85 protein-coding genes, 1 tRNA gene, 2 rRNA genes and 2 pseudogenes are annotated in these 83,108 nt (G+C 69.8%); 43 read left to right on the forward strand and 47 right to left on the reverse strand.

Annotated elements, in window-relative coordinates:
* The 20 genes from VFI59_05625 to VFI59_05720 all read left to right on the forward strand — a co-directional run.
* On the forward strand, positions 1-356 hold a 356-nt coding region (locus VFI59_05625; GenBank protein ID HET6713173.1), incomplete at its 5' end, for a hypothetical protein.
* Positions 357-472: 116 nt separating this feature from the next.
* Entirely contained in the window at positions 473-1,165 is a 693-nt protein-coding gene (locus tag VFI59_05630) for a DUF4397 domain-containing protein (GenBank protein HET6713174.1), read from the forward strand.
* 192 nt (positions 1,166-1,357) lie between these two features.
* A complete protein-coding gene (locus tag VFI59_05635) occupies positions 1,358-2,953 on the forward strand; it encodes an ABC-F family ATP-binding cassette domain-containing protein (GenBank protein ID HET6713175.1) in 1,596 nt (531 codons plus the stop codon).
* Positions 2,954-3,029: 76 nt separating this feature from the next.
* Complete coding sequence (locus VFI59_05640; protein HET6713176.1) at positions 3,030-4,703, forward strand: amidohydrolase; 1,674 nt, start codon at positions 3,030-3,032, stop codon at positions 4,701-4,703.
* A gap of 38 nt (positions 4,704-4,741) precedes the next feature.
* Positions 4,742-5,095: a hypothetical protein gene (locus VFI59_05645; GenBank protein ID HET6713177.1), complete on the forward strand. Its 354-nt coding sequence runs from the start codon at positions 4,742-4,744 to the stop codon at positions 5,093-5,095.
* A 112-nt stretch (positions 5,096-5,207) separates the two neighbouring features.
* A complete protein-coding gene (locus VFI59_05650) occupies positions 5,208-6,398 on the forward strand; it encodes an aromatic ring-hydroxylating dioxygenase subunit alpha (GenBank protein HET6713178.1) in 1,191 nt (396 codons plus the stop codon).
* A gap of 75 nt (positions 6,399-6,473) precedes the next feature.
* The gene (locus VFI59_05655; GenBank protein ID HET6713179.1) at positions 6,474-7,634 is read left to right on the forward strand and encodes a glycine cleavage T C-terminal barrel domain-containing protein; all 1,161 of its coding nucleotides are present in this window, start codon (positions 6,474-6,476) and stop codon (positions 7,632-7,634) included.
* A gap of 67 nt (positions 7,635-7,701) precedes the next feature.
* A complete protein-coding gene (locus VFI59_05660) occupies positions 7,702-8,958 on the forward strand; it encodes a glycine cleavage T C-terminal barrel domain-containing protein (protein HET6713180.1) in 1,257 nt (418 codons plus the stop codon).
* Between the two features lie 133 nt (positions 8,959-9,091).
* Positions 9,092-10,225, forward strand: a complete 1,134-nt coding sequence (locus VFI59_05665; protein ID HET6713181.1) for a trypsin-like peptidase domain-containing protein — start codon at positions 9,092-9,094, stop codon at positions 10,223-10,225.
* Between the two features lie 38 nt (positions 10,226-10,263).
* The gene (locus VFI59_05670; GenBank protein HET6713182.1) at positions 10,264-10,464 is read left to right on the forward strand and encodes a MoaD/ThiS family protein; all 201 of its coding nucleotides are present in this window, start codon (positions 10,264-10,266) and stop codon (positions 10,462-10,464) included.
* Positions 10,461-11,459, forward strand: a complete 999-nt coding sequence (locus VFI59_05675) for an ATP-binding protein (GenBank protein HET6713183.1) — start codon at positions 10,461-10,463, stop codon at positions 11,457-11,459. Before VFI59_05670 ends, VFI59_05675 begins: the two co-directional genes overlap by 4 nt.
* On the forward strand, positions 11,456-12,235 hold the full coding sequence (locus tag VFI59_05680) for a tRNA (adenine-N1)-methyltransferase (protein ID HET6713184.1): 780 nt from the start codon (positions 11,456-11,458) through the stop codon (positions 12,233-12,235). Before VFI59_05675 ends, VFI59_05680 begins: the two co-directional genes overlap by 4 nt.
* A 198-nt stretch (positions 12,236-12,433) precedes the next feature.
* Positions 12,434-14,173 (forward strand): proteasome ATPase, encoded by a 1,740-nt coding sequence (gene arc / locus VFI59_05685; protein HET6713185.1) that lies wholly within the window; start codon positions 12,434-12,436, stop codon positions 14,171-14,173.
* A gap of 9 nt (positions 14,174-14,182) precedes the next feature.
* On the forward strand, positions 14,183-15,667 hold the full coding sequence (gene dop / locus VFI59_05690; GenBank protein HET6713186.1) for a depupylase/deamidase Dop: 1,485 nt from the start codon (positions 14,183-14,185) through the stop codon (positions 15,665-15,667).
* Between the two features lie 88 nt (positions 15,668-15,755).
* Positions 15,756-15,962: a ubiquitin-like protein Pup gene (locus VFI59_05695; protein ID HET6713187.1), complete on the forward strand. Its 207-nt coding sequence runs from the start codon at positions 15,756-15,758 to the stop codon at positions 15,960-15,962.
* On the forward strand, positions 15,959-16,759 hold the full coding sequence (gene prcB, locus VFI59_05700) for a proteasome subunit beta (protein HET6713188.1): 801 nt from the start codon (positions 15,959-15,961) through the stop codon (positions 16,757-16,759). The genes VFI59_05695 and prcB overlap by 4 nt, the downstream gene beginning before the upstream one ends.
* Complete coding sequence (gene prcA / locus VFI59_05705; GenBank protein ID HET6713189.1) at positions 16,759-17,445, forward strand: proteasome subunit alpha; 687 nt, start codon at positions 16,759-16,761, stop codon at positions 17,443-17,445. Before prcB ends, prcA begins: the two co-directional genes overlap by 1 nt.
* 49 nt (positions 17,446-17,494) lie before the next feature.
* Positions 17,495-18,022: a hypothetical protein gene (locus VFI59_05710; protein ID HET6713190.1), complete on the forward strand. Its 528-nt coding sequence runs from the start codon at positions 17,495-17,497 to the stop codon at positions 18,020-18,022.
* Positions 18,023-18,031: 9 nt separating this feature from the next.
* Positions 18,032-19,390, forward strand: coding sequence for a Pup--protein ligase (gene pafA / locus VFI59_05715; GenBank protein HET6713191.1), 1,359 nt, complete (start codon positions 18,032-18,034; stop codon positions 19,388-19,390).
* A complete protein-coding gene (locus VFI59_05720) occupies positions 19,390-19,674 on the forward strand; it encodes a hypothetical protein (GenBank protein ID HET6713192.1) in 285 nt (94 codons plus the stop codon). The genes pafA and VFI59_05720 overlap by 1 nt, the downstream gene beginning before the upstream one ends.
* On the opposite strand, the gene VFI59_05725 is transcribed toward VFI59_05720, so the two are convergent.
* From VFI59_05725 to VFI59_05735, 3 genes are read right to left on the reverse strand one after another with little or no spacing between them, the layout of a single operon-like run.
* Positions 19,665-20,483 (reverse strand): alpha/beta hydrolase, encoded by an 819-nt coding sequence (locus VFI59_05725; protein ID HET6713193.1) that lies wholly within the window; start codon positions 20,481-20,483, stop codon positions 19,665-19,667. The genes VFI59_05720 and VFI59_05725 overlap by 10 nt on opposite strands.
* Positions 20,484-20,500: 17 nt before the next feature.
* Positions 20,501-20,869, reverse strand: a complete 369-nt coding sequence (locus VFI59_05730; protein HET6713194.1) for a DUF202 domain-containing protein — start codon at positions 20,867-20,869, stop codon at positions 20,501-20,503.
* A gap of 26 nt (positions 20,870-20,895) precedes the next feature.
* Entirely contained in the window at positions 20,896-21,543 is a 648-nt protein-coding gene (locus VFI59_05735) for a hypothetical protein (protein HET6713195.1), read from the reverse strand.
* A gap of 45 nt (positions 21,544-21,588) precedes the next feature.
* Here VFI59_05735 and VFI59_05740 point away from each other — a divergent pair, with 45 nt between their 5' ends.
* From VFI59_05740 to VFI59_05795, 12 genes are all read left to right on the forward strand, one after another.
* On the forward strand, positions 21,589-22,551 hold the full coding sequence (locus VFI59_05740) for a WYL domain-containing protein (protein HET6713196.1): 963 nt from the start codon (positions 21,589-21,591) through the stop codon (positions 22,549-22,551).
* The gene (locus tag VFI59_05745) at positions 22,544-23,515 is read left to right on the forward strand and encodes a WYL domain-containing protein (GenBank protein HET6713197.1); all 972 of its coding nucleotides are present in this window, start codon (positions 22,544-22,546) and stop codon (positions 23,513-23,515) included. The genes VFI59_05740 and VFI59_05745 overlap by 8 nt, the downstream gene beginning before the upstream one ends.
* Before the next feature lie 6 nt (positions 23,516-23,521).
* The gene (locus tag VFI59_05750; protein HET6713198.1) at positions 23,522-24,004 is read left to right on the forward strand and encodes a hypothetical protein; all 483 of its coding nucleotides are present in this window, start codon (positions 23,522-23,524) and stop codon (positions 24,002-24,004) included.
* 63 nt (positions 24,005-24,067) lie between these two features.
* Positions 24,068-24,277 carry a hypothetical protein gene (locus VFI59_05755; protein HET6713199.1) on the forward strand — a complete coding sequence of 70 codons (210 nt, stop codon included), beginning with the start codon at positions 24,068-24,070 and terminating at the stop codon, positions 24,275-24,277.
* A 30-nt stretch (positions 24,278-24,307) separates the two neighbouring features.
* On the forward strand, positions 24,308-24,739 hold the full coding sequence (locus VFI59_05760) for a twin-arginine translocase TatA/TatE family subunit (GenBank protein ID HET6713200.1): 432 nt from the start codon (positions 24,308-24,310) through the stop codon (positions 24,737-24,739).
* 10 nt (positions 24,740-24,749) lie between these two features.
* Positions 24,750-25,535: a twin-arginine translocase subunit TatC gene (tatC, locus tag VFI59_05765; GenBank protein HET6713201.1), complete on the forward strand. Its 786-nt coding sequence runs from the start codon at positions 24,750-24,752 to the stop codon at positions 25,533-25,535.
* A 15-nt stretch (positions 25,536-25,550) separates the two neighbouring features.
* The gene (locus VFI59_05770) at positions 25,551-26,294 is read left to right on the forward strand and encodes a hypothetical protein (GenBank protein ID HET6713202.1); all 744 of its coding nucleotides are present in this window, start codon (positions 25,551-25,553) and stop codon (positions 26,292-26,294) included.
* A gap of 11 nt (positions 26,295-26,305) precedes the next feature.
* Positions 26,306-27,220, forward strand: a complete 915-nt coding sequence (locus VFI59_05775) for a diacylglycerol kinase family protein (protein ID HET6713203.1) — start codon at positions 26,306-26,308, stop codon at positions 27,218-27,220.
* Positions 27,217-27,969, forward strand: a complete 753-nt coding sequence (locus VFI59_05780) for an alpha/beta fold hydrolase (GenBank protein ID HET6713204.1) — start codon at positions 27,217-27,219, stop codon at positions 27,967-27,969. Before VFI59_05775 ends, VFI59_05780 begins: the two co-directional genes overlap by 4 nt.
* Positions 27,970-28,009: 40 nt before the next feature.
* The gene (locus VFI59_05785) at positions 28,010-30,664 is read left to right on the forward strand and encodes a DEAD/DEAH box helicase (protein ID HET6713205.1); all 2,655 of its coding nucleotides are present in this window, start codon (positions 28,010-28,012) and stop codon (positions 30,662-30,664) included.
* 16 nt (positions 30,665-30,680) lie between these two features.
* Positions 30,681-31,610: a diacylglycerol kinase family protein gene (locus tag VFI59_05790; protein HET6713206.1), complete on the forward strand. Its 930-nt coding sequence runs from the start codon at positions 30,681-30,683 to the stop codon at positions 31,608-31,610.
* A gap of 10 nt (positions 31,611-31,620) precedes the next feature.
* Entirely contained in the window at positions 31,621-32,718 is a 1,098-nt protein-coding gene (locus VFI59_05795; GenBank protein HET6713207.1) for a Xaa-Pro peptidase family protein, read from the forward strand.
* Positions 32,719-32,731: 13 nt separating this feature from the next.
* On the opposite strand, the gene cysS is transcribed toward VFI59_05795, so the two are convergent.
* The 4 genes from cysS to VFI59_05815 form a co-directional block, all read right to left on the reverse strand.
* Positions 32,732-34,123: a cysteine--tRNA ligase gene (gene cysS, locus VFI59_05800; GenBank protein ID HET6713208.1), complete on the reverse strand. Its 1,392-nt coding sequence runs from the start codon at positions 34,121-34,123 to the stop codon at positions 32,732-32,734.
* 25 nt (positions 34,124-34,148) lie between these two features.
* A complete protein-coding gene (locus VFI59_05805; protein ID HET6713209.1) occupies positions 34,149-36,560 on the reverse strand; it encodes an AAA family ATPase in 2,412 nt (803 codons plus the stop codon).
* The gene (locus VFI59_05810) at positions 36,557-37,246 is read right to left on the reverse strand and encodes a hypothetical protein (protein HET6713210.1); all 690 of its coding nucleotides are present in this window, start codon (positions 37,244-37,246) and stop codon (positions 36,557-36,559) included. The genes VFI59_05805 and VFI59_05810 overlap by 4 nt, the downstream gene beginning before the upstream one ends.
* Before the next feature lie 84 nt (positions 37,247-37,330).
* Positions 37,331-37,774, reverse strand: a complete 444-nt coding sequence (locus tag VFI59_05815; GenBank protein ID HET6713211.1) for an Lrp/AsnC family transcriptional regulator — start codon at positions 37,772-37,774, stop codon at positions 37,331-37,333.
* Between the two features lie 204 nt (positions 37,775-37,978).
* Here VFI59_05815 and VFI59_05820 point away from each other — a divergent pair, with 204 nt between their 5' ends.
* From VFI59_05820 to lnt, 4 genes are all read left to right on the forward strand, one after another.
* Positions 37,979-38,725 carry an RNA-directed DNA polymerase gene (locus VFI59_05820; protein ID HET6713212.1) on the forward strand — a complete coding sequence of 249 codons (747 nt, stop codon included), beginning with the start codon at positions 37,979-37,981 and terminating at the stop codon, positions 38,723-38,725.
* Entirely contained in the window at positions 38,722-40,230 is a 1,509-nt protein-coding gene (locus VFI59_05825) for an amidohydrolase family protein (GenBank protein ID HET6713213.1), read from the forward strand. The genes VFI59_05820 and VFI59_05825 overlap by 4 nt, the downstream gene beginning before the upstream one ends.
* Before the next feature lie 393 nt (positions 40,231-40,623).
* Positions 40,624-40,992 carry a DUF4193 family protein gene (locus VFI59_05830; GenBank protein ID HET6713214.1) on the forward strand — a complete coding sequence of 123 codons (369 nt, stop codon included), beginning with the start codon at positions 40,624-40,626 and terminating at the stop codon, positions 40,990-40,992.
* A complete protein-coding gene (lnt, locus tag VFI59_05835) occupies positions 40,974-43,259 on the forward strand; it encodes an apolipoprotein N-acyltransferase (GenBank protein ID HET6713215.1) in 2,286 nt (761 codons plus the stop codon). The genes VFI59_05830 and lnt overlap by 19 nt, the downstream gene beginning before the upstream one ends.
* A 134-nt stretch (positions 43,260-43,393) precedes the next feature.
* On the opposite strand, the gene gcvPB is transcribed toward lnt, so the two are convergent.
* From gcvPB to VFI59_05855, 4 genes and pseudogenes are all read right to left on the reverse strand, one after another.
* Positions 43,394-44,890: an aminomethyl-transferring glycine dehydrogenase subunit GcvPB gene (gene gcvPB, locus VFI59_05840; protein HET6713216.1), complete on the reverse strand. Its 1,497-nt coding sequence runs from the start codon at positions 44,888-44,890 to the stop codon at positions 43,394-43,396.
* Entirely contained in the window at positions 44,887-46,194 is a 1,308-nt protein-coding gene (gene gcvPA, locus VFI59_05845; protein HET6713217.1) for an aminomethyl-transferring glycine dehydrogenase subunit GcvPA, read from the reverse strand. The genes gcvPB and gcvPA overlap by 4 nt, the downstream gene beginning before the upstream one ends.
* Positions 46,195-46,222: 28 nt before the next feature.
* Positions 46,223-46,630, reverse strand: a complete 408-nt coding sequence (locus VFI59_05850; GenBank protein ID HET6713218.1) for a hypothetical protein — start codon at positions 46,628-46,630, stop codon at positions 46,223-46,225.
* 44 nt (positions 46,631-46,674) lie between these two features.
* Positions 46,675-47,073, reverse strand: a pseudogene (locus VFI59_05855) (MerR family transcriptional regulator).
* Between the two features lie 165 nt (positions 47,074-47,238).
* Between VFI59_05855 and VFI59_05860 the strand changes: the two are divergent.
* Positions 47,239-47,682: a CAP domain-containing protein gene (locus VFI59_05860; GenBank protein HET6713219.1), complete on the forward strand. Its 444-nt coding sequence runs from the start codon at positions 47,239-47,241 to the stop codon at positions 47,680-47,682.
* Between the two features lie 26 nt (positions 47,683-47,708).
* On the opposite strand, the gene VFI59_05865 is transcribed toward VFI59_05860, so the two are convergent.
* From VFI59_05865 to VFI59_06015, 31 genes and pseudogenes are all read right to left on the reverse strand, one after another.
* Positions 47,709-48,182 carry a bifunctional nuclease family protein gene (locus VFI59_05865; GenBank protein ID HET6713220.1) on the reverse strand — a complete coding sequence of 158 codons (474 nt, stop codon included), beginning with the start codon at positions 48,180-48,182 and terminating at the stop codon, positions 47,709-47,711.
* Positions 48,183-48,271: 89 nt separating this feature from the next.
* On the reverse strand, positions 48,272-48,847 hold the full coding sequence (gene hpt, locus VFI59_05870) for a hypoxanthine phosphoribosyltransferase (protein HET6713221.1): 576 nt from the start codon (positions 48,845-48,847) through the stop codon (positions 48,272-48,274).
* A gap of 50 nt (positions 48,848-48,897) precedes the next feature.
* A complete protein-coding gene (locus tag VFI59_05875) occupies positions 48,898-50,187 on the reverse strand; it encodes a D-alanyl-D-alanine carboxypeptidase family protein (protein ID HET6713222.1) in 1,290 nt (429 codons plus the stop codon).
* Complete coding sequence (locus VFI59_05880; protein HET6713223.1) at positions 50,184-50,927, reverse strand: MerR family transcriptional regulator; 744 nt, start codon at positions 50,925-50,927, stop codon at positions 50,184-50,186. Before VFI59_05880 ends, VFI59_05875 begins: the two co-directional genes overlap by 4 nt.
* Positions 50,927-51,208 (reverse strand): FHA domain-containing protein, encoded by a 282-nt coding sequence (locus VFI59_05885; GenBank protein HET6713224.1) that lies wholly within the window; start codon positions 51,206-51,208, stop codon positions 50,927-50,929. Before VFI59_05885 ends, VFI59_05880 begins: the two co-directional genes overlap by 1 nt.
* A 118-nt stretch (positions 51,209-51,326) precedes the next feature.
* Positions 51,327-51,388, reverse strand: a pseudogene (locus VFI59_05890) (zinc-ribbon domain-containing protein).
* Between the two features lie 209 nt (positions 51,389-51,597).
* Positions 51,598-51,987, reverse strand: coding sequence for a glycine cleavage system protein GcvH (gcvH, locus tag VFI59_05895; GenBank protein HET6713225.1), 390 nt, complete (start codon positions 51,985-51,987; stop codon positions 51,598-51,600).
* Positions 51,988-52,078: 91 nt separating this feature from the next.
* Positions 52,079-52,621, reverse strand: a complete 543-nt coding sequence (locus VFI59_05900) for a CDP-alcohol phosphatidyltransferase family protein (protein ID HET6713226.1) — start codon at positions 52,619-52,621, stop codon at positions 52,079-52,081.
* A 42-nt stretch (positions 52,622-52,663) separates the two neighbouring features.
* Positions 52,664-52,737 (reverse strand) — tRNA-Pro (locus VFI59_05905).
* A gap of 81 nt (positions 52,738-52,818) precedes the next feature.
* The gene (gene der, locus VFI59_05910) at positions 52,819-54,123 is read right to left on the reverse strand and encodes a ribosome biogenesis GTPase Der (protein ID HET6713227.1); all 1,305 of its coding nucleotides are present in this window, start codon (positions 54,121-54,123) and stop codon (positions 52,819-52,821) included.
* Between the two features lie 32 nt (positions 54,124-54,155).
* Positions 54,156-54,815 carry a (d)CMP kinase gene (cmk, locus tag VFI59_05915; GenBank protein ID HET6713228.1) on the reverse strand — a complete coding sequence of 220 codons (660 nt, stop codon included), beginning with the start codon at positions 54,813-54,815 and terminating at the stop codon, positions 54,156-54,158.
* Entirely contained in the window at positions 54,812-56,197 is a 1,386-nt protein-coding gene (locus tag VFI59_05920; protein HET6713229.1) for a 3-phosphoshikimate 1-carboxyvinyltransferase, read from the reverse strand. The genes cmk and VFI59_05920 overlap by 4 nt, the downstream gene beginning before the upstream one ends.
* 11 nt (positions 56,198-56,208) lie before the next feature.
* Entirely contained in the window at positions 56,209-57,303 is a 1,095-nt protein-coding gene (locus VFI59_05925; protein ID HET6713230.1) for a prephenate dehydrogenase/arogenate dehydrogenase family protein, read from the reverse strand.
* Positions 57,290-57,649, reverse strand: coding sequence for a chorismate mutase (gene aroH / locus VFI59_05930; GenBank protein ID HET6713231.1), 360 nt, complete (start codon positions 57,647-57,649; stop codon positions 57,290-57,292). Before aroH ends, VFI59_05925 begins: the two co-directional genes overlap by 14 nt.
* Positions 57,650-57,708: 59 nt before the next feature.
* The gene (locus VFI59_05935) at positions 57,709-58,431 is read right to left on the reverse strand and encodes a pseudouridine synthase (GenBank protein ID HET6713232.1); all 723 of its coding nucleotides are present in this window, start codon (positions 58,429-58,431) and stop codon (positions 57,709-57,711) included.
* 4 nt (positions 58,432-58,435) lie between these two features.
* Positions 58,436-59,146, reverse strand: a complete 711-nt coding sequence (scpB, locus tag VFI59_05940) for an SMC-Scp complex subunit ScpB (GenBank protein HET6713233.1) — start codon at positions 59,144-59,146, stop codon at positions 58,436-58,438.
* A gap of 13 nt (positions 59,147-59,159) precedes the next feature.
* Positions 59,160-59,915, reverse strand: a complete 756-nt coding sequence (locus VFI59_05945; GenBank protein HET6713234.1) for a ScpA family protein — start codon at positions 59,913-59,915, stop codon at positions 59,160-59,162.
* A gap of 21 nt (positions 59,916-59,936) precedes the next feature.
* Positions 59,937-60,911: a tryptophan--tRNA ligase gene (gene trpS, locus VFI59_05950; GenBank protein ID HET6713235.1), complete on the reverse strand. Its 975-nt coding sequence runs from the start codon at positions 60,909-60,911 to the stop codon at positions 59,937-59,939.
* A 110-nt stretch (positions 60,912-61,021) separates the two neighbouring features.
* Positions 61,022-61,693 (reverse strand): site-2 protease family protein, encoded by a 672-nt coding sequence (locus VFI59_05955; GenBank protein HET6713236.1) that lies wholly within the window; start codon positions 61,691-61,693, stop codon positions 61,022-61,024.
* Between the two features lie 12 nt (positions 61,694-61,705).
* Complete coding sequence (locus VFI59_05960) at positions 61,706-63,019, reverse strand: thymidine phosphorylase (protein HET6713237.1); 1,314 nt, start codon at positions 63,017-63,019, stop codon at positions 61,706-61,708.
* Positions 63,020-63,055: 36 nt separating this feature from the next.
* Positions 63,056-64,279 carry a phosphopentomutase gene (locus VFI59_05965; GenBank protein HET6713238.1) on the reverse strand — a complete coding sequence of 408 codons (1,224 nt, stop codon included), beginning with the start codon at positions 64,277-64,279 and terminating at the stop codon, positions 63,056-63,058.
* Positions 64,280-64,287: 8 nt separating this feature from the next.
* Positions 64,288-64,641: a TraR/DksA family transcriptional regulator gene (locus VFI59_05970; protein HET6713239.1), complete on the reverse strand. Its 354-nt coding sequence runs from the start codon at positions 64,639-64,641 to the stop codon at positions 64,288-64,290.
* Positions 64,634-65,623: a site-specific tyrosine recombinase XerD gene (gene xerD, locus VFI59_05975; GenBank protein ID HET6713240.1), complete on the reverse strand. Its 990-nt coding sequence runs from the start codon at positions 65,621-65,623 to the stop codon at positions 64,634-64,636. Before xerD ends, VFI59_05970 begins: the two co-directional genes overlap by 8 nt.
* A gap of 28 nt (positions 65,624-65,651) precedes the next feature.
* On the reverse strand, positions 65,652-66,779 hold the full coding sequence (ald, locus tag VFI59_05980; GenBank protein HET6713241.1) for an alanine dehydrogenase: 1,128 nt from the start codon (positions 66,777-66,779) through the stop codon (positions 65,652-65,654).
* Between the two features lie 98 nt (positions 66,780-66,877).
* Positions 66,878-67,399, reverse strand: a complete 522-nt coding sequence (locus VFI59_05985; protein HET6713242.1) for an NUDIX hydrolase — start codon at positions 67,397-67,399, stop codon at positions 66,878-66,880.
* A gap of 8 nt (positions 67,400-67,407) precedes the next feature.
* Positions 67,408-69,048 (reverse strand): CTP synthase, encoded by a 1,641-nt coding sequence (locus VFI59_05990; GenBank protein HET6713243.1) that lies wholly within the window; start codon positions 69,046-69,048, stop codon positions 67,408-67,410.
* A gap of 80 nt (positions 69,049-69,128) precedes the next feature.
* Positions 69,129-70,796: a DNA repair protein RecN gene (gene recN, locus VFI59_05995; protein ID HET6713244.1), complete on the reverse strand. Its 1,668-nt coding sequence runs from the start codon at positions 70,794-70,796 to the stop codon at positions 69,129-69,131.
* A 9-nt stretch (positions 70,797-70,805) separates the two neighbouring features.
* A complete protein-coding gene (locus VFI59_06000; GenBank protein ID HET6713245.1) occupies positions 70,806-71,681 on the reverse strand; it encodes an NAD(+)/NADH kinase in 876 nt (291 codons plus the stop codon).
* Complete coding sequence (locus VFI59_06005) at positions 71,678-72,472, reverse strand: TlyA family RNA methyltransferase (protein ID HET6713246.1); 795 nt, start codon at positions 72,470-72,472, stop codon at positions 71,678-71,680. Before VFI59_06005 ends, VFI59_06000 begins: the two co-directional genes overlap by 4 nt.
* A 16-nt stretch (positions 72,473-72,488) precedes the next feature.
* The gene (locus VFI59_06010; GenBank protein ID HET6713247.1) at positions 72,489-72,908 is read right to left on the reverse strand and encodes a hypothetical protein; all 420 of its coding nucleotides are present in this window, start codon (positions 72,906-72,908) and stop codon (positions 72,489-72,491) included.
* A gap of 86 nt (positions 72,909-72,994) precedes the next feature.
* On the reverse strand, positions 72,995-73,777 hold the full coding sequence (locus tag VFI59_06015; GenBank protein ID HET6713248.1) for an HAD-IIA family hydrolase: 783 nt from the start codon (positions 73,775-73,777) through the stop codon (positions 72,995-72,997).
* A gap of 61 nt (positions 73,778-73,838) precedes the next feature.
* Between VFI59_06015 and VFI59_06020 the strand changes: the two genes are divergently transcribed.
* The gene (locus tag VFI59_06020) at positions 73,839-75,089 is read left to right on the forward strand and encodes a DUF1015 domain-containing protein (GenBank protein ID HET6713249.1); all 1,251 of its coding nucleotides are present in this window, start codon (positions 73,839-73,841) and stop codon (positions 75,087-75,089) included.
* Here VFI59_06020 and VFI59_06025 read toward each other — a convergent pair.
* Complete coding sequence (locus tag VFI59_06025; GenBank protein HET6713250.1) at positions 75,013-75,375, reverse strand: single-stranded DNA-binding protein; 363 nt, start codon at positions 75,373-75,375, stop codon at positions 75,013-75,015. The two genes, VFI59_06020 and VFI59_06025, sit on opposite strands and share 77 nt — an antisense overlap.
* A 135-nt stretch (positions 75,376-75,510) precedes the next feature.
* Positions 75,511-76,095 carry a hypothetical protein gene (locus tag VFI59_06030; protein HET6713251.1) on the reverse strand — a complete coding sequence of 195 codons (585 nt, stop codon included), beginning with the start codon at positions 76,093-76,095 and terminating at the stop codon, positions 75,511-75,513.
* A gap of 728 nt (positions 76,096-76,823) precedes the next feature.
* Here VFI59_06030 and VFI59_06035 point away from each other — a divergent pair.
* The 5 genes from VFI59_06035 to VFI59_06055 all read left to right on the forward strand — a co-directional run bounded on the left by VFI59_06035 (position 76,824) and on the right by VFI59_06055 (position 81,701).
* Positions 76,824-77,792 carry an MBL fold metallo-hydrolase gene (locus VFI59_06035; protein ID HET6713252.1) on the forward strand — a complete coding sequence of 323 codons (969 nt, stop codon included), beginning with the start codon at positions 76,824-76,826 and terminating at the stop codon, positions 77,790-77,792.
* Positions 77,793-77,934: 142 nt separating this feature from the next.
* A complete protein-coding gene (locus VFI59_06040) occupies positions 77,935-78,384 on the forward strand; it encodes a helix-turn-helix transcriptional regulator (GenBank protein HET6713253.1) in 450 nt (149 codons plus the stop codon).
* Positions 78,385-78,389: 5 nt separating this feature from the next.
* Positions 78,390-78,800: a VOC family protein gene (locus VFI59_06045; protein HET6713254.1), complete on the forward strand. Its 411-nt coding sequence runs from the start codon at positions 78,390-78,392 to the stop codon at positions 78,798-78,800.
* 24 nt (positions 78,801-78,824) lie between these two features.
* Positions 78,825-79,304, forward strand: a complete 480-nt coding sequence (locus VFI59_06050) for a DUF1801 domain-containing protein (GenBank protein HET6713255.1) — start codon at positions 78,825-78,827, stop codon at positions 79,302-79,304.
* A 3-nt stretch (positions 79,305-79,307) separates the two neighbouring features.
* Positions 79,308-81,701, forward strand: a complete 2,394-nt coding sequence (locus tag VFI59_06055; protein ID HET6713256.1) for an excinuclease ABC subunit UvrA — start codon at positions 79,308-79,310, stop codon at positions 81,699-81,701.
* Position 81,702: 1 nt separating this feature from the next.
* On the opposite strand, the gene VFI59_06060 is transcribed toward VFI59_06055, so the two are convergent.
* The 3 genes from VFI59_06060 to VFI59_06070 form a co-directional block, all read right to left on the reverse strand.
* Entirely contained in the window at positions 81,703-82,392 is a 690-nt protein-coding gene (locus VFI59_06060) for a tetratricopeptide repeat protein (protein ID HET6713257.1), read from the reverse strand.
* A gap of 76 nt (positions 82,393-82,468) precedes the next feature.
* Positions 82,469-82,585 (reverse strand): 5S ribosomal RNA (rrf, locus tag VFI59_06065).
* 99 nt (positions 82,586-82,684) lie between these two features.
* A 23S ribosomal RNA gene (locus VFI59_06070) occupies positions 82,685-83,108 on the reverse strand; the annotation flags it as partial.

The following is an 83,108-nucleotide window of genomic DNA, read 5'->3' on the forward strand; positions in this document are numbered from 1 at the left end:
ACCGGGCGTCGGACGGCGGGCAAGTGTGGAAGACCGACACCTCGGGCTCGACCCAGGTGATCACCCAATTCGATTCGTCGACCGTCATCATCGGCGGGCATTTCCAGTGGGTCGCCCAGTCAGGCGGACAGCAGTGCGGCAGCAATCAGAATCCCAACGAGAACTGCTTCCACCAACCTCGGCTCGCGGCACTGGACGCCGGCAACGGACAGGTCGTGACATCGTGGAAGCCGCAGATCTGCTGCAATTACACCGGGGTATGGGGCCTCGCCGTCCAAGGCGGTGCCTTGCACGTCGCCGGGGCGTTCACCAAGGCGGGCGGCCGCGCGCAGTACCACTACGCGCGCTTCTCGTGATTCCGCCGTCGGTCCGCAACTCGGGCCGAGTGGCCGATGTGAACGGGGCGCACGGCCGATAGCATGACGCGCCGGATGCGGATCGCATCCGGACGACGACATGAGGAGGTCGCACCGTGAGGTTCCCTCGTTCCATCTCGGCTGCCGTGATATCGGCGGTCGCAGCCGGCTCGATGCTGATGGCCGGCGCCCCCGTGGCTAGCGCCGGCGGCGCGGGCGAGGCCGTGCTGTATGTGGTGCACGGGATCCCGGGAGTGAAGGTCGACGTCTGCATCGCCGGCCTCGGCGAAGTGGAGTCGGGCATGAAGTACGCGACCCGCTTCCGCGAGGAGCTCGTGCCGAGCACCGCCAAGATCCGGATCCGGGCGGCATCGAAGGGTCAGTGCAAGGGCGCACTCCTCGCGACGGCGTCGGTCCCTCTCGCCGACGGTGACAACGTGACCGCCGTGGCTCGGCTCGAGGCCGGCGACCCGACGATCACGGCGTTCGACAACGACCTGTCCTCGACGCCCGGCGGGGAGTTCCGGATCACCGCCGCGCACATGATGAAGGGCGGCGCGGTCGACGTCTACGTGGGCGATGAGATCGCGATCCCCGCGCTCGCCCGTGGCGACCAGTCCGGCTTCACCCGCGCGGTCGGCCTCTTCACCATCTTCACGACGAGGGCTGGCAAGACCACCCCGATCCTGGGTCCGCGCACCGTGACGAGCGCAACCGAGGGAAGCGCGTACACCTTCGTGATGGTCGGGACGAAGGTCGAGAACAACGCCTTCGTGGTCTTCAAGCAGCCGGTCGTCGCGCCGGCCTGACCCGAACGCCGCATCGGTGGCCGCCGCGGCGGCTCCGCTATAGTCGTCCTGTGCACTAGCGGGACTCCTTCGTCGACAGGGCGCCGATCTCGGCGCTCTGTCGTCGCGCCCACCGGCCGCGAACACCCGAAGGAGCAGTCCGATGCACACCCGGATCCATCCCACCGCCGCCCGTCGCTCCGGAGCGATCTCGTGATCCCGCTCGAGGTGCGAGACCTCGACGTCGAGGCCGGTGGCCTCACGGTGGTCAGCGACCTCTCCTTCACCTTGTGGCCAGGCGAGAAGATGGGCGTGGTCGGCCGGAACGGAGCCGGGAAGACCAGCACGCTCCGGGTCATCGCGGGAGAGCAGCCGGCCGCCGGAGGTTCGGTCGTGCGTCGTGGCGCGGTCGGGTACCTACGCCAGGACCCCCGTCAACACCGGGAGAGCGACGACATGCCGGCACTCCGGTACGTGCTGGAGGCTCGCGACCTCGTCGACCTGGCGACCCGGCTCGAGAAGGCCCGCCTCGCGCTCGAGGAGGAGCCCTCCGACCGACGCGTCGCCAGCTTCGCCGCGCTCGAGGACGAGTACCGATCCACGGGGGGCTACCGGGCGGAGTCGGAGGTTCGTTCGATCGCGTCCGGCCTCGGCCTCGCCCAGGATCGCCTCTCCCTGCCGGTGCGAGCCCTCTCGGGTGGCGAACGCCGACGACTCGAGCTCACGCGCATCCTGTTCGGCGGCTCGGACCTGCTGATGCTCGACGAGCCGACGAACCACCTCGACGCGGACGCGAAGACGTGGCTGATGAAGTTCCTCGCCGGCTACGGCGGAGCCCTGCTCGTCGTCAGCCATGATCTCGGCCTGCTCGACGCATCGATCACGCGCATCATGCACCTGGGCCGCGACGGCATCGTCGAATACCGGGGCACCTACTCGCAGTACCGAGCGGCGCGGGCCCGCGACGAGGCGCGGCTGACGACGTTGGCCGAGCGGCAGGAACAGGAGATCCGGCGCCTTCGAGCACTCGCGGACTCGATGCGCGGGCAGACTCAACGCCGGGCGCGCACCGCGAAGTCGATGGACACACGCCGGGAGAAGCTGGAGGCCGCGCGCATCACGGCTCCCACACACGAGCGCAGCCTGCGGGTCCGCTTCCCCGAGCCGCCTCACTGTGGAGCGACCGTGCTCACGGTGGAAGGGCTGAACAAGTCCTACGGGCAGACCCTTGTCTTCGAGGACGTCTCGTTCGACGTCGGACGTGGGCAGCGCCTGCTGGTCATGGGGCTGAACGGCGCCGGCAAGACCACGCTGTTGCGGATCCTCACCGGGCAGACCGAGCCCGACGCGGGCACCTTCCAATTCGGATACGACGTCGTTCCCGGCTACTACGCGCAGGAACACGAAGGGATCACCGACGGGGTCGACGTGCTCTCACACATGAAGGCATCCTCGCCCGCCGACGACCAACAGCTCCGCTCGCTGCTCGGTATGTTCGGCCTGACCGGCTCGATCGCGTTCCAGGATGCCGGCACGCTCTCGGGCGGCGAGAAGACGAAGCTCGCGCTGGCGCAGCTCGTCGCGGGACGCAAGAACCTGTTGCTGCTCGACGAGCCGACGAACAACCTCGATCCGCCCTCGCGAACGGCGATCGCCCAGGCGCTGCAAGGATGGCCCGGCGCGATGATCATCGTGAGCCACGATCCCGAGTTCGTCCAGGCGTTGGCGCCCGAGCGGGTCCTGATGATGCCCGAAGCGGCGCTCGGGTACTGGGACGACGACCTCCTCGACCTCGTGTCGCTCGCCTGAGACCGCGATCCGTGGTCTCGACATCCCCCACGGGATATCCTCCGCGCAGCATCCGAGCAGGGAGGGAACGCACCCGATGAGCACGAGCGGGAACGCCGATCTTGCCTTCGTGAACGGGGCCGTCTACACGGTCGATGCGGCCCGTTCGTGGGCCCGCGCGGTCGCGGTTCGCGGCGGGCGCATCGTCGGCGTCGGCACCGACGATGACATCAGGGCACACGTCGGCCCGGCGACCGAGGTCGTCGACCTCTCCGGCAGGATGCTCGTGCCCGGCTTCCAGGATGCGCACGTCCATCCGGTGGGCGGGGGCCTCGACATGCTCCAGTGCGACCTGCACGACCTCTCGACCGAGGAGGAGTACCTGCTCGCGATCAAGACGTACGCCGAGGAGCACCCGGAGCGCGAGTGGATCCTGGGCGGCGGGTGGTCGATGGACGTCTTCCCGGGAGGCACGCCCACCAAGGAGCTGCTCGACGCGCTGGTGCCCAACCGATTCGTGTACCTCCCCAACCGCGACGGCCACAGCACTTGGGTCAACTCCAGCGCCCTCGAGCAGGCGGGCATCACGAGGGACACGCCGGACCCTGCCGATGGGCGGATCGAGCGAACCGACGACGGGGAACCTTCCGGGACCCTCCACGAGGGAGCGGCCGAGCTCGTCGGGCGCCACGCCCCCGCGCCCACGGGCGAGGAGATGGCCGAGGCGCTGCTCAAGGGCCAGGAGTATCTCCATTCACTAGGCATCACGGCGTGGCAGGACGCGATCGTCGACGACCACCAGAACTTCGGCAGCAACTATCGGACGTACGTCGACGCGGCGGGCCGCGGCGACCTCACGGCCCGTGTGGTGGGGGCCCTGTGGTGGGATCGCCACCGAGGGGCGGAGCAGATCGAGGCGTTCGTGGACATGCGCGAACGCGGCCGCATCGGCCGGTTCTCCCCCACGAGCATCAAGATCATGCAGGACGGCGTCTGCGAGAACTTCACGGCCGCCGTCATCGACCCCTACCTCGATGCCCACGGCGAGTCGACCGGGAATCGAGGCATCTCGTTCGTGGACCCGGAGGCGTTGAAGGGCTACGTCACCGAGCTCGACCGGCTCGGCTTCCAGGTGCACTACCACGCCCTCGCCGAGCGGGCCGTGCGCGAAGCCCTCGATGCGATCGAGGCCGCGCTGGCCGCGAACGGTGCGAGCGACAACCGGCACCACCTCGCGCATATCCAGGTCGTCCACCCCGACGACATCCCGCGGTTCCGACGCCTGCACGCCGTTGCGAACGCGCAGCCGCTCTGGGCGGCCCACGAGTCGCAGATGGACGACTTGACGATCCCGTTCCTCGGCGAACCTCGGTGGCGGTGGCAGTACCCGTTCGCGAGCCTGGTGCGCGCGGGGGCGACGCTCGCGATGGGCAGCGATTGGAGCGTGTCGAGCCCCGATCCTCTCGAAGAGATCCACGTCGCGGTGAACCGCCGGATGCCCCCGTCCTACCCGCACAAGGTCGAGCGCCACGACGTCTTCATCCCCGACGAGCGCCTCGACCTCGCGACGGCGCTCGCGGCGTTCACGATGGGCTCGGCCTACGTGAACCACCTCGACGACACGACGGGCTCGATCGAGGTGGGCAAGTTCGCCGACCTCACCGTGATCGACCGGAACCCCTTCGAGCACCCGGTCGAAGAGATCGCCGACGCGACGGTCGAGCAGACGTTCGTGGAGGGGGAGCGCGTGTTCGAGGCGGTGGGGTCATGAACGGACCTCGGAGGGAGGGTCAGGTGGGGAGAGGATGGATGCGGACGAGCGTGCTCCCTGCCGCGTTGGCGGCGACGTCATCGGTCGGATCCGTGGGTGCCTCCGCGAGCGCCGAGCGAGGCCTCACCTACGAGTGCCGCCTCGTGGCGACGAAGCTCGGTGAGGAGATCTCGGTCGCGCTGCGCCTCGTGACGAACCAGGCTCGTGACGATTGGCGGGTCCGGCTCTACCACGATGGGGAGCGGATCTTCTCCAAGATCCGGACCACCAACGCACAGGGCAACCTCAAGGTGGTTCGCATCGTCCCCAACCTGCCGCGACGTGACGAACTCTCAGCCTGGTCACGGCACCTCGAGTCAGGTGCTGTCTGTGAGGTCGATTCCCGCATCTAGATCCGGCTGGCGTGGCTGACCCGAGGTCGAGCGGAGGTCCGCGCCGTCGGGAGCCCCGATGCTAGCCTCGGCTCTCCGCAATCGATCGTCTGCTCCCGGAGGCCACACCGTCATGTCGACGAGCCCGATCGCCCCTGAGCTCCTGCGTCCCGTGCTGGCGCCGACGCTCGGCCGTGCCCGGACCCTGCCCGCCGAGGCGTACGTCTCCCGGTCGGTGTTCGACTGGGAGGCGGAGCATCTCTTCGAGCGAGGATGGGTCTGCGTGGGCCGCGCCGACGAGCTCGCGAACCCGGGCGATCAGCAGGCGTTTCGCATCGGGTCCGAGGGCGTCCTCGTCGTGCGCGACCTCGACGGCGCCCTCCGGGGCTTCTACAACACGTGCCGCCACCGGGGGCACGAGCTGCTCGAGCCGGGAGCGACCAGGACCCTCCGTGCGATCAAGTGTCCGTACCACGCGTGGGTCTACCAGCTGGACGGCTCGCTCGGCGCCGCGCCACGGTTCGGTGACCTCGACGGCTTCGACAAGTCCGAGTACCCGCTGATCGCGGCGCGCATCGCGGAGTGGCGCGGCTGGGTTTTCGTGAACGCCGACGGTACCGCACCCGCGCTCGATCGGGTCGTCGGCAACCTCGACGAGCTGATCGCGCCGTGGGAGACGGAGCGGCTCTTCACCGCGGAGACCCACGCCTACGAGGTCGCCGCCAACTGGAAGACGATCACCGAGAACTACCACGAGTGTTACCACTGTCCGTCGATCCACCCGGCCCTCTGCGACGTGACGCCGGTCGACTCCGGTCAGAACTTCGCCCACGACGGGCTCTGGGTCGGCGGGAACATGGAGCTCAAGGACTTCGCGCAGACGATGTCGCTCACGGGCGAGTCGGGCGGCGTGCCGATCCGAGGGCTCGACGAACGCCAGCGGCGGGAGGTCTACTACTTCGGCCTCTTCCCGAACCTGTTGATCAGCCTGCACCCCGACTACGTGATGACCCACCGCATCGAGCCGCTCGGCCCCTCACGCACGAGGATCGAGTGCCAGTGGCTCTTCCCACCCGAGGCGACGGAGCGAGCGGACTTCAGCCCGGCGTACGCGAGCGAGTTCTGGGACATCACGAACCGCGAGGACTGGCTCGCCTGCGAGTCGCTGTCGCGGGGGCTGCAGAGCCAGGGCTTCCACCAGGGTCCGTTCGCCTGGAGCGAAGACGAGGTGCACATCTTCATGGCGATGGTCGCCCAGGCCTACGTCGACGGCCACGCGAGCCGTCCTCCGCAGGTGCACGAGCCCGACACGGCCGACGCCTGACCCCCGGACAGCGAGCGGTCAGCCGGCGGGCGCGGTTCGACATACCATCGCCCAACCAAATCGGAGGGAGCAACCATGGCAGAGCCGTTCGACATGTCCCTGGTGCAGCGGGGCGCCCGCAACCGCCGAACCCCCTACTACGAGGCCACTCAGCGCTACGGTCCCAAGGGGTTCACCGTCTATAACCACATGTACTTCCCGATCCGGTTCGACACCTTCGAGGCGGAGTTCGACGCACTGCTGAACGCCGTCACCCTCTGGGACGTCTCGGTCGAACGGTGCCTCGAGATCTCGGGACCCGACGGGTTCACGTTCGCCCAGCTGCTCACCCCTCGCGATCTCTCGAAGTGCGCGGTCGGCCAGGCGAAATACGTGCTGATCTGCGACAGCGACGGCGGCATCATCAACGACCCTGTGCTCACGCGCATGGACGAGAACACGTTCTGGTTCGCGCTCGCGTCGAGCGATGCGCTGCTCTTCGCGCGTGGGCTGAGGAACGCCTACCCGGACCTCGACGTCACAATCCAGGAAGCCGACGTGGCGCCGCTCCAGGTGCAAGGCCCCCGATCCAAGGACCTGATGGTCAAGCTGCTCGGCGAGGACATCCTCGACCTCAGATACTACTTCTGGATGCATGCGGAGATCGCCGGAGTCCCCGTGGTAGTCACACGCACGGGATGGACGTCGGAGGTCGGCTACGAGGTGTACACGACCGACACCGCGCGGGGGAACGACGTCTACGAGGCGATCATGGCCGCCGGGCAAGAGTTCGGGATCGTCCCGACGGGGCCGAGCGACATCCGCCGCATCGAGGGCGCGATCTTCAACTGGGGCGCCGATATGACCTACGAGAACAACGCGATCGAGATGGGCCTGGATCGGTTGATCGACTGGGACACCCTCGACGACGCCGCGTGCATCTCCTTGGCGGCGCTCCGCCGGATCCGCGACGCGGGGGTGAAGCGCCGCATCGTCGGCATCGAGATCGACGGCGACCCGTTCCCCGCGCTGAACAACGTGAAGTGGTCGGTCTCGTCGGGGGAGCGGGTCGTGGGCAAGGTCACCTCGGCCATCCACTCGCCTCGGCTCGGTGCGAACATCGGGTTCGCCTGGGTCCCGACCGAGCTCTCAACGCTCGGCACGGAGCTCGGCGTGTCGTCGGAGTGGGGTGAACGGGTTGCCACTGTGGTCGACATGCCGTTCGTCGACCCCAAGAAGCAGATCCCGGTCTCGTAACCCCCACATTGACCATCCGTTCAGCGTCGCCGCGCTGGCCGAAGCCCAGCGTCGGCTTGCGTGGGACGTGCGCCTGAACGATGATTCAATCTGGCGGCCGGGCACCGAGCCCGGCCCACACCACGAACGGGAGATCGGCACGATGGTGAACGAGCGCCAGGAGATGCTGGAGAAGAGCGCGACCCTGTACTTCGGTCCTTGGTACCGGCAGTCGCCGTTCTTCAACGCGACCCGTCGGGCGGGATGCACGTCGTACGACATCTACAACCACATGTACCTGCCCGCCTATTACGACGACCCCGAGGTCGAGTACTGGGCGCTCGCGAACGGGGTCACGATGTGGGATGTCGGCGTCGAACGCACCATCGAGGTCAGCGGACCCGACGCCGACCGCCTGATCGACATGATCACGTGTCGCGACCTCACGAAGTGCGCCGTCAAGCAGGGCAAGTACATGCTCGTGACCGCGCCCGACGGCTCGATCGTGAACGATCCGGTGCTCCTGCACGTGGCTGAGGGCCGGTGGTGGATGCAGCTCGCCGACTCCGATGCCGGCTTGTACGCACTCGGCGTCGCCGCGTCGAGCGGTCTGGATGCGACGGTCTCGACCCCCGACGTGCATCCGATGCAGGTGCAGGGTCCCATGGCCGCCAAGACCCTCGAGAAGCTCGTCGGCCCCGCGATCTACGACATCAAGTACTACTGGATCGAGGAGTTCGACGTCGACGGCATCCCGGTCGTGATCAGCCGCACGGGCTGGACGGCGATCCCGGGCTTCGAGGTGAACCTGCTCGACTACGACAAGGGTGACGAGCTCTGGGACCGCATCGCGGCGGCGGGGGAGGAGTTCGACATCCGCCCGATCGCGCCCTGCGAGGGACGCCGCCTCGAGGCGGGCATCTTCAACTACGGCTCGGACATCCGACTGGGTGACACCCCGTTCCACGTGATGGGACTCGAGCGCCTCGTCGAGGAACAGCCGCAGGACTACATCGGGAAGGTGGCTCTCGAGGAGTTGCGCGCGAAGGGGGTCGACCGGAAGCTGGTGGGCATCGAGCTCGACGGCGACGAGTTGCGTGCCGAGATGTCCGAGTACTGGACCGTGTCATCGGATGGGAAGCCGGTCGGTCACATGACAGACGCGATCTGGTCGCCGGGCCTGAAGAAGAACATCGGCTACGTGTGGGTGCCGATCGCCCTCGCGGAGCCCGGGAACCGACTCGACGTCGAGACCGAGGACGGGGACCACATCGTCGGCACCACGGCCGCGATCCCGTTCGTCGATCCCCGGAAGGAGAAGCCCGCCGGGTCACTTGCCTCGTAAACCCAGCGCGGCGTCGCGACGCTCATGGGAACACCATCGTCACATCTCAGCGTTCTCCCAGCTGAACCCCCTACCGTCGGGGTAGCGAACCACGACATGTGAACCCGATACCCTCGAAGTGGGAGGACCCTCGATGAGACGAACGATGATCGTGTTGGTCGCGGTGCTCGCCGTGACCGCGAGCGCCTGCTCCGTGTCCCTCGGTGATGACGCGTCCACGGGTGACAGCGCCACCGGACTGAACAGCGCGACCTCGACGGAGCCGATCGACGCCGGCAAGGAACCCGTCGCGGCGGTCGTCGATCGTGTCTTGCCAGCGGTCGTGAACGTCACGACCGACGTGTACCAGGCCGACGGCAGCTCCGGGCAGGGCGTCGGCACCGGCTTCATCGTCCGCGACGACGGCGTGATCGTCACGAACTGCCACGTCGTCGAAGGAGGGTCCCGCCTCACGGTCTTCCTCTCCGACCAGGACCGCACCGAGTACGAGGCGCGGCTGATCGGCGCCGACTGCCTCAACGACCTCGCCGTGCTGGACATCGACGAGCAGGGCCTGCCGACGGTGCCGCTCGGTGACTCCGAGGGACTTCGACTCGGCCAGCGCGTCGTCGCGCTCGGGTACGCGCTCGGACTCGAAGGGGGCCCGACCGTGACGACCGGGATCGTCTCGTCGCTCGATCGCACGATCGAGGCGCAGGACCCCAACTGCCGGGCGTGCGAGATCCAGCAGACCCCGCAGGGAGAGGTGCCGGTGCGTACCTACCCGAGCGTGATCCAGACCGACGCTGCGATCAACCCCGGCAACTCGGGCGGCCCGCTCGTCGACATGGCCGGCAACGTCGTGGGCATCAACTCCGCGGGCAACGGCCAGGCGGAGAACATCGGGTTCGCGATCAAGATCGACTTCGTGCGCGACACGATCATGTCGTCGATCGAGGAGCCGCTCGCGGCGACCGGCTACCTCGGGGTCTCCACGACCGAGCTCACCTCCGATCTCAGGTTCCAGCAGGGCATCGACGTCGAGACAGGAGCGTTCGTGGTGGGCACGCTCGCCGACGGCCCCGCCGACGACGTCGGCATCGGCGAAGGGGACGTGATCGTCTCGATCGACGGTCAGGCGATCGCCTCGCCCGAGGACCTCGGCACCGTGCTCGATGGACTCGCCCCGGGCGACCGCGTGTCGGTCGAGTTGGTCGAGGCCGACGGCGGCACGCGCACCGTCGAGGTCGAGCTCGCCGCTCGGCCCCTGCCCGTCGAGATCCCATAGCAACCCCTTCACGGGACCCGTGCGTTAGCCTGGGCCCCGTGAAGGTCAAGCTGCGCAACCCCGACCGTCAGGTCGACCTCCCCGGAGGACGCCCGATCCGCGAGGTACTCGACGAGCTCGGCATCGACGGAGACACCGTGCTCGTGATCCGCGACGGCGAGCTCGTCACCCGGCACGAGCAGGTGGGCGACGACGACGAGCTCGAGGTCCGTCCGGTGATCTCCGGGGGGTCCCGGTGAGGTGCAAGCGCTGCCGAGGGCCGGCGGTCGTCGAGGTGCGCCGGCACAACGCTGCCTTCTGCAAAGAGTGCTTCCCCGGGGTCTTCACCGAGCAGGTGCGCAAGGCGATCCGGCGTTTCGAGATGTTCGGGCGAGACGACCGCGTGCTGGTGGCCGTCTCCGGCGGGAAGGACTCGCTCGCCCTGTGGGACGTCCTGCTCGACCTCGGCTACGACGCGACCGGGCTCTACCTCGGGCTCGGCATCGGGGAGTACTCGGACCGCTCGCACGACGCCACCGAGGCCTTCGCCCGGGAGCGCGGCGCCGAGCTGCGCGTGGTCGACCTGGCCGACGAGTACGGGTACGACATCCCCACGGCCGGCCGTGAGGGATCGCGTTCAACCTGCGCGGTCTGCGGCCTGTCGAAGCGCTACGCGTTCAATGCGGCGGCGCTCGACGGGGACTTCGACGTGATCGCGACCGGCCACAACCTCGACGACGAGGCGGCCACGCTGCTCGGCAACACCCTGCGGTGGAACACCGATTTCATCGCGCGCCAGTCGCCGCTGCTCCCCGGCAGGGACGGCTTCGTGAAGAAGGTGAAGCCCCTCCATCGCCTGAGCGAGCTCGAGACGGCCGCCTTCGCGTTCCTGCGAGGGATCGACTACGTGGTCGAGGAGTGCCCCCTCGTCGCGGGGAACACCCAGCTCCGGTACAAGGAGGCGATGAACGCGATCGAGGCCACCTCGCCGGGCACGAAGGCGCAGTTCTTCCTCGGCTACCTCGACCGGGGCATGCCCTTGTTCGCGCAGGACGACGTGGTGCTGCGACCGTGCGAGTCGTGCGGGCACCCGACGACCGGCAGGTTCTGTGCGTTCTGTCGTGCCAGGGCGCAGGTCCTCGACCGGCGGCTGGAAGGGCCGGGCATCGAGGAGGTCCCCGACGAAGACCGCGACGTCGCCCGCTCGTTGTCCGACGAGGTCATGCCGGTCGAGATCTACGGACGCACGACATGAGCGGGCCGTTCGAGGCGGGAGAACGCGTCGTCCTGATCGACCAGCGCGACCGCACCTACCTCGTCCACCTCGCGACCGGCGCCACGTTCCACACGCACAGTGGGACCCTGGAGCACGACGCGGTGATCGGCGCCGTCGAAGGCACGCGACTCGAGACCTCGCGGGGCATGGTGCTGGTGGCGTACCGCCCGAGGTTCGCCGACTTCGTGCTGAAGATGCCGCGAGGCGCTCAGGTGGTCTACCCGAAGGACGTGGGTCCGATCGTGACCTACGCGGACATCTTCCCCGGGGCGCGCGTGCTCGAGGCAGGCAGCGGCTCGGGCGCGCTCACGATCGCCCTGTGCCGGGCCGTGGGCGACGCGGGCCGCGTCGTCTCGTATGAGCTCAGGGACGAGCATCGAGAGAAAGCGGTCGCGAACGTCGAGGCGTTCTACGGGAAGATGCCTGATGTCGTCGAGCTTCGACGGGGAGACCTTGCCGAGGTCGCCATGACCGGGGAGCGCTACGAGCGGGCCGTGCTCGACATGCCGGAGCCGTGGGGGCCGCTGCCGGCCCTCCGCCAAGTGCTCGAGCCGGGGGGCATCGTCTGTGCCTACTTGCCCACGACCGTGCAGGTGCAGCAGTTCGTGCTGGCGTTGCCCGGCAACGGCTTCCAGCACATCGAGACGTTCGAGACATTGAAGCGAGGATGGCACGTCACCGAGCGCAGCGTACGACCCGATCACCGCATGGTGGGGCACACCGGCTTCCTCACCATCGCACGCCGCGAGGCGTGACACCATCGCACGCCGCGAGGCCTGCGACCCCTTCGTCTGCACACGTCGACTCGACCTCGGGTCAGAACTACCCTGGATTGGGCATTACACGTTCGACGAGAACTTCCGTATGAGTAGAGAGGAAGCATGCGCGACGCTCCACGGGAACGTGGGGGGCCGGGGGTACCATCCGTCTCTACCCCGCTGGAGGTGACACCCATGGCGGATCGAGAGCAGGTCGAACGGTACGACGCACAGGTGCAGGAGCTTCGAGGCCAGGTGAAGTTCCTGGAGGAAGAGGTCGGACTGCTGCGCCGTCGGCTGACGAACGCCCCCCGCCAGGTCACCGTGCTCGAGGAGAAGCTCGTCGAGGCCCGCCAGCAGCTCGACCGAGCCGTCTCCCAGAACCAGAAGCTCGCCGACGCGCTGCGCGCCGAGCGCGACCGGATCGAGGCCCTCGCCGAGGAGGTCGAGAAGCTCTCGCAGCCACCTGCGTCGTTCGGCGTCTACCTCGCGAGCAACGACGACGGCTCGATCGACGTGTTCACGGCCGGCCGCAAGATGCGCGTGATGCCCGCTCCCGACATCGACGAGCGCGCGTTCCGCCCCGGCGTGCAGGTCGTGCTGAACGAATCCCTCAACGTCGTCGAGGTGCTCGAGCCCGATCGCGCCGGCGAGGTGGTGAAGGTCAAGGACCGCCTGGGTGACGACCGGGTGATCGTCGTCGGACGGGGCGACGAGGAGTACGTGGCCCACCTCGCGGGCCAGCTCCTCTCGACCCACGTGCGCGCGGGCGACAACGTCCTGTTCGACGGCCGCGCCGGCGTGGCCACCGAGCTCCTCCCGAAGGAAGAGGTCGAGGAACTCGTGCTCGAGGAGATTCCCGACGTGAGCTACGAGGACATCGGCGGTCTCGAGGGGCAGATCGACTCGATCCGAGACGCGGTCGAGCTGCCGTTCCTGTACGCGGAGCTGTTCGCCGAGCACGAGCTCGAGGCGCCCAAGGGCGTGCTGCTGTACGGACCCCCGGGCTGCGGCAAGACGTTGATCGCGAAGGCGGTCGCGAAGTCGCTCGCCGAGAAGGTCGCCGAACGCACCGGACGCTCCGACGCGCGGAGCTACTTCCTGAACGTCAAGGGTCCCGAACTGCTGAACAAGTACGTGGGGGAGACCGAGCGACAGATCCGGGAGATCTTCATCCGCGCCAAGGAGCGCAGCGAGGAAGGCCTCCCCGTCATCGTCTTCTTCGACGAGATGGACTCCATCTTCCGCACCCGTGGCACCGGCATCTCGAGCGACGTCGAGTCGACGATCGTGCCGCAGCTGCTGAGCGAGCTCGACGGCGTCGAGACGCTCAAGAACGTGATCGTGATCGGTGCGTCGAACCGCGAGGACCTGATCGACCCGGCGATCCTGCGCCCGGGGCGGCTCGACGTGAAGATCAAGATCGAGCGGCCGAACCAGCAGCAGGCGTCCGACATCATGTCGAAGTACCTGCATCCGGTCGTGCCGATCCACCCCGACGAGGTTTCCCGCTACGGCGGCGACCCGCAGCAGGCGTGCTTCCGCATGATCGAGAAGACGGTCGAGCAGATGTACGAACCGAACGATCGGAACCGGTTCCTGGAAGTCACCTACGCGAGCGGCGACAAGGAGATCCTGTACTTCAAGGACTTCAACTCGGGCGCGATGATCGAGAACATCGTTCGCCGCGCGAAGAAGGACGCGATCAAGCGCTTCCTGTCGATGGGCGACAAGGGCATCAGAACCGAGGACCTGCTGACCGCGATCCGCGACGAGTTCAAGGAGAACGAGGACCTTCCGAACACGACGAATCCCGACGACTGGGCGCGTATCTCGGGCAAGAAGGGCGAGCGCATCGTGTACGTGCGCACGCTGCTCGGCCACGACGGCGACGGCCGACAGGTCGAACGCGTGAACGCCGGGCAGTACCTGTAAGGTGGCCGCGTGGCCATCCCCAAGGTCTTCGGGACCGAGACGGAATACGGCATCGCCGCGGCCGGGGCACCCGACTTCAACCCGGTCCTCTCGTCTTCGCTGCTGATCTCGACTTACGCTGGATCGCTTCGACGCATCCGCTGGGACTACGAGCAGGAGTCGCCGCTGCGCGACGCCCGCGGGTTCGAGCCCGTGCCCGCCCGCGAGGGCAGCGACGAAGACCTCGGACTCGCGAACGTGATCCTGCCGAACGGCGCCCGGTACTACGTCGACCACGCGCATCCCGAGTACTCAACCCCGGAATGCATCACGCCGCGGGAGCTCGTCGTGCACGACAAGGCGGGGGAGCGCATCCTCGAACGGTCCCTGCACGAGGTCGCCCGGTCGATGCCCAGCGCTCCGCCGCTCTCGATCTACAAGAACAACTCCGACGGCAAGGGCAACAGCTACGGCACCCACGAGAACTACCTCGTCGACCGCGCGACGCCTTTCGGCGACATCGTCCGCGACCTCACGCCGTTCTTCGTGACCCGCATCGCCTTCACGGGCGGCGGGAAGGTGGGGGCCGAGGCGCCCTGGGACGAGCGCAGTCGAGCGATCTACCAGCTCACCCAGCGAGCGGACTTCTTCGAGACCGAGGTGGGTCTCGAGACCACCCTCAAGCGGCCGATCATCAACACCCGGGACGAACCGCATGCCGACCCCGAGCGGTATCGACGGCTGCACGTGATCGTCGGCGACGCGAACCTCTGTGAGATCGCCACGTTCCTCAAGATCGGGACCACCGCGATCGTGTTGAAGATGATCGAGGACCGGTTCCTGCCGGATCTCTCGATCGCCAACCCGGTGCAAGCCCTGCACGAGATCTCCCGCGACCTCACCTGCCGACACGAGATCGGCCTCGCCGACGGCCGCAGGGTCAACGCGGTTCAGCTGCAGTGGGAGTACCTGGAGCACGCCAAGAAGTACGTCGAACGCGAGGACGACACCCCCGAACACCGCGAGGTGCTCGATCGCTGGGAGGCCGTGCTCACGGCGCTCGAGACCGACCCGCATTCGCTGCATCGCGAGCTGGATTGGGTGGCCAAGCATCGACTGCTGCAGGCCTACCGCGATCGCGACGGCCTGGAATGGAACGATCCGAAGCTCCGCGCGATCGACCTGCAGTACCACGACGTGCGACGCGACAAGGGCCTCTACTACCGCTTGGAGGCGACCGGCAAGGTGGATCGGCTCACGACCGACGTTGAGGTCGATGCCGCGGTGATGGAACCGCCGATCGACACCCGCGCGTACTTCCGCGGCCGGTGCATCGACAAGTACCCCGACGCGATCGCCGCCGCCTCGTGGGACTCGCTCATCGTCGACACCGGTGCTGATGCCTTGCAGCGCATCCCTATGCGTGAGCCGCTCCGAGGTACGAAGGCGCACGTCGAGGACCTGTTGGCGGCGTGCGACGACGCGGCCTCGCTGGTGGCCGCGCTGCAGGGCTGATCCGGGCCGACGGGACGCTCCGGCTTCAGCCCTAGGTCGGTCGTTCCGAAACCCCCGGTAGGATAGGTCGCACGAAAGGAGCCGTGCCGTGCCCCAGGAGCAGGAGCAGAAGAAGGTCCAGCGCAAGGGCGGCGGTGGCGACGAAAGCGACGCCGACGCCGGCCAGGTGCAGTCGTCGTCGAAGGCTGCCGAGCTCAAGGAGGAGATGGACGACATCCTCGACGAGATCGACTCGGTGCTCGAGGAAAACGCCGAGGAGTTCGTGAAGAGCTACGTGCAGAAGGGCGGGGAGTGACCGACCACATCCTGCCCCTGTCGGGCGCGTCGTTCGGCGCGAACCCGAGCTTCGTCGACCTGCTCCGGGACGCCCGCCCCGAGGCGCTCGCCCACCTGCATCAGACCGTCACGGCCGAAGCCGCGGCCGGCGTGGCGCACGGAACGACCGTGTTGGGGCTGATCTACGCCGACGGCGTGCTCGTGGCCGGCGACCGGCGAGCGACTGCCGGCTACACGATCGCCGACGAAACGATGCGGAAGGTCTTCTCCGCCGACGACTACTCTGCGATCGCGATCGCCGGCGCCGCAGGCATGGCGGTCGAGATGGTCCGGCTGTTCCAGCTCGAACTCGAGCACTACGAGAAGCTCACCGGCGACCGCCTCTCGTTGGAAGGCAAGGCGAACCGGCTCGCACAGCTGATCCGGCAGAACTTCCCGCTCGCGATGCAGGGGCTCGTGGTGGTGCCGCTGTTCGGCGGCTTCGACGAGCGTCGTGACGCGGGACGACTCTTCTACTACGACGCGACCGGTGGTCGCTGGGAAGAGGACGACTACCAGGCCACGGGGTCGGGCAGCCAGCCCGCGAAGAACTCGCTGAAGAAGCGCTGGCGTGAAGGGCTCACGCGTCGCGAGGCGATCGAAGTCGCCGTCGAGGCGCTGCTCGACGCCTCCGAGGACGACGTCGCGACCGGGGGGCCCAGCGTCCACCGCCGCATCTTCCCGCTCGCCCTCGCCGTGACCGCGTCGGGGGCCGACGAGGTGCCCGAGGCCGAGGTCGAGGCGGCCGTCGACGCGATCCTCGAGGTGCGCGGCTGATGTCCTTCATGCCGTACGTCGCGCCCGAGCAGATGATGAAGGACCGGTCGGAGTACGCCCACAAGGGCATCGCACGCGGTCGCTCAGTGATCGGCCTCGAGTACGGCGACGGGCTGTTGTTCATCGCCGAGAACCCGAGCGCCACGCTGCATAAGATCAGCGAGATCTACGATCACATCGCGTTCGCCGGGGTCGGCAAGTACAGCGAGTTCGAGGACCTGCGCATCGCCGGCATCCGCCTCGCCGACCTCCGCGGCTTCTCCTACGGCAGGGAAGACGTGAAGGCCCGCGATCTGGCCAACGCCTACAGCCAGGCGCTCTCGAACATCTTCACGCAGCAGATGAAGCCGTACGAGGTCGAGATCCTGGTGGGCGAGGTCGACGGTGACGCGTCGGGCACCGCGATCTACCACATCCTGTTCGACGGCTCGGTCACCGACGAGCACGAGTTCGTCGCGATCGGGGGTCACGCCGACGACCTGATGGAATCGCTCCGCGGACGGTTCACGGCCGGCTGGGACCTCGCGACGGCCGTCAAGACGGCCGTGGAGGTGCTGGGTTCCCCGGAGAGCCGAACGATCGAGGCCGATGCGATCGAGGCCGGAGTACTCGACCGCACGCGATCGCACCGGCGCAAGTTCCGGCGCCTCGAGGAGCCGGAGATCGCCGGGCTGCTGGCCGGCTGAGGCTGGACACACCACCCCGTCGGACGCACGATCGTCCAAGGGAGGTTCGATGCGTCAGCGTTCGACGGTGAGGGCCATGATCACGCTGGTGGCGATCGGCCTCTCAGCGACCTCCCTGGGTTACGTCGCGGGCCGAGCTCCGAGAGGAGGCGCGCGGGTCACGGCGATCGACGCGCTCGCCGTCGGGATGGGGGTGGGACTGCTCGTCGGCACCATCGCCTCGGTGATCGTCGTGTGGGCGAGTCGTCGATCCCGCGACCCCCTGGTCTGTCGGGGCATCTCGCGTGGCGTATGGGCCGCCTCAACCGTCTCGTTCGTGTTGGTCCTGAGCATCAGCGGGGGAGAGCCACCGGCGACGTTCCCCGGGCTGGCGGCCCTGGCGGGGGTCTGGACCATGGGCTGCTGCGCGGCGCTCGCGGCGGCGTGGGTCGGAGCCGTCGTGGTGCCGGAGCACTGGGCGGCACGATCCGACCTCCTTCCGGAGGCCAGCTCGGCACTCCTGCGTGCGTGGCCCTCGGTCGCGACCGAGGACCGCGACGACAGGCGTCCTCCCGGCGTTCCCACCGGCGCGGCGTAGGCTTTTCGGGTGGATCGGCGCATCTTCGGGCTCGAGAACGAGTACGGCGTCACCTGCACCTTCCGTGGGCAGCGGCGCCTGTCACCGGATGAGGTCGCCCGGTACCTGTTCCGCAGGGTCGTGCACTGGGGACGCTCGTCCAACGTCTTCCTCGAGAACGGCGCCCGGCTCTACCTCGACGTCGGCTCGCATCCCGAATACGCGACACCCGAATGTGACGTCGTCAAGGAGGTCGTCGCGCACGACAAGGCGGGGGAGCGCATCCTCGAAGCGCTGCTCGGAGCGGCGGAGATGCGTCTGCACGAGGAGGGCATCTCCGGCCAGGTCTACCTGTTCAAGAACAACACCGACTCGGCGGGCAACAGCTACGGCTGCCACGAGAACTACCTCGTCGGGCGCCACGGCGAGTTCGCACGCATGGCCGACGTGCTGATCCCGTTCTTCGTGACCCGCCAGATCTGGTGCGGAGCGGGAAAGGTGCTCCACGGCCCCCGCGGCGCGCAATACTGCATCGCGCAGCGAGCCGAGCACATCTGGGAGGGCGTCTCGAGCGCGACGACCCGCTCGCGTCCGATCATCAACACCCGCGACGAGCCGCACGCCGACGCGGAGCGGTTCCGGCGCCTGCACGTGATCGTCGGGGATTCGAACATGAGCGAGTGGACGACGTTCATGAAGGTCGGCATCACCGACCTCGTGCTCCGTATGGTCGAGAGCAACACCGTGATGCGCGACCTCTCGCTCGAGAACCCGATCCGCGCGATCCGCGAGATCAGCCACGACACGTCGTGTACGCGCACGGTGAAGCTCGCGAACGGTCGGGAGCTGTCCGCGATCGAGATGCAGGTCGAGTATTACGAGAAGACCGAACGCTTCGTGGAACGCCGGGGGGCCGACGAGATCTCGAAGGTGCTCCTGCGCGAGTGGCGTGAGGCGCTCGACGCGTTGATCGACGGCGAGCCCGAGCGGCTCGTTCGCAAGGTCGACTGGGTGACGAAGCGCATGATGATCGAGCGGTACATGGCCAAGCACGACCTCGCGCTGGCCTCGCCTCGCGTCGCCCTGCTCGATCTCAGCTACCACGACGTGAACCGCACGCGCGGCCTCTACTACCTGCTCGAGAAGGCCGGGAAGGTCGAGCGGGTCGTCACCGACGCCCAGGTGAATCTGGCGATGCGCGAACCTCCACAGACCACCAGGGCCAAGCTCCGCGGCGACTTCATCAAGCAGGCGAAGGCGAAGCGACGCGACTACACGGTCGACTGGGTACACCTCAAGCTGAACGACCAGGCGCAGCGCACCGTGCTCTGCAAGGACCCGTTCCGCAGCGTCGATGAACGCGTGGAGCAGCTGATCGCCCACATGTGATGAACCTGCTCGAGTCGGCGCTGTGGCTGGCGGGTGAGGTCTTCTTCAGACTGGGTCTCGACCGCGGCCCGGGGACCCTCGGACGGCGTGCGCGCGGATGGACGACGGTCTTCGAGGGGTCCGAGGACGACGCTCATCGACTCGCCGGCCGCATCTTGAAGTCCCACCTGCCCTGCGGGATCCACCGAACCGGTCCACGCCGGTCCGAGGTGGTGGTTCGCCACGAGCACCGTGAGCAGGCGGCCGCATCGGCCGAGACGCTCGGGCTCGACGCTCAGACGTAACGGCGGATCAGGTCCTCGATGAATGGGTTCAGCGTCTCGTGCGCATGCCCGTAGATCGAGCCGTGGCCCATGCCCTCGAACAGGTGGTACTCGCCGTTGCCGGCCAACCCGGCGAGCTCGAGGCCGTCCTGCGGGGGCGCCTGCACGTCCTCGGTGAACGCGATCACGTGCACTGGCACCTCGCACGTCGGAAGCGCTGCGCGCTGATCGAAGCGCAGCGAGGCGTCCCACTGCGGGATCAACGACGTCTCGTTCTCGCCGGAGTCCATCCAGGCGAGCAGCTGGTCCCGCAGCCTCGGCCACAGCTCCCGGTCGCCGAGCACCCGAGCCGGGTAGAGCATCGCGGCGTAGTGAGTGGCGCCCATCAGCCCGTCGAGACGCCCTCCCTCCCTTCGGAACTCGATCTCGGCCTCCTGGAAGTCCCACCCCCACCCGGTGCACCAGGCCCCCGTCCCCATCACCACCGCGCACCGGACGAGCTCGGGGAAGTCGATGCAGACCTGCTGGGCGATCGCCGATCCGAAGGAGAGTCCGACGAGCGCCACGGGTGGTTCGCACACCGCGCGAATCAGCTCCGCCGCATCGCGAGCGAAGTCCTCGATCGGCCACGGCATCGGCCGATCGCACGTCGTGCGGCCGATGCCACGGTTGTCGAACGTCGTGTTACGGAAGGAGCGCTCGAAGTGCGGCATCTGGTACGGGTGCCAGTCGCTCCCGGGGCTGCCACCGCCCGCCACCCAGACCACGTCGGGTCCCACGCCGAACCGCTCGTAGTGGATCGTCGCGCCCGATCCCCGGAACGTCGGCACGGCGCGCCAGCCGCCCCTCAGACCCCGGACAGCAGCGTCGCGACCGTCGCAACGCCGAGCACGAGTCCGGCTCCGCCCAGGACCAGGACGACCCAGAGCGGCAGGGGAGCGAACCCGCCGGTGGCGAGGTGCCGTTCCACCACCCGCTGCCTGATCGCGCCGTAGACCATCAGGAAGATGCCGAGCAGGCCGTAGCCGAGGCCGAGCAGACGGTAGAACCCCTGGTCTTCATCGAGCAGGACCGGCAACAGCCGGCCGACCGCCAGGCTCACGGCGATCGACGCCAACCCGGAGCGCAGCCAGGCCAGGAACGTGCGTTCCTCCGCGAGGAACGTGCGCCGGGTGGCATCGATCGCGGGGTCCGTTTCCGGGTCGGCGGCCGTCACGGGGTGCATCGTGACACATGGCGCCGTCAGCGCCAGCGACGGTTCCCTGCGGCGATCCTTCCAGCGAGCACACCCGTGGCCGCGGCCGCGAGCGCGTGGAGCGAGGGGGCGGGCGTTCCCCGGCCGTCGAGCCCGGGGCGCGGGTCGACCTCGACCACGTGATGCGAGGCGAAGAGCCCCAGTTCAGCGACGACCGCTCGCACCTCGGCGCGCCCGGGACCGTCGAGCGAAGGGAACGCGATATCGAGATCCACCCAGCAAGCCTCGAATATCCGCCGCGCCGATGGAGGATCGTCGAACGGCACCACGGGGAGGGGCCGGCCACGGAGCGCCCGGGAAACGACCAGCGTCTCCGTCACCTCGTCGATGGCCACGGCCACGGTCAGGACCTCCGCTTCCGCAGCGGCGTCGAGCAGTCGCCGGCCGAGCCGGTCACCGGACCCGAGACGGACGGGCGAGACCGATGCCCGGCCCGCCCGCTCGGCGGCCGCGCCTGCCGTGGGCTCGAGCGCGGCTGAGGTGAGCACGATCACCGGCGTGTTCCGCAACCAGCCCGGGTCGATCTCGCCGACGGGCCGGCCGAGCGGCACCACGACCTCCCTGGTCTCGACCCCGACGACGACCTCGGAGGCCGCCTCCACCGAGCCGTCGGGAAGCCGGCGGGTGCGGATCATGCGGGTGCTCGGTCGCTCGGCATCGCGAGGCTATGATGCCCGACGATGACGGGCGAGGAACGTATGGAGCCGCTGGAGCGGCTGCTGAACCTCGTCGGCCTGCTCCTCGAGACGTCAACCCCGCTCACCTTCGAGCAGATCCGGGAGACCCTCGACGCCTACCGTGCCGACAAGGTCGACAGCGCCAAGCGCATGTTCGAACGGGACAAGGACCAGCTCCGCGAGTTCGGCATCCCGCTGCAGCTCGTCGACACCGACGTCTGGGGCACCGAGCAGGGGTACATCATCCCGAAGGACGAGTACTACCTCCCCGAGATCGCGTTCACTCCTGAGGAGCTCGGTGCGCTGCTCGTGGCGGCGCAGAGCGGGGGAGAGAACACCCGGGCGGAACAAGCAGCGCGCAAGCTCCTCTACGGCGCCGACGGAGGGGTGCTCGCCGGCCTCGCGGGGGGACCGCTAGCTTCGGGCTCCGATGCCCGCAGCGCCCTCGTGATCGACTGCGCCGAGGCCGCCCAGCGGCGGCGGCGCGTCAGCTTCGGATACCGGACGTCGGACGGCCGGGAGAACCGGCGCGTCATCGCCGCCTACGCCATGGTCTTCCGTGGGGGACATTGGTACCTGGTCGGCCACGACGAGGATCGCGACGACGTGCGGGCCTTCCGCCTCTCGCGCTTCACCAGCGACATCGACGATCTCGGCGAGGGCGGCCCCCCGCCCGAGGGGTTCCGGGCCGCCGACCATGTGCAGGCCGGGCCCTGGGCGGCGGCCGCAGAAGACCATGCCGAGGTCGCGTTCTCGCCCGACGTGGCCTGGTGGGCCGTGGGGTCGTTCGCGGGGGCGAGAAGGATCGACGTCGACGACGAGGGGTGGGTGATGGTCGAGGTGCCGATGGGCGACCCGGACCTGCTCGCGGCGCTCATCCTGCAGTTCGGTCCGGACGCCGTCGTGCGCGCACCCGACCCGTTGCGCGACGAAGTCGTCGGACGGCTGGAGGCGATCCTTGCCTGAGGGTCGGCGCGCCAGCCCGCCCAGGACGGCCGACCGCCTGGGTCGCATGCTCGTGATCGTGCCGTACCTGGTGCGGCACCCGGGCACGTCCCTGGGCGACGTGGCGCGACTCTACGACGTGAAGCCGGAACAGCTCCGGCGCGATCTCGATCTGCTCTTCATGTCGGGCCTCCCGCCGTACGGCCCGGGCGACCTGATCGACGTGGAGGTCGATGAGGACGACCACGTCTGGATCACGATGGCGGACCACTTCTCCCGCCCACTGCGTCTGAGCCGACAGGAGGCCCTGGCGATCACCTTGCGCTCGGCCGAGCTGCTCGCGACGCCCGGCCTCCCGGAGGCACCGGCCCTCGCGAGCGCGGTGCAGAAGCTCCGGGACGCGCTCGGCCCCGACACCGTGGGCACCGACGAAGCGATCGCGACCGCTGAAGCGGGCCGCCCAGCGGAACACCTCGATGCCCTGCGACGGGCGGCCAGAAACCACGAGCGCATCACGATCGAGTACTTCGCGGGTTCGACGGGCGCGTGGACCACCCGCGACGTCGAGCCCGAGGAGGTCTTCTCCGCGATGGGCAACTGGTACGTCGCGGCCTGGGACGTCGGAGCCGACGACGAACGGCTGTTCAGGGCCGATCGTATCCGGGCCGTCACCGGTACCGGGCATCGGTTCGAGGTGCGCGGTCTCGAGGGCGCCGGACGCGCCCTGTACACGCCGACCGGCGGCGAGGTTCCGGTGCGTCTGCTGCTGAGGCCGGGTGCCCGGTGGATCGCCGAGTACTACGTCACCGACGACCCGCGTGAACTCGACGATGGATCGCTCGAGGTCACGCTGCCCTCTGCACGGCTCGGGTGGGTCGCAGGACTCCTGCTCCGGGTCGGACCCGACGCGGAGATCCTGTCGCCGCCCGAGGCTACCGAGGCGCTCGAGGACCTCGCGCGGCGCACGTTCGCGCGGTATCGCTGACGAGGGGTGGACCGCGCCGCCGCCGGCGCTCGTGGGGCTGTCGCGATTTACCCCGAGTTGGGTAGGCCCATCACCCCGGCAGGTCTCAAGGCTCGCCCGGCGAGGGCCGATAGCTCCCGTGAGATGACAACGATCCGGACAACGTGCCCCAGGTGTGGCGAGGTGGACATGGGTCCCGAGGCGATCATGCTCTCGGTGCGACAGAGCGGCCGCGAAGGCAGCTACCGGTTCACCTGCCCCAGCTGCGCCGACGACGTGGAGAAGCGCGCCGACCGCAAGATCGTGGCGTTGCTGGTCTCGGCAGGGGTGGACATCGAGCAGTCAGAGAGCGACCAGATGCTCTTCGACGACGAAGCGGGCGATGAGGTCGGACGACCGATCCCCCAGGGCCCGGTCTTCTCGATCGACGACGTGATCGAGTTCCACTATCTGCTGGAGGACGACCGCTACATCGAGGAGTTCCTGGCCTCGAGCGGCGGCGGCGCCTGACCGGTCCCATCGCGAGTCGCTCTGGCCGCCGAGCCAGCTTCGCCCTCGTGTAGCATCGCCGCCGTGGGTACCTGGCTCCTCGTCTGGTTCGCGATCGGCATCGTGTCGACGGTCGCCGTCATCGCGTTCCTGATCGCGTTGATCCGCCACCTCTTGGTTCTCGGACGGACGGCGAGGCGCATGCAGGACGAGGTCGCGCCGATCGTGCAGGAGATCTCCGCCGAGGGCGCCCGCGCGAGCGATCGCGCATCCCGCCTGGGTCCTCAACGATAGGATGAGATCCGGGCGCACGCCCTTCCAGACATGCTCAACATCGGACCGCCGGAGCTCATCCTCATCTTCGTGATCGCCCTCGTGATCGTGGGCCCGCAGCGGCTGCCCGAGCTCGGGCGCACGATCGGCAAGGGCCTCCGCGAGTTCCGGAAGATGCAGGACGAGGTGAAGGACCTCGTGAACACGGGCATGGGCGAGGAGTTCAAGCAGACGGCGGCCGAACTGCGACGCACCGCGTCCGACCTGAAGAGCGCGGCCGATGTGCGATCGGCGTTCGACACCGACACGCCACGCACCCGCCCCCACAGCCGGGCCCGCGACGACGACGATACGACGACCACCGAGCCCGACATCGACGGGCCGCAGCCGGAGACTGACCTGCCGGAGACTGACCTGCCGGAGCCCACCACCACGCCACCGACCTCACCCGTCGACACCGACGACACCGGAACCGACGAGTGAGGCTCGCCGCATGCGGCTGATCCCGAGGTTCCTCCGCAGGTCGGAGGCAGAGCGCACCGGCACGATGTCGGTGATGGAGCACCTCGAGGAGCTCCGTCGGCGCATCGTGATCGCGTTCTTCGCGATCCTCGCGGGGGCGGTGGTCGGCTGGTTCCTGTACCCGTACGTGCTGGAGCTGCTGCGAGACCCGTTCTGCCAGTACCTGCGCGACAACCCTGAGGTGCGACCGCCTGCGGGTTGCGATCTGGTCTTCAACAGTCCCGTCGACGCCTTCCTCACGAAGCTGAAGATGGTCGGGTTCCTCGGCCTGATCGTGGCGTTGCCCGTCGTGCTCTACCAGCTGTGGGCGTTCATCGTGCCGGGTCTGACGAGCCGGGAGAAGCGATGGTCGATCCCGTTCATCGTCTCCTCCACGCTCCTGTTCATCGCCGGCGCGGCGTTCGCGATCTGGACGCTGCCCAGGGCCCTCGAGTTCCTGCTCGGGTTCGGCGGCGAGGCCATCGTGCCCCTGATCACGTTCGATCGGTACATCGGGTTCGTCACCCTCGTCACGCTCGCGTTCGGCGTGTCGTTCCTGTTCCCGGTGATCCTGGTCTTCCTGGAGGCGGTCGGCGTGCTCTCGTGGCAGCTGCTCGCGTCCTGGCGGCGCTGGGCGATCCTCGGCATCTCGGTCTTCGCGGCGGTGATCACGCCCAGCGGCGACCCGTACACGATGTTCGCGATGATGATCCCGATGTACGTGTTCTACGAGGCCTCTATCATCATCGGCCGGATCATGAAGCGTTCCCGCACCTGAGACGAGGACGACGAGATGGCGATCAAGGGAAAGAGGAAGCCGAAGCAACGGTCCGCGCCGCGCGCGCCCAGGCGTGAGCCCGTGGCCCCGCCAACACCCTTCCTGCGACGTCGGTGGGTGCAGCTCACCGCCGGATTCCTCGTTGGCGTCTTCGCGATGATCGTGTTCGTGTGGGTGACCAACAGCCTGCGCACCGACGATGCCGAGGCTGAGGCGACCGGCGATGCGGCGAAGCGGCGCGCGGCGGCCACCGCGTACCAACAGGCGGTACGCGGCGCCTACGGCGAGGTCGGCGTCGTCGACCCGGGCCTGCCTCCCACGATCTTCGCCGACATGAACGCGGCGCTCGACGCCATGGCTCGAGGGAACCCGCCACCCGGCGCCGAGGCGACCTTCCAGCAGGCCGCCGCCGATGCTGCGAAGGCTCGGAAGGAGCTCGCAGCGTTCGACGTCTCCGCCACGATCGCCGACCAGGGGTTCGATGCGATCGCCGCTGCCTCCTTCACGGGGTCGGCCGAGACCCTCGAGCAGGTGCTCGATCGGTACCGGCAGGCCGCCGAGGTGGCGGCCGCCGCCGCCGCGAGCGAGGGCACCGATGCCCAACGGCTCGCCGAGATCGCGGTGGACCTTCGCGACACCGCTCAGGAGCAGTTGACCGAGGGCTGGACGGAGTACCTCCAGTCCCTCAGGGCAGGCGGGGTGCCCGAGGCGCCGACCACCGGCGGCATCGTGCCCGAGCTGCCGGGCGGCGGGGGATAGGCCGGATCGCGATGGGAGGCGCCGCCCCCGTCGTCGTCGTCGCGAACCCCACTGCCGGGCACGGCAAGGCCGGCAAACGCATCGGATCGGTCGACGCCATCCTGCGACAGCTGCGGGTCGAGCACGAGGTGCGCGTCACCGGATCGGCGGCCGCCATGGAGGCGACGTGCCGCGAGGCCGCGCTGCAGGGAGCCGAGATCGTGGCCGTGCTCGGCGGCGACGGCACGGTCTCCTGCGCCGCCAACGGGCTGCTCGGAACCGGCGCGGCCCTCGCGGTGCTGCCGGCCGGCACCGGTGACGACTTCGCATCAGCCGTCGGCGCCGGATCGTTCCCGTCGGCCGTGCGCCTGCTCGCGAACCCGAAGACGGTCGCGATCGACGTGGTCCGCGTCCATGCGGGCGAGGCCGACCGCCGCTTCGTCAACATCGCCGGCGCGGGCTTCGACTCCGAGGTGAACGAGACAGCGAACGCGATGACCGTGAACCTCGGCGGCACCGGGACCTACCTCGCCGCCCTGATGAAGACGCTCTCGAGGTTCACGCCGGCACGCTACGACCTGACGATCGACGACGAGGCGTTGACCCTCGACGCGATGCTGGTCGTGATCGGCAGCGGGCTCTCCTACGGCGGGGGCATGAAGGTCCTGCCCGACGCCTCGATCGTCGACGGCGTGATCGACGTGTGCATCGTGGAGGCCCTCTCGAAGGGCGCGTTCCTCCGCGCGTTCCCGTCGGTGTTCACGGGCCGTCACGCCGGGCACCCGAAGGTGCGCATGATGCGCGCGACGAGCGTGACGGTCGAGGCAAACCGAGGCATGCAGGTCTACGCGGACGGTGAGCGGGTCGGACCGCTGCCGGCCCGCTTCGAGGTGGAACCGGGCGCCCTGCCCGTCGTGGTCGGGCCCGACGCGAAAGGGATCCGATGACCGAGGCTGCCGACGGCGTGTTGCTGATCCATGCGTTCCCGCTCGATGCCCGCATGTGGGACGAGCAGGTCGAGGACCTGCGCTCCCTCGGGTGGCGGGTGGCCGCCCCGTCGCTCCCGGGATTCGGGGACTCGCCGGCGGCGGGACCGGTGATGGCGATGGGGGCGGCCGCCGATCGATGCCTGCAGGCGATCGACGCGGCCGGCATCGAGCGTGCGGTCGTGTGCGGGCTGTCGATGGGCGGGTACGTCACGTTCGAGCTCTGGCGCATGGCGAGGCAACGGGTCGCGGGGGTCGTGCTCGCCAACACCCGCTCGGGCGCCGACACGGAGCAGGCGGCCGACGCACGGCGGTCGCTGGCCGCTCGGCTGCGCGCGGAGGGCAGCACCGGGTTCCTGGTCGCAGCACCGCCGCCGCTGCTCGCCGCGGCGCCGGGGCAGGGGCGCTGGCCCGTCGTGCTCGGCATGATGGCCGACCAGTCGCCCGAGGCGATCGCGGCGGCGGCCGAGGGCATGGCGGAGCGACGCGATTCCACCCCGGATCTCGGCACGATCGATGTTCCCGCGCTCGTGATCACTTCGGACGCGGACACCTTGATCCCTCCCGGGGTCAGCCTCGAGATGGCCGACCACATCGCGGGTGCGGACGCGGTCACGCTCGCCGGGGTGGGGCACCTGTCCAACCTGGAAGCGCCCGAGGCGTTCTCGACGGCGCTCCGGTCCTTCCTGGGGCGCTTCACGCGCGTCTGACCGTCGAGGGCGGCGCCGGGGCGCCCGTAGACTGCCTGGCGTGATCACCCCCGCGGCGTTCGCCGCCCGATTCCCGTTCGCCCTGGACGAGTTCCAGGTGCAGGCCGCCGAGGCGGTCGAGGCCGGCATGTCGGTGCTCGTCGCGGCCCCGACGGGAAGCGGCAAGACCGTCGTCGCCGAGTACGCGATCGAACGGGCCCTCGCGCTCGGGGGCAAGGCGTTCTACACGACCCCGTTGAAGGCCCTCTCGAACCAGAAGTACGGGGACCTCGCCGCGACGCACGGCGCCGACCGTGTCGGCCTGCTCACCGGCGACAACACGATCAACTCGGAGGCGCCGGTGGTCGTGATGACCACCGAGGTGCTCCGCAACATGCTGTACGAACGCTCCGACACGCTCGGCGGGCTGGTGAGCGTGGTCATGGACGAGGTGCACTACCTGCAGGACCCGTACCGAGGCGCCGTCTGGGAGGAGGTGCTGATCCACCTGCCGCTCAGCGTGAGCGTGGTCTGCCTCTCGGCCACGATCTCCAACGCGGAGGAGTTCGGCGAGTGGATCGGCACGCTGCGCGGCGAGACGAGGGTGATCATCGAGGAACGGCGTCCCGTGCCGCTCGAGCACCACTACCTGATCGGCCACCGCCTGCACCCGATGCACGTGGAGCAGGACGGCGTTCCGATCCCGAACCCGTACGTGATCTCGCTCGACCAGAACGAGCTCCGCACGAAGGTCTACTACCGCCGCAGCAGCGGGTACCCGCAGCACGAACGCATCTCGCGACCACGCGAGGGGCATCGCCGCGTGTACGTGCCGAGACGGTCCGAGGTCGTCGACGTGCTCGAGGAGCACGGCATGCTGCCCGCGATCTACTTCGTGTTCAGCCGTGCGGGGTGCGATCGCAGCGTGCGGTGGATCCGAGAGGCGGGCATCTCACTCACGAGCCGCGCCGAGGCGGACCACATCCGGGAGCGGGCGGAGACGCGTGCGGCGTGGATCGACGAGGAGGACCTCGTCACGCTGGGGTTCTACGACTTCCTCGATGGCCTCACGGCGGGCGTCGCCGCCCATCACGCGGGCATGCTCCCCGTGTTCAAGGAGACCGTCGAGGAGTTGTTCGAGGCGGGGCTCGTGAAGGTCGTCTTCGCGACCGAAACCCTCTCCCTCGGCATCAACATGCCGGCCAAGACCGTCGTGATCGAGGACCTCTGGAAGTTCCAGGGCGAGCGCCACGAGCTGCTCACCCCCGGGGAGTACACGCAGCTCACGGGCCGCGCGGGCCGGCGAGGCATCGACGAGGTGGGTCACGCGGTGGTGCTCTACCAGAAGCAGGTCGACTTCGAACGGGTGGCGACCCTGGCCCAGCGGCGCACGTACGACCTCGTCTCCTCGTTCCGGCCCTCCTACAACATGGCGGTGAACCTCGCCCGCAACTACACGGAGGAGCAGGCGCACCATCTGCTCAATAGCTCCTTCGGGCAGTTCCTGGCCGACCGCAAGGTCGTGGGCTTGGAGCGGGAGCGTCAGCGCGACGCCGAGGCCATCGAGGGATACCGCGCCAACATGCGATGTCACCTCGGGGACTTCGACGAGTACTGGGCGCTCGTATCGAGGGCCCAGCACCTCCGCGAACAGGATCGCAAGGGCAACGAGAAGGCACGGGCCGACTCGGTTCGCGTGGCCGTCGGCCGGCTGAAGCCCGGCGACGTGGTCTCGCTGCCGAGCGTCAAGCGGGGCGGACTCGGCGTGATCGTGAGCACCCGCGACGGCAAGCCCACCGTGCTCACCCAGGACCGGCGGTTCTTCCGGCTCGCCGCCCGCGACTTCCAGGATCCGCCCGCGGTGCTGACCCGCATCGCCCTGCCTCGGTCGGGGAGCGCGCGGAGCAGCCGGTACCGGCGAGATGTGGCCGCGACGCTCGTCTCGCTGAGGGTCCGGCCGCCGAAGCCAGGCACCCGCCGCGCGGACCCGAGGGTCGAGCGGGAAGCCGCCAGGCTCGACGAACGCGCCGCCGCGCACCCCTGCCACCGCTGCCCCGAGCGCGCGAAGCACGAACGGTGGGCGAGGCGGGTCGATGAACGGACGTCGTCGCTTTCGGGCCTCGAACGGCGGATCCGCGTGCGCACCGAGACCCTGGCGCGCCAGTTCGACCGGGTGCTCTCGGTGCTCCGCGAGCTCGGCTACGTGGAGGGATGGTCGGTCACCGACCGAGGGCGCAGCCTCTCGCGCATCTACGGCGAGGGCGACATCCTGGTGGCCGAGGCGCTGGCCCGAGGGATCTTCCACGGCCTCGAGCCGGCCGAAGTGGCGGCGCTGCTTTCCTCGGTCGTCTACGAGGGTCGAGAGCGGGTGCCGCTCTCCGGCGAGATGCCGACGCCCGCCTCGAAGGAGCGATACGAGCTGCTGCAGCGAACCTGGCGGCGGATCCGGCGCGTGGAGGACGAGCACCAGGTGCAGCTCTGTCGCGAGCTCGAAGCGGGGTTCGCGACGCCGATCTACCACTGGGCGGGCGGGCGAGCGCTCGAAGTGGTGCTGGGCGAGACCGAGATGGCCCCCGGCGACTTCGTGCGCAACTGCAAGCAGCTCCTCGACCTGCTGCGGCAGGTCGAAGAGGTCGCGAACCCCGACGTGGCCGCGCTCTTCGCGGCGGCGCGGTCGTCGGTGATCCGAGGCGTCGTCGCGTACACAGGGGTGTAGCTACCATGCGGGCGCGATGACCAGCCCCTTCGGAACCCTCGCGGTGATCGCCCACCCCGCCGCCGGAGCCGGCCGTGTGGGAGAACGGCTCCCGGCGCTCCGACGGGCGCTGGCGGTCAACGACCTCGACTTCGAGCTGCGCATCGCAGATGCGCTCGGCGAGGGAGCGCACCTGGCGTCGACCGCTCTCGACGAGGGGTTCCGTTACGTCGTGGCCGTCGGTGACGACGCGACGGTGCAGGACGTGGTGAACGGCCTCTTCCGTGATGGGGCGCCGATCGTCGCCGAGCCTGTGCTCGGCGTGGTCGCGGCCGACGCCGGCAACGACCTGTTGCGGAGCTTCGGGCTGCCCGACGATGTGGACGGGGGCGTCCGCCACCTGCGAGGCGACGTCACGTACCCGTTCGACCTGATGCGCATCACCTGCACGGGCCCCGAGGGCGAACGGGTGACCCGGTACGCACACAACCTCGCCCAGGTCGGCCTCGGCGCCAACGTGGAGCTCGCCCGCCGGCGCCTCCCTGAACGGCTCGGGGACCGGCGACGGCGGTTCCTAGGCTTCTGGCGCGGCTACGTGGGTACGAGGCGGGGGGTCGTGCGCGTGGGGTACGACATGAAGAACTGGGAAGGGGAGACGTTCCACGTCGTGATCGGCAACGGTCAGTTCACGTCGGGTATACGGCTGTCGCCGCGCTCGTACCCGGGCGATGGCGTGCTCGATGCCCTCGTCTTCACGGGGCAGAAGTCCGATGCCTACACGATGATGCCTCGCATCATGCGCCACGGTGGGCACGTTCCCGACGACGCGATCAAGGAGCTCCGCGCGAAGATCCGCTTCGCCGTCGAGGCGGACCGCCCGCTCGCCGTGGTCGCCGACGGCGAGCCGTTCGGCACGACGCCCGCGACCTTCCAGGTCGTGCCCCAACAGATCCTGTTGAAGCTCTAGAGGAGGCCACGTGAACGCCCGTCTCACCGATCGCATGCGGCGCGCCGCCGAGGAGGCCACGAGGCAGGGGTTCGACGCCCTCGTGGTCGCTCCCTCGCCCGACCTGGCCTACCTCACCGGCTACGACCCGATGCCGCTCGAGCGACCGACGCTGCTCGTGCTTCGGAGCGGACACGCGCCTACGATGCTCGTGCCCGAGCTGGAACGGCCGCTCGCCGCCGATTGCCCGAGCGCCGGGGCGATCGAGCTGATCGGCTGGACCGATGCCGTCGATCCTTACGGAGAAGCTGCGCGGCTCCTGCCGTCCCAGGGGCGCGTCGCGGTCGGGGACCGGCTCTGGGCGAGCCACGTGCTGGGGCTCCAGCACGCGGTACCGAGCATCGCGCTCGAGCCGGCGTCGCCCGTGATCGGCCGCCTCCGCGCCGTGAAGGACGAGGACGAGCTCGCGGCCCTGCGCCGGGCCGCACGCGGCGCCGACGAGGCGTTCCGGACGATCTGTACGATGCCCTTCGCGGGGCGGCGTGAGGAACAGATCGCGGCGGACCTCGCGGACCTCCTCGTGCGCAACGGACATTCGCGAGCCGACTTCACGATCGTGGCGAGCGGCACGAACGCCGCCTCGCCGCATCACGAACCCGGCGGACGCACGATCGTGCCCCGGGACGCTGTCGTGATGGACTTCGGCGGACAGCTCGGCGGGTACTTCAGCGACACGACGAGGACGGTCGTCGTGGGGGAGCCCCCGGCCGGGTTCGAGCGCGTCTACGAGACCGTCCGCGAGGCGCAGGCTGCCGCGTGCGACGCGGTCGCCCCTGGTGTCCTCGCCCAGCACGTCGACCGCGTGGCGCGGGGCATCATCGAGGACGCCGGACTCGGGGAGCGCTTCATCCACCGCACCGGTCACGGCATCGGGCTTGAGGTGCACGAGCCGCCCTACATCGTGGAGGGCAACGAGTGGCCCCTCGCGCCCGGCACGACGTTCTCCGTCGAGCCCGGCGCCTACTTCGAGGGTGAGTTCGGAGTGCGGATCGAGGACATCGTGGCTGTCACTGCCGACGGGGTGGAGCGGCTGAACCGGTCGACCCGAGAGCTGCAAGTCGTGCGGTAGGCGGAACCCGCCGTCAGTCTCGAGGTCGGACCTTCGTGCCGTCACGCGTGTCCATGACCTCGAGGCCCATCGCCACCAGTTCGTGGCGCAGCCGGTCGCTCTCTGCGTAGTCCTTCTCCGCGCGGGCCTCGTCGCGCAGGGCCATCATCGAGCGCATCTCCTCGGTCGGAGCCCACCCGCTGGTGGCCTCCCGCTCGAGATCGAGTCCGAGGACGGCGTCCCACGAGGCCAGCAGGGCGTACCGTTCACCCACGGTCACCGCTTCGTCGCCCGCGGCCGCGTTCACGATGACTACGGCCGCGGGCATGTCGAGGTCGGCGGCGACCGCCTCCCGGAAGCGCGCGTCGTATCCCTTCGCGCGTTCGCCGAGCTCCTTCATGGGCGGGGCCCATTCGGCCAGGCGTCTGCGGAGCTGCCTGACCTTCGCGTCGGCCGCCTCCATCGCCTCCCAGGTGAAGTCCATCTCGGAGCGGTAGCGCGACTGGAACGTGAGCCACCGAAACGCGAGTGGATCGATGCCGCGCTCGACCAGCTCGTGCACCCGAACGGTGTTCCCCGTCGACTTCGAGATCTTCTGACCCGATTGCCGCAGGTGACCCCCGTGCACCCAGATCGAGACCACCTGGTGCCCAACCGCGCCCTCGCTCTGCGCGATCTCGTCCTCGTGATGAGGGAACCGCAGATCGCTGCCGCCCGTGTGGATGTCGAACCGATCGCCCAGGTACTTCATCGACATCGCCGAGCACTCGATGTGCCAGCCGGGAAACCCCACGCCCCACGGCGAGTCCCACTTCATGAGCCGGCCGGGACCGGCAGCCTTCCACAGGGCGAAGTCTGCCGGATGGCGCTTGGCCGGATCGGTCTCGAGGTCGCGGTGCCCCTCACGGAGGTTGTCGAGGGTGTTCCCGCTCAGCTTCCCGTATCCGGGGAACGAAGAGACGTCGAAGTAGACGCTGCCGGAATCCGCCACGTACGCGTGCCCCCGGTCGATCAGTGTCTGGGTGAGCTCGATCATCTCCGGGATGTGCTCGGTGGCCTTCGGGTACTCGTCGGCCGGGCGGATGCCCACGGCGGCGGCGTCCTCGAACACGGCCTCGGCGTATTTCTCGGCGATCTCGAGCGTGGACAAGCCCTCGTCCTCCACGGCGAGCAGCATCTTGTCGACGGCGTCGGGCGAGGCCTCGTCGGTCATGTGCCCGACATCGGTGATGTTCATGATCTGCGTCACGCGGTAGCCCTCGAACTCGAGGGCGCGCCGGATCAGATCGCCCAGCATGAACGTGCGCAGGTTCCCGAGGTGCGCGAACCGATAGACCGTGGGGCCGCACGTGTAGATCGTGACGTGCCCCTCGGCGGCGGAGCGAACCTCGTCGAGCTCGCGCGTCAGCGAGTTGTACAGGCGCATGGCGCTGAGCTTACCGTCGGATGGGTCAGCGCTCTGCGTCGTCGGGTCGGGGAGGCGATGGCGGCCTCAGCATCAGCTGCGGCCGCTCCGCCTGCCCGTTGCCGCCGGCGGCGGACACCTCGATCGGCGGCGGCGGCACCGGCACGGGGATGCGCGACTCGACCCCGGCGTGGTCCCTGTGCGCCCGGAGCACGGCCTCGTGGTAGCGCTCGAGCATCTGGGCGAACGCGGGGTCGTGGTACGGCCGTCCGTCGACCGTGGGCCCGGGCGTGCCCTCGATGATCGCCTCGACGTCGTCGCCCGTGATCGTCTTCACGGTTTCGAGCGCGTGCGCGAGCGCGAGCACCTCGGCTCGGTTCTGCTCGAGCAGCGACGACGTGCGCTCGTAGAGCTCGGCCAGCTTGTCCTCGACGCTCTGGCCGAACGCCGAGTCGAACATCGCCCGGTCGCCACCCGTCTCCATCGACATCGACCCGAGCGGCGCGAGCGTGACCGATCGCGACGCGAACCGGTCACCCATCGCGTAGTAGGCCAGCGCCTGGCTCGTCATGCCGGTCGCGGCGCGCATGTCGCCTCCGACCCCCATCGAGTGGTCGCCGTCGAAGAACATGCGCTCGCCCGCCAGCGACGCGAGCGCGGTCATCACGTCGATCTCGCGCTCCGAGCGCCATTGCACGAACTGGTCCTCCGGTGGGATCGACGAGACGAAGCCCCCGACGTCGCCCCGCCGCTCGATCGTCGCCATGTCGATCACCGCATGCTTGCGAAGCCGGTAGGCGACCACCGCGTGGCACGCCTCGTGCACGGCTACCGAGTGTCGCTCGCGCTCGATGTACTCATGCTCGTCGGGCAGCCCGTGCTGCTTCAGTTGCTTCGCCTTCACGACGTCGGCGTAGGACACGGTGTCGCGGTCGTCCCGGATCGCGATCACGAGTCCCTCGTTCACGATGTCCTTGATCGACGCCCCCGAGAAGTACGGCGTGATCGTCGCCAGCTTGTCGATCTCCTCGGACGAGAGATCGTTCTTCACCTTCGCCAGGTAGTACTCGAACGTTGCCCGACGTCCGTCCTTCTGCGGGTAGCCGACCTTGTACTGGCGGTCGACACGCCCGGGGCGCATCATCGCCGGGTCGAGCACGTTGGGCATGTTCGTCGCGAAGATGTGCAGGATGCGGTACTTGGGCGGGGGCTTCGGCTTCATGCCGAGCAGCTTGCGGATCTTGTTCACGAGCCCCTTCGGCTTCGTGAGGCCCGACATCTCGGCCAGCAGCGCCTGCAGGGTTCCCATGCCGCCGCCGCCCGCCATGCCGCCCATGAACACCTGCTCCTTGTACGGAGCGCCGGGCTCGCCCGACGCCGGACCGGCGTGGAACGCCGCGTCGCGCCCGGCCGCCGAGAGGTAGGAGACTCCGTTGCAGCTCGGCCTCGTGGACCAGGGCGAGACGGGGGCGAAGCCCGTCGCGACCTGCTGACCACGGCTGCCGAGGGAGTCGGCCTCGTCGATGAAGACGATCGCGCCGCCGTAGCGCATCGAGAGCTTGCGGAGCTTGCGGTACAGCGACCGAACCTTGAGGATGCCGACGCCCATGAACATGTTGATGAAGGCGCCGGCGTCGACGTTCACGAACGGCTTCGCGGTCTCGCCGGCCACGGCCTGCGCCATGAGCGTCTTGCCCGTGCCTGGCGGTCCCCACAGCAGGATGCCGCCGGGCACGTAGCCGCCGCGAGACTCGATCGCCTCGGGGTCGTCGAGGAAGACCAGGGTCTCCTTGAGCTGCCCGAGCGCCGCATCCTGCCCCTTCACGTCGTCGAATCGGGTCTCGATCTCGTCGGGCATGATCGTGTCGATGCCGCCCCTCGACAGGAACCAGAACAGCCCGATGAACTGGAACATCACGAAGAAGAAGCCGAACGCGAGCTGCAGGATGAACGGGAGCGCGACCACGAGGCGTGCCGGCGCCTCGACGATGCCGAGCCACACGGGGTCGGTGTCGAAGATGCGGCCGAGGAGCGTGCTGAACACCAGCAGGAACAGCACGAACTTGAACGCACGTCCGGCGCGATACCGGGTGTAGTCGTTCATCTTCCCGAGCCGGCGCTCGGTGCCGCCGAAGACGGACTGCTGCCAGAAGCGGTAGTACCCCTTCGACCGTTCCTCGATGAAGTAGTGCACCTGCCGGACGAACTCGAGGGCCATCAGGGCGAGCAGCCACCAGTAGTCGTTGACAGCGATGCGCACGGCGTCGACGAACGGCCCGTCGAGCGGGCGCACGGTGGTGCTCCACACGACCGCGAGGCCGGCGAGCCACAGGACGCCCAAGAAGATCAGGAGCTTGATGCGGTCCCACAGCACGGCGGGCGCGCGTGTCTGCCGCTCGGACGCCCTCGGCCGCGAAGGCCGATCCGCCAAGATATTGGTGCCCTTACCGTTGCTCATGCGATCACCGCCCAGGAGTCGATCACCGATTCGATGTCACCGCGGTTGCGGCCGTAACACTCGGCGCTGCAGAGCACCGCCAGCACGTAGACCTTGTCGGATGCCGGATCCATGTACGCGGTCTGCGAGATCTGCACGAACCGGTCGTCGAAGAAGACGTTCGGCCCACCGGCCGTGACGTCGCCTTCGAGCGCGGAGGCCCAGATCTGCGCCTCGAAGTGCAGACCACGGAACCCGTCCTTCTCGACGCGGTCGTCGTAAGCGAGGAACGCGACGGCCTCACGACCCACCTGGTCCTGGATCGCGTCGATCGGTACGATCAGGTTCCTCAGCGCCTGGTAGTTGATTCCGTCGCGCTGCTGCACCGTCAGCCGCAGCACGGCGGCGATCCCTTGCGGATACTCGGAGTAGTAGCCGGTCTGCGACATCACGTGCTCGACCGTGGGGGAGGGGTGGGCGTCGAGCCCGATCAACCACTCCACGGGATCGGGGGTGCTCACCGGCGGCCCCGCCGGCTCGCCCTGCAGCGTCGCCTCGTCGAAGACGGTCCAATCGATCGGCACCTTGAACGCCGTTCGCGCCTCCGTGTTGCGGACGTACTCGTAGCTCGGCGACCCGCACGCGACGAGGACCGACGCGCCGGCGGCGAGCGCGAGCGCCGCGGTCAGGGAACGGCGGAAGCTCATCGTTGCATCATCCCATGCCTGTTCGGAACGGGACCCCCTTCGGATCGGTATCGGCACCCGAGGCGGGGACCCGAAGTGCGCCGGTCAGGGCCGCAGGGCCCGACGCTCGAACGGGATCGACAACGCGATCGTCGTGCGCGTCGTGACGTTGGCCTTCTCGCGCAGGCGGCGGATCAGATCCTCCAGCTCCGTCGTCGTGCGCGTGCGCACCTTCAGGACGTAGTTCGTCTCACCCGCGACGCTGAAGCAGTCCTCGACCTCGGGGAACTCCGCGACGCGGTCGGGGAGGTCGTCCGGCTGCCGCGGGTCCAGCGGCGAGGCGGCGATCAGGGCGGTGACGGAGAGGCCGAGCGCCTCGGGGTCGACCACGGCCGCGTAGCCCCGGATCACCCCCTGTTGCTCCAGCTTGCGCACCCGGTCGTGCACGGCCGACGCCGAGAGCCCGACGCGGGCAGCCACGTCGGCGTAGGTCGCCCGGGCGTCCTGCTGCAGGGCGGCGACGATGTCGAGGTCTCGCTCGTCGAGCATCGACCAATCATATGGCCCGTCCGCGGCCGGGAACCTCGGCCGGGCGCGTGGGCCGTCCGGCGGTGTCGACCAAGCGGCCGATACCAGGGGTGAGGCCGCCGGACGCCGCCGGCCGATTGCGCGCACCCGCGCCGCTCGTCTACAACGTGCCATCGGCACCGACCTCCTTCCGGCAGCCGCGACGCGGCGCTGGAAGGAGCCCCGGTGGGTGTGACGAGCCCGAGGTCGGGGTGGCGCGAGGATCCGATCCGCACGGAGATCGTCCCCGCTCGGCCGGGCGCGACGCGCACGATCACCCATCTCGGCGAGCACGACCGTCGCCGGTACGAGGTCGCGGTCGCCGCAGTGATCCCGGACGTGGAGCGCGTCCTCGGCGCCGGGGTGGTCGCGAACCGGGCCCGGCCGGACCCGGGCGGGGTGGCGCTCGAGCCCTGGGATGTCGCTCGTCGACGGTACGCCCGTTCGATCGCGACGGCCGTGGCGGGGCCGTGGCGTGCCGCGTTCGTCGGTGACGTCCACGACTGCTACGGCTCGATCGATCCGTCGATCGCGGAGCGCTCGTTACGCAGCATCGGCGCTTCCGGAGGGTCGATCGAGCGCGTCGGCGCGGTCCTGCGGCGCCTCGAGGACCGTGGCGTGCGCGGGCTGCCCGTCGGGCCGGAGCCGTCGGCCGTGCTCGCCAACGCGGTACTGGCCTCGGTCGATCGAGCGCTGGCGGCGGCGGTCTACAGGCCGGCCTTCCGCTGGGTGGACGACGTCGTCGTGTTCGCCCACGACCGGCGCGAGGCCCGGATGGCAGCGGCTTCGTTCGCCCGGGCGCTGGACGCGCTCGGTCTCGAGGCACATCCCGGGAAATGCCGGATCGTGAACGATCCCGGTGCCCTGCTCGCGGTCGTCTCGGGGCGTTCCGCCACGCGCGGCCCGGCCCGTGGCATGATGCGCCCGCCGTGAGGACCCTCTACCGTGCCGCCCGCATCCACACCCAGGCATACCCCGAGACGGGGGACTGGCTCTTGGTCGACGGACGGCACGTGCAGCGCGTCGGGGTCGGCGAGCCGCCGCAGGCCGACCGGGTCGTCGACCTGCCGGGCACCACGATCGTGCCGGGATTCATCGACGCGCACGTGCACCTGACCGAGACCGGGCTCTCCCTCGCGAACGAAGACGTACGCGCCGCCCGCTCGGCCGACGACCTGCTCCGCGTCGTACGCGAGCGGGCCAGCGAGGGCGATGGGCCGCTGTTCCTGCTCGGGTACGACGAGTCTGCCTGGGAACCGCCCGACCTGCCCACGATCGCCGACCTCGACGAGGCGTGCGCGCGCCCGCTGATGATCCGCCGCGCCGACGGGCACATCGCGCTCGCGAACCGGGCGGCCCTCGAGGCCGGTGGGGTGCTCGACCGACCCGGGATCGACCGCGACGCCGGCGGGGGGCCGACCGGCGTCGTGACCCAGCAGGCGAATGACGCGCTCGGGCTGTGGGCGCTGTCGTCCATCGACGACCTCGCGCGACAGGACCTACAACTTCAGGCGGCCTCGCTCGCCGCGTCCAGAGGCGTGACGGCCGTCCACGAGATGTCGATGCCGCACTGGAGCGGGGAAGCCGACCTGCGGGTGCTGCTCGATCACCGGGCCCGCCTCCCGGTCGACGCCGCCGCGATCCCGGCGACGACCGACCTCGCGACCGCGATCGGCAGCGCGCTCACCGCGATCGGCGGCGACCTGCCGGTCGACGGATCGATCGGGGCGCGCACCGCCTGGATCGGCGAGGCCTACCTCGAGGGCGGGAACGGCGTCGCCTACTTCGCCGACGACGAGCTGGCGGAGTTCTTCCACGGGGCGCACGCGGCCGGTCTGCAGGTCGGGGTGCACGCGATCGGCGACCGGGCGATCGAGCAGGTGCTCGCGGTCTGGGAGCGCGTCTACCACGCGCTGGACTCCCGCGAGCGGCGGCACTTCCGGGCCAGACGGCACCGCATCGAGCACTTCGAGGTGGTCACGACGTCGCAGGTGGAGCGCGCGGCGATGCTGGGGCTTGCGGCCTCGGTTCAACCGGCGTTCGACGCGACGTGGGGGGGTCCCGGCGGGCTCTACGAGCGGCGGCTCGGACCCCTGCGCGCCGCGAGCATGAATCCGTTCCGCGCGATGCTGGATCGAGGGGTCGAGGTCGGCGTCGGCTCCGACGCCCCGATCACCCCGCTCGATCCGATGCTCGCGATCGAGGCCCTCGAGCGCCATCACGATCCCGCCCAGCGCCTGTCCCGGCGGGAGGCGATCCGGCTGCACACGATCGGGTCGGCCCGCGTGGCCCACCAGGAGGACAAGAAGGGTGCACTGGCGCCGGGCATGCACGCCGACCTCGCGGCGTTCGACGCGGATCCCTTCGAGGAACCCTCGGTCGACGGCCTGCGCCCGGTGCTCACCGTCTCGCTCGGCCGCGAGGTGTTCGCCACCTGATCGTGAGTCCGGACACGATCCCTCGTCCCTTGTCACTCTTTCTCCGTCCCGATGGTTGACCACGACACGCCGTCGGGCGTACCGTGCGGCCGCGCCATCGCTCCGGCGACGGCGCACGAGGGTCCGAGCGGCTGAGTAGAGAACGCGGCGCCCCGGCGTCGCGGCCCCAAAGGTCGCTCGGGCCCTCATCGCGTCCGTGGCCGGATCGCTCGCGGCGGATCGCGCGCGCCCTCGCCCCGATCGGGAATGCCGATGCCGGCAGCGGCGTTGGTGCGTTCCCATGACGTTCGTGCGACGGCCGGGAACCGATGCCTGCCGCGTGGTTGCACGAGCGAGCAGTGGCAGTAGGATACGCGCGCATCGGGGGGAGGACCGAACCCTCGGAGGGATGAGATGAGCGACACGATGAGCGACATCGACGAACCGATCGACGAGGAAGCGGAGGAGATAGACGAGGAAGCCGAGCCCAGTGAGGCCGAGCTCGCCGACGCCACCGTGCCCCCGGACCCGGCGACCGGCGGGGACGTCGAGTCGATCCAGGAGCTGCTGGTCAAGCAGGAGGCCGCCGACGAGGCCGATGCCGACGAGGAAGAGGAGGCGGTGGTCGCCCTCACGAAGGAGGAGCGACTGGCAGCCGACCCGCCGGAGTCCAGGGTCGTCCCGATGCAGGAGACCGAGTTCGTCTGCAAGCGATGCTTCCTAGTGAAACACCGGAGCCAGCTGGCCGACAAGAAGCGGACGCTGTGCCGCGACTGCGCCTGACGGCGCGGCCCGCCCTCCCGCTCGCCCTCCTGATCGCAGCCGCCTCCGGCGCCCTGCTGTCCATGGCGTTCCCACCGGTGGGCGCGTGGCCGGTCGCGTTCGTCGCCCTCGCGCCGCTGCTCTGGCTGCTCGCCGGCCACGGTCCCCGTCGAGGGTTCGTGCTCGGACTCGCGTACGGTCTCGCGTTCCACGGCGCGACGCTCTACTGGATCCTGCGCTTCGGCGAGATGGCATGGGTCGCGCTGACCCTCGTCTCCGCCCTCTGGGTGGCGCTGTTCGGCGCCCTCGTCCCGGCTCTGCGCCGGCCGGGGCGGCCGTTGATCACCCTACTCGGCATCGCCTCGACATGGACCGTGCTCGAGTGGTGCAAGGGCATGTGGCCGCTCGGTGGATTCACGTGGGGCACGATCGGGGTCTCGCAGGTCGACAACCTCGCGACCGTGCGACTCGGCACGGTCGCCGGCGTCTGGGGGGTGACGTTCGCCGTCGTGACGGTCAACGCGGCGCTGGCGCAGCTCGTCGGCGGGGGAGGGGACCGACGCGGACGCGCCGTAATCGCGGCCGTCGCGGCCGTGCTGGCGCTCGCGCCGCTCGCCCTGCCGTTCGCGGCTGCCGATGGGCAGGCCATCGATGTCGCCGCGATCCAGATCGACGTGCGAGAGGCCCGTGACGGCACGACCACCGACGAGGATCGCCGCGTCGCGGAGATGAATATCGCTCAGCACGAACGCCTGGCGGGGGAGCCGCCTCCCGATCTGGTCGTCTGGGGTGAGGGCGCCCTCGACCCGGCGGCGGCCGCCGACCCGGAGCTGCGGTCGACCGTCTCGCAGAGCGTCGCCGAGGTCGGTGTGCCCACGGTCATCGGCGCCGTGGTCGACGACCCCGACGGCAGTCAGCACACGTCCGTCCTGCAGCTCGACGCGGAGGGTGTGGAGATCGACCGATACGACAAGACGCGGCTCGTGCCGTTCGGGGAGTTCGTGCCGTTCCGTTCGCGGCTGGAGTGGATCGAGGCGATCGACCAGGTCCCGGTGGACCGGGTGCCGGGGGAGGGGACCCACCTCTTCGAGGCTCCCGGCCTGCCGCGCTTCAGCACGCCAATCTGTTACGAGAACTCCTTCCCGGCCATCACCCGGGGGATCGTGGATGCCGGGGCAGGCTTCGTCATCGTGCCGGTGAACAACGCGTCGTACGGCTTCACGGCGGCGAGCGCCCAGCACCTACAGATGTCGCAGATGCGCGCGATCGAGACCGGTCGCTGGTACGTGAACGCGGCGATCTCGGGCATCAGCGCCTTCGTCGACCCCTCGGGACGCATCGTCGATTCCGCGGGGTTGTTCGAGCCCGCTATCCTTCGGCACACCATCCGGTCCTCCGATCAACGCACGTGGTTCGTCCGGCTGGGGGACTGGCTCCCCTGGCTCGCCCTCGCGTTCCTGGTCGTCGCGCTCGTCGTGCCCCGACGCCGCTCGGGCGCGAGGCCCGCCCCAGAACCGCTCACGCCCCAGGAGCGCCGCACCCTCGTGATCTTGCCGACCTTCGAGGAGCGCGCCACGATCGAGCAGGTGCTGCGTGGGGTCCGCAAGGCGCCGCACGACGTCGACGTGGTGGTGATCGACGACTCCTCGAGTGACGGCACGGCCGCGGTGGTCCGTGACGTGATGTCGACCGAGCCCCACATCCGGCTGGTCCAGCGGCCTCGGCGCTCCGGGCTCGCGAGTGCGTACCAGCACGGCTTCGGGCTCGCGCTCGAGGAAGGGTACGACCTCGTGGTGGAGATGGATTCAGACCTCTCCCACGACCCGGTCGAGCTCCCACGGCTGCTCGACGCCGTGGCCGAGGGCTCGGATCTCGTCGTCGGGAGCCGGTACGTGCCCGGCGGTTCGGTCACGAACTGGAGCCGAGCCAGGGTCGCGCTGTCGCGTGCGGGGAACACATATGCGCGGCTCATGCTGGGCATCCCGCTGCACGACGCCACGAGCGGGTTCCGCGTCTACCGCAGGACCCTGCTCGAGGAGCTCGTCGCCGAGCCGATCGCCTCGGAGGGCTACGGGTTCCAGATCGAGCTCGTCCTGCGGTCCTGGGAGCTCGGTGCGACGCTGGCCGAGGTGCCGATCACGTTCCGCGAACGCGAGCACGGCCACTCGAAGCTCTCCAAGCGCATCGTCGTGGAGGCGTTGTGGCTCGTGACCCGCTGGGGGCTCGCCGTCCGTTTCCGCCGCCCGCCGACCGAGACGGCCCCCACTCGGCACGCAGTTTCCCGATAACGTGCATTATGTCACTTAGCTCGGATGAGCCCCAGACGGGTCATCTCCGCTCGTTCCCCCGTTTGAAGTAGCTCGTGGCGCGAGCGAGCAGCTGCTGGGTCCGGACCGGAGCGTGGTCGAGGCCGGGTACCCCGTCAGTCCGGCGGCTCCGCCAGCCCCCACCGCAGCCGGAGGTGCCGGGCGGCCCTCGCCTCGTCGAGACGGCGGACCGGGGTACTGACGGGCGCCTCGTGCAGCAGGTCCGGATCGGTTCGTGCCTCCTCGGCCGCCTGCAGGAACGCGTCGGCCATGCCGTCGAGCGTCTGTTGGGACTCCGTCTCGGTAGGCTCGATCATCATCGCCTCGTCGACGACGAGCGGGAAGTACACCGTGGGCGGGTGATACCCGAGGTCGATGAGTCGCTTGGCCACGTCCATGGCCCGGACGCCGGTCTCCTTCTTCAGCGGCTCCGCCGTCGAAACGAACTCGTGCATCGGCGGGACCTGGGGATAGGCCAGCGGGAACGCGACGGCCAGCCTCGCCGCGAGGTAGTTGGCGTTGAGCGCGGCGAGCTCGCTCACCTCGGTGAGCCCGTCGCCGCCGTGCGCGAAGACGTAGGCGTACGCGCGGACCAGCACCCCGATGTTCCCGTTGAAGCCGTGCAGCCGCCCGATCGACCTCGGTCGGTCGCGGTCCCAGCGGAACGTGCCGTCGTCGTCGCGAGCCACGATCGGGGCCGGCAGGTAATCGACGAGGTGCGACGCGACGCCGACGGGCCCGGCGCCCGGCCCTCCCCCGCCATGCGGGGTGGCGAACGTCTTGTGCGTGTTGATGTGCACGATGTCGAAGCCCATGTCGCCCGGGCGCGTCTTACCCATGATCGCGTTGAGGTTCGCGCCGTCGTAGTAGACGAGCGCCCCCACCGAGTGCAGCAGCGCGGTGATCTCTTCGATCCGTTCCTCGAACAGGCCGAGGGTGTTCGGGTTCGTGAGCATCAGGCCTGCGACCTCGTCGTCCACGAGCCCGCGCAGAGCCTCCACGTCGACGAGCCCGCGCTCGTCGGACGGCACGTTGACGGACTCGAACCCCGCGAGACGGACGCTGGCGGGATTTGTGCCGTGCGCAGCGTCGGGGATCAGCACCTTCGGGCGCTGCCGGCCGTGGTCCGAGTGGAATGCCCGCATGATCAACAGGCCGGTCATCTCCCCACACGCGCCTGCCGGCGGTTGCAGCGTCGCCCGGGACATGCCCGTGATCTCGCAGAGGGCCTCCTCGAGGCGCCAGAGCATCTCGAGGGTGCCCTGCACCGTGGCGTCGGGCTGCAGGGGGTGGACCCGCTGGAACCCCGGGAAGCCCGCGACGGTCTCCGCGACCTTGGGGTTGTATTTCATCGTGCACGAGCCGAGCGGATACGGGCCGGTGTCGACGCCGTAGTTCAGCTGCGACAGCATCGTGTAGTGACGCACGATGTCGACCTCCGCCACCCGTGGGAGCTCGGGAGCCTGCACGCGCCGATGCGGCTCGGGCACCGTGACCTCCGGTACGTCCAGTGGCGCGAAGGCCGATGCGCGCCGCCCTGGCGAGGATCGGTCGGCGATCGTGCCCGTCGATGCCGGCGGGCCCTGGGTCCGGATCGGCGCCCCCCCGTTCACGACGCGAGCACCTCCTCCATCGCGCCGACGAACGCGTCGATCTCCGGGCGCGATCGCCGCTCCGTGACAGCCACGACCAACACGTCGTCGCCGGCCTGCGGCATCGCCACGCCGGCGAGGAACCCGCGCTCGACCATGGCATCGATCACCGCCGTCGCCGCGCGAGGGAGCCGCACGGCGAACTCCTTGAAGGTCGGCTCCCCCGGGAACGCGCGTCTCACCCCCGGCAGGGCAGTCAACGCGTCGGCCGTGTAGGCCGCCTTCGACACGCATTGCCGTCCGACCTCCGCGAGGCCGTCCGGGCCCAGCCACGCCAGGTAGATGGCCGAGGCGAGCGCCATCAGCGTCTGGTTCGTGCAGATGTTCGAGTTGGCCTTGTCGCGGCGGATGTGCTGCTCGCGCGCCTGGAGGGTCAGCACGTACCCGGTGCGGCCCTCGACGTCGACGGTCTCGCCGACGATGCGGCCCGGGAGCTTGCGCACGTCGGCCAGACGACCGGCGATGATGCCGAGGTATGGGCCGCCGTAGTTCAGGTGGTTGCCGAGCACCTGTCCCTCACCCACGGCGATGTCGGCGCCGAGCTCGCCGGGAGAGGCGAGCACGCCGAGCGAGAGCGGGTCGAAGATCTGGATCGCCGCGGCGCCTCCAGCGTGCGCCGTCTCGAACCGCTCCCCTGTCGGCTCGAGTACGCCGTAGACGTTGGGGTGTTGCACGACCACCGCGGCGACGTCGTCACCCACCGACGGGTCACCCGAGAACGTCTCGGGCTCGTACCCCGCTCCCCTGCCGGCGGTGCGGAGCGCCTCGACCGCCCGTGGGTCGACGCCGTCCGACACCAGCACTCGGTCGCGGCCACGGCCGACCGTCATGTGCACGGCCTCCACGAGCGCCGTCGCACCGTCGTACAGCGATGCGTTCGAGACCTCGAGCCCGGTCAGCTCGCAGATCATCGACTGGTACTCGAACAGCACCTGCAGCACGCCCTGCGAGAGCTCCGGCTGGTAGGGGGTGTAGGAGGTGTAGAACTCGCTCCTTCCTGCGAGCGCCCAGACGACCGAGGGCACGTAGTGATCGTAGGCGCCGCCACCCGCGAAACACACGAGGTCGTCGGCGCTGCGGTTGCGGCCCGAGAGCGCACGGAGGTCGGCGGCGAGCTCCATCTCGCTCACACCGGCGGGGATCGCGAGGGGACGGTCGAGCCGCACCGAGGCGGGGATCTGCTCGAAGAGCTCATCGATCGAGGAACGACCGACGAGCTCGAGCATCTCGTGGATCTCGTCCTCGGTGTGCGGGCTGTACCTCACGAACGGTCAGTGTACGGAGCCGCAGAGCCTACGACCCGAAGCGTGAGACGTCCCGGGCGGGGCTGGAGCGAGCGTCGCGCAGGCCGTACTTCGTCACGAGCGAGAGGTAGTCGCGCTGGTAGAAGATCTTGCAGGTGATCTCCGGATACCGCTCGCGGAGGCGCCGCACCTTGCGGTTCTTCTTCGTGACGAGCTTCTGGTTCAACGTCGTGATCTCGATGTACAGGTCGAACTCAGGAAGGTAGAAGTCGGGCGTGAACCGCTGGAGCACGCGGCCGTCTTTGTCGAAGTCGATGTCGAACGAGGTCGGCTCGTAGTCCCACTCGATGCCGTAGAAGTCGAGCAGCTGCGCGAACTGGCGCTCGGAGGCGTGCGCGAAGCGGATCGTGTCGCTCTTGAGAGGCGGAACGTCGAGGCTCTCGGGCTGCGCGCTCACGACCCTCCGGCCGCGGCCCGGCGGGAGCGCTTCTTGGACGACGAGGCCACGGAATCCTCGAGATCGCTGTAGACGGCGTCGAGGGAGATCGCGAACACGCCTTGTCCGTTGCGGAGCAGGTCGACGACCGCCTCGGGCGAGTGCGCCTCGTACACCCCCGCTCCATCGGACATCAGGGTCACCCCGTGAGGCGGGCGGTCCATCGTTCGCAGGTGCTCCACGGCCTTGCGGACCCGCTGCAGCGACACGCCGGTGTCGAGCAGCTTCTTGATCACCTTCAACGTCGCCAGGTCCTGGAACGAGTAGAGCCGTTGGGTACCGGACCCGTGGGCATCCTTCACCGAAGGTGTCACCAGGCCCGTACGTGTCCAGTAGTCGAGCTGGCGGTACGTGATACCCGCGATCCGCTTGGCCTCGGGCGCGCGGAACCCCTGTTCGCTCATCACAACTCCGTAATCACGCCGATGTGTTTCGGCAGCGTATGGCGCGTATCGGGGCCTGTCAACGCCCGACGGGCACCTGGCGTGATCCCTCGGCTCAAGTTCACGACGCGGTCGCCCGATGTCTCCCTAGTCAGGAAGGACCACCGAGTCGCAGGAGTTCGAGCCATGACACGAACCGCACGCCGACTGGCGGCAGCCACCGCCGTCGCGCTGTCGCTCACGCTCGTGCCCGTCGCCGCGCACGCGCGCACGCCGAACTACTCCTGGCAGATGTACCGGGAGACGAACGCCACTCGCATCCAGCACTCGGTCGGCCGGCTCGCCCGAGCCCACCGCCTCACCGACGAGGCCACCCGCCACGCCCGGGCGATGGCCCGCCGCGGGGAGCTGTTCCACTCGTCCGGCCCGAGCCGCTACGGGGTGCGGTGCTGGACCTGGGGTGAGAACGTGGGCTGGACGAGCGGCGACGTCGACGACCTGCAGCGGGCCTTCATGAACAGCCCCGCGCACCGCAGCCACGTACTCGACCGGGACTTCGAGCGGGTCGCCGTGGGCGCCGCCACCGACGATCGCGGACGGCTCTACGTCACGGTCTTCTTCTGCACGTGAGCTGCGACGTGACGCGCTGAGGCTCGTCAGCCCGCGAAGTCCTCGGGCGTGACCGTGTCGAGGAACTCGCGGAACTTCTCGACCTCCTCGTCCTCGTCGTCGGGGATCAGTATCGACGCCTCCTCGAGCACGTCCTCGTGCACGAAGATCGGCACCGACATCCGCACGGCGAGCGCGATCGCGTCGGACGGACGGGACGAGACCTCGTAGTCCTCGCCCTGGCGGTTCATCGCGATCGTGGCGTAGAACGTCGACTCCCGCAGCTCGGTCACCTCGATGCGACGAACGTCGACCGACAGGTCGTCGAGGATCGTCCGCATCAGATCGTGCGTCATCGGGCGGGGGGTGACGACCCCTTGCAGGGACAGCGCGATCGCGGCGGCTTCCGCTGCCCCGATCCAGATCGGCAGGTATCGTTCCCCCCCGCGCTCACGCAGCAGGACGATCGGCTGGTTCGTCGGGAGCTCGACGCGCACCCCGGTGAGTTCCATCTCGATCATCGCCTTCCGAGCGTAACCGCGGGTCCGAGCACGGGCAACCGGCCACACGGCGTCACGCCCGCGGCCGGCCGGCTTCCCGGCGGCTCCGCTCAGGCAGCGGCGAACCTCGGCGTGAGGGCGGCCGGATCGTGCTTCAGCGCTTCGAGGTCGTCGACCTGCAGGATGTCGGGGAGGTTACGGTAGCGTTCCCGGAAATCGAGCCCGTAGCCGACCACGAACCGGTCCGGGCATTCGAACCCCACGTACCGAGGGACGATCGGCACGATGCGTCGGACCGACTTGTCCAGCAGGGCGCAGACCTCGAGCGACGCCGGCTCCCGCGCGCGCAGCACCCCGAGGAGGTAGCGGAGCGTGAGGCCGGTGTCGACGATGTCCTCCACCAGGATCACGTCGCGACCGGCGAGGTCGACGTCGACGTCGAGCAGGATCTGCACCCGGCCGAGGGACTCCTCGGCGTCGCCGTACCGGCTGATCGCCATGAAGTGCGGCTCGAGCGACAGCGACGTCGCACGCATCAGATCCGCGAGGAACATCGCTCCGCCTTTGAGCACGGTGATCAACACGGGCTCACGCCCCACGTAGTCCCCGGCGATCGTGCGGCCGAGCTCCTGCACCCGGCGGCGGATGTCCTCGCGCCCGAACAGGACGCTCGCGACCTCCGTCATGACGGGCGGAGACTAGCAGGCCCCACGACGCGGCCGCCGACGGTGCCCGGTCAGCCCGATCCGACCAGGCCCTCGATCGCGTCGCCCAACGCCCGTCCGACCGCGTCGGCCGACCGGACCCACCACGGGTCGTCGCCCGCGGCCGGCGGTGGCGGCACCGCGGAGACGAGGAGCGGACTGGAGCCCAGGCTGACGCCCGGGATCGTGACCTTGAACGTGCCGACCCGCTCCCCCGCCTCCGGCGGGAAGACCGCGCGTGGGGAGACCACGACCCGTTCCTGCACGCGGTCGAGCCGCGCCGTGGGCACGAGTGCCGTGACGGCCCGCTCTGCCTCGACCGGCACCGTGCCCCCCCGGATCGCGACCGTGCCGATCGCCTCACCGGCGCGCACGAACGTCTCCTCGCCGTACCCCTCGAAGCCGTGATCCAGCAGGGTCGCCGCCTCGGAGAAAGGCTCGTCGCGGTCGCCGAGCACGATCGCGACCAGCCGGCGTCCCTCGCGCTCGGCGGTGGCGATCAGGCAGTACCCGGCCCCGGTGGTGAAGCCCGTCTTCACGCCGATCGCCCCCTCGTACAGCCACAGCATCGCGTTGCGGTTCTGCACCCGACGTGGCGGACCCTGCGGCGCCGGGATCGTCCGGAACTTCGATGCCACGATCCGCGCGAACCCGTCCTGGGCGTAGGCCGCACGTGTGAGCACGAGCAGGTCGCGGGCGGTCGAACGACCGCGGTCGTCGAGGCCGTTGGGCGAGAAGAAGACCGTGTCGCGCATACCGAGCGCCCGGGCTCGCTCGTTCATCAGCTCGACGAAGCGCTGCTCGGAGCCGCTGATGTCGATCGCGAGCGCGAGCGCGGCGTCGTTCGCCGATTGCAACATCAGCGCGTCGAGGAGCTCACGGACCGTTCGTCGCTCCCCGGGGCGCAGCCCGAGCGTCGACGACGCCCCGTAGTCGTCGCCGTCGAAGACGGCCGCCGGCGAGACCGCGACCACGTCGTCGAGCTCGCGGCGCTGCAGCACGATCAGCGCGGTCATCATCTTCGTGAGGCTCGCGATCGGGCGTCGCACCTCGGGGGCCTTCGCGAACATCACCTGTCCGTCGTCGAGATCGGCGAGGATCACCGCGGCCGCGTCGAGCCTCGGCACCGCGACCGCGTCGGACGGTGTCGCCAGGGACTGCGGGAACGGTGAGGGCGACCCCCTCGGCGGCACGGGCGTCGGCGGGGGCCCCGACCGCTCCGCCGAGGCCGTGCCGAGCAGCACGAGCTGCGCGGCGAGGCCGACGACGACCGATAGCGCGACCGCGGCTCGGGCGGCCGCTCGGCGACGAGCGCGACTCACGCGCCGCGGAGGTCCTCGCGCATGTTCGTGCGCAGCAGGGCCTGCTTGAACTTGCGCGAGGTCACCGACAGGTCCACCAGCGTCTCGGCCGCGAGGCGCCGGGCGTCGGGGTTCTTCTGCCGCAGCCGCGGCGCCACGAGGTCCTCGAAGAACTTCGCCTCGCGGTCGGCGAAGTGCTTGTACATCGTCAGGTGGCGCGGCTCGATGCCGAACCGGAAGAAATCCTTCACGATCGACAGCACGATGTAGTCGTCTCCGTCGTAGTACCGGGCGCCGTCGGGGCCGTGGGAACACACGATGCCGAACGACTCGAGCTCCTTGATGCGCTCGCGTTCCACGCCGGTCGCCGCCGACATCTCCTCGATCGACATCTGCAGGCCCGTCGGCGCCTCGGCCAGGCCCTCGTCGGCCGCCTCGGCCTCGGCCTCGCCCTCCGCCCCGCCTTCCGTGCCGCCCTCGCCTTCCTCGGCCTCGCCCTCGACGTCCTGCTTCAGCAGCCGTTCCTTGATCACCTTCAACGGCAGGTACTCGTCGCGCTGCATGCGCAGGATCGACTTCAGCCGCTCGACGTCGTCGACGTAGAACTTGCGGTAGCCACTCGGAGTGCGCTCGGGCTCGATCAGGCCCTCGGCCTCGAGGAAGCGGATCTTCGAGATCGTGATGTCGGGGAACTCGGTCTTCACGGCCACGAGGACCTCACCGATCGACTGGTAGTTGCGGGTTCCCGCCATCTGCGTCATCACTCCCCTGCCGAGAAGAACACGAGCTTGAACCGACCGACCTGCACCTCGTCGCCCGAGGCGAGCTTCGTCTCGTCGACCTGCTCCCCGTTCACGTACGTGCCGTTCAGGCTGCCCACGTCGCGCACGAACCACTCCGGCCCCGGCCGCCGTTCGAACACCGCATGAGTGCGCGAGACGGTGACGTCATCGAGGAACACCGACGCGTCGGTCGCGCGCCCGACGGTGGTGAGGTCGGCTTCCATCAGGAACGTCGACCCGGCGTTCGGACCACGCTTCACGAGAACGAGAGCCTGCCCGGGATGCAGTTCATCGTGAGGGAAGGGAAAGTCATCGTGCGCCTCATCGTCTGGCTCGACCGGCGTCAGCGAGACGGTGGGGTCCTCGTGCAGTGGAGCGCCACACTCCGCGCAGAAGCGCGCGTCGTCACGGTTGGGATGTCCACATCGGGTGCAGTACAAGGTCAGGTCCCCGTGAGGTTCGGTCTCCCGCCGAGGATGGGGTCGAACGTTCGACCCTCTCGGCGCACTGGAGACCGACGTTACCGCAGGGTGAGGGCACCTTCAACCGGAGTGATCATCAACCCTCGACCCGCGAGCGGCGTCAGGCTCGACCACGGGTCGACCGGGTCAAGTCTCGATGGAAGGGCGCACCGAGGAGCGAACGGGCGTCAGGACCCATCGCCCTCGGCGAGGGCACGGTAGGCATCCGCGTCCAGCAGCCGATCGAGCATTGCGGGGTCGTCGGGCGCAACCATCACGAGCCAGCCGTCTCCGTACGGCTGCTCGTTCACGAGCTCCGGTCGGTCGTCGATCAGCGGGTTGCGTTCCACGATCGTGCCGGCCAGCGGCGCGAACACGTCGGAAACGGACTTCGTGGATTCGACCTCCCCGAATGGCTGGTCGGCCTCGATCCGGGCCCCGACCTCGGGCAGGTCGACGTAGACGACGTCGCCCAGCGCGTCCTGGGCGAAGTCGGTGATGCCAACCCGCACACGCTCGCCTTCGATCCGAGCCCACTCGTGTTCCTTCGTGTAGCGAAGCTCTCCCGGGAACTCCACGGCCACCCTCCTCGTCGTCGACGGATCGCCGGCCTCCATCGCCGGCGACCGGAACGATAGTGCCCCCGGACGAGAGCCGCGCGAGGTCGCGTCACGCCGTCTGCAGCGCTCGTCGCAGATCGACCGCGTACACGCCCGCGGCGATGTAGTACTCGACGATGCCCAATACGTAGACAGGCCACCCGACGGCCAGGGCGGCGGCGGCCGGCCACAGATCGAGCGATCCCCACGACACGGCGGGGATCGCGATCATCAGCGCGAACGTGGCCACCTTGCCGATCCATCGCACGTCGATGCGTCGTCCCTTGGCGGCGAGCACCGCCCCCGCGATCAGGACCGCCACGTCGCGGGCGAGGATCAGGACGGCCGCCCAGAGGGGGAACGCCCCGCGCACGACGAGAGCGATCAGCCCGGCCGCGATCGCCGCGCGATCGGCCACCGGGTCGAGCACCTTGCCGAGCTCCGACACCTGGCCTGTGCGCCGGGCGATCGTGCCGTCGACCCAGTCGGTCGCCACCACGACGCCGAACAACACGATCCCCGATGCCGTCGTGTCCGGGTCCACGATCAGCGCCCAGAACACGGGGATCATCGCGATGCGGACGACCGAGATCAGGTTCGGGACCGTGAGCACCCGCGACGAGGCGGGCGGGCGATCACCGGGTGCGTCCATCGGTCGGGACGGCGGGACTTGAACCCGCGACCCCCGGTCCCCCAGACCGGTGCGCTACCAGACTGCGCCACGTCCCGTGCGTAGCGATTGTATCGGCTCGCCGCTCCGCGGCTACTAGTCCGTTTCAGACTAGTAACCAAGGCAGGTCCCGTCGCGGCTCAGCGTGACCCGCGGCGGCCGCCCTGCTTCCGCGGGCGGTACTTGACCCGCACGGGCACCCCTTCGAGACGGAACTCGCGCCGTAAGCGGTTCTCGATGTACCGGCGGTACCCGGGATCGGGCTCGTTGGCGCCCCCGAAGACGACGAACGAAGGGGGGCCGGTGCTCACCTGGGTCGCGTAGTGCAGCGTTCCCGTGACCCGTGGGGTCGGCCGCTCCCGCTGGGCTTGCTGGATCACCTCGTTGACCTTGGACGTCGCGACCCTCGACGTCCATCTGGCGTGCAGGTCGAGCAGCACCGAGGGAAGACGGTGCACTCCACGTCCCGTCCTCGCCGAGGTCCGCATCACGGGCGAGGACGCGAACTGCCTGGCCGTGTGGGTGAGGTCGGCGTAAGTATCGTCCTTGTCATCGACCAGATCCCACTTGTTCGCCACGAGCACCAGCGCGCGCCCCGTATCGAGCACGACGTTCGCGATCTTCTTGTCCTCGACCGTGTAGCCCTGCTCCGCGTCGATCACCAGCATCGCGCCGTGGGCTCGCTCGATCGCCTGGGTCGCGCGCACGACGCTGAAGTACTCGACCCCACGAACCCTCGTCGCCCGGCGCATGCCCGCGGTGTCGACGAACCGAACCGGCCCGTCGGGCCACTCGACGAGCGCGTCGACGGCGTCGCGGGTTGTGCCGGCTTCCTCGAAGACCAACGAACGCTCCTCCCCCACCAGTCGATTGAACAGGCTGGACTTGCCCACGTTCGGCCGCCCGACGAGGGCGAACCGCGGCTCCTCGGCTCGTGCCTCCATCTCGCGGGGCGCATCCGGCAGCAGCTGCACGATGCGGTCGAGCAGATCGCCCGCCCCGCGCCCGTGCATGCCCGAGACCGGGAAGGGGTCGCCCAGACCGAGCGCGTGGAAGGCCGTCGCGTCTGGCTCCTCGCGATCGGTGTCGACCTTGTTCGCCACGACGAGCACGGGCACGGTGGCGCGCCGCAACCGCCTGGCGAGCATGGCGTCCTCCTCGGTGATGCCCGCATGGACGTCGACGATGAGCAGGATCAGGTCGGCGGCCGCGATCGCGCGGTCGGCCTGCTCACGCGCGAGCGCCTCGATGCCACCGGCGTCGTGCAGGAAGCCCGCCGTGTCGACGAGCGAGAACCGCCGGCCGCGCCAGGCCGTCTCCAGCGTCACCCGGTCGCGGGTCACCCCAGGGAGGTCGTGCGCGATCGCTTCCCGGTGCCCGAACAGCCGATTGACGAGGGTGGACTTCCCGACGTTCTGTCGGCCGATCACGGCGATGCTGGGCACGGGGCCCGCTGAGGGTCCGGGCTCGCGATCGCTCACGGCACGAGCTCCGGCGCCCGCTGCCGCACCGCGGCGACGGCGGCTGCGAGCGTCGCCTCCGGGTCGAGTTCGCTCGTGTCGATCACCGTCGCGCCCGGTGCCGGCTCGTGGGGCGTCGTGGCGGCGTCGCGGCGATCCCGCTCGCCGAGCGCCGTCGCCACACGCTCGACGTCGCCGATCCGTTCAGCCGCCCGTCGTTCGGCACGCAGGTCGGGCCGCGCCCGCAGGTAGAGCTTCACCGGAGCGTCGGCGAAGACCACCGAGGCGATGTCTCGACCCTCCATCACGGCCCCGTGCTGCTCGCCCAGTTCGCGTTGCTCGCGCCGCATGTGGGCGCGGACCATCGCGTGACTCGCCACCTTCGACACGGTGGACTCGACCTCGATGCTCGTCAGGTCGTCCGCATCGTAACCCTCGACCTCGAGTTCCCCAGGGGGATCGACGCGCACGATGAACCTCAAGCCCCGCGCGAGCTCGAGCAAGGCTCGATCGTCGGTGTCCGCGACGCCCGCCCGGAGCGCGGCCGCGGCGAGCGCTCGATACATCAGGCCCGTGTTCACGTACGGAAGCCCGAGCGACCTCGCGAGGCTCCGCGCGAGCGTGCTCTTGCCGCTTCCGGCGGCCCCGTCGATCGCGACGACCCGGGGCGTCGTCATCGGCCACCCGCCGGCTCGATCGCCGCGCCGAGCGTGGCGAGCGTCCGCGTGAAGCCCGGGAACGACACCTCCGCGCTCTCCATGCCGTCGACCTCGACGGATCCGCGAGCTCCGAGCGCGGACACCGCGAACGCCATCGCCATACGATGGTCTCCGCGAGCGTCGGCTCGGCCGCCCTCGAGCCCTCCTCCGGCGACCACGAGGTCGTTCCCTTCGGTGGCCGCGTCACCGCCGAGGTCGCGGATCCCGCGGGCGATGCCCTCCAGACGATCGGACTCCTTCACCCTGAGCTCCCCGGCCGCGAGGAACCACGAGTCCGACCCGGCGTGCGCGGCGAGCAGGGCCAGCACCGGCACCTCGTCGATCACGAGTGGGAGCTCGTCGGCCTCGACCCTCACCGATCGGGTGCCCTCCCCGGGCAACACCTCGATGTCGCCGACGGGCTCCCCGAGTTCCTCGCGCCTGACGATCACCTCGGTTCGCACCCCCATGCGAGCCATCACGTCGAGGAACCTGGTGCGCGAGGGGTTCAGACCGACGTCGACGATCGTGATCGCCGACCCGGTGAGGGCCGCGGCGGCGACGAGGAACGCGGCCGACGAAGGATCCCCGGGCACCCTCGCCGAGAACCCTGCATGCTGGAACCGGCGGACGGCGACGCCGTCACCGGTCTCGATCGGGGCGCCGAGCGCGAGCAGCGCCCGCTCCGTGTGATCCCGGGTCGGCGCCGCCTCGCGCACGATGGTCCGTCCTTCCGCGTCGAGGCCGGCCAGCAACACCGCGCTCTTCACCTGAGCGCTCGGCGCGGGCGATGCGAACTCGACGCCGCGCAGCGGCCCCCCGACGACCGAGACCGGCGCGTGCCCCTCGTTGGTCTCGATCACGGCACCCATGGCCCGCAGTGGGCCGGCCACACGCTCCATCGGACGGCCGCTGAGGCTCGCATCGCCGGTGAGCACCGTGCGGAACGGCGCGGAGGACACCACGCCCATCAGCAGCCGCATCGTGGTGCCGGAGTTGCCGCAGTCGAGCACGTCGGTCGGCTCGACCAACCCAGCCCGCCCCTCACCCTCGACCTCAAGTGCCGTGGTGAGAGCCCCAGAGCGGCTACCCTCGACCCTCACGTTCCACGTGGAACGATGACCCTCCGCGGGGCCCGCATCGTTGGAAGCCCACCCATAGAGTGAAGGTCGAGCCTTGCTAGTGAGCCCTGCGAGGCAGGCGGCGGTCGAGCGCACGTCGAGTGAGGTGGGAACCTCAAGCAGACTGCTAGACCCGGTCGCCGTCGCGGCCAGGATCAGCCATCGGTGCGCGATCGACTTGTCGCCCGGAACCCGCGTGATCCCCCGAAGGGATGTTCCCGGCTCGATCCGGATCCGCATCGTTTCCCGCCTCACGCGAGCCTGATCGGGTCGAGGCCGCCATCCGCGAGCACCGCGCTCGCGCGGTCGGCCGCGTCGGCGGCCACCGTGAGGTGCACGGTGCCCCGGCCTCCCTCCGGCGAGTGCACGATCTGGAGATCCTCGATGTTCACCTCGCCACGGCCCAGCGCAGCGGTGAGATCGGCGAGTGCGCCCGGCCGGTCCGGCACCTCGATCTGCAGCACGGCGACCCCCGCCCGCACCGTGGGCTTGGCGGCGAGCCGCAGCCGAGCCCGCTTGGCCTCGTCGAACGTCGCCTCGACCTCGGCCCCGCTCCCTCCCACGATCTCGTCGCGAAGCCGCGTGAGCCGCTCGGTGTACAGGTCGATCGCCTCGCCGATCGCGAGTCGGTTGGCGAGCAGGATGTCGCTCCACAGCGCCGGGTTGGACGCGGCGAGCCGGGTCAGGTCGCGGAACCCTCCCGCCGCCAGCAGCAGGATCTCCGGCTCGCCTGCTTCCTCGGTCGCGGCCAGGCTCATCAGGGCCGTCGACGCGACCTGCGGCAGGTGACTCACGAACGCCACCAATCGATCGTGGCGCTCTGGATCGAGCCGCACCGGCCGCGCCCCCAACGAGGCGGTCCACGCCTCCAGCGTGTCGACCGCCACGGGATCGCTCGAGCGGTGAGGGGTGATCGCCCAGACGATGCCGTCGACGACCGATGCGGACGCGTGGTCGGGCCCCGACCGCTCGCTCCCTCCCATCGGATGACCAGGCACGAACCGGGCGAGGGCGTCCGCGGGCACTCGAGCGACCGCCTCGCGCACGAGCGCGGTCTTCACGCTGCCCACGTCGGTCACGATCGCGTCGGGCGCGGCCTCGAGGCAGGTCGCGACGAGCGAGGCGATCGTCGGGATCGGGGTGGCGACGACGACGATCCCAGCGCCGACGACGGCGTCCTCGGCGCACGTCGCCGGCCGGAAGCCGGCGAGGGCCGCGGCCCGGGCGGACACGGCAGCGTCGGCGTCCCATCCGGTGACGACGGCCCCGGCACGGGCCGCGGCGAGGGCGACCGACGTGCCGATCAGCCCCGTGCCGACGACGGCGACACGCTCAACCGAGGTCATCACGCAACGACTCGGCCCCGTCGAGGTAGACCGGCCGCACCTCGTCGAGGGTCCGCTCGGTGTGCAGGTGCATCAGCACGCGCACCACGAGAGGCATCGACCCGAGGACGGGGATCTCACGTGCGCACATCAACGGCACCGCACCCAGCCCCATGCGACGCACGGCCTCGGCCGGGAACGTCGACCTGATGTCGTCGGTGACCGTGAACAGCATGCTGATCAGATCGCCGCCGGAAGCCGAGTTCGCCTCGAGGAGCGCCCAGACGAGGCGCTCGGTCGCATCCAGCACGCACGACGGGGAGTCCTCCGTCACCTTGATGGCCCCGCGGACCGCGCGCACCGTCATCGTGTGTCGCCCCTTCGCTTTCCGCCCGCGCCCGCCGGACGGCGGACCGGGTTCACAGGCTACCGCCCGGCGAGGGCGGCGAGTGCCTGGATCTCTTCGCGGGCGAGGGGCCGCACGGCCCCCGGTTCGAGGTCGCCGAGCCGGATGGGGCCGACGCGTAGACGAACGAGCCGCGTGACCGGGAGTCCGACGGCCGCGAGCAGGCGCCGCACCTCGCGCTTGCGGCCTTCGGTCATCACCACGCGCACGGCGCCCCGGCCCTTCGAGGTCCCGACGACGCGGGCGCGCACGACGCGGGCGGGGCCGTCGTCGAGCTCGACGCCCGATCGCACGCGCGCCATCTGCTTCGCGGTGGGTGCGCCCTCGACCTCGGCCAAGTACTCCTTCTCCACCCGATGACTCGGGTGCATCAGCCGATTCGCCAGTTCTCCGTCGTTCGTGAGCAGCAACAGTCCCTCGGACTCGCGGTCGAGGCGTCCCACGGGGAACACACGCGGACCCTCGGCGGGCAGGTACCGCCGGATGTCGGGTCGCCCCTGCGGATCGCGCAGCGTCGTCACGACGCCCGACGGTTTGTGCAGGGCGTAGTAGCGAACGCTGGGGTCGAGGTTGACGTCGACGTCGTCCACCCGCACGTGCGCGGCTGCGGGCTCGACCTTGTCGCCCAAGGTCGCGATCACGCCGTCGACCGTCACCCTTCCCTCGACGATCAACTGCTCGCATGCTCGACGCGAGCCGAACCCGGCACGCGCGAGCGCCCTCTGCAGCCGCTCCTCTGCCACACGCTCACCCCTCGGGCGGCGGTTCCGCGACCTGACCGGCCGCGTGGCCGCCCACGGTGCCCTGTTCGCCGCTGGGCTCGGATCCCTCCTCGCTCGCGGGCACTTGCGTGGCTGCGTCGTCGAGCTCCGCCTGATCGGTCACGGCCTTCGCGAGCGTGTCCTCGTCCTCGGTCGACGGATCGAGCAACGGCGCCAGCGACGGCAGCGACGCGAGCGATGGGAGGCCGAGCCGCTCCAGGAACCCGGGCGTCGTCGCATAGAGCACCGGCCGTCCGGGTGCCTCTTCGCGCCCGGCCTCCTCGATCAGACCCCGGTCGGTGAGCGCTCGCAACACGCCGTCGGAGTTCACGCCACGGACCGCGCTCACCTGGTGGCGGGTGACGGGCTGCTTGTACGCGACAATCGCGAGGGTCTCGAGCGCGGCCTTCGTGAGCCTGGCCTGGCGGGACGACAGCACGAACTGTTCGACGACCGGGGCCGTGTCCGGGTGCGTGTACAGACGCCAACCACCGGCCACGTTGCGCAGCTCGAGACCCGATCCTCGATCCTCGAGGTCACGCTGGAGTTGATCGCACAGCGCCTCGGCATCGCGGCGACCGACGCCGAGGGCCTGGGCGAGCACCGAGGCCGTGAGTGGCTCGTCGGAGACGTAGAACAGCGCTTCGAGAGCGCGGGTGTCTCGCGTCGGTGCGGACCGGTCGTCGCGATCGCTCATCGAACCAACGACCTCACGCCGTCCACGCGACGTCGATGTCGCCGAAGGTCTCCGCTTGCGCGAGCTCGACCTTCCCTTCACGGTACAGCTCCAGGATCGCCAGGAACCGCACGACCACATGGATCCGCTCGTCGCAGTCGGCGACCAGGTCGCGGAACGTCGCTCCACGGCCGATGCCCGTGATCCGCTCCTCCAACGTGGTCATCGCCTCCGCCACCGTGTAGCGCACCGGCGTCACGTGGGACAGATCGAGGGTCGGTGGGGGCCGGAGCAGCGCCGCAGCCATCGTCGCCAGCTGCTCGGGTCGCAGGTGCGTCATCGGGTCGGGGTACAGGTGCGAGAACTCGGGTCCGGGACCGACGTCGCGGGCGAAGTATCCCGCCTCGTCCTCGAGCCGGCGCGCGATCTCCAGCGCGACCTTGCGGAACGCGGCGAGCTCGAGCGACCGCGCGTACGCGAGGTCGGGCGACCCGCCCAGCAGATCGTCCTCGTCGAGCTCCGCGTGCTTGGGGGTCAGTCGCGACACCTTCAGCTCCAACAGCACCGCGCAGACGGCGAGGAACCACGTGGCTTCCTCGAGGTTCCAGCCCTCGGCGTCCTTCGCGTGTGCGAGGTAGCGATCGGTCACCGTGGCGACGGCGATGTCGCACACGTCGACCTTCTGCTCCAGGATCAGCTCGGCGAGCAGCCGGAACGGACCCGTGAAGACAGGCAGCTCAACCGCGAACTCCCCCGTCGTCGCGGGCGCCGAGGCGGCGGTCTCGCTCATCGCGTCACTCCGGGCCGCCGTTCACGACAGATGCATCGCCTCTCGCACCGCCGCGAGCGTCGCGCGCGCCACCGGTCGCACCTGCTCGGCGCCCTCGGCGAGCACGCGCTCCACGAGCTCTGGCTCGGCGGCCAGCTCGGTGCGGCGCTCCCGATAGGGCCGGAAGTGCTCGATCAAGTGGTCGGCGAGGATCGTCTTGCAGTCGACGCACCCCAGCTCGCCCGAACGACACCCCGCCTCGATCTCGCCGATGCGCTCGGGCGAGAACTTCCGCTGCAGCGCGAAGATCGGGCAGATCTCGGGCCGGCCCGGGTCGCCGCGCCGCACCTTCAGGGGATCGGTGATGAACGAGCGCACGCTCGCCCGGATCTCGTCCTCCTCGTCGCGCACCCAGATCGCGTTGTCGAGCGACTTCGACATCTTCCGGCCGTCGGATCCCGGGATCAGCGGCGTCTCCGAGAGCAGCGGCTGCGGTTCGACGAGCACGTCGCCGTAGAGGCGGTTGAACCGTCGCACGATCTCCCGGCTGACCTCGAGGTGGGCGACCTGGTCCTCCCCGACCGGCACCAGCGCTCCCCGCACGATCGCGATGTCGGCGGTCTGCAGCACCGGATAGCCGAGCAGCCCGTAGTTCGCGACGTCGCGCTCGGCCATGTCGCGCAGGCGTTCCTTGAACGACGGCACACGCTCGAGCCAGCCGAGCGGCGTGATGGTGCCGAGCAGGAGCGCGAGCTCGGCGACCTCGGGCAGGTCGGACTGGCGGTAGACCGTGGCGCGTTCCGGATCGATGCCGGCCGCGAGCCAATCGAGCACGAGCTCGTGCACGAATCCCGGCAGCTCGTCGGTGCGGTCGTAGTGGGTGTTCAGCATGTGCCAGTCGGCGAGGAAGAAGAAGCACTCGCGCGACGGATCGGCCTGCAAGGCGAGCATGCTCTCGATGTTTCCGGCCCAGTGACCGACGTGGAGCGGCCCGGTGGGGCGATAGCCGGTGAGCACGCGCGAACGCGTGGCGGACTGCGTCGAGGCGGCGACGGGCTGGTCGATGCCGGGGATGATAGCGCGGGCATGTCCCCGATCCGTCGAGGGCGGCCGAGCGAGGTCGCGCGTCAGGGCAGCTGCATGACCGCCCGGCAGGTGAGATCGGTGGCTGCGTCACAGATCGCGCTCGTGATCGTGGTGAGGAACCCGAGGATGAGCGTGGAGAAGACGAACAGGGCGACCAGCACGAACAGCGGGAGGTACTTGTCGGCGTTGCGGTACACCTCGCGCGCCTGCGGCGGGAGCAGCAGTCCCACGATGCGGGCACCGTCGAGGCCGGGGATCGGCAGGAGATGGAACACGACCAGGGCCGCGTTGGTGAACGCGAAGACCACCACGGGGCGGGCTGTCTCGAGCGGGAGTCCCCCGATGCGCACCGCCAGGCCGGCGACGATCGTCAGCGTAAGGTTCGCGACCGGTCCCGCGAGCGAGACCAGGACCAGATCGCGCGTCCGCCGAAGGTAGCTCGGGTCCACCGGGGCCGGCTTCCCGTACGCCGCTGGGATCACGAGCACCTGCACGGACCACAGCACCGCGATCAGCACCGGGACCAGCCCGCTCCCGAACGGCTCGAACCACGCCTTCGGGTTGAAGGTCAGCCGACCCCACAGGCGCGGCGTGGGATCGTGCAGCCTCGCCGCGGTGGACGCTCTGGCGTACTCGCGCACGGCCATGCCGATCGCGAGCGAGACCAGCATGAACACCGCCAGGCCGATGCCCCGCGCGGTGAAGTTGCCCACGGCCTCGTCTCCTCACTCGAGCCACATGTGCACAAGTGGCGGCGGCTGCACCGGCCCCTCATGCAGCACGAGCGCATCCAGGACCTGGCGAGCGGCCTCACGCGCGGCGGTGTCGTCACGCGCATGAACCTGCCCGATCGGCTGTCCGGCGTCGAGCCGGTCGCCGATCTTGCAGCGCACCACGATACCCACCGCCGGGTCGATCTGATCACCCTTGCGCATGCGACCGGCCCCGAGCGCCCCGCTCGCCACGCCGATGTCCTCGGTCGCCATCCGGGCGAGCGTACCGGCGCGGTCGGCTTCGATCGGCACGACGACCGGCGCATGGGGCAGCACGCCGACGGGGTCGTCGACCACCCTCGGGTCGCCCCCCTGCGCTTCGACCATCGCGCGGAAGCGCTCGAGCGCCGATCCGTCGTCGAGCGCTCGCTCGGTGTCGCTCGCCGCGGCGTCGAGATCGCGGCCGGACGTCACCGACAGGCCGCGCGCCGCGAACGCGATCGCCAGCTCGCGCAGGCGCCCGCGATGCTCACCCCGCAGCACCTCGACCGCCTCCACGACGTCGAGCGCGTTGCCCACGGCGTCGCCGAGAGGCTGCTCCATGTCGGTGACCGCCACTCGGGCCTGACGGCCCCACCCTCGCGCGAGCCCCAGGCATGCCTCCGCGAGCGCCTCAGCGTCCTCGGGTGTCTTCATGAATGCGCCGGCGCCGGCTTTCACGTCCAGCAGGATCAGATCGGTCTCCACGGCCAACTTCTTCGACATGACGCTCGCCGCGATCAGCGGGATCGACGGCACGGTCGCGGTGGCGTCGCGCAGGGCGTACAGGCGGCCGTCGGCCGGAACGAGCCTCGGTGACTGGGCCGCCACCGCACACCCGATCTCCCGCACCTGGCGCGTCATCGCTTCCGGCTCGAGGTCGGTGTGCAGGCCCGGGATCGACTCCAGCTTGTCGAGCGTGCCGCCGGTGTGCCCCAGCCCCCGGCCCGACAGCTTCGCCACCGCCAGGCCCAGCGACGCCGCGAGGGGCGCGAAGACGAGCGTGACGCCGTCGGCCACACCACCGGTCGAGTGCTTGTCCACCGTCGGGCGGTCGAGGCCGCTGAAGCGCACCGTGTCACCCGAGGCGATCAGCGCGCGGGTGAGGGCGAGCGTCTCCGCCCCGTCCATGCCTCGCAGCAGGCAGGCCATCAAGAACGCCGACGCCAGCGCATCCTCGATCTCGCCCCGCGTGTAACCCTCGACGAACGCCTCGACCTCGTCGGCAGCCAGGGTGTGCCCGTCGCGCTTCGAGGCCACGATCTGGCGAGGATCGCTGACGGTCATCGATGCCTCACCGATCCCCTGCACCAACCCCTGGGCTCACCCTCCACCTGACGTTCCTTCCGATAGCGGGCCGAAGCCCAGTCGATCGGTGAAGCTCGACCCGACCAAACCCTCGACCTGCACCCCGAGGAGCGTCGCGACCGTGCAACCGAGATCCCCGAAACCGTCGCGGACCCCGATCTCGTAGGCACCGCCGGGAACGCCGGCAGCGAGCAGCGGGGTCCGCTCCCGTGAATGGTCGGTGGGTGGGGTCGTGGGGTCACAGCCATGGTCGCCCGTGATCAGCATCACGCCGCCGTCGAGCGACTCGATCAGCTCGGGGAGCCGCCGGTCGAACGCCTCCACCGCGGCCGCGTAGCCAGTCGGGTCGTTGCGGTGCCCGTACTTCGAGTCGAAGTCCACGAGGTTCGTGAACACGAACGAAGGGGCTGGCCGCCCCAGGTACTCGACGGTGAGGTCCACGCCGTGGTCGTTCGAGTCCGAGTAGCACGCCTCGGAGATTCCCTGTCGGTCGAAGATGTCCTGGATCTTCCCCACGCCGTAGACGGGCACGGCCGCCGCCAGGAGGGCGTCGAGCACGGTGGGGCCGGGCGGCGGCACGGAGAGGTCGCGACGCTCGGGACTGCGGACGAATGCGCCCGGTTCGCCTTCGAACGGCCGCGCGATGACCCGGCCAACGCGATGCGGGGGCACCAGGAGTTCCCGCGCGATGCGGCACCACTCGTAGAGGCGGTCGAGCGGCACGACGGCCTTGTGACAGGCGATCTGGAAGACCGAGTCGCCGCTCGTGTACACGATCGGGTCACCCGTGGCGAGATGCTCCTCGCCGAGGCGCGCGATGATCTTCGTGCCCGACGCGGGCTCGTTCCCCAGGACCTGATGCCCGATCGCCCGCTCGAACGGCTCCACGATCTCAGGGGGGAATCCGTCGGGATACAGGGGGAAGGGCTCGTCCAGGCGGATGCCCATCATCTCCCAGTGCCCGGTGGTCGTGTCCTTGCCGGCGGAGCGTTCGACGGCCCATCCGTGCGCCGTGCCCGCGTCCGCCCGGGGGGCCACCCCCTCGATGCTCGTGAGCAGGCCGAGACCGAGCGACTCCAGCGCCGGCGCGTGGATGCCGCCGACGGCGCGCGACGTGTTCCCCAGGGTGTCGGAACCCTCGTCTGCATAGGCCGCGGCGTCGGGCGCGCCGCCAACGCCCCAGGAATCGCACACGACGACCAGCACCCTCGGCACGAGGGGTTCGAGGCGAAGCGCCATCGGCTCGCTCACGCGCCGATCCCGTCCTGCTTGCAGTCGATGCAGAGCATCGCCCACGGGAGCGCCTCCAGGCGCTCCGGCGCGATCTCACGGCCACACCGCTCGCACCGGCCGTAGGTGCCGGCATCCATCTTGGCGAGCGCTCCGTCGACGTCACGCAGGTTGGAGCGCAGCGCTCGCGCCACCGAGATCAGGCGCGAGCGCTCCTCGGTGTTGTGAGACCGGTCGGCGAATCCGGAGTCGTCCACGAACGTCACCTCGTCGGAGTCCGGATCGGCCCCGAGGGCGGTGATCTCCTCGCGAAGGTGCGCTCGTTGGTCGTCGAGCGCCGCCCGCAACGAAGCGGTGGTGGACTCATCCATCGTGTGCCTCCTGACGGTGACCGGTCGCGCCGGTCGAGCGAGCGCCTGCCCCTTCGGGTGGCCGCCGCGCTCGAGGGTGCGACGTGTAGTAGACCTCACGCAGGTGCTCCCGGGTGACCAACGTGTAGATCTGCGTGGTGGCCACGCTCGCATGCCCGAGCAGTTCCTGCACGACGCGCACATCGGCGCCCCCCTCCAGCAGGTGCGTCGCGAACGAATGGCGCAGGGTGTGCAACGAGACGTGGCGATCGATGCCGGCCGCACGAGCGGCGGCCCGCACCATGCGATCGCAGCTCTGGCGAGACAGACGACCACCTCGTTGGTTCAGGAACAGCGCCCCCCGCGCCCGGCCGGATACGAACGCCGGACGGGCCGTCGTGAGGTAGTCCTGCACCGCATCCCGGCCGTAGCGCCCGACGGGGACATCGCGCTCCTTCCCGCCCTTGCCGAGCACCCGCACGGAGCCCTCCTCGAGGTCCACGTCGTCGACGTCGAGCCCCGTGAGCTCGGAGATGCGCAAGCCCGAGCCGTACAGGAGCTCGAGGATCGCGCGGTCGCGCCGGCCCGCCGGGGTCGACGGATCGGGAGCCGCCAGCAATCGATCCACCTCGTCGACGGTGAGCGGATGCGGCAGCGAGCGCGGCAGCTTCGGCTGGGCCACCCCCACCGCTGGGTCGCGGTCGGTCACGCCCTCGCGCACCAGGAACCGGTGGAACGATCGCACCGACGACAGAGCGCGGGCCACCGACGTCGCCCGGTAGGGCCGCTCGTCACCGTGCGTGCTGGCGCTGATCGACGCCAGGAACGATCGCACGAGCGCCTCGTCGACCTTCGCCGGGTCGACCACGTCGCGTGAGGCGAGGAAGCGGGTGTACCGCGCGAGGTCGCGACGGTAGGCGGCGATCGTGTGCTCGGAGAGGCCCCGCTCCACGGTCAGATGGTCGAGGTAGCGGACGACCTCGGTCTCGATCGACGTGGTCATGGCCATCCTCGGCCCGTCGCCCGGTCGCCTAGCCGGCCCCGGCGCCGATGAGTCGCTCGAGCGGCACGGCATCGAGCCCGTGGGCCGCCGCCACCCCGTCGTTCGTGATCGCGCCGCCGAAGACGTTCACCCCAAGGGCGAGCGCCGGGTCGGCGCGGACCGCCTCGTCGAGCCCCTGGTCGGCGATCGCGACGACGTAGGGCAGCGTCACGTTCGTGAGGGCATAGGTCGACGTCCGTGGCACGGCCCCGGGCATGTTGCCGACGCAGTAGTGCACGACCCCGTGGACGACGAACGTGGGATCGGAATGGGTCGTGACGTGTGATGTCTCGAAGCAGCCGCCCTGGTCGATCGAGATGTCGACCAGCACCGATCCGGGTTGCATCGCCGACACGGTCTCGGCGGTGACCAGATGCGGAGCCTTCGCCCCCGGGACGAGCACGGCGCCGACCACCAGGTCTGCATCGAGAACGAGGCGCTCCACCGCGAGTGCCGAGCTCATCACTGTCTGGATGCGTCCGTGCCAGACTCGGTCGATCTCGCGGAGCCGGTCGACGTTGCGGTCGACCACGGTCACCTCCGCCTCCATGCCCGCCGCGATCTGTGCCGCGTTCGCTCCCGCCATGCCCGCCCCGAGCACGACCACCCTGGCGGGGGCGACACCCGAGGCTCCGCCCATCAGCACCCCGCGGCCGCCGCGCGGGCGTTCGAGGCAGGTCGCGCCCTCCTGCGGTGCCATCCGGCCGGCGATCTCCGACATCGGCGCCAGCAACGGCAGCCGGCCGTCGTCGGTCTGCACGGTCTCGTAGCCGACGGAGGTGACGTGGCGTTCGGCGAGGAACCTCGTCAGCCGCTCGTCGGCCGCCAGGTGCAGGTAGGTGAACAGCACCTGTCCGGCACGGAACCGCTCGTACTCCTCCGGTTGAGGTTCCTTGACCTTCACGATCATCTCGGCCGCGGCGAACACCGCATCGGCATCCCCCACGATCTCGGCGCCGGCGACGTCGTACTGCTCGTCGGTGATCGCGGATCCGACGCCCGCGGACGTCTCGACCACGACCCGGTGCCCGGCCCGCACGAGTTCGCGCACCCCCTCGGGGGTCGCGGCGACGCGGTACTCGTTGTCCTTGACTTCCTTCGGGATCCCGACGTCCACGCGCGGTCGCCTCCTCGTCCTCGGCGGCCCGGCGACCACCCGGATCCGCCGGCGCCCTTCCGGGGCAAGCGTACTGAACCGGGCTCAGGCTCGCGGCCTCACGCCTGTGGCAACGCCGGCCGGCCGGCTGCCATCAGCAGCGCCACCGCGGTCTTGGCGTCGCGGACCCGGCCCGAGCGCGCGGCGTCCACCATGCGCTGGAACGGCTCGAGCAGGAGCTCGATCCCCGGTTCGACCGGACCCGACGGCTCCGCCTCGGTGCGCGCCCAGAACAGGTGCACGTACTCGTCGCTCGAGCCGACGGTCGGATAGATGCCACCCAGGAACTCGATCGCCGTGTGGCGGTAGCCGGTCTCCTCGTAGAGCTCGCGAGCCGCGGCGCTCAGGGCGTCCTCGCCGTCGACGTCGAGGATGCCGGCCGGCACCTCGGTCATCACCTGGCGGACCGCCGGCCTGAACTGCCGCACGAGCACGACGCGATCGCCAGGGGTCACCGGCAACACGGCGGTCGCGTCGTGGCGGCGGACGACCTCCCACGGACCAAGGTCGGCCCATTCCTCGACGTCGACCCGTACGAACGAGCCCTGGAACGCGGTGCGTGCGGCGAGCGGCTCGGGCACCGCGCGCTCTATCCCGTGGTCGATAATGAGCGCTCGACGCGCGAGCGTCGGAAGGTCTGGGCGGCGCCGACGAAGTCTCGGAAGAGCGGATGCGGACGCGTTGGCCGCGACCGCAGCTCCGGGTGGAACTGCCCCGCTACGAAGAAGGGGTGGTCGGGCAGCTCGATGATCTCCGTCAGTCGGCCGTTGTGGGAGTTGCCCGAGAGCACGAGGCCATGGGCCTCGAGCTGCTCGTGGTAGGCGGGATTGACCTCCCATCGATGGCGGTGCCGCTCGTACACGACCGGCTCGCCGTATGCCTCGGCGGCCTTGGTGCCCGGCACGAGGTGGCAAGGCTGGGCGCCGAGCCGCATCGACCCGCCGAGGTCGGTGACGTCCTTCTGCTCCGGAAGCAGGTCGATCACCGCGTGCGGCGTGGCGGGGTCGAACTCGCTCGAGTTCGCGCCCTCGAGCCCGATCACGTGACGGGCGTACTCGATCACGGCGCACTGGAGTCCCAGGCAGATGCCGAGGAAGGGCACCCCGTGCTCGCGCGCGAAACGCACGGCGGCGACCTTGCCCTCGACACCGCGGATGCCGAACCCACCGGGGATCAGCACGCCGTCGACATCGCGCAGCGCTTCTTCGGTCGCCCCGCCCCCGAGGTCGTCGGAGGCGACCCACCGGATCTGCACGTCGGCGCCGTGGTGGAACCCGCCGTGGTACAGCGCCTCCATCACCGACAGGTACGCGTCACGCAGGGTCACGTACTTGCCCACGACCGCGATCGTGACGGGCTCGTTCGCCGCATGGATCCGCTCGACGAGCCCGTCCCACTCGGCGAGATCGGGTTCGGTGTGCACTCGCAGGTGGTTCGCCAGCTCCATGTCGAGGCCCTCGCGATGTAGCACGAGCGGTACCTCGTAGATCGACGGGGCGTCGGGGGCGCTGATCACGCCGCTGATCGGCACGTCGCACAACAGGGAGATCTTCTCCTTCAGGTTGCGCCCGATCGGCCGATCGGAACGGCAGACGATCGCGTCGGGCTGGATACCGAGCGCTCGTAGCTCCTTCACGGAGTGCTGCGTGGGCTTCGTCTTCAGCTCGCCGCTCGGCCCGATGAACGGCATCAGTGAGACGTGCACGAACGCACAACGATCACGGCCGATCTCGTTGCGCAGTTGCCGGATCGCCTCGAGGAACGGCAGCGACTCGATGTCGCCGACCGTACCGCCGATCTCGACGATCACCAGGTCGGCCGCCTCGGTCTCGGCGAGCGCCCGCACGCGCTCCTTGATCTCGTCGGTGATGTGCGGGATCACCTGCACCGTCTTGCCGAGGTAGTCGCCGCGACGCTCCTTCGCGATCACGCTCGAGTAGACGGCCCCCGTCGTGAAGTTCGACCCTCGATGCAGGTCGGCATCGAGGAACCGCTCGTAGTGACCGAGGTCGAGGTCGGTCTCGGCGCCGTCGTCGAGCACGAAGACCTCGCCGTGCTCGAACGGGTTCATCGTCCCGGGATCGACGTTGACGTAGGGGTCGAGCTTCTGGATGACCACCTTCAGGCCGCGCGCCTTGAAGAGCCGTCCGAGGGAGGCGGAGGTGATGCCCTTGCCGAGTCCGGAGGCCACTCCACCCGTGACGAAGATGTACTTGGGCTGCTCCCTCACCACGGGACCCGACTCTAGCAGAGGGCTCCGACGCTCCGAGCCACTTCGACCGGAAACATCCCCACGGATCGCGGACCGTGCTACGCGGTCGCCTTCACCTTCTCGGCTTCTGACAGCAGCTCCTCGGCATGGGAGACCGCGCTGGCGCTCTCGTCGAGCCCGGCCAGCATCCTCGACAGCTCGCGCACCCGTTCGCCGCCATCGAGCAGCTCGACCGCCGCGGTCCCATGCTCCTTCGTCACCCGGACGTGGCGGTCGGCGAAGCACGCGATCTGCGGCAGGTGCGTGACGACGAGCACCTGGCGGTCGCGGGCGAGCCGGGCGAGCCGCCGTCCGACGGCGAGACCCGCGCGGCCACCGATGCCGGCATCGACCTCGTCGAACACCAGGGTCGGCACGTCGTCGAGGTCGGCGAGCACGCTGCGACACGCCAGCATCGTGCGCGACAGCTCGCCGCCCGAGGCGCCCTTGGCCAGCGGCATCGGCGACACCTCCGGGCCGCCGGCGAACAGGAGCTCGACGCGCTCGGCCCCCGTCGGACCGGGCTTCGCCGAGGGCTCGAGGGCCACGTCCACGACGGCGCCGGGCATGCCCAGCTCCTCGAGCTCGCGTCGGATCGCGGCGGACAGCCGCCGGGACGCCCCGGCCCTTCCCGACGTCACGATCGCAGCGTGCGCCGTCAGACGCTCGTCCAGCGCTGCCGCCGCCTGCTCGAGTTCCACGATCCTCTCGTCGGCGCCCGCGAGCTCGGCGAGCCGGGCCGATGCCTCGCTCATGAACGCCACGACGTCGGCATCGGTCTCGCCATACTTGCGCTGCAGCGCCTTCAACGCGCCGACGCGTTCACGCACCTGCTGCAGACGCTGCGGGTCGGGCGCGAGCGACTCCCGATAGGAACGCACGTCACGGGCCAGCTCGGCGACCTCGATCGCCATGGTCGCGCTCCTGGAGGCGAGCTCGCCCGCCGTCGCGTCGAGCGAGCCGGCATCGTCGAGCGCCCGCGCGGTCACGCCGAGCGCGTCGGCCGCGCCGTCATCACCGCCGAGCGCCGCCTCGGCCGTACCGGCCGCCTCGAGCAGGCGCTCGACGTGGCCGAGCCGCGCCTCCTCGGCGGCCAGCCGCTCGGACTCCTCGGCCTGAGGCGAGACCGCCTCGATCTCGCGGACCTGATAGGCGAGGAGATCGAGCTCACGCTCGCGATCGCGCGCCGCCACCTGGAGCCGCTCCAGGGCGACCGTCGTCGCCCGCAACGCCTCGAACGCCTCGCGATAGGCGACGACCGCGTCGAGGTGCTCGTCGCCGGCGAACCGATCGAGGAACGCGGTCTGCACGGCGGGCTCGAGGAGCCGCTGGGACTGATGCTGGCCGTGCACCTCGACCAGCGAGGCGCCGAGCGTGGTCAGTGCGGAGGCCGTCGCGATCTGCCCGCCGATGCGTGCGGTCCCCTTGCCCTCGACCGGCACCGCACGTGCCAGCAGCACGTCGCCGTCCTCGGCCCAGTCCTCGAGCGAGGACGTCGCATCGGGCGACGCGGCGGTCACGTCGAACAACGCCTGCACCCGCGCGGCGCTCGCGCCCTCGCGGACGAGCGAGGAGGACGCTCGAGCGCCGAGCGCGAGGGAGAGACCGACCGTGATCATCGTCTTGCCTGCCCCCGTCTCCCCGGTCAGGACGTTCAGGCCCGGGTGCAGCGGCAGGTCGAGGTCGTCGATGACCCCCAGCCCCGAGATGTGGAGCTCGCGAAGCACGCGCGCATCCTAGCCCCCCGCGCCGACATCGTCGGCGTCGGGCTCGCCGGGACGCTCGCCCTCCTCTCCCGGCAACCCGAACTTCTCCCTCACGAGCGAGAGGAACTCCGGCGCGGCCTCGCGACGCACCAGGTGGGCGGCGCGCCCAGACGCGCGGATCCGCACGATCGAGCCCACCGGCAGCTCGATGCTCCGGCGACCGTCGGCCGAGAGCACCCCGCTCTCCTCGCCCATCACCTCGAGCTGCACCTGGCTCGCCGCGCTCAGCACGAACGAACGGTCGAAGACCATGTGGGCGGCGATCGGCGTGAGCACGAGTGAATCCACACTCGGGCTCACGATCGGCCCCCTCGCCGAGAACGAGTACGCGGTTGAGCCGGTCGGGGTGGCCACGATCACCCCGTCGGCCGAGAACGTCGTCACGTAGACCCCGTCGACCTGCACGGCCAGCCGCACGAGCCGATGCCGCGCGTGCTTCTCGACCATGACCTCGTTCAAACCCCACTGCGGGGGGAAGTCGGCGCCCGAGACCGGCTCGACGGTGAGCGCGAGCCGCTCCTCCACCCGGGCCCGCCCGTCCAGCACGGCTCGGACCAGCGGCAGGGCGTCGGCGGGCTCGACCTCGGTGAGGAACCCCATGCGCCCCACCTTGACCCCGAGCACCGGACAGCCGATATGCGAGGCAGCGTACGCCGCCCGCAGGAACGTTCCGTCGCCTCCGACGCTCACCACCAGGTCGAACGCCTCGCCGACCTGCGGCGAGTCGCCTTCGTCGGCGAGCAGCACCGTCGTGCCGCCCTCACGCTCGATCGCCTCGCGGAGCGTCCGAGCCGCCACGATCGCGGCTTGCCGTTTCGGGTGCATCACGACCCCGACCCGGCTCATGCCGCCACCTTCCGCCCTTCGGCGACGGCGGCCTCGACGTCGATCGTGGCCGGCGGCGAGCCGCGTCGGGCGAAGAGCAGGAACTCCACGTTGCCGGCGGGGCCCCGCACCGGCGAGGCCATCACCCCCAGCGGCGCGAATCCGGCGTCGGCGGCCATTCCTGCCACCGCCGACAGCACCCGCGTCCACACGTCGGGGTCGCGGACGACGCCGCCGCTCCCCACGTCGGCCGGTCCGGCCTCGAACTGAGGCTTGACCAGGAACACGGCCCGAGCGTCGTCGGCGGCGACCCCGCTCAGTGCCGGGAGGACCGATCGCAAGGAGATGAACGAGAGATCGGCGACCACGAGCTGCGGGCGGTAGGGCAACGCGTCGACCGTGAGTCCGCGCGCGTTCGTGCGCTCGAGCACCGTTACGCGGTCGTCCTCACGGAGGCGCCAATCGAGCTGCCCATAGCCCACGTCGACGGCGACCACGTGCCGGGCGCCCGCCCGGAGCAGGCAGTCGGTGAACCCGCCCGTCGAGGCGCCGGCGTCCAGACAGTCGAGCCCTGTGGGATCGACTCGGAACCGCGTCAGCGCCGCCGTCAGCTTGTCGCCGCCTCGGGAGACGAAGCGACGGGCGGGGCCAGCCAGCTCGACCGGGACGTCGTCGGCCACGAGCGTCGACGTCTTCGTCGCCCTCGACCCGGCGACCAGCACGAGCCCCGACCGCACGGCCTCCTGGGCCTCCGCCCGCGAGGTGACCAGGCCGCGACGGACGAGCTCCGTGTCGAGGCGACGTCGGGTCACCGTCGTCGCATCCGGGTCAGGCGTCGGATGCGGGCGGCGTGGCCGTGACCGTCGTGGGTGCGACGGTCTTCGCCGAGGTCGCCTTCCGGGTGGTGCGTTTCTTCGTCGACGTCGACTTCCTGCTCTTGGCCCTGCCCGAGGCGGTCATGCCTGCGGCGCGCTCGAGATCGCGCACGCGCTTCTTCAACGCATCGAGCTCGGCCTGCGACGCCACGCCTCCGACCGCCTTGAGCTGCTCGGAGACCTCCCGCTGCATGAAGGCCGAGATGCGTTCACGGTTCGAATGCGACCATTCGAGGAGATCGGCGGTCGTCTTGGCGACCTGTTCCTTCGCGGCGCCCGGCTCCAGCATGTCCTTGGCGAGTTGCTGCGCCTTGGAGGGGGTCAGCGTGCCGAGCAGTCCTTCCACGGTCCTGCGGAGGTCGTCGATGAACATCGGGAGGTCCTTTCGCGATCGTCGTTGTTGCTCGCCAGCATACCGGGGGTGCGGGCTGCCTCCCGCCGCGCGCGCCACGCCGAAGCTCACGAGCCCTCGGCGAACAGACCTCGCAGGTCGTCGGCGACGTAGGTCGGACGCACGGGCGACCCCTCCAGATCACGAGCCCCGCTGATGCCGGTGAGCACGAGGAGCGAATCCCACCCGAGGCCGGCCGCGCCGGCGATGTCGGTGTCGAGGCGGTCGCCGATCAGGAGCGGCCGGCCGCCGCCGGCGCGTGCGTGGGCAGCGAGTAGCAGGGGCGCGTACGGCTTGCCGATCACCTCTCCCCGCACCCCGGTCGTGGTCTCGATCGCGGCGAGCAGCGCCCCCGCACCCGGCCACTTCGTCCCATCGGCGGCCGGGAACGAGGCGTCGGGGTTCGTCGCCACGAGCCGGGCACCGCGCTGGACCAGGACCGAGGCGACGCGCAGCTTCGTGTAATCGGCGTTGCGGTCCCACCCGACCACCACGGCGTCGACGGTATCCGGTTCCCCCGTGGCCACCTCGACACCGGCCTCCGACAGCGCGTCGACCACGCCGACCTCGCCGACGACGAACGCCCGGCCGATCCCTCGCTCGGCGAGCACCGCAGCCGTCGTCAGGGCCGACGTCTCGACCTCGCCGGCGTCGGCGTCGACCCCCACCGAACGCAGTCGCTCTGCTACCCGCTCGGGGGTACGACCGGAGTTGTTCGTGACGAACGCGATGCCCTTGCCGAGCGACCGCAGGCGGGTGAGCGACTCGGCCGCACCCGGCACAGGATCCGCCCCTCGATAGAGCACCCCGTCGAGGTCGAACAGGAACGCCTCATACGCGTCGGCGATCATCGATCGGGTCCGATGCCCAAGCCGCCGTCGTCGGGCGACACCTGCCTGCTATACAAGGTGCGTGCCTCGCCTCTCTTCGTTCCTCGGGCTCGTGTTCGATGCCGAGGTCGCCGGTCCCCTCGCCCGCGTCACGGCCCCGCCGTACGACGTTATCAGCGACCGTCGGCGCCTGGAGTACCTGCGCGCCAGCCCGTTCAGCGTGGTCCACCTCGACCTGGCGGAAGGCTCCGATGACCCCGCCGACCCGGGCAGCCGTTACTCGAGGGCGGCGCACCTGCTCACCGACTGGGAGCGGCGCGGAGCGCTCCGGCGCTCGCGCGAGCCTTGCTACTACGCCTACGAGATGACCACCCCGCCCGAGGCGCCGCACGCCGCGCTCGCGGAACGCACGATCCGCGGTCTGATCTGCGCGATGACGCTCGAGGACTGGGGCGGCACCGTGCTGCCGCACGAGCACGTGTCGCAGGGCCCCGTGCAGGACCGCCTCGCGCTGTTGCGGGCCACGCGAACCCATCTCTCGCCCGTGTACGGCACGATCGATGGGCCCGACGACCGGCTCGACGCGGCCGTGCGCGACCCGCGGGCCACTCAACGGTCATCGGAGGCGATCGACGAGCAGGGAGTGCGCCACCGCATGTGGCCGGTGCCGGCCGACGATGTGGATCTCGCTCACCTGACCGACGAGCACCTGTTGATCGCCGACGGACACCATCGGTACACGACCGCCCTGCACTACCGGGACGAACGACGCCTCCACGACGGCCCGGGACCGTGGGACGCCGTGCTGACGCTCGTGGTCGACGCCGCCGCGGAGCATCTGCCCGTGCTGCCGTTCCATCGCGAGCAGCTGGCGGGAGTACCGCCCGATGAGAGCGGTGACGAGGCGCCGGGGCTCGACGCCACCCTCGCCGTCCTCGACGACGACGAGCGGACGATCGGCGTCGGCACGATCGATGCGGACGGCGCCGTCACGTACCGGGTCCGGCGGCTCGACGGCCCGCCGCCGACCGTGGATGCCCTGCACCGGGAGGTGCTCGACGGGACGCATCCGGCGGGGCCCCTCCGGTACGTGCCCGACGCACACGAGGCCGACGCCGCCCTTCGTCGTGGGGACGCGATAGCCGTCTACCTTCTGCCCCCCACCACCCCCGGTCGCATCCGGGCTGTGGTGGAGCGGGGCGAGCGACTACCCCAGAAGTCGACCTACTTCTGGCCGAAGCCCCGCACGGGCATGGTCATGATGCCGCTTGATCGGGCTGCCGGCCCGACGGCGGATCCGGTGGACCAGGATCGGGCGGATCGAGCTTCTTGATGCCGCTCGCGACCACCTCCGTGAGGCTGCGAGCCCCGGCGCCGCTCCGGTAGAACCGTCGGACGAGCTGGCCGTGCACGAGCACGCGATCGCCCTTGGCGATCTCGCCCAGCGCTCGAGCGCCGACCGTGGCGTGCCACGCCGCGATCGGCAGCGGCAGGAGGCGCTTGCCGGTCTCCGGAACGGAGAGCCTGAGCTCGGTCACTTCGTCGCCCGACGGCATGCGGCGCTGAACCGGATCGGCGGAGATCGTGCCCGCGAGCACGACGACGTTGACGGTGACCATGCGTCCTCCACTTCCTGCGGCGTCTCGCGACTGACCGCGCCTCAGGGGGAGGTCACGTCACGGGGAACCCTAGCGACAGCCTCCGACATCGGAGAGACCGAGGTCACAGGCTTCGGTTCGACCGGCCCGGCTCGGTCAGAGATCGCTGCACTGATCTTCCTTGTCCCCTTGGACGCGGTTGTTCCCGCCTGTCGGTGGTGGCGAATTGGACTTGCACTGCAGGTTCCCGTCGATGACGTTGCCTACGATCCGGACCCCGCCCTCATTGGAGAAGGCCTGGAGGTCGGCGTCGATCCTGTTGCGAACCGCGGCCTGGCGGCCTTCGTTCTGCTTGGTCTGCAGGTTGCCGCCGATGACCGCCCTGCGGACGATGCCTCGGCCGCCCGACTCGAGCTGGATGTCTCCCCCGATCCGCGATCTCGCGATCCTTCCGTCCGATCGTCGAGGCGTGACGAGCACCGAACGGTGATCCTGCGTCTGGAGGTTGCCGCCGATGCCGACGCCGCGTGCGACGAGCGTGCCCCGTCGCTCGACCTCGACGTTGTCGTCGATGCGGGTGCCGAGGAGCGTGCAGCTCGCGCCGCTCGGCACGATCACGTTGCCGTCGATATGGACCGAGCCGATCGTTCCCCGGCAGATGCGATCGTCGGCCCACGCAGGACCGACCTGGACCATGAGGGCCGTGATCAGGGCGAAGATCGCGAGGAGCGAGCGCTTCATGAGAGGGCCTCCATCGGATCCGGGGGGTAGGGACCGGTCGGTTCCGACGATAGGCATCGCTGAGTCGCCGAGTCAATGCGACGGCGTCAAGCTTCCGTCTCCGAACGGCGGGCCGGACCGACGGTTGCCTGCGTCCGCTGAATGGTCCGTGTCCAGGGGCCCGCTGTGAAGGATGGCAGTTGGGTCGGCGGTCCTCGATCACGGTCGTGCCGTGGCCACTCTCAGGCTCGTCACCATGCGTGGGGGCGTGATAGGCCACTAGCCGACCGGACGCTTCAGCAGGACGACCGGCCACGCGACCAGATCACCCTTCTTGAGGGACAGACCCACCGCTTCCCAGCCCTGAGAGCCGAGCTCCATTCAGGCGGCTCGGGGCCAGATCAGCCCCCTTCTTGAGCCCCCCGACTTCATCCAAAGGAACGACCAAGTACTCCCACTTCGTGAGTGTGGAGATCATCGTCAACTCCCTTCCATCACCGCCGCACGTCATCGTGACACCGGCGAAGAGGAACCCGATGCGGCGAAGGACTCCTCGATCGTGGGCTGGTCACCGTCCGCGGAAGCGGCGATCCGGCGGCACCACCGAGTCACGCCGCGACGACGGCGTTGCCCGTTCCCCCTCCCGGTTCGCGGGGGGTGTGATGGAGACCGGCGCACGGTCCCTTCGGTCGGGATCGGGACTCGGGGCCTCGGAAAGCCGGCTGCGCCGTGTGCGAGACTTCCGCTGCGTGACCGACGAACCTCGACACCCGGTGCTCACCGACGTCGCCGATGGCGTCACGATGATCGACACGCTGATGACCGGGGAGCCCGAGTTCAACGCCGTGTTCGTGCTCCACGGCAACCAGCCGGCCCTCGTGGAGACGGGCCCGGGCGCGGACGTGCCGCTCGTGCTGGAGGCGCTCGAACGACTCGGCCTCGGGCCCGACGACCTCGCCCACATCGTCGTGACGCACATCCATCTCGATCACGCGGGCGGGGCCGGGGCGCTCGCGGCGCGCTTTTCTCGAGCGACGGTCTGGGCGCACGAGCGGGGTGCGCCGCACCTCGCGGACCCGACGCGTCTGATCGCGAGCACGGCACGAACCTACGGCGATGAGAGGATGCACGCGTTCTTCGGGGTGACGATCCCGGTTCCCCCCGGACGGCTGCGAAGCGTGGACGACGGGGACGTGATCGCGCTCGGCGAGCGTTCCCTCGACGTGGTGCACACGCCGGGACACGCCTCGCACCACGTGGCCCTGCTCGATCGTCGGAGCGGCGCCATGTTCACCGGAGAGGCGATCGGATCGCATCTGCCCTGGGGTCCCGCTTTCCGGCCGGCGCTGCCCCCGCCCGAGGTCGACGTCGAGGCCGGGCTCGCGAGCATCGAGCGCATCCGGTCGCATCGGGCCACCGCGCTGCTCACGTCCCATTTCGGCCCGGTCCCCGATGCCGAGGCGGCGTGCGATGCGGCGGCCGAGCGGATCGCGTCGTGGTCAGCCGCGGTTCGCCGCTTGCTCGAGCGGGACCACGAGGCCGACACCGCCGCAGTGGCCGACGAGCTCCGTGCCCTCGCAGCGATCGAGTTCCAGGCCGAGGCCGGCCGGCCGATCGATCTGCAGCGGTACGACGCGATCGGATCGATCGCTATGAACGCGGCCGGACTCTCGCGCTACTGGCGCACGCGATGGAAACGCGAGGCACAGGCCGGATGAGCCGTTCGGTCCGTCGACCGCGGCGTCCTGCAGGCCCGAACAGGCCGAGGACGGGATCGGAGCTCACCGCGGAGCGGACCCGGAGTGGGTGGGACGCGAGCGGCGCCAGACAACTCGGGTGCGACGTGGCACGATAGCGCAGGTGACCAGCAGACCCGCCGCGGCGCAACGCCTGAGCGACCTCGCGCGGCTGCGTCGCGTCCGCGACCGGATCGACCGGGAATACGCGCAGCCGTTGGACGTCGAGGCGCTCGCCCTCGGCGCGCACATGTCGGCCGGACACCTCAGCCGCGAGTTCCGGCGCGCCTACGGCGAGCCGCCGTACGCATATCTGATGACGCGACGTATCGAGCGCGCGATGGCGCTGCTGCGGCGCGGCGACCTCAGCGTCACCGAGGTCTGCTTCGCGGTCGGCTGCTCGTCGCTGGGAACCTTCAGCACTCGATTCACCGAGCTGGTCGGCGTGCCGCCCAGCGTCTATCGGCGTGAGGCGGCGCGCGCGACGGCGGGGATGCCGGCCTGCGTGTCGAAACAGGTGACCAGACCGGTCAGGAATCGAGAAGCATCGGCTTCCGAGCCGCACGTAGCCTGACCGACATGGACATCACCATCCACTCGAGCTTCCTGCCGCACGACGACCCGGACGCCTCACTGGGCTTCTACCGGGACACCCTCGGCTTCGAGGTCCGCATGGACGTCGGCTACGAGGGGATGCGCTGGATCACGGTGGGCCCCGCCGACCAGCCCGACACGTCCATCGTCCTGTACCCGCCGGCCGCCACCCCCGGCATCACCGACGACGAGCGCCGCACCATCGCCGAGATGATGGCCAAAGGCACCTACGCCTCGCTCCTGCTGGCCACCCCCGATCTCGACGGCGTCTTCGAGCGGGTGCAGGCCGGCGACGCCGAGGTCGTCCAGGAGCCGACCGACCAGCCCTACGGCGTCCGCGACTGCGCGTTCCGCGATCCCGCGGGCAATCTGGTCCGCATCCAAGAGCTGCGCTGAACCGTCCCGAGGAGGTGCTGCCACATGGCTGAGAGGAAGCCCGCGAAGAAGGGCACGCAGAGGTCCGCCAAGCGCGCCACGGCGACCGGGAAGCCATCCACGGGATTCACGGACGAAGAACGGGCCGCGATGAAGGAGCGCGCCCAAGAGCTGAAGGCGGAAGCACGCAAGGCGGACGGGGAAAGTGCCCTGCTGGCGAAGGTCGCCGAGATGCAGGGATCGGATCGCGCCATGGCTGAGCGGCTCCATGCGATCGTCACGGCCAACGCGCCGACCCTCTCCCCGAAGACCTGGTACGGGATGCCCGCCTATGCGAAGGAGGGCAAGATCGTCTGCTTCTTCCAGAGCGCGGAGAAGTTCAACGCGAGGTACGCGACGTTCGGCTTCAGCGACGAGGCGAAGCTCGACCAAGGCGCCATGTGGCCGACCTCCTGGGCGCTCACGAAGTTGACCGCCGCCGAGGAGAAGAAGATCGTCGCGCTGCTGAAGAAGGCGGTGAGCTGAGCTCTGAGCAGGGCTGCGAGGAAGGACACGCGGTCGCCTGCGCTGCGCGTTGCCGACGGCCACGATCTGATCCGCGTGCAGGGCGCGCGCGTGAACAACCTCGATGACGTCAGCGTCGAGATCCCGAAACGCCGGCTGACCGTGTTCACGGGCGTCTCCGGTTCGGGCAAGAGCTCGCTGGTGTTCGGCACGATCGCCGCGGAGTCGCAGCGGCTGATCAACGAGACCTACAGCGCCTTCGTGCAGGGCTTCATGCCGACGCTGTCGCGGCCGGAGGTGGACGTCCTGGATGGCCTGACGACAGCGATCATCGTGGACCAGGAGCGGATGGGCTCCAACCCCCGTTCCACCGTCGGCACCGCCACCGACGCCAACGCGATGCTGCGCATCCTCTTCAGCAGGCTCGGGAAGCCGCGCATCGGCCCCCCCAACGCGTACTCGTTCAACGTCCCCTCGGTGAAGGCCAGCGGTGCGATCACCGTCGAGCGCGGCGCCGGCAAGACGAAGACCGAGAGGGCGACCTTCACCCGTCTCGGCGGCATGTGTCCGCGCTGTGAGGGCATGGGCTCGGTCACCGACTTCGACCTGTCTGCGCTCTACGACGAGAGCCTGTCCCTCAACGAGGGCGCGCTCACGATCCCCGGCTACAGCATGGACGGCTGGTACGGCCGCATCTTCCGCGGCTGCGGCTTCTTCGACCCGGACAAGCCGATCCGCAAGTACACCAAGAGAGAACTGCACGACCTGCTCCACAGGGAGCCGACCAAGATCCTGGTCGACGGGATCAACCTGACGTACGAGGGCCTGATCCCGAGGATCCAGAAGTCGATGCTGTCCAAGGACGTCGATGCGCTGCAGCCGCACATCCGCGCCTTCGTGGGGCGGGCGGTGACGTTCACGACCTGTCCCGAGTGCGACGGCACCCGCCTCAGCAAGGAGGCCCGGTCGTCGAAGATCGAGGGGAAGCACATCGCCGACGTCTGCTCGATGCAGATCAGCGACCTGGCCGACTGGCTCCGGGGTCTCGACGAGCCGTCGGTGGCCCCGCTGCTCACCGGGCTGCAACACCTCCTCGACTCGTTCGCGGAGATCGGGTTGGGATATCTCTCGCTCGACCGGCCGTCTGGCACCCTGTCCGGCGGCGAGGCACAGCGCACCAAGATGATCCGCCACCTCGGCTCGTCGCTCACCGACGTCACCTACGTCTTCGACGAGCCCACGATCGGCCTGCACCCCCATGACATCCGGCGGATGAACGACCTGCTGCTGCAGCTGCGCGACAAGGGCAACACGGTGCTCGTCGTGGAGCACAAGCCGGAGGCGATCGCGATCGCCGACCACGTCGTCGACCTCGGCCCCGGTGCCGCGGCGGAGGGCGGCACCGTCTGCTTCGAGGGCACCGTGGAGGGGCTGCGCGGCAGCGACACCACCACTGGCAGACATCTCGACGACCGGGCGACCCTCAAGGGATCGGTGCGTCCGTCTTCCGGCGTGCTGGAGATCCGCAGCGCGTCGACGCACAACCTCCGAGACGTGGACGTCGACATCCCCCTCGGGGTGCTCTGCGTGGTCACGGGCGTCGCCGGCTCCGGTAAGAGCTCACTCATCCAGGGCTCGGTCTCCGGCCACGACGGCGTGGTGGTGATCGACCAAGGCGCGATCCGTGGTTCGCGACGGAGCAACCCGGCGACGTACACCGGGCTGCTCGACCCCATCCGCAAGGCGTTCGCGAAGGCCAGCGGCGTGAAGCCGGCCCTGTTCAGCTCCAACTCCGAGGGCGCCTGCCCCACCTGCAACGGCGCCGGCGTCATCTACACCGACCTGGGCGTCATGGCCACCGTCGAATCCACCTGCGAGGAGTGCGAGGGAAAGCGGTTCCAAGCGTCGGTGCTGGAGTACACGCTGGGCGGCCGGAACATCGCCGAAGTGCTCGCGATGGCGGTGACCGAGGCTGAGGGGTTCTTCGACGACGGCGCGGCACGCACACCCGCCGCCCGCAAGATCCTCGACCGGCTCGCCGACGTCGGGCTCGGCTACCTCTCGTTGGGGCAGCCGCTGACCACGCTGTCAGGCGGCGAGCGGCAGCGGCTCAAGCTGGCCGCCCAGATGGCCGAGAAGGGCGACGTCTACGCCCTCGACGAGCCGACCAGCGGCCTCCACCTCGCCGACGTCGAGCAACTCCTCGGCCTGCTCGACCGGCTCGTCGACTCCGGCAAGTCGGTCATCGTCATCTCACACCACCAGGCGGTCATGGCGCACGGCGACTGGATCATCGACCTCGGCCCCGGCGCCGGTCACGACGGCGGCCGGATCGTCTTCGAGGGCACACCCGCCGACCTCGTCGCGGCCCGCTCCACGCTCACCGGCGAGCACCTCGCTGCCTACGCCGGCACCTGACCTACTCGAGCTCGGCGAGGCGTTCGGCGGCGTCGAACGCGGAGGGGTCGTGTCGCATGATCTTCCGGAACTCGGCGGATGCCTCGTCCTTCCGTCCCGCCTTCGCCAGGATGTCTCCCCGCACGTACCACAGTCGCAACGTGTACGGCTCGGAGACCGCCTCGCGGGTCTTGGCCCTGCCGAGGAACGCCAGGGCCTCCGCGAACCGCCCCTGATCGGCGAGGGCCGACGCTGCCACGACCACGGCCTCGGCCTTCGCCTCGTTGGGAACCTTCGCCCGCAGCTCCTCTTCGGCGAGCGGCACCGCATCCTGCGGCTTGCCCAATGCCCGTAGGCAGTCGGCGATCACGTGGTTCTGGTCCGCGCGTCCGCTGAATCGTCGGTACGCCTTCAACTCCGTCAGGGCCTCCTGCCACCGCCCCTGGCCGTAGAGCGCGAGGCCGAGAACCTCCCGGATCGCCGCCGAGCGCGGCGACAGCTGCTTCGCCTTCGCCGCCTCGGCCGCCGCCGCTCCCGAGTCGCCCCGGTCGAGCAGATCGACGGCCCGCGACAGACGCGACACGGCATCGCGGAGCTGGGTGGGCTTCGTGACCCGCTGGAGCTCGTCCATCACGTCGCGCGGGAGATCGGAACGGTGCGCCGACCGGGCACGGTGGTGACCACCGGAACGGGGGGTGAGGGCTTTGGGCATCGACCTCCTAGGCTAGCCGCCGCGCGCGACGGGCGGACACGGAACGAGCCGCCTGCAGGCGGCTCGTTCGAAGATGTCCCGGCGGCGACCTACTCTCCCACCAAGTCGCCCTGGCAGTACCATCGGCGCTGGAGGGCTTCACTTCCGGGTTCGGGATGGGACCGGGTGTTTCCCCTCCGCTATGGCCACCGAAACGGTGGTTCCCCTGGGTCCGCGAACGGATCATAGGAGAGATCTCTGAGGGTGCGTCCCTCGAGCAGAGCTCGAAGAACCGCGATAGCGAGCGCGAGCGAAAGTCAAGCCCTCGGCCTATTAGTACCGGTCAGCTCCACACGTTGCCGTGCTTCCACTTCCGGCCTATCAACCTGGTGGTCTGCCAGGGGCCTTACCCGGTTGACCCGGTGAGAGATCTCATCTCGAGGCCGGCTTCGCACTTAGATGCTTTCAGCGCTTATCCATCCCGAACGTGGCCAACCAGCCGTGCCGCTGGCGCGACAACTGGCACACCAGAGGTTCGTCCACCCCGGTCCTCTCGTACTAGGGGTAGCTCCTCTCAGATCTCTTACGCCCACAGCGGATAGGGACCGAACTGTCTCACGACGTTCTAAACCCAGCTCGCGTGCCTCTTTAACGGGCGAACAGCCCGACCCTTGGGACCTGCTCCAGCCCCAGGATGAGACGAGCCGACATCGAGGTGCCAAACCCTGCCGTCGATA

It is taken from the genome of Actinomycetota bacterium, from assembly GCA_035697485.1.
Taxonomy (GTDB): Bacteria; Actinomycetota; UBA4738; order UBA4738; family HRBIN12; genus JAOUEA01.

Coding starts and splice junctions, on each gene's coding strand:
- VFI59_05775 (HET6713203.1), top strand. CDS start 26,306: ATGGGAGGCGCCGCCCCCGTCGTCGTCGTCGCGAACCCCACTGCCGGG.
- arc (HET6713185.1), top strand. CDS start 12,434: ATGGCGGATCGAGAGCAGGTCGAACGGTACGACGCACAGGTGCAGGAG.
- VFI59_05645 (HET6713177.1), top strand. CDS start 4,742: ATGCGGACGAGCGTGCTCCCTGCCGCGTTGGCGGCGACGTCATCGGTC.
- scpB (HET6713233.1), bottom strand. CDS start 59,146: ATGAGCGATCGCGACGACCGGTCCGCACCGACGCGAGACACCCGCGCT.
- aroH (HET6713231.1), bottom strand. CDS start 57,649: ATGACGGTGCGCGCGGTCCGCGGGGCCATCAAGGTGACGGAGGACTCC.
- VFI59_06045 (HET6713254.1), top strand. CDS start 78,390: ATGGACATCACCATCCACTCGAGCTTCCTGCCGCACGACGACCCGGAC.
- tatC (HET6713201.1), top strand. CDS start 24,750: ATGCGGCTGATCCCGAGGTTCCTCCGCAGGTCGGAGGCAGAGCGCACC.
- VFI59_06010 (HET6713247.1), bottom strand. CDS start 72,908: ATGTTCATCGACGACCTCCGCAGGACCGTGGAAGGACTGCTCGGCACG.
- xerD (HET6713240.1), bottom strand. CDS start 65,623: ATGACCACGTCGATCGAGACCGAGGTCGTCCGCTACCTCGACCATCTG.
- VFI59_05810 (HET6713210.1), bottom strand. CDS start 37,246: ATGAGCTTCCGCCGTTCCCTGACCGCGGCGCTCGCGCTCGCCGCCGGC.
- VFI59_05970 (HET6713239.1), bottom strand. CDS start 64,641: ATGGATGAGTCCACCACCGCTTCGTTGCGGGCGGCGCTCGACGACCAA.
- VFI59_05925 (HET6713230.1), bottom strand. CDS start 57,303: ATGACCTCGGTTGAGCGTGTCGCCGTCGTCGGCACGGGGCTGATCGGC.
- VFI59_05680 (HET6713184.1), top strand. CDS start 11,456: ATGAGCGGGCCGTTCGAGGCGGGAGAACGCGTCGTCCTGATCGACCAG.
- VFI59_06060 (HET6713257.1), bottom strand. CDS start 82,392: ATGCCCAAAGCCCTCACCCCCCGTTCCGGTGGTCACCACCGTGCCCGG.
- VFI59_05770 (HET6713202.1), top strand. CDS start 25,551: ATGGCGATCAAGGGAAAGAGGAAGCCGAAGCAACGGTCCGCGCCGCGC.
- VFI59_05965 (HET6713238.1), bottom strand. CDS start 64,279: ATGGCGCTTCGCCTCGAACCCCTCGTGCCGAGGGTGCTGGTCGTCGTG.
- VFI59_05720 (HET6713192.1), top strand. CDS start 19,390: ATGAACCTGCTCGAGTCGGCGCTGTGGCTGGCGGGTGAGGTCTTCTTC.
- VFI59_06050 (HET6713255.1), top strand. CDS start 78,825: ATGGCTGAGAGGAAGCCCGCGAAGAAGGGCACGCAGAGGTCCGCCAAG.
- VFI59_05815 (HET6713211.1), bottom strand. CDS start 37,774: ATGCTCGACGAGCGAGACCTCGACATCGTCGCCGCCCTGCAGCAGGAC.
- VFI59_05665 (HET6713181.1), top strand. CDS start 9,092: ATGAGACGAACGATGATCGTGTTGGTCGCGGTGCTCGCCGTGACCGCG.
- prcA (HET6713189.1), top strand. CDS start 16,759: ATGTCCTTCATGCCGTACGTCGCGCCCGAGCAGATGATGAAGGACCGG.
- VFI59_05735 (HET6713195.1), bottom strand. CDS start 21,543: ATGATCCGCACCCGCCGGCTTCCCGACGGCTCGGTGGAGGCGGCCTCC.
- VFI59_05865 (HET6713220.1), bottom strand. CDS start 48,182: ATGATCGAGATGGAACTCACCGGGGTGCGCGTCGAGCTCCCGACGAAC.
- VFI59_06000 (HET6713245.1), bottom strand. CDS start 71,681: ATGAGCCGGGTCGGGGTCGTGATGCACCCGAAACGGCAAGCCGCGATC.
- cmk (HET6713228.1), bottom strand. CDS start 54,815: ATGACGACGCCCCGGGTCGTCGCGATCGACGGGGCCGCCGGAAGCGGC.
- VFI59_05880 (HET6713223.1), bottom strand. CDS start 50,927: ATGACGCAGATGGCGGGAACCCGCAACTACCAGTCGATCGGTGAGGTC.
- VFI59_05920 (HET6713229.1), bottom strand. CDS start 56,197: ATGCGGATCCGGATCGAGCCGGGAACATCCCTTCGGGGGATCACGCGG.
- VFI59_05805 (HET6713209.1), bottom strand. CDS start 36,560: ATGAGCAACGGTAAGGGCACCAATATCTTGGCGGATCGGCCTTCGCGG.
- VFI59_05760 (HET6713200.1), top strand. CDS start 24,308: ATGCTCAACATCGGACCGCCGGAGCTCATCCTCATCTTCGTGATCGCC.
- VFI59_05860 (HET6713219.1), top strand. CDS start 47,239: ATGACACGAACCGCACGCCGACTGGCGGCAGCCACCGCCGTCGCGCTG.
- VFI59_05945 (HET6713234.1), bottom strand. CDS start 59,915: ATGAGCGAGACCGCCGCCTCGGCGCCCGCGACGACGGGGGAGTTCGCG.
- VFI59_05740 (HET6713196.1), top strand. CDS start 21,589: ATGACGGGCGAGGAACGTATGGAGCCGCTGGAGCGGCTGCTGAACCTC.
- cysS (HET6713208.1), bottom strand. CDS start 34,123: ATGCGCCTGTACAACTCGCTGACGCGCGAGCTCGACGAGGTTCGCTCC.
- VFI59_05710 (HET6713190.1), top strand. CDS start 17,495: ATGCGTCAGCGTTCGACGGTGAGGGCCATGATCACGCTGGTGGCGATC.
- VFI59_06015 (HET6713248.1), bottom strand. CDS start 73,777: ATGATCGCCGACGCGTATGAGGCGTTCCTGTTCGACCTCGACGGGGTG.
- VFI59_06025 (HET6713250.1), bottom strand. CDS start 75,375: ATGGTCACCGTCAACGTCGTCGTGCTCGCGGGCACGATCTCCGCCGAT.
- VFI59_06030 (HET6713251.1), bottom strand. CDS start 76,095: ATGAAGCGCTCGCTCCTCGCGATCTTCGCCCTGATCACGGCCCTCATG.
- VFI59_05780 (HET6713204.1), top strand. CDS start 27,217: ATGACCGAGGCTGCCGACGGCGTGTTGCTGATCCATGCGTTCCCGCTC.
- VFI59_05640 (HET6713176.1), top strand. CDS start 3,030: ATGAGCACGAGCGGGAACGCCGATCTTGCCTTCGTGAACGGGGCCGTC.
- VFI59_05790 (HET6713206.1), top strand. CDS start 30,681: ATGACCAGCCCCTTCGGAACCCTCGCGGTGATCGCCCACCCCGCCGCC.
- VFI59_05655 (HET6713179.1), top strand. CDS start 6,474: ATGGCAGAGCCGTTCGACATGTCCCTGGTGCAGCGGGGCGCCCGCAAC.
- VFI59_05830 (HET6713214.1), top strand. CDS start 40,624: ATGAGCGACACGATGAGCGACATCGACGAACCGATCGACGAGGAAGCG.
- hpt (HET6713221.1), bottom strand. CDS start 48,847: ATGACGGAGGTCGCGAGCGTCCTGTTCGGGCGCGAGGACATCCGCCGC.
- VFI59_05650 (HET6713178.1), top strand. CDS start 5,208: ATGTCGACGAGCCCGATCGCCCCTGAGCTCCTGCGTCCCGTGCTGGCG.
- VFI59_05960 (HET6713237.1), bottom strand. CDS start 63,019: ATGACCGTCAGCGATCCTCGCCAGATCGTGGCCTCGAAGCGCGACGGG.